General features: G+C 45.4%; 92 protein-coding genes (1 of these 92 running past the window's edge). 58 read left to right on the forward strand and 34 right to left on the reverse strand.

Going from position 1 to position 115,343, the window contains the following annotated elements; all coding sequences use genetic code 11:
- The first annotated feature begins 336 nt into the window (after positions 1-336).
- Positions 337-1,047 (forward strand): TIGR02757 family protein, encoded by a 711-nt coding sequence (locus EXU57_RS17200; RefSeq protein ID WP_243745634.1) that lies wholly within the window; start codon positions 337-339, stop codon positions 1,045-1,047.
- Entirely contained in the window at positions 1,047-1,376 is a 330-nt protein-coding gene (locus EXU57_RS17205) for a hypothetical protein (RefSeq protein WP_133269482.1), read from the forward strand. The genes EXU57_RS17200 and EXU57_RS17205 overlap by 1 nt, the downstream gene beginning before the upstream one ends.
- A 139-nt stretch (positions 1,377-1,515) precedes the next feature.
- Here EXU57_RS17205 and EXU57_RS17210 read toward each other — a convergent pair whose 3' ends face one another.
- Positions 1,516-4,101 carry a glycoside hydrolase family 9 protein gene (locus EXU57_RS17210; RefSeq protein ID WP_133269483.1) on the reverse strand — a complete coding sequence of 862 codons (2,586 nt, stop codon included), beginning with the start codon at positions 4,099-4,101 and terminating at the stop codon, positions 1,516-1,518.
- A gap of 424 nt (positions 4,102-4,525) precedes the next feature.
- On the opposite strand from EXU57_RS17210, the gene EXU57_RS17215 reads away from it, so the two are divergent.
- The 3 genes from EXU57_RS17215 to EXU57_RS17225 all read left to right on the forward strand — a co-directional run bounded on the left by EXU57_RS17215 (position 4,526) and on the right by EXU57_RS17225 (position 6,982).
- Positions 4,526-5,533: a fumarylacetoacetate hydrolase family protein gene (locus tag EXU57_RS17215; protein ID WP_133269484.1), complete on the forward strand. Its 1,008-nt coding sequence runs from the start codon at positions 4,526-4,528 to the stop codon at positions 5,531-5,533.
- 124 nt (positions 5,534-5,657) lie between these two features.
- Positions 5,658-6,056, forward strand: coding sequence for a four helix bundle protein (locus EXU57_RS17220; protein ID WP_133269485.1), 399 nt, complete (start codon positions 5,658-5,660; stop codon positions 6,054-6,056).
- Positions 6,057-6,103: 47 nt separating this feature from the next.
- On the forward strand, positions 6,104-6,982 hold the full coding sequence (locus EXU57_RS17225) for a flavin reductase family protein (protein WP_133269486.1): 879 nt from the start codon (positions 6,104-6,106) through the stop codon (positions 6,980-6,982).
- Positions 6,983-7,378: 396 nt separating this feature from the next.
- Here EXU57_RS17225 and EXU57_RS17230 read toward each other — a convergent pair whose 3' ends face one another.
- On the reverse strand, positions 7,379-7,648 hold the full coding sequence (locus EXU57_RS17230) for a DUF1456 family protein (protein WP_133269487.1): 270 nt from the start codon (positions 7,646-7,648) through the stop codon (positions 7,379-7,381).
- Between the two features lie 473 nt (positions 7,649-8,121).
- On the opposite strand from EXU57_RS17230, the gene EXU57_RS17235 reads away from it, so the two are divergent.
- Entirely contained in the window at positions 8,122-8,649 is a 528-nt protein-coding gene (locus EXU57_RS17235; protein ID WP_165958186.1) for a Crp/Fnr family transcriptional regulator, read from the forward strand.
- Between the two features lie 404 nt (positions 8,650-9,053).
- A complete protein-coding gene (locus tag EXU57_RS17240; protein ID WP_133269489.1) occupies positions 9,054-11,696 on the forward strand; it encodes a TonB-dependent receptor in 2,643 nt (880 codons plus the stop codon).
- 311 nt (positions 11,697-12,007) lie between these two features.
- Here the strand turns inward: EXU57_RS17240 and EXU57_RS17245 are convergent, their stop codons facing one another.
- A complete protein-coding gene (locus EXU57_RS17245) occupies positions 12,008-14,440 on the reverse strand; it encodes a TonB-dependent receptor (RefSeq protein WP_133269490.1) in 2,433 nt (810 codons plus the stop codon).
- A 402-nt stretch (positions 14,441-14,842) separates the two neighbouring features.
- Between EXU57_RS17245 and lysS the strand changes: the two genes are divergently transcribed.
- A complete protein-coding gene (gene lysS, locus EXU57_RS17250) occupies positions 14,843-16,396 on the forward strand; it encodes a lysine--tRNA ligase (protein WP_133269491.1) in 1,554 nt (517 codons plus the stop codon).
- Between the two features lie 48 nt (positions 16,397-16,444).
- On the opposite strand, the gene EXU57_RS17255 is transcribed toward lysS, so the two are convergent.
- The 3 genes from EXU57_RS17255 to EXU57_RS17265 form a co-directional block, all read right to left on the reverse strand.
- Entirely contained in the window at positions 16,445-17,422 is a 978-nt protein-coding gene (locus tag EXU57_RS17255; protein ID WP_133269492.1) for an SPFH domain-containing protein, read from the reverse strand.
- Complete coding sequence (locus EXU57_RS17260; RefSeq protein WP_165958187.1) at positions 17,419-17,868, reverse strand: NfeD family protein; 450 nt, start codon at positions 17,866-17,868, stop codon at positions 17,419-17,421. Before EXU57_RS17260 ends, EXU57_RS17255 begins: the two co-directional genes overlap by 4 nt.
- 151 nt (positions 17,869-18,019) lie before the next feature.
- Entirely contained in the window at positions 18,020-18,478 is a 459-nt protein-coding gene (locus EXU57_RS17265; RefSeq protein WP_133269494.1) for a DUF6265 family protein, read from the reverse strand.
- Positions 18,479-18,555: 77 nt separating this feature from the next.
- On the opposite strand from EXU57_RS17265, the gene EXU57_RS17270 reads away from it, so the two are divergent.
- Positions 18,556-19,428, forward strand: a complete 873-nt coding sequence (locus EXU57_RS17270; RefSeq protein ID WP_133269495.1) for a glycosyltransferase family 2 protein — start codon at positions 18,556-18,558, stop codon at positions 19,426-19,428.
- Between the two features lie 336 nt (positions 19,429-19,764).
- On the opposite strand, the gene EXU57_RS17275 is transcribed toward EXU57_RS17270, so the two are convergent.
- The gene (locus EXU57_RS17275; RefSeq protein WP_133269496.1) at positions 19,765-20,580 is read right to left on the reverse strand and encodes an SDR family oxidoreductase; all 816 of its coding nucleotides are present in this window, start codon (positions 20,578-20,580) and stop codon (positions 19,765-19,767) included.
- Positions 20,581-20,652: 72 nt separating this feature from the next.
- On the opposite strand from EXU57_RS17275, the gene EXU57_RS17280 reads away from it, so the two are divergent.
- Positions 20,653-21,177, forward strand: a complete 525-nt coding sequence (locus tag EXU57_RS17280) for a Uma2 family endonuclease (RefSeq protein WP_133269497.1) — start codon at positions 20,653-20,655, stop codon at positions 21,175-21,177.
- A gap of 197 nt (positions 21,178-21,374) precedes the next feature.
- On the opposite strand, the gene EXU57_RS17285 is transcribed toward EXU57_RS17280, so the two are convergent.
- The 6 genes from EXU57_RS17285 to EXU57_RS17310 form a co-directional block, all read right to left on the reverse strand.
- Positions 21,375-22,898 (reverse strand): glycoside hydrolase family 32 protein, encoded by a 1,524-nt coding sequence (locus EXU57_RS17285; protein ID WP_133269498.1) that lies wholly within the window; start codon positions 22,896-22,898, stop codon positions 21,375-21,377.
- A gap of 481 nt (positions 22,899-23,379) precedes the next feature.
- The gene (locus EXU57_RS17290) at positions 23,380-24,759 is read right to left on the reverse strand and encodes a sugar porter family MFS transporter (protein WP_133269499.1); all 1,380 of its coding nucleotides are present in this window, start codon (positions 24,757-24,759) and stop codon (positions 23,380-23,382) included.
- Positions 24,760-24,803: 44 nt separating this feature from the next.
- Positions 24,804-25,292 carry a TlpA family protein disulfide reductase gene (locus EXU57_RS17295; RefSeq protein WP_133269500.1) on the reverse strand — a complete coding sequence of 163 codons (489 nt, stop codon included), beginning with the start codon at positions 25,290-25,292 and terminating at the stop codon, positions 24,804-24,806.
- Between the two features lie 95 nt (positions 25,293-25,387).
- Positions 25,388-27,094, reverse strand: coding sequence for a RagB/SusD family nutrient uptake outer membrane protein (locus tag EXU57_RS17300; RefSeq protein WP_133269501.1), 1,707 nt, complete (start codon positions 27,092-27,094; stop codon positions 25,388-25,390).
- 19 nt (positions 27,095-27,113) lie between these two features.
- A complete protein-coding gene (locus tag EXU57_RS17305) occupies positions 27,114-30,254 on the reverse strand; it encodes a SusC/RagA family TonB-linked outer membrane protein (RefSeq protein ID WP_133269502.1) in 3,141 nt (1,046 codons plus the stop codon).
- Between the two features lie 9 nt (positions 30,255-30,263).
- Positions 30,264-31,193, reverse strand: a complete 930-nt coding sequence (locus EXU57_RS17310) for a carbohydrate kinase family protein (RefSeq protein WP_133269503.1) — start codon at positions 31,191-31,193, stop codon at positions 30,264-30,266.
- Between the two features lie 223 nt (positions 31,194-31,416).
- On the opposite strand from EXU57_RS17310, the gene EXU57_RS17315 reads away from it, so the two are divergent.
- Positions 31,417-31,602 (forward strand): hypothetical protein, encoded by a 186-nt coding sequence (locus tag EXU57_RS17315; RefSeq protein ID WP_133269504.1) that lies wholly within the window; start codon positions 31,417-31,419, stop codon positions 31,600-31,602.
- Positions 31,603-31,961: 359 nt separating this feature from the next.
- The gene (locus EXU57_RS17320; protein WP_133269505.1) at positions 31,962-34,718 is read left to right on the forward strand and encodes a substrate-binding domain-containing protein; all 2,757 of its coding nucleotides are present in this window, start codon (positions 31,962-31,964) and stop codon (positions 34,716-34,718) included.
- A 38-nt stretch (positions 34,719-34,756) separates the two neighbouring features.
- On the opposite strand, the gene EXU57_RS17325 is transcribed toward EXU57_RS17320, so the two are convergent.
- Positions 34,757-35,125, reverse strand: coding sequence for a Spx/MgsR family RNA polymerase-binding regulatory protein (locus EXU57_RS17325; protein WP_207955520.1), 369 nt, complete (start codon positions 35,123-35,125; stop codon positions 34,757-34,759).
- 232 nt (positions 35,126-35,357) lie between these two features.
- Positions 35,358-35,927, reverse strand: a complete 570-nt coding sequence (gene gmk, locus EXU57_RS17330) for a guanylate kinase (RefSeq protein ID WP_133269506.1) — start codon at positions 35,925-35,927, stop codon at positions 35,358-35,360.
- Positions 35,928-36,107: 180 nt separating this feature from the next.
- Between gmk and EXU57_RS17335 the strand changes: the two genes are divergently transcribed.
- Positions 36,108-37,061 (forward strand): YihY/virulence factor BrkB family protein, encoded by a 954-nt coding sequence (locus EXU57_RS17335; RefSeq protein ID WP_133269507.1) that lies wholly within the window; start codon positions 36,108-36,110, stop codon positions 37,059-37,061.
- A gap of 16 nt (positions 37,062-37,077) precedes the next feature.
- On the opposite strand, the gene murA is transcribed toward EXU57_RS17335, so the two are convergent.
- Together murA and EXU57_RS17345 are read right to left on the reverse strand one after the other, a co-directional pair.
- A complete protein-coding gene (murA, locus tag EXU57_RS17340; protein WP_133269508.1) occupies positions 37,078-38,385 on the reverse strand; it encodes a UDP-N-acetylglucosamine 1-carboxyvinyltransferase in 1,308 nt (435 codons plus the stop codon).
- Entirely contained in the window at positions 38,385-39,197 is an 813-nt protein-coding gene (locus EXU57_RS17345; protein WP_133269509.1) for a DUF4290 domain-containing protein, read from the reverse strand. Before EXU57_RS17345 ends, murA begins: the two co-directional genes overlap by 1 nt.
- 357 nt (positions 39,198-39,554) lie before the next feature.
- Between EXU57_RS17345 and EXU57_RS17350 the strand changes: the two genes are divergently transcribed.
- The 7 genes from EXU57_RS17350 (at position 39,555) to mutL (ending at position 46,512) form a co-directional block, all read left to right on the forward strand.
- On the forward strand, positions 39,555-39,755 hold the full coding sequence (locus EXU57_RS17350; RefSeq protein ID WP_133269510.1) for a hypothetical protein: 201 nt from the start codon (positions 39,555-39,557) through the stop codon (positions 39,753-39,755).
- Between the two features lie 134 nt (positions 39,756-39,889).
- Positions 39,890-41,680 (forward strand): DUF885 domain-containing protein, encoded by a 1,791-nt coding sequence (locus EXU57_RS17355; protein ID WP_243745636.1) that lies wholly within the window; start codon positions 39,890-39,892, stop codon positions 41,678-41,680.
- A 256-nt stretch (positions 41,681-41,936) separates the two neighbouring features.
- Positions 41,937-43,004, forward strand: coding sequence for a glycosyltransferase (locus tag EXU57_RS17360; RefSeq protein ID WP_133269511.1), 1,068 nt, complete (start codon positions 41,937-41,939; stop codon positions 43,002-43,004).
- Between the two features lie 49 nt (positions 43,005-43,053).
- On the forward strand, positions 43,054-43,404 hold the full coding sequence (gene gldC, locus EXU57_RS17365; RefSeq protein ID WP_133269512.1) for a gliding motility protein GldC: 351 nt from the start codon (positions 43,054-43,056) through the stop codon (positions 43,402-43,404).
- A 47-nt stretch (positions 43,405-43,451) separates the two neighbouring features.
- The gene (locus EXU57_RS17370) at positions 43,452-43,907 is read left to right on the forward strand and encodes a GatB/YqeY domain-containing protein (protein ID WP_133269513.1); all 456 of its coding nucleotides are present in this window, start codon (positions 43,452-43,454) and stop codon (positions 43,905-43,907) included.
- Positions 43,908-43,965: 58 nt separating this feature from the next.
- Complete coding sequence (locus tag EXU57_RS17375; protein WP_133269514.1) at positions 43,966-44,502, forward strand: CvpA family protein; 537 nt, start codon at positions 43,966-43,968, stop codon at positions 44,500-44,502.
- Positions 44,503-44,640: 138 nt separating this feature from the next.
- Positions 44,641-46,512: a DNA mismatch repair endonuclease MutL gene (mutL, locus tag EXU57_RS17380; RefSeq protein WP_133269515.1), complete on the forward strand. Its 1,872-nt coding sequence runs from the start codon at positions 44,641-44,643 to the stop codon at positions 46,510-46,512.
- A 71-nt stretch (positions 46,513-46,583) separates the two neighbouring features.
- Here the strand turns inward: mutL and EXU57_RS17385 are convergent, their stop codons facing one another.
- Positions 46,584-47,912, reverse strand: coding sequence for a D-alanyl-D-alanine carboxypeptidase/D-alanyl-D-alanine-endopeptidase (locus EXU57_RS17385; RefSeq protein ID WP_165958189.1), 1,329 nt, complete (start codon positions 47,910-47,912; stop codon positions 46,584-46,586).
- Positions 47,913-48,165: 253 nt separating this feature from the next.
- On the opposite strand from EXU57_RS17385, the gene EXU57_RS17395 reads away from it, so the two are divergent.
- Entirely contained in the window at positions 48,166-48,717 is a 552-nt protein-coding gene (locus tag EXU57_RS17395) for a hypothetical protein (protein WP_133269517.1), read from the forward strand.
- A 10-nt stretch (positions 48,718-48,727) separates the two neighbouring features.
- On the opposite strand, the gene EXU57_RS17400 is transcribed toward EXU57_RS17395, so the two are convergent.
- Together EXU57_RS17400 and EXU57_RS17405 are read right to left on the reverse strand one after the other, a co-directional pair.
- Positions 48,728-50,284: a peptide MFS transporter gene (locus EXU57_RS17400; RefSeq protein ID WP_133269518.1), complete on the reverse strand. Its 1,557-nt coding sequence runs from the start codon at positions 50,282-50,284 to the stop codon at positions 48,728-48,730.
- 254 nt (positions 50,285-50,538) lie between these two features.
- A complete protein-coding gene (locus tag EXU57_RS17405) occupies positions 50,539-52,332 on the reverse strand; it encodes a peptide MFS transporter (protein WP_133269519.1) in 1,794 nt (597 codons plus the stop codon).
- 152 nt (positions 52,333-52,484) lie between these two features.
- On the opposite strand from EXU57_RS17405, the gene purD reads away from it, so the two are divergent.
- The 7 genes from purD to EXU57_RS17440 all read left to right on the forward strand — a co-directional run bounded on the left by purD (position 52,485) and on the right by EXU57_RS17440 (position 61,385).
- The gene (purD, locus tag EXU57_RS17410) at positions 52,485-53,792 is read left to right on the forward strand and encodes a phosphoribosylamine--glycine ligase (protein ID WP_133269520.1); all 1,308 of its coding nucleotides are present in this window, start codon (positions 52,485-52,487) and stop codon (positions 53,790-53,792) included.
- A 440-nt stretch (positions 53,793-54,232) separates the two neighbouring features.
- Complete coding sequence (locus tag EXU57_RS17415) at positions 54,233-55,258, forward strand: rod shape-determining protein (protein WP_133269521.1); 1,026 nt, start codon at positions 54,233-54,235, stop codon at positions 55,256-55,258.
- Between the two features lie 101 nt (positions 55,259-55,359).
- On the forward strand, positions 55,360-56,211 hold the full coding sequence (gene mreC / locus EXU57_RS17420) for a rod shape-determining protein MreC (RefSeq protein WP_133269522.1): 852 nt from the start codon (positions 55,360-55,362) through the stop codon (positions 56,209-56,211).
- Positions 56,208-56,741 (forward strand): rod shape-determining protein MreD, encoded by a 534-nt coding sequence (locus EXU57_RS17425; protein WP_133269523.1) that lies wholly within the window; start codon positions 56,208-56,210, stop codon positions 56,739-56,741. The genes mreC and EXU57_RS17425 overlap by 4 nt, the downstream gene beginning before the upstream one ends.
- Positions 56,742-57,191: 450 nt before the next feature.
- Positions 57,192-59,264 (forward strand): penicillin-binding protein 2, encoded by a 2,073-nt coding sequence (mrdA, locus tag EXU57_RS17430; protein ID WP_133269524.1) that lies wholly within the window; start codon positions 57,192-57,194, stop codon positions 59,262-59,264.
- Complete coding sequence (rodA, locus tag EXU57_RS17435) at positions 59,261-60,613, forward strand: rod shape-determining protein RodA (protein WP_133269525.1); 1,353 nt, start codon at positions 59,261-59,263, stop codon at positions 60,611-60,613. The genes mrdA and rodA overlap by 4 nt, the downstream gene beginning before the upstream one ends.
- Before the next feature lie 31 nt (positions 60,614-60,644).
- The gene (locus tag EXU57_RS17440) at positions 60,645-61,385 is read left to right on the forward strand and encodes an MBL fold metallo-hydrolase (protein ID WP_133269526.1); all 741 of its coding nucleotides are present in this window, start codon (positions 60,645-60,647) and stop codon (positions 61,383-61,385) included.
- A gap of 99 nt (positions 61,386-61,484) precedes the next feature.
- On the opposite strand, the gene EXU57_RS17445 is transcribed toward EXU57_RS17440, so the two are convergent.
- The 7 genes from EXU57_RS17445 to EXU57_RS17475 form a co-directional block, all read right to left on the reverse strand.
- Positions 61,485-61,901: a hypothetical protein gene (locus EXU57_RS17445; RefSeq protein ID WP_133269527.1), complete on the reverse strand. Its 417-nt coding sequence runs from the start codon at positions 61,899-61,901 to the stop codon at positions 61,485-61,487.
- Positions 61,894-62,616, reverse strand: a complete 723-nt coding sequence (locus tag EXU57_RS17450; protein ID WP_133269528.1) for a hypothetical protein — start codon at positions 62,614-62,616, stop codon at positions 61,894-61,896. The genes EXU57_RS17445 and EXU57_RS17450 overlap by 8 nt, the downstream gene beginning before the upstream one ends.
- Before the next feature lie 30 nt (positions 62,617-62,646).
- The gene (locus EXU57_RS17455) at positions 62,647-63,192 is read right to left on the reverse strand and encodes an RNA polymerase sigma factor (protein WP_133269529.1); all 546 of its coding nucleotides are present in this window, start codon (positions 63,190-63,192) and stop codon (positions 62,647-62,649) included.
- Between the two features lie 321 nt (positions 63,193-63,513).
- Complete coding sequence (locus tag EXU57_RS17460; protein ID WP_133269530.1) at positions 63,514-64,263, reverse strand: polysaccharide deacetylase family protein; 750 nt, start codon at positions 64,261-64,263, stop codon at positions 63,514-63,516.
- Between the two features lie 122 nt (positions 64,264-64,385).
- Positions 64,386-65,441 carry a UDP-glucose 4-epimerase GalE gene (galE, locus tag EXU57_RS17465; protein ID WP_133269531.1) on the reverse strand — a complete coding sequence of 352 codons (1,056 nt, stop codon included), beginning with the start codon at positions 65,439-65,441 and terminating at the stop codon, positions 64,386-64,388.
- Positions 65,442-65,513: 72 nt separating this feature from the next.
- Complete coding sequence (locus tag EXU57_RS17470) at positions 65,514-66,527, reverse strand: inorganic phosphate transporter (protein WP_133269532.1); 1,014 nt, start codon at positions 66,525-66,527, stop codon at positions 65,514-65,516.
- A 36-nt stretch (positions 66,528-66,563) separates the two neighbouring features.
- Positions 66,564-67,211: a DUF47 domain-containing protein gene (locus EXU57_RS17475; protein ID WP_133269533.1), complete on the reverse strand. Its 648-nt coding sequence runs from the start codon at positions 67,209-67,211 to the stop codon at positions 66,564-66,566.
- A gap of 178 nt (positions 67,212-67,389) precedes the next feature.
- Between EXU57_RS17475 and EXU57_RS17480 the strand changes: the two genes are divergently transcribed.
- The 6 genes from EXU57_RS17480 (at position 67,390) to EXU57_RS17505 (ending at position 75,650) form a co-directional block, all read left to right on the forward strand.
- Positions 67,390-70,224: a TonB-dependent receptor gene (locus EXU57_RS17480; RefSeq protein WP_133269534.1), complete on the forward strand. Its 2,835-nt coding sequence runs from the start codon at positions 67,390-67,392 to the stop codon at positions 70,222-70,224.
- A gap of 76 nt (positions 70,225-70,300) precedes the next feature.
- Positions 70,301-71,689 carry a hypothetical protein gene (locus tag EXU57_RS17485; RefSeq protein ID WP_133269535.1) on the forward strand — a complete coding sequence of 463 codons (1,389 nt, stop codon included), beginning with the start codon at positions 70,301-70,303 and terminating at the stop codon, positions 71,687-71,689.
- 459 nt (positions 71,690-72,148) lie between these two features.
- Entirely contained in the window at positions 72,149-72,340 is a 192-nt protein-coding gene (locus EXU57_RS17490) for a hypothetical protein (RefSeq protein WP_133269536.1), read from the forward strand.
- Positions 72,337-73,191 carry a UDP-2,3-diacylglucosamine diphosphatase gene (locus EXU57_RS17495; protein WP_133269537.1) on the forward strand — a complete coding sequence of 285 codons (855 nt, stop codon included), beginning with the start codon at positions 72,337-72,339 and terminating at the stop codon, positions 73,189-73,191. The genes EXU57_RS17490 and EXU57_RS17495 overlap by 4 nt, the downstream gene beginning before the upstream one ends.
- Complete coding sequence (locus EXU57_RS17500) at positions 73,188-74,267, forward strand: glycosyltransferase family protein (protein WP_133269538.1); 1,080 nt, start codon at positions 73,188-73,190, stop codon at positions 74,265-74,267. Before EXU57_RS17495 ends, EXU57_RS17500 begins: the two co-directional genes overlap by 4 nt.
- 9 nt (positions 74,268-74,276) lie before the next feature.
- Positions 74,277-75,650 (forward strand): GH1 family beta-glucosidase, encoded by a 1,374-nt coding sequence (locus EXU57_RS17505; protein WP_133269539.1) that lies wholly within the window; start codon positions 74,277-74,279, stop codon positions 75,648-75,650.
- Between the two features lie 229 nt (positions 75,651-75,879).
- Here the strand turns inward: EXU57_RS17505 and EXU57_RS17510 are convergent, their stop codons facing one another.
- Positions 75,880-76,929: a sensor histidine kinase gene (locus EXU57_RS17510; RefSeq protein WP_133269540.1), complete on the reverse strand. Its 1,050-nt coding sequence runs from the start codon at positions 76,927-76,929 to the stop codon at positions 75,880-75,882.
- Positions 76,930-77,123: 194 nt separating this feature from the next.
- The gene (locus EXU57_RS17515; protein ID WP_133269541.1) at positions 77,124-77,801 is read right to left on the reverse strand and encodes a response regulator transcription factor; all 678 of its coding nucleotides are present in this window, start codon (positions 77,799-77,801) and stop codon (positions 77,124-77,126) included.
- Between the two features lie 245 nt (positions 77,802-78,046).
- On the opposite strand from EXU57_RS17515, the gene EXU57_RS17520 reads away from it, so the two are divergent.
- Both EXU57_RS17520 and EXU57_RS17525 read left to right on the forward strand, forming a co-directional pair.
- On the forward strand, positions 78,047-80,161 hold the full coding sequence (locus tag EXU57_RS17520; protein WP_133269542.1) for a hypothetical protein: 2,115 nt from the start codon (positions 78,047-78,049) through the stop codon (positions 80,159-80,161).
- A 96-nt stretch (positions 80,162-80,257) separates the two neighbouring features.
- Positions 80,258-82,069 carry an ABC transporter ATP-binding protein gene (locus EXU57_RS17525; protein ID WP_133269543.1) on the forward strand — a complete coding sequence of 604 codons (1,812 nt, stop codon included), beginning with the start codon at positions 80,258-80,260 and terminating at the stop codon, positions 82,067-82,069.
- Between the two features lie 58 nt (positions 82,070-82,127).
- Here the strand turns inward: EXU57_RS17525 and EXU57_RS17530 are convergent, their stop codons facing one another.
- The 4 genes from EXU57_RS17530 to EXU57_RS17545 form a co-directional block, all read right to left on the reverse strand.
- Positions 82,128-83,207 carry a PA0069 family radical SAM protein gene (locus EXU57_RS17530; protein ID WP_133269544.1) on the reverse strand — a complete coding sequence of 360 codons (1,080 nt, stop codon included), beginning with the start codon at positions 83,205-83,207 and terminating at the stop codon, positions 82,128-82,130.
- Positions 83,208-83,302: 95 nt separating this feature from the next.
- Entirely contained in the window at positions 83,303-83,911 is a 609-nt protein-coding gene (locus EXU57_RS17535) for a 2'-5' RNA ligase family protein (protein WP_243745637.1), read from the reverse strand.
- Positions 83,912-83,913: 2 nt separating this feature from the next.
- Positions 83,914-84,519, reverse strand: a complete 606-nt coding sequence (locus EXU57_RS17540; protein ID WP_133269545.1) for a 2'-5' RNA ligase family protein — start codon at positions 84,517-84,519, stop codon at positions 83,914-83,916.
- A gap of 604 nt (positions 84,520-85,123) precedes the next feature.
- A complete protein-coding gene (locus EXU57_RS17545) occupies positions 85,124-85,576 on the reverse strand; it encodes a CBS domain-containing protein (RefSeq protein WP_133269546.1) in 453 nt (150 codons plus the stop codon).
- A 634-nt stretch (positions 85,577-86,210) separates the two neighbouring features.
- Here EXU57_RS17545 and EXU57_RS17555 point away from each other — a divergent pair.
- The 3 genes from EXU57_RS17555 (at position 86,211) to EXU57_RS17565 (ending at position 90,341) form a co-directional block, all read left to right on the forward strand.
- The gene (locus tag EXU57_RS17555; protein ID WP_133269548.1) at positions 86,211-87,653 is read left to right on the forward strand and encodes an RtcB family protein; all 1,443 of its coding nucleotides are present in this window, start codon (positions 86,211-86,213) and stop codon (positions 87,651-87,653) included.
- 263 nt (positions 87,654-87,916) lie between these two features.
- Entirely contained in the window at positions 87,917-89,386 is a 1,470-nt protein-coding gene (locus tag EXU57_RS17560; RefSeq protein WP_133269549.1) for a phosphotransferase, read from the forward strand.
- A 175-nt stretch (positions 89,387-89,561) separates the two neighbouring features.
- Positions 89,562-90,341, forward strand: coding sequence for an NDP-sugar synthase (locus EXU57_RS17565; protein ID WP_243745638.1), 780 nt, complete (start codon positions 89,562-89,564; stop codon positions 90,339-90,341).
- Between the two features lie 152 nt (positions 90,342-90,493).
- On the opposite strand, the gene EXU57_RS17570 is transcribed toward EXU57_RS17565, so the two are convergent.
- Positions 90,494-91,645 (reverse strand): acyltransferase family protein, encoded by a 1,152-nt coding sequence (locus tag EXU57_RS17570; RefSeq protein WP_133269550.1) that lies wholly within the window; start codon positions 91,643-91,645, stop codon positions 90,494-90,496.
- Positions 91,646-92,167: 522 nt separating this feature from the next.
- On the opposite strand from EXU57_RS17570, the gene EXU57_RS17575 reads away from it, so the two are divergent.
- From EXU57_RS17575 to EXU57_RS17665, 19 genes are all read left to right on the forward strand, one after another.
- Positions 92,168-92,854, forward strand: coding sequence for a polysaccharide biosynthesis/export family protein (locus EXU57_RS17575; protein WP_165958191.1), 687 nt, complete (start codon positions 92,168-92,170; stop codon positions 92,852-92,854).
- 13 nt (positions 92,855-92,867) lie between these two features.
- Positions 92,868-95,228, forward strand: a complete 2,361-nt coding sequence (locus EXU57_RS17580; protein WP_133269552.1) for a GumC family protein — start codon at positions 92,868-92,870, stop codon at positions 95,226-95,228.
- A gap of 17 nt (positions 95,229-95,245) precedes the next feature.
- On the forward strand, positions 95,246-98,155 hold the full coding sequence (gene asnB, locus EXU57_RS17585) for an asparagine synthase (glutamine-hydrolyzing) (RefSeq protein ID WP_133269553.1): 2,910 nt from the start codon (positions 95,246-95,248) through the stop codon (positions 98,153-98,155).
- Positions 98,156-98,433: 278 nt separating this feature from the next.
- Positions 98,434-99,321 carry an ABC transporter permease gene (locus tag EXU57_RS17590; RefSeq protein ID WP_133269554.1) on the forward strand — a complete coding sequence of 296 codons (888 nt, stop codon included), beginning with the start codon at positions 98,434-98,436 and terminating at the stop codon, positions 99,319-99,321.
- 306 nt (positions 99,322-99,627) lie between these two features.
- Positions 99,628-100,893 carry an ABC transporter ATP-binding protein gene (locus tag EXU57_RS17595; RefSeq protein ID WP_133269555.1) on the forward strand — a complete coding sequence of 422 codons (1,266 nt, stop codon included), beginning with the start codon at positions 99,628-99,630 and terminating at the stop codon, positions 100,891-100,893.
- Positions 100,894-100,954: 61 nt separating this feature from the next.
- Complete coding sequence (locus tag EXU57_RS17600) at positions 100,955-101,560, forward strand: acyltransferase (protein WP_133269556.1); 606 nt, start codon at positions 100,955-100,957, stop codon at positions 101,558-101,560.
- 82 nt (positions 101,561-101,642) lie between these two features.
- Complete coding sequence (locus tag EXU57_RS17605) at positions 101,643-102,446, forward strand: TylF/MycF/NovP-related O-methyltransferase (protein ID WP_133269557.1); 804 nt, start codon at positions 101,643-101,645, stop codon at positions 102,444-102,446.
- Positions 102,443-103,339 (forward strand): NAD-dependent epimerase/dehydratase family protein, encoded by an 897-nt coding sequence (locus EXU57_RS17610; protein ID WP_133269558.1) that lies wholly within the window; start codon positions 102,443-102,445, stop codon positions 103,337-103,339. Before EXU57_RS17605 ends, EXU57_RS17610 begins: the two co-directional genes overlap by 4 nt.
- Positions 103,318-104,454 (forward strand): glycosyltransferase family 4 protein, encoded by a 1,137-nt coding sequence (locus EXU57_RS17615; RefSeq protein WP_133269559.1) that lies wholly within the window; start codon positions 103,318-103,320, stop codon positions 104,452-104,454. Before EXU57_RS17610 ends, EXU57_RS17615 begins: the two co-directional genes overlap by 22 nt.
- Complete coding sequence (locus EXU57_RS17620) at positions 104,451-105,647, forward strand: glycosyltransferase family 4 protein (RefSeq protein ID WP_133269560.1); 1,197 nt, start codon at positions 104,451-104,453, stop codon at positions 105,645-105,647. The genes EXU57_RS17615 and EXU57_RS17620 overlap by 4 nt, the downstream gene beginning before the upstream one ends.
- 219 nt (positions 105,648-105,866) lie before the next feature.
- The gene (locus tag EXU57_RS17625) at positions 105,867-106,991 is read left to right on the forward strand and encodes a DegT/DnrJ/EryC1/StrS family aminotransferase (protein ID WP_133269561.1); all 1,125 of its coding nucleotides are present in this window, start codon (positions 105,867-105,869) and stop codon (positions 106,989-106,991) included.
- The gene (locus EXU57_RS17630; RefSeq protein ID WP_133269562.1) at positions 106,991-108,019 is read left to right on the forward strand and encodes an NAD-dependent epimerase/dehydratase family protein; all 1,029 of its coding nucleotides are present in this window, start codon (positions 106,991-106,993) and stop codon (positions 108,017-108,019) included. The genes EXU57_RS17625 and EXU57_RS17630 overlap by 1 nt, the downstream gene beginning before the upstream one ends.
- Positions 108,020-108,118: 99 nt before the next feature.
- Positions 108,119-108,763: an acetyltransferase gene (locus EXU57_RS17635; protein ID WP_133269563.1), complete on the forward strand. Its 645-nt coding sequence runs from the start codon at positions 108,119-108,121 to the stop codon at positions 108,761-108,763.
- Between the two features lie 10 nt (positions 108,764-108,773).
- On the forward strand, positions 108,774-109,922 hold the full coding sequence (locus EXU57_RS17640) for a hypothetical protein (RefSeq protein ID WP_133269564.1): 1,149 nt from the start codon (positions 108,774-108,776) through the stop codon (positions 109,920-109,922).
- Between the two features lie 2 nt (positions 109,923-109,924).
- The gene (locus tag EXU57_RS17645) at positions 109,925-110,890 is read left to right on the forward strand and encodes a glycosyltransferase family 2 protein (protein WP_133269565.1); all 966 of its coding nucleotides are present in this window, start codon (positions 109,925-109,927) and stop codon (positions 110,888-110,890) included.
- A gap of 158 nt (positions 110,891-111,048) precedes the next feature.
- A complete protein-coding gene (gene asnB / locus EXU57_RS17650) occupies positions 111,049-112,899 on the forward strand; it encodes an asparagine synthase (glutamine-hydrolyzing) (protein ID WP_133269566.1) in 1,851 nt (616 codons plus the stop codon).
- A gap of 24 nt (positions 112,900-112,923) precedes the next feature.
- The gene (gene hisH, locus EXU57_RS17655; protein ID WP_207955521.1) at positions 112,924-113,544 is read left to right on the forward strand and encodes an imidazole glycerol phosphate synthase subunit HisH; all 621 of its coding nucleotides are present in this window, start codon (positions 112,924-112,926) and stop codon (positions 113,542-113,544) included.
- A gap of 94 nt (positions 113,545-113,638) precedes the next feature.
- Complete coding sequence (locus EXU57_RS17660) at positions 113,639-114,406, forward strand: AglZ/HisF2 family acetamidino modification protein (RefSeq protein ID WP_133269567.1); 768 nt, start codon at positions 113,639-113,641, stop codon at positions 114,404-114,406.
- A gap of 2 nt (positions 114,407-114,408) precedes the next feature.
- Positions 114,409-115,343 carry the 5' portion of an N-acetyl sugar amidotransferase gene (locus EXU57_RS17665; protein ID WP_133269568.1) on the forward strand. It continues 226 nt past the right edge of the window, so 935 of the gene's 1,161 nt are visible here — the first part of the coding sequence; it begins with the start codon at positions 114,409-114,411; its stop codon lies beyond the right edge, outside the window.

Below are 115,343 nucleotides of genomic sequence, written 5' to 3' on the forward strand. Positions count from 1 at the left end.
GCTTTTTAACTTATCAACTTAGCACTAAAATGCTTAATATATAGAGGCGAAAACAACCAAAATATCATTTTCCTTTCAGTGGTGCAGCGTAATCTCATCATTGAAGAGTGCGACGCAACCGGAGCCTTATCGCCTTCCAAATGCCGGGTACCAAAATATGCTGAACTAAATGATTGGTTGCAGAGTGTATGATGTGGTGTCGTTTCCTCATGCGCTTGTTGTATAGCCTGGTCGCTGCAATTGGTCTTATCATTGGCGCATCATTACATTTGCAGGGTGAACAATTTAACGGAGTTCCTTAATCGGAAGGTGGGGGAGTATAACCAACTTTCCTTTGTGCAAGACGATCCGGTTTGCATTCCACATTCATTTACCAGTTTACAGGATATTGAGATATCGGGTCTTTTTGCCGCCATCTTTGCCTGGGGGAACCGCACAACGATCATCAATAAAAGCCGGGAGCTGTTGAGGCGAATGGACAATGCACCTTATGATTTTGTCCTGAACCATGAACCTTCAGATCTAAAGTCGTTGCTTGGTTTCAAACACCGGACGTTCAACGATACCGACCTGCTGTATTTCGTACATTTTCTCAACTACCATTACCAGCACAACCCCTCACTCGAGTCGGCGTTTACCCGTAACATCCGGCGTGATGATACGGATACCACCAACATGTTAAACGGCTTTTACGCTTATTTTTTTTCGTTGCCGGACGCGCCTCCACGGACACAAAAACATGTTGCTTCACCCGCTAAAAATTCAACCTGCAAAAGGTTGAGTATGTACCTGCGTTGGATGGTGCGTCGCGATAAGTGCGGGGTTGATTTCGGGCTATGGCGAAAGATAAAGCCATCGCAGCTGGTTTGCCCAATCGATATACATGTTGCCCGGGTAGCAACCCGGTTTGGGTTGCTGCAACGTAAGATGATCGACTGGCAGGCAGCCCTTGAACTAACCACAGAACTGCGTAAATTAGACCGTAACGATCCTGTTAGGTACGACTTCGCATTGTTTGCCCTGGGAGTCGTTGAAAAATTCAGCTGATGAACACAAACGACCTGCACGAAGCAGCAGCAGCACTACACGGAATGGAGCTGGTAAAAGTTGTTCATTACCCCTCGCATGATGTATTGTTGAAATTGCTTGAAGAGCGGGTGAACCTGTTGATTAACCACGACCTTCAACGACTGATACAGATACTCTACCGCATGGATGTTCCCGAAAAAGAACTTCGGCGAACACTCGACCGCACAAATGGAAGCAACGCCGCACTTACGATTGCAACCATGATGCTCAACAGGGAACTGCAGATAATTGAAACCCGGAAACGCTATCGAAGCATGGATGATATTCCTGAAGAAGACAAGTGGTAATGAAAGCTTTGCTGACCTTTAGATTACTCCGAAACTGGAGTATTGAATATTAGTTGTCCGCGGTACTCCATTAATGAGCTAAAGAGATCACTCCCGTTGCAATGGGTTCGACGGGTAGGTATGGAGAGCTGTAACCCGGTTATCGTTGGCCGGCGTTGGCATTGTTTAACAGCGTTGGGATACTTACCAGCGAGTATCCGCGTCGTCGTAGTTCATCGATTAGTGCAGGTAAACGGTTGTAAAACTTGTCTGTCCGCCTGGGATCGGTTCCCGCGTGTAGCAAAAGGATAAATCCGTTTAAGCCGGCTGCAGCTTCCCGGTCAAGAATGGAACGATAAATATCGGCTGAACTTCTGTAGTTAGCCAGACCCGGCCACGTATAATCTGCATTGCTATTTGTACCACTGGTATAGTTGATCAGTTGTAATCCCATGCTTCTACTCCACGACGCTATGGTATCGTTATACCACTCAAATGGGGGCATGAAGTAGCTGATCCGCTGCTTTGTCAAACCGAGCTTTACCATTGCCCTAAGGTTGGCTTGCAGGTCGCTGGTAAATGAGTCTTTGGTCACGAGCAGTCGCTCCCGTTGTTGCCAGTCGCAATACAACAAGTGTTGGTCGCTGTGCGGACCGAGGTAATACCCGGCCTTAGCAAGGGCTGCTATTGAAGGCTTAAATACCGGGCTCCGGTAAAACCTGCCGGTAAAGAAAAACGAACCCGTCACCCCTTTTGTGGTCAGCGCCGATGTAATTGCCGGCAAGCCTTCCCCGTATTCATCTGCGGTAAAAACAAGTGCAATTTGTTTTTTGGCGGTGCTGCCGCGAACAATTGCACCACGTTCAGTTTGCATTGTTGAAGACCTGCCTGCGACTTTGCCCGGGTTAGCGTGATTAGGCGAGTTTTGGTGTGCTGCATGTTGCTTTGCAGCGAGCAAATAGATAAGTGATGCGGTACCATCCATGGTGGGTTCATTGGTGCTATAATCGCCATAATCGTCGTGGTACACGGCAAGATCACTTTGGAACTCCTCGTATTCATCAGCATCCTTGAGTGTAATCCCGATCAGGTTTTTGTATATGCTGGTATACACGGGTCCGTCAACCAACCCGCCGTTAATGGGGTAATTCTTCAGGTGGGTAAATGCGGAATGGGGATCTACAGGGGTATCGCCCTTTCCGGGTAATCCATATACCATGCTCGTGCCCCAAGGATTGCAACCAAACAACCAATCCACGTTTGCTTGTTCGAGTTCATCGAAAGCCCTATCGCCTGTAAGCCGGCGATACCAGGTGCACTGCAAGGCGAATGATACCGTAAGGTTATTACTGCACCAGATAAAAGGAATAGCCCGGTAAAATGCATTACGTTGAGCCTTGTTCCAAACCCGGTTGATACCTGCCCGGTAATACCCGATGATGGAATCCCTTTTTCTCAGCGGATCAGCCGGCGGTAATTGAGCAGCCAGTTCATAATGACCGGCATTTACAAAAGGGTACCATTGATAGTGGCGGGCAGTATCAGCGCCGAGCCATGGGGTGATCTTTTCTTGTTGTGCATAACCATAAGCAAGGGAGGTATAGTAGTTATTGTCGCCACTTGCAGGGGTGGTTGCAACCATATTGTGAAGTGCCGCAGTGGCCAGTTCCATATCATCTGTCCAGTTGGCTTCTTCGTAATAATACGGCGCCCTCCCCGGAGCTGTTTGCGTAACACCCAGCTTTTTGTTTGCGTATCCAAATGCGTCGAGGGCTTTGTGGTAGTAACCTTTTAAACCATCCTGTTTATAGAAACTACTGTCGGAATTGCAGAGGTACTGCCCGAGTGCGAAGGCGCTGGCAAACTTCGCAGCAGTTGAAGAAGTTCCTTTGCTCTGGTTTTTAAAGCGGAATAGTCCCTGGGGTTCACCAGTTGCAAAGTACACCGGTCGTTCAAAGCCTTTTCCATAGAAGCTATCTTCTTTTGGTATACGCATGCCCATATGGTCGCGATCGTCGCCGAGCTGGTTAAAAAGCCAGTCTTTGCGGGGGAACATTTTCAGAAGCCACTTTAACCCCCAGCTGCCTTCATCAAGTACGTCTGCAAGCCCGTTTGCGCCATCAAGTCCATTGGATTGTTTTGTGTCGCCAAACACTGCTTTATAGTCGCGGTAAGCCGCGAGCAGGTGCCATGTTGCATTTGCAGAGGTGGTTGAATATTGCAGGTAGTCGGATGCGTCGTGCCAGCCACCGCTGACATCAATGTGCGTGCTGTCGGGCATCGGACCGTACATGGTGTAGCCGTCGTGGGTATGACAACTGTCGTTCAAAAACGGGTTGAAGCCGCTGCGTTGCTGGCGCATATACTGCAGGCAAAAATCTGCAGTGCCATCATACACCGACTCGTCGATTGTAAATGTTGCCGACCGGGCTTTGCCGGCGGTGAGGTAATAGCTGCCCGGTTGTTTAATGGCCGAAAAATTGAGCCTGCAGGTATTTGTAAACGGTCCGTATGCACCGAATTGCTTTTCTACCCTTTGTTCGCTAACTACCTTGCCGCTGGTTGCATTAACGACCCTGAAAGTGGTGAGACTGGTATTTTCCTTGCTGCACCAAACGGCGACCTTTATGCCTGCCGGAGTATAACCGAGTTGGTTGATCCGTATCCATTGCAGGTGTTGCGCATGCGCGCTGTTGTAATAAAGCGATGTGAGCAGTAAGGCAAAGCAGGTAGCGAGTTTGTTCATATCGGTATGGATGTACACTAAAAATAATGGGAAGTTATGAATGCAGGGTTGTGATTTATGTATGCGGAAGGTAGAAGTTGAATGCTAAACGACATTGAATGCTGAATGTGAATAGCCGCGCATTGAGCGTTATGAATGCAGAATTAAGAGTTTTAAGTTGGGGGTTATGTTGGATGTTGTATGTTGTATGGGTCCTCTTGTCATCCGGTATTCATGAGATAAAAGGCGTGAAATGTAGACGTGTTTGTTAGATAGGGGCATCGTCAACTACCGATTAAGATGATTGAACATATCAACCGATCAATCTTTCAACTTGTCAACTGATAAGCCCTTAACACATCAAGTTATTAACCTGTCAACCTGATCAATCTACCCGACAAAACTCATCCGGCTTATTCTATCTTCGCCACTAAATGACTGCCTTATGAAACTGGTTACCTACCTGCGCGACGGAAATGAACAACTTGCTTTTTGCCACGAAGACTACCTGTTTGATCTCGACCTGTTGCACCCTGACCTGCCCAACACCATGGGTATGTTGCTGCCGTATTGGGATGACCTTTTTCCGGTATTGCAGCAATGTGATACCGCCTTGCTTGACGGTCGCATCGGTCGGGAAAGGGGTATCTCACTTGAATCGGCGACTGTTTTGGCACCCGTGCCTTTTCCCACGAGCTGCAGGGATGGCTATGCTTTTCGGCAACACGTTGCTGCTGCGCGCCGCAATCGAAAGGTTGAGATGATACCCGAATTTGACCAGTTTCCGACTTTTTACTTTACCAATCACCACAGCATACAGGGCCCTGGTGAGGTCTTGCTAATGCCGGATCATTTTGAAAAACTCGACTTCGAACTGGAGTGCGCAATTCTGATCAGCAAAACCGGCCGGAACATTCCTGCGGAACAAGCCGATGACTATATTGCCGGATTGATGATTATGAACGACCTGAGTGCACGTCGCCTGCAGATGGAAGAAATGCTGCTTAACCTGGGCCCCGCGAAAGGAAAGGACTTTGCCACGGTAATTGGTCCCTGGCTGGTTACCCTTGATGAACTTGAACACCTGGAGATACCCGCGAAAGAAGGTCATATTGGTAAAAGCTGGAACATGAAAATGACCTGCAAAGTAAACGGCATACCGGTAAGCGAGGGTAACCTCGGCGATATGGACTGGACATTTGCAGAGATCATTGAACGGTGCTCCTATGGTGTTACCCTGCATGCCGGCGACGTAATCGGCAGCGGTACCGTTGGCACCGGATGTTTCCTTGAGCTCAATGGCACCGGCAAGCTCAACGATCCCGATTACCCCGAGCAATGGCTGCAACCCGGCGATGTGGTAGAGATGGAGATCGATGGTCTCGGCACACTAAGTAATACGATGGTGCAGGAGGATACCGGTTGGTCGATACTTAAGCGGAAGCATAAATGAGCTAATTCCGGATTGCCGGATGCCGGATTGTTGGACCAAATGAATGGGAACCCCGGTTTAATACTTTAACGCGAAGGCTATAAACTATAGAAGATCCTTTGTATATTATGGGTATACATTAGCGATGCCCAAATACCGATCTTTTACGGAATTACCCCTCTGGAATGAGGCTGTAAATTTTGCAGCAGAAATCTATTTGTTTTGTGAGACAGGTAAACTCAAAACGGATTTTAGAATGAAGGACCAACTTCGGGGTGCGGCAGCTTCCATCTCCAATAATATAGCTGAAGGTTTTGAATATGGTAACAGGAAGAACTTCATTCGCTTTCTTACTTACGCGAAAGGTTCAGCAGGAGAGGTTTACAATCAACTGACTATTCTTTATCGTGCCGGTATGATTGAACAACCAGACTACCTACACTTTTCCGGGAAGGCTCTGACTTTTGGTAAACAGATTGGAGGATTCATCAAGTACCTTAATGCTTCTCTTCAAGGCACGATGGATAGCAACAATACTTTCTGAAATGTAAATCCGCCATACGCAAATCCGTAATCCGCTAATCAGTATCTATGCTAATCGATCTATCCACCCTCTCCCTGCTGGAACGGCAGCATTGGCTGCAACATGCTATTGCGCCGAGGCCGATCTGTTTTGCGGCAACCATCGATTCTGAGGGCTTTGTTAACCTGAGCCCGTTTAGTTTCTACAACCTGTTCTCCATTAACCCGCCGGTAGTGGTGTTTAGTCCGTCGAGGAGGGTTCGCGATAACACCACCAAACATACACTCGATAACCTCGTGGACGTACCGGAAGTAACCATTAGCGTCGTGGATTATGAGATGGTACAACAGGTGAGTTTGTCAAGCTGTGAGTTTGCAAAAGAAGACAATGAATTTATTAAGGCCGGCTTTACGATAGAAACGTCAACCCTTGTGAGACCGCCGATGGTAAAGGAAGCGAAGATTAAATTTGAGTGCCGGGTATTGGAAATAAAAAGCCTTGGTACTAATGGTGGAGCGGGCCAGCTGGTAATTGCAGAGATCCTGCGTATGCATGTGGATGAGCGGGTACTGGGGGCAGATGGAAAAATCGATCAGCGAAAGATCAGTCACGTAGCAAGGCTGGGTGGCGACTGGTATTGCAGGGTAGATGAGTCGAACCTTTTTTTGGTAGCCAAACCAAATACAAAGCTGGGCATTGGCGTAGACGCCTTACCTGAGCACATTCGAAACAGTACGATACTCACCGGCAACGACCTTGGGCAACTGGCGAACGTTTACGAACAGCCTGCAGTATTGGCATCGTATGAAGATGAACGGGTTAAGTCAATCTTCCAATACTATTCGCTTACTCCGGATGAGATGGAAGTTGAATTACACCGATATGCAAAAGAGTTGCTGCGCCAAAACAGGGTTGATGAAGCCTGGCAGGTGTTGTTAACCCTATAGTAAACGATGGTTAAAATCGCTCCTACAGGGATTCCTTCTGCGTCGGGATGACAAGACCACTGCTTCCCACAAACCACATCATTCAGCATCTATCATATAACATTCAACATAATCTGTCGCGTCTCATCTCTCATCGTTCATCTCTCATCGCCCCACCGGGATCCCTCGTGCCGCGGGATGAGAACACAATCATCGCTTCCCACAAACCACATCATTCAACATCTAACATATAACATTCAACATAATCTGTCGCGTCTCATCTCTCATCGTTCATCTCTCATCGCTCCCAACGGGATCCCTCGTGCCTCGGGATGACAAGACAATCATTTCTTCCTCCCAACTCCATCATTCAACATCTAACATACAACATTCAACATAATCTGTACCTGCCCCCGGTTATTTGTTCTTTCCGCCGCCCTTGTTATCTGGTTTGTCCTTCTCTTCTCCCGGTACACCCCTTTTGTAAATGATGAGGCCATTTAAGAAGTTGCGTAAGATCTGGTCTCCCGCTTCTACATAGCCCGGATGATCTTCGTGCCTGAACAAGTCACCCAGCGCCACTTTGGTAATCTTAAAATCAACCAACGAAAGTATATGGATCATGTCTTCATCACGTAGGGAGAGCGCGATACGGATCTTTTTAAGAATGTCGTTATTGCTGAGCATAGGCAAATATATGTTGATTAAATGGCAGCACTAAATGAAGAGACCTGCAATATCAATCTTGCTTACATGAGTTTTGATAGCCGTTAGGTGCATTTAGGAAGTGCTGATTGTCGTGGTGTCAGGCAGTAATTTCCTGGCAACATGGCCTTGCATTAGGTGAATGTAGACTTCAATTTCTTTGTATATTTAAATAGAAACATTTTTCGCCATCCCGCACCTCAATTAGCGAGGGATTCCATATTCTACAGAAAAGCAATAGCAACATGCCATCGTAAAAGGCCATGGAAGATTCAGGTATTTAACCAGGCGCTACCGGCAACCTTTTGAAGGCTAATGATACTGACGATTGTAGAAATGATCTTCCTGTTTTATTCTGCCATCTTTCAGTGTTGTTCCCGTATCGTGTAGTTGCAACCTTTAAAAACATTAGTATGCTCGAACCGTTAATAACGTTTTGTAATAACATCTGTCCGATGTCTGAAAAGCTGATCGAAGACATTCAGCATTATGCGAGTCTAAGAACTTATAAGAAGGACCAGATGATCTTGAAAGAAGGTGTAGTGGCAAACTACACATCCTGGATTTTAAAAGGTGCAGTAAGAAGTTATTACCTTAAAGATGGTGAAGAGATTACCACGAAATTCTTACAGGAAGGTTCTCATATTACTTCCATTTACAGTTATTACAGCCGCCGACCCGGAATAGAAAACGTTATTGCCCTGGAAGATGTAACGCTCGCCTGTTTTCATTATGATCAGATGCAACTAATGTATAAAACCTATCCCGAGTTCAATGTTATCGGCCGGATCGTTACAGAAAAGTACCTGTACTTCCTCGAGATCGAATTGTTTAACCTGCGTAAAACAAAAGCAGAAGAACGCTACCGTTTTTTTGTAAAGCACTTTCCGCAACTCCTCCAAAGAGCACCCTTGAAGCACATTGCAACCTATCTTGGAATGAACCTTGAAACGTTGAGCCGGATCCGCTCAAATAAAAAGTAATTTGTGTAGAAACCCCACTTATTGAAATATCGGTTTTCCCATTAATTTGACAATTGTCAACCGCAATCAACCTGAAGTGTCGTTACTTAGGAAGCAATAAGGACAGTTACTACCATCAACAGCTAATACCAAACTGCAAATTCAGACCGGCACTGACCTAAATGGGAAGTGCTTGTTCGTGTAAGTGCCGGGCAAATTACCAATGCAAAGCGAATAGCTGTTTCCGCCGTTTACATGGTTCTGGCATCTGAGGCGCTTAGATCCCTACCATTGAAAAGAGCAAATGATTCATTGTTGAAATGATCGGGAAGATGAACTCATTTGAAGCGGATCGATAGCGCCCGGTGCACCTTATACAAAGTAGCAGACTTTGTCCTGACTATTTAACCCTAAACCCAACCGATATGAAAAAGATCATGCTTGCCTTAAGTTCCTGCTTTCTGCTTATTATCGCCAACGCCCAAAAACAAACCATATCGGGCCGCATTACAGATGACGATGGGCAGAGCCTTCCTTCCACCTCGGTAATTGTTAAGTCTACCCGGCAGGGAACCTATACGGATAATAACGGCCGGTTTAAATTAACCGGGATCAATAGTTTGCCCGTTACGCTAATGATCACTTCTCTTGGCTATGTTACGCATGAAGAAGAGGTAAACAATACCGGTGAGCTCCTCATTAAATTAAAGCCTTATATCGGTATAGAACCACCCGTTGTATTGGCTTCGAAAAGAGTCCCAACAAAAATTTTGGAGTCACCCGTTTCGATTGAACGAATGGGAGTAGCTGTGCTGGAGGCTACTCCGTCTGTAAGCCCTTACGATGCAATTGCCAATCTCAAAGGGGTTGATTTTACCACCTCGAGTTTTACATTTAAGACCCCGTCCACCCGCGGGTTCAACGGCAGCGGAAGCGCCCGGGTAAATCAACTGCTGGACGGTATGGACAACCAGGCACCCGGGTTAAACTTTTCGGTCGGCAACTTCGTTAGTGCAACACAATTGGATGTAGACAATATCGAGTTATTACCCGGGGCTTCTTCCGCCCTCTACGGACCTGGTGGTATGAACGGAACGATTTTAATCAATAGCAAGAATCCTTTTGTTTACCAGGGTTTGTCTGTCTTGTTGAAACAGGGTATTATGAACGTGGATAAACGCCAGCGACCAGATATCACCGGTTTTAATGACTGGTCGATCCGTTGGGCGAAAGTATTGGGCAGCCGCTTTGCCTTTAAGATAGGTGTGCAGTATATTAAAGCCAAAGACTGGCTTGCAACCGACAGCTCCAACTATGGACGCATCGGTGACGCGGGTGGGGTAATTGCTGGTAGCCGCAATACCGATCCAAACTATGATGGGGTAAACGTTTACGGTGACGAAACAACTGTTGACATTAAGCCCTTTATACCGGCAATGTACCAATCGTTTTTTCCACAGCAATCAATTAATGTGTCAAGAACCGGTTATGCCGAAAGGGATATCATAGACCCGGTAACAAAGAACCTGAAACTCAGTGGAGCGATTCACTACAAAGTAACCCCTAACATTGAAGCTTCCCTTTCAGGCTTTTACGGCACGGGCAATTCAGTATATACCGGCAGCGACCGGTATTCACTAAATGGCATTAAGATAGGCCAGTATAAGCTTGAACTGCGAAGTGCCAACTGGTTTGTTCGTGGCTACACCACCCAGGAGAATGCCGGCCAATCTTACGCTTCAACAACCCTCACCCGGCGCTTCAATGAGGAATGGAAGCCAAGCACCACATGGTATGGCCAGTACGTAAACCAGTTTGTCCAGGCAAGGCTTACCGGATCGGAGGAGAGGGTTGCGCACGAGCGCGCCAGGTCAACTGCTGATGCTGGCAGACCCGAACCAGGTTCTGCAGCATTTAACCAGGTGTTCGACAAATTGAAAGCTATCCCGATTTCGCAGGGAGGAGGATTATTTCTTGATCGAAGCGACTTGTGGATGGCAGAAGGACAATACAGTTTCAGCAAGTTAAAATTTGTAGAACTGGTTGCCGGCGCTAATTACAAACAATATGTGCTTAATTCGCAGGGAACCATTTTTATCGATACTGCGGGTAAGATTGGCATAAGCGAAGTTGGTGCATATGCACAAGCGACAAAGAAATTTTTGAACAACCGGCTGACACTCTCCGCTTCCGGCAGGATAGACAAAAACGAGAATTTCAAAGGCAAGATTACCCCGAGGTATACGGCTTTGGTGAAGGTCGCAGAAGACAATAACATCCGTGTTTCCTACCAGACTGCCTATCGCTTTCCTACTACACAGCAGCAATTAATAAAACTACAGGTTGGAAGCAATATTTACCTGCTTGGTGGTCTGCCCTGGATAAATACCTTGTTAATGCCAAAGGGACAAACTTCTTATGCGATACGGGAAGGAAAAGTCACAGCCGATCCTTATGTAGCCAAAGAATTCAAGCCGGAAACCTGTAATTCCTTTGAATTAGGTTACCGCGGTCTGATAGAGAAAAAGCTGCTGATTGATGTGTACGGCTACATAAGCAATTACAGGAATTTCATTGGCAGAAGTTCTTTTTATGAACCGCAGGCTAAAACAATTTACTCCATCGTGGTAAATAGTGAGAACAGGGTGAAAACAACAGGTTATGGTATTGGGTTGAATTATCTGCTGGCCAAAAACTTTACGGCCTCAACCAACTTTTACAGTGACCGGATCACAGATGTTCCAGGTGGCTTTATCGCGAATTTTAACACACCTAAATACCGTCTTAATCTTGGTTTATCAAACAATGGTTTTGGAAAAGATAAAAAGCTTGGATTTGCCGTGCAATACAAATGGCAGGATGCTTTCTTCTTCGAAAATGAATTTGGTAACGGTAACATCGATGCTTTTTCCACGCTAGACGCACAGGTAAGTTATAAGTGGTTAAAGAACAAATCTCAACTTCGTCTTGGTGGCACAAACATCTTAAATAAATATTACCGGAACGGCTTTGCAAACCCCGAAACTGGCGGTCTGTATTATTTAAGCGTTCGTTTTGATATTCTGTAAACGGCTCAAACGAGTTCGACTGTAAATGGTTAAGGGCTGTTCGCGCAAAGCCGAAGCGAGGCTCAGGCAATTTGGGAAGGTGCATCGGAAATGAGGGTTAGGTTACCCCCATCAATTTATGTATGAATATTGATGTCGTATAGTTAAGAGTTTTTTTGCACCCAGCTGAAGTATGCTAATTGAAAATCGATGCCCCGTTCAACTGGCGGAGCCCGGCGGGCAACTAAAGCTGCATCCAGGTACAACAGCCGGTAACCAAAAACAAATAGCCATGCATTCCTGCATGGCTATTGATATCTTCTTCATGTAGTTTATTTTCCTCCTTTGATCCTGTTTGCTTCGTTGTCGAGGCCGGTTTTTCGCTGCCGGGCACTGCTGATCTGGTTGCTTCCAAAGCGATAAGTAAAGTTTAAACGGATTGTCTGGCTTTCCCATGTTCCACCCAGTTTTGCGTACAACCCATTTGCATTTGTAATCCCGCCCCACCTTGCCGTACGAAATACATCGGTTACACTGAGCTTAACGGTTGCTTTTTTGTCCATGAACAACTTTTGTACACCGATGTCTGCAGCGCCCATGGCTTTAGCCCTGATTGTACCATCTAAACCTGGTCCGTTAAACCATCCACTAACTTCAGCAGTGTAGTCGTGTCCCAGCTTAAATGCGCTTTGAAAATAGCCGCCATAACCAAATACGCTCAGGTCAATTTTCTGATTGGTGAATTCACCGTCGAACTTTTGATAATTCCCATACACATTTACATATCCCGACCACCATTTTGCAAGTGGTAAAGAGGAGCCGACATTGAAAGAGTAGATCTTTTGACTCGCAAGGTTACGTTGCTGCACATAGGTTGCATTTTTGTTTGCCGTATCGATAAACTGTGCGCGATAATCTTTCACATGACTGTAACCAACCGAAGATGTTATAAGACTCCTGAAGGTGTGCGACAATTCGATGTTGTTGGTGTATTGCGGTTTCAGGAAGGCGTTGCCTTTTTCAAATGTCAGCTCATCAAGTTTATTTTCAAAAGGGTTCAGGTCCTGGTAAGACGGCCGGTCGATCCGGCGGCTGAAGGTGATGTTCAGCGTGTTTTTGCTATTGACATTATAAGTAAGTGCGCCACTTGGAAACAGGTTGAAGTAATGTCGCTTGATGTTATTGTCATCCTGTACCACATTGTCGTCCCGTTTAAGAACCCCTTCGCTGTTGGTTTGCTCAGCGCGAAGGCCTGCCTGTAAACTAAACTTTTTACCCAGGCTCCGATTGAAGTTCACATACGCGGCATTTACATTTTCGATGTATTTAAAGCGGTTACTTCTTTGAAGGTCTTTCACCGGTGTTCCACTACGATCGGTAAACAGTTCGAAAGCGTTTTGTGTTTTTACATAAGACCCTTTGGCGCCATAACCCAGCTTTCCTTTCCACTTATTCATCTCAACGTCGGCCTTAATCGTATAAATGTCGATGTCGGTGGGCGTGTTGTTGCGGTTGATGACACTATACAGTATGTCGCCTTTGGCATCCCTGTAATGATTTGGTTGGTAGCTACGCCCCGTACCGCGAAATAGTCCATAGTCAGCGTCCACATTTATCTCTTTTCCGCTGGTATCGGCATAGCGATAATTGACATTACTGTTGAAATTCACGCGGTTCCCATTTACGCTGTTTGTTGCATCAAGTGTTTTTACAAATTGTTTTGATGTTGCATCCGAAACGGATGTACGGCTATCGTTCGCCCAATCACTTGAAGATATATTGCCGTTAACGATAAAGCCAATCGTATTCCTGCTGTTGATGAAATAGTCGGCACCAGCTTTTGCATTGTAATTTTTGTTATTGCTGACGCTCTTGCTTTTTTGGTCGAAAAGGGTATCGCTTTGGATGCGATAAAGATCAATGGTATTCTGGTAGTTCCCAATGTTGGTTCCGACATTGCCGAAAAGATTAACCAGTTTATCGCGATAGTTCAGGTTAAAACTTCCGTTGCCTTTAGGGGTAACGCCTTGCACCAGGCCGGCGTTTACCGAGCCATTGGTACCATATTTTTTGTTCTTCTTAAGCCTGATGTTTACGATACCGGCATTACCACTTGCATCATATTTTGCACTTGGGTTGCTGATCATTTCAATTGCTTCGATATCGTTGCTGTTTATGCTCCGCAGGTAGGCAGCCAGGTCTTTTACATCAAGTTGACTTGGCTTGCCATCGATGTAGATTCTTACCCCGTTTTTACCTTTCATGCTGATGTTGTCATTATTGTCTACACGCATTCCCGGGCTTTTCTGCAACAACTCCAGCGCATTACTTCCTGTGGCATTGATACTGCCCTCAACATTAAAAATTGTTTTATCGGCCTTTATCTCAATCATGGGTTTTCGTGCTGTAACACTTACGTCGTTCAATATGCGGGTTGCAGTCTGCAGGCTAACATCGGTAGTTCGATCTGCTTCAAGCTTAAACTGGGAGGTGTAATTGTTTTCGTAGCCAACCATGGTGAACAAAAGCAGGTAAGCCTGTTCGGCAGCTGCGGAAAGTTCGTACCGGCCGTTTTCGTTGCTGACCTCTGCTTTAACGATACTGCTGTCCTTCGCCCGGAGAAGTGATACGGAAGCCTGCCGTAATGGATTGCCCTGTTGATCCTTAACGGTTCCTGTAATAACAAAATTCGACTGGGCTACAACACCGGTGATGGCGAGTAAACTCATTGAGATGTAAAACAGCAGGGTGTAAAATCTTTGCATGATCTTTTCGATTTACTGAATGGAACGGTGGTGGTTTTATTAAGTTACTGGTTACCCGTTTTATGTGATGAGTGGTGCCTGATACCTGTAAGTGGACTTATCTGATTGTTTCCTGCGTTCCGCTAACTACTTGTGTTGTTTGCTGCCGGTTGATGTCCGTTTTTTATGCTAACAAAAGTAGCAGCGGGAGAATCCATGGGCAACGACATAAACATGTAGTTTAGGGAGGGTAAAGCTTGAATCATGTGGTAAATATGTGATTGCAGTTGACTGACGGCTTGCTTACGCCTTTGAAAGCGCCATCTGCTAACCGCGGGGGAAAGGATCAATCATTGAACTTTGCCCCCGTTTTCAGGGTCGGAACCGTTAATTTTGCCCGTCTTTTTAAATGAACGCTACATTATGATTCAACAATTGTCAGAGCAGGAACAAATCCGGCGTGATAAACTCGCCGAACTGCAAAAGCTTGGAATAGACCCATTTCCTGCTCCATTATACCCGGTCAATATGACCGCTGTTCAGATAAAAGAAACCTACAAGGGTGAAGAGAATAAGGCTGAGTTTACCGATGTATGTATCGCCGGAAGGCTGATGAGCATTCGTGATATGGGTAAGGCTGCCTTTGCTGTACTGCAGGATGGAACAGGAAGAATTCAAGTATATGTAAAGCGTGACGAGATCTGCAAGGGCGACGACAAAACGATGTACGACCAGGTCTGGAAAAAGCTGCTGGATATGGGGGACATCATTGGGGTAAAAGGCTATGTGTTCACCACAAAAACGGGTGAAACTTCCATTCACGTAAGCGAATTTACCTTGCTCACAAAGTCGCTGAAACCGTTGCCGGTTGTGAAAGAGGCTGAGGGACAGACTTACGATGCGGTTACTGATCCCGAATTTAGGTACCGCCAGCGATATGCCGATCTCGTGGTCAACCCGCAGGTGAAAGAAGTATTTATCAAACGTACTAAACTCATCAACGCTATCCGTGAGTTCTTAAATGAGCATGGTGCTTTGGAAGTGGATACCCCCGTTTTGCAGAGTATTCCCGGCGGTGCGGCTGCCAAACCGTTTATTACCCACCACAATGCGCTGGATGTTCCGTTTTATATGCGGATTGCAAATGAATTGTTTCTGAAGCGCCTGATCGTTGGTGGCTTCGACTGGGTGTATGAATTCAGCCGCAATTTTAGAAATGAAGGTATGGACCGCACCCACAATCCTGAGTTTACCGTGCTGGAATTTTATACTGCCTACAAAGACTACGAGTGGATGATGAAGATTACGGAACAACTTATGGAGCGTGTTGCCATCGCAACGAATGGCACCACTAAAGTGACCGTGGGACAGCAGGAGATAGACTTCAAAGCTCCGTACAAGCGCATTAGTATACACGATGCCATACAACTGGCCATCGGCACTGATGTTCGCGATATGGATGAGGACCAGCTTCGTGAAGTGTGCCGCCAGCAACACATTCATGTGGAACCAAGCATGGGGAAAGGCAAACTGATTGATGAATTGTTTAGCGAAAAATGCGAGGCCGGTTTCGTGCAGCCCACATTTATAATCGACTACCCGGTTGAAATGAGCCCCCTCACCAAAAAGCACCGCAGTAAGCCAGGTGTAGTGGAGCGTTTTGAATTAATGGTAAATGGAAAGGAGATTGCCAATGCCTACAGCGAATTGAACGACCCGATTGAACAACGCGAACGTTTCGAGGACCAGGCAAAGCTGATGGAAAGGGGCGATGATGAAGCCATGTTTATCGACTATGACTTTTTGCGTGCACTGGAATATGGTATGCCTCCAACCTCCGGCATAGGTATCGGTATCGACCGGCTTTGTATGCTGATGACCAACCAACCTTCAATACAGGATGTGCTCCTGTTTCCACAAATGAGGCCCGAAAAGCTTGAGGATCCGGAAGTTAAAAAAGAAGAAACTACCGGATAATAAAAAAGCTCCCCTGCACAACACAGGGGAGCTTTTTACTAGTAAAAACTATCTCGCTCCTGTTCCCAGCGATTTTGAACCCGACAGTGTGGGTACTATAGTTGGATCAACCTTCGATTTGTTTAGTACCGACGTAATACTGGAAATCACCCCTGCGATGTCGGAAAGATCCGCTGGAACGATCATCGTATTATTGGTTTTCGCCAGCTTGCCAAACTCAGAAAGGTATTGTTCTGCTATCCGTAAGTTTACTGCATTCATTCCACCGTCCTCGTTAATCGACTTTGCAATTTCACGGATACCCTTTGCTGTTGCTATGGCAACCAGTTCGATCTCTGAAGCGGTACCTGTTGCCTCGTTGATCCGGCGTTGCTTTTCGCCTTCTGAACGTGCGATGGTTTCCTGCTTTTCACCTTCCGCGCGGTTGATCTTTGCCTGTTTATCACCCTCCGATTCTGCAATCAGTGCACGCTTTTCGCGTTCAGCACGCATCTGTTTTTCCATCGCATCCCTGATACTTTGTGGCGGCGAAATATTTTTAACCTCGTAACGTGAAACTTTGATTCCCCATGGCCCGCTGGCTTTGTCAACCGCTTCCACAATGCTACCGTTAACCGTTTCGCGTTCTTCAAAGGTCTTGTCAAGCTCCATCTTGCCAATTATGCTACGCATGGTGGTCTGCGAAATTTGTACCACGGCAAACTTGTAATTGTCGATGCCATAAGAGGCTTTTTGCGGATCAATCACCTGCAGGTAAAGAATCCCGTCAACCTCAACCGCGATATTGTCCCGGGTAATACATATTTGTGAGGCTACATCAATCGCCTGTTCCTTCAGGTTTTGTTTATAAGCAATCTTATCGATAAAAGGTATCAGGATGTGGAAACCTGCATCAAGGGTTCTGCTGTATTTACCAAGCCTTTCCACGATAAACACCGAGCGTTGCGGCACTACTTTAAACGTGGATAGAAAAGCGACCAGCAAAAGCAGGATCAACAGGATGAGCATAATAGTAGCTGCCGTCATAATAGGGTTTTGGTTGATTTTACAATTAATAAGATACTGTCGTTACCGACAATGGTTACATTTTCTCCTTTCTGTATCACATCTTCAGAACGGGCGTTCCAACTAGTGCCTTTAAAATCCACTTTACCCGTTTCTCCGGGCAGGATGGCGGTTTCGGCTTTGCCAATTTTACCAAGAAACTCGTCTTCTATTTCGCTTGAAGGTTGCTTTGCCTGTAAAATTCGTTTCACCCATTTTCTAAACAACAATATGGTAAGAACAGAGGCGGAAAGAAATATAATCAATTGTGTGTTGATGGAAACATCCATAAACAAACTGAGAATGCCGACCGACCAGGCGCCGATGGCAAAAAAGAAAAGGATCAATCCGGGGATAACAAATTCGAGCAGGAAAAACGCGAACCCTATAATGAACCATATGACCGCCGCATTATAGAAGTTGTCCATGTACATTTTTAAAAGGTGAGAATTCCAAATATAACTTAAATGCACCTGGAATCATAGAACCCGCGGGGGTGGCGCAATGATTAACAGGAGCTTAATAGTTGTGTAAAACAACTAAAGGGGTTGGTAAATAGGCGTCCCGACGGGCGGGTGTTTACAAAACCCGGCTAAAAGCATAATCCCGGAACCGGAACTTTCTATTTCGGCTCCCTTCAATTCTCGCCGCGAGGCTGTCCGGGTTAACCAGTTCATAAATGATTCGCTGGGGGAAGTCGTGCCCTTTGTTTTCAAATACAAAACGCTTGTTGGTATTGCCAACCAGGGTAAAAGTAATGGGTTGCCGGTTGTTCTGGTTTTCTGTCGACGGTATATAGTACACACCCGATTGGTCGTGCTTCAGCACAATGGTTTCAAACAAGATGGTATCGGTGCCATTTAGCTTATAGCTGCGCCCCATCAATATACCGGCTGCCCCTGCCTTCCAGTTTTCATAAATCCATCCTTCAGGGGCCAACATTTTCCAGGTTCCCTTAAGTAAAGCAAGTTGGTTAAACGCAACCTGGGGTGCATTTTGAAAGCTGCACATAATAACGATTGACAAGACGTATCGCATAATAGCAGGTTTAATCGTTTGGACAATCCAATTACACTACAAGCTGCTTTGTTTAACTTGGCATCCTAAATCTCAGTATGAAAGTTAGTGGGTTCACCTTCATCCGCAACGCAATCAAATACGACTACCCGGTTGCTGAGGCGATCAGGAGCATACTGCCGATCTGCGATGAAGTGGTTGTAGCTGTTGGAAAAAGCGACGACGACACCCTGCTGCTGATAAAGGCAATTGACCCTAAAGTAAGGGTTATCGAAACCGTTTGGAACGATAGCCTGCAGGAGGGTGGAACCGTACTTGCCGACGAAACAAACAAGGCATTTAAGGCAGTTTCCAGCTCGAGTGACTGGTGTTTTTACATCCAGGGCGATGAGGCTATACACGAACAATACCTTCCTGTAGTGCTGGCAGCAATGAAGCAACACAAAAGCGATACACACGTTGACGGTCTGCTGTTTAAGTACTTACATTTCTATGGCAGCTACGACTATGTAGGCAACAGCGGAAAATGGTACCGCAACGAGATCAGGGTTATCAAAAATGATCCTTCCATTTACAGCTATCGCGATGCACAGGGCTTTCGCAAGGGCGACAATCAAAAACTGCAGGTGAAAGCTGTTGACGCTTACATCTATCATTATGGCTGGGTAAGGGAACCCTCTGCAATGCAGGGTAAGTGGAACAACTTCGGCCGGTATTGGAACGGCGACAACTGGACTGATGCTGCAGAACAGACTTATATGGGCGAGTTTGACTACAGCAAGGTTGATAGTCTGGAAAGATTTACCGGCTCTCATCCCGCAGTAATGCAACAGCGTATAAAGGCCATGAATTGGCGGTTCGACCGCGATCTTTCTTACAACAAACTCAAGCTTAAAGACCGGCTAAAAAATTTAATTGAGAAACTTACGGGCCAGCGGCCATTCGACTATAAAAATTATAAGATCATATAACTATGCCGCTGGCTGATAAAGCCTTTGGAACGGGATCAATGAGCATTCTATAGCCGTCATTTCAACCCGTCCAGGCCCTACGATATATTCGATGAGGGCGCCCCGAGGGTCGGGCTTTTCGCTACTACTCCGCCACGAGCTATGCCGCAAGGCCTTCAGCGGGGTAGCCCCGTCCGACTGGCGCGGCCGGGCGGGCGCTTCAATCCCTGGCGCAGGATACCCGATAAGATAAAAAGCCCTGCAGATTGATCTCAGCTTCAATGCCAGGAAATGAGTTGTTTGAACCCCGGCTTTCGTTAAGAAATAGGTTAGACAAACAATACAGGAACATCTAGATCATACAAATAAATCCTGGTAGAGTTTGCCACCGGGAGTGACCGCATATTTGTCCAGGTTGGTAATTCCTTCTTCCGCAAGTACCGCTTCATCAATGTAAGTATTGCCGGTGCAGTCTGCAGCCGATCTCCGAAAAATATAATAGGCAGCATCTGCAATAATCTCCGGAATGCGGCTCATCTTCATCAACGTTTCGCCACCCAATAGGTTTTGTACGGCTGCGGTGGCAATGGTTGTTCGCGGCCATAGAGCATTTGCGGCAATGTTGTATTGCTTCAACTCGCCGGCCAGACCAAGTGCAATCATCGTCATATTGTACTTACTGATCGTGTATGCTACGTGTGGCGCAAACCATTTAAGGTCGAGGTTAAGCGGGGGTGACAAGGTAAGAATGTGGGCATTGCTGCTTTTTTTCAGGTGTGGTATGCAGGCTTTACTCATAAAGAAGGTCCCCCGCACATTGATATCATACATCAGGTCAAAGCGCTTCGGATCAGTTTTTTCAGTAGGAGAGAGGGAGATTGCGGAAGCGTTGTTTACCAGTATATCGATGCCCCCAAAAGTCTCCACCGTTTGTTGAACAGCTTCTTCAATCTGCTGTTCGTTACGAATGTCGAGCTGAATAGCAAGCGCTTTACCGCCTGCAGCTTCCATCTCCGCAGCAGCCGAATAAATCGTTCCGCCAAGTTTTGGGTTCTCTTCAATACTTTTTGCAGCAACGACAATATTAGCACCTTCGGCCGCTAAACGCAATCCAATCGCTTTGCCGATACCCCTGCTGGCACCGGTGATAAATACCGTTTTGTTTTGAAACATGGCAAAATCTTAAGCTTGTAATTTAACGGTAAAGCACCAGATGTTTCGCAGCTTTTTGTGTAATTTGTTGAAATGGAAACAGTGCTAAAACCACCTAGAACAGGGATGGAGGCATTTAAACTAATGCCTGAGGGAACGTTTTGCCAACTTATTGATAACGCACTAGTTATGTCGCCCGCACCTCTTGTACAACATGCCCGTGTTCAAAGTATTATTTTCAACCAGCTTTTTAACTACGTTAGCCAGGGGCAACCTGGAGAGGTATACGTTGCCCCGGTAGACGTTTATCTCGACGAAAAAAATGTGTACCAACCAGACATCTTTTTCATATCAAATGAGCAAAAGCATCAAATAAAAAAGAATGGCGTTTACTGCGCTCCTGACCTTGTCGTTGAAATTTTATCGGCTGACCGCCATTACGACCTGGTTGTAAAAAAGGCGGTATACGAAGATGCCGGTGTGAAAGAATATTGGGTTGTGGATCCTGAAACAAAGTGGTGTGAAGGGTTTGCTTTAAATAACGGAATATTTAACTCCGTAGGCCAGGGTACTGATTATTGCAACATTCGTTTGTTCAATTTGCACGTTCAATTTTGATGACTGTACATGAAGGTTTGAAAAAGTGATTAAACAGGTGCTTCGAACTTCAATCGCTGAATATTTTGACGCCTCACGCAGCTCCGTCTTTTAAAACAATATGCTAAACATAAAGAATATACTGATGGTAGCTATGGATCACAAAAATACCCGCTGACTAAAGCGGGTATTTTGTTAAGCGCGCATGTTGGAGTGGATTACCTCCAGATGCTTTTCAATGGTTGAAACTTTACGCTTTTCAGGTTAAACCGGGTTGGCGACTGGATATGGATATTTGTAAACGGGGTATTTGGAAAGAAGATTCCGGTCATTACAGAAAGCCCATTATCGGCGAATAATTCTACCGATGCATCGTCGATGATCAGGGTCACATCCAGGTTGGCTTGGGTAGTAATACGTGGCGCTATCAGGCGTTTTGCAAAGTCTTTCTCAAAATTAGTTTTACCTGCACTGGTGCGATCAAAATAATATTCATTTGCTTTTTTTTCGTACCCTACGACTATTTTCTCACCTGCATCATTCGACAAAACAACAGAGAAGTCGGCCATTTTAGCAGCCGAAAAACGCAACCGTGCAGGACCATTAAGCTTACCCGTTTTTGCAGTAAGGTGGTAATTGCCCGCATCAACATTCGTAAAGGTGAATGGTTTACCAGCAAGTTTTTCCAGCTCCGGCACAGGAGTGGAACGCAACATGTATTTGCCACCCACCTGTTCAACAGCGAGATCTCTCGGAACCGTCATGGCACTGCGCCATTTTTCGGTAGGTACCACGTTTGCATATTGCCAGTTGCTCATCCAACCGAGAAATATTTTTCGCTTACCTGTATTCGACCAGGTTACCCCGGCATAATTGTCGGGGCCGTAATCGATCCATCGTGTGTCCGTTTGAAAAGGCGTGAACGTTTTGCCATCAAATTGCCCGGTGAAGTATTGGGTGGCAGAACCGCCATTTGGTCCGCCGGGGTTAATGCTCACAAGAAGTACCCATACCTGCTTACCCTTGTATTCAAGCGGGAAAAGGTCGGGACATTCCCATACGCCGCCATGACCGCCGAAGTCCTTTCCAAATTCACTTTCTTTCGCCCAGTCTTTTAAGTTTGGTGAAGAGTAAAAGGTTATACGGTCCAGGGTAGCAAGGGTCATGATCCACTTTTTTGTGGGTTCATACCAACTCACCTTGGGATCGCGAAAATCTTTGATGCCGGGATTTTTCAGCACCGGGTTATCGGCGTACTTTGTCCAGGTAGTCCCATTGTCCAAACTATAGGCGATGCTTTGATTTTGGTAGTCGTTTTTGCCCGCCTTTTCACCCTTAGGCTCGTGGTGGGTAAAAATGGCCACCAGCGGTATTTTACCGTTGCGGCCAAATCCCGAGGTGTTGTTTAGGTCGACAACTGCGCTTCCTGAAAATATATAACCAAGGCTGTCAGGATAAAGTGCAACCGGCTGGTGTTGCCAATGAACCAGGTCTTTGGTCGTTGCATGTGCCCAATGCATCGGCCCCCAAACCGTGCTATCCGGGTAATACTGGTAAAACAGGTGGTAAGTGTTGTTGTAAAATACCATCCCGTTTGGATCGTTCATCCAATGGGCCTCGGGTGAAAAATGTATCTGCGGGCGATGCGTTTCGTTATAGGCGCCTGTTCGATGCTGGCTGTTTGCACCGGTGCTGATCAGCAACACTGCGAGGGAAACCAATTGTGTAAGTATCGTTTTCATTGATGTGGCTTGAATGGTCAGGAGATTGTTGCCCGGTGTATTTCCGGTGCTTAATGTGGATTACTCTTGCGAACGGATATGGCAGTATGCAAATTTTGATTCGCTGTTGTAGTCGCCATCGCAAGGAACGTTGATGAGTAATGGTTTTCGGTACAAGTGTGCGACGCAACGATGTATAATCGGGTCAATCCCGCCAGGCCCATAAAAAAACATCATTCTGTTGTCGCTCTATTTTATACTACCGTGTGGACACATCTTGTTTTCTGAAATCGGGAACACGGATGACACCGATTAAACGGATATAAGTGATTGCCGTTTGTTTGTTGATAATACCTTTTTTTAGTAACACCTTGATGCAGACGAAATACCAACTTAAAACATGAGGCTTAGAAGAATACTTCTATTTTCTATTGAAGAAATCTGTGCAAATCCGTTCAATCCATGTTTTCCGTGTGCCATTGTATTTGTGTACACACGGTAGCTATTTTATGCCCAGTTCCTTTTGAATTTGCTCCAGCGACCTTCCCTTTGTTTCGGGCATCACACGCCAGATAAAAATGAATGCAACGACCATCATCACGGCGTAAAATACAAATGAGTAAAACCCACCATTTGCGCTGCCTTCAACGATCATCGGAAAGGTCCATGAAATGATTGCAGCCATGATCCAATGTGTAAAACTACCCAATGAGCCGCCTTGCGAACGAACTGAATTCGGAAAGATCTCCGAAACAAATACCCACAGTACCGCACCTTGCGAAAAAGCAAAAAATGCGATATAACCCAACAGGTAAAAGAGAACATTTTTGCCAAGATTACCTGCACTGCTGAAGGCATGGGCAGTTAAACTCAGGAACAACACCAACCCGACACAGCCTACCATCAGGAGTGTTTTACGACCAAACTTATCAATGACTGTCATCGCCATGATTGTAAAAAAGAGGTTTGCGGCGCCGATGTACACCGGTTGCAGGTAGGCATCGGCTTTGTCGAAACCCGCCATTTCGAAAATGCGCGGGGCATAATAGAGTATGGCATTAATTCCCGATAGTTGGTTGAACATCGCGAGCAAAACCGCGTATAAAATAGGCTTGTTGTATTTGCCATTGAAGAGGCTTTCTTTGATACCCCCTTTCGATAATTCGTGCTCTTCGCGAATAAGCTCAAGCGCATTGGTTTCACCTGTTCTTGCAAACACCTTTTTGGCTTCATCATCGCGGTTGTTGAGCACCAGCCATCGTGGGCTCTCAGGGATAAAACGCAACAGCACGGCAAAGAGCGCAGCGGGGATTATCATAATGCCCAGCATCCAGCGCCATCCCGTTTCACCCATATCCACAAACAGGAAGTTGGTGAGGTAAGCGATAAAAATGCCGGCGACGATCATGAGTTGAAATGATCCGGCAAGGCGTCCCCTGATCTTTGCAGGTGCCACTTCAGCAATGTACATGGGGCCAACCACCGACGATGCGCCAACTGCAAGTCCGCCGATAAAACGAAAAGTGATAAATAGTATCCATACCGGTGTGAGTGCGCAGCCAATAGCAGATAGCAGGTAGAGAATAGCAATTACTGACAGCACCTTTTTGCGTCCATATTTTTGTGCCGGCATCCCCGCCACGATAGAACCGATAACGGTACCGATCAGGCTTGAGGCGACGGTAAAACCCTGCCACCCCGAACTCAGGTTCCATAGGGCCTGGATTGTTTTTTCGGCCCCGGAAATCACTGCGGTTTCGAAGCCAAAAAGAAAGCCACCCAGTGCGGCAATAAGGCTTATCCGGACAGCATAACCGGCAGCCCCGGACACATCCCCTGAACCTATGCCTGGGTCAATTGCTTTAGATGTTTCTACATACATGTGTTAGTGTTTATAATTTGATCCGAAAGGTTTCAGAAGCACGATTACAGGTGATTTAGTTTTTCAAACAAGTCGTTTATTTCAGGTTGATGCAAATACTTTTTAACAAGCTCGCCCTGCCTGGAATACAAGGCGGTAAATGGCATTTCAACTACACCGTAATAATTACGAACAAAGTAGGTAGTGCCTTCGGTGCCTACATAAAAGTTGCCATATTTTGCCAGGTTGTTCCGCTTTACGAAATCCGCAACGGTAGCCATTGGCAAATGCGTGATCATAGCGACTGATACTTTTTTTAAACCAGGTCCCCTTTTTAATAATTGTTTCACCAGGTGATCACAATGGTCGCATTCGGGTGAGAAATAGATGATCAAAACCGGCTTTCCTTGCGGGAGGTTTTCCGCTTTAAATATTTTGCCACCTGCCTGCACTATTCTGAAAGGTGGAACTTTTCCCGACTGGGCCATGGCTGCGGTAAACATCAAAATCAGTAACAACGGGGTAAATGAAAGCCGAAGCGCTTTTTGTGTCATTGCTTAAAGTTTTTCAGGTAAGTGGAAGATTAAGGGGGAGCGTAGAAACGCCCCCACCTTTATGCTTGCCTGTGAAAGATCAATACAAAGGCTTATCAATAGCCCGGGTTTTGCCTGTAAAGTCCATTAGTGAAGGTGATTTCCGATTGTGGGATGGGCAGGTATTCATCCCGGCCAGCCGTGAACTTTGCTGTACTTAAAAAACTTCTCCTGGTTTTTTCAACGTTCACGTAGTTATTCAGTGTTGGCTCTGCTATGCCCCATCTTACCAGGTCAAAAAAGCGGGCGCCTTCGGTTGCAAATTCAAGGCGTCGTTCCCATTGCAGGGCTTTTCGGGCAAACTCCTGTGTAAAGCCTGCCGCCGCATATTCTTTGATGTTGTATTTGGAAGGATAGCTGCCATCTGATTTTTTGACCTTTTCGGTGCTGGCGGCGGCTCTTCTTCTAAGCTGGTTAATAAGTGGTAAGGCGTTAGCCTGTTGTCCTAGTTCTATTAAGGCTTCTGCCTGCATCAGCAAAACGTCGTCGTACCGGATTACATCGTAATTCTTTGCGGTTCCCATAAACGGGCCGAGTTTAAAATAGGAACCATTTGAAGCCAACTGCTGGTTTCGCATGGTATGAAAGTTTCCATAAACCCCGGCATCCCGTACCCAACTGTTGCTGAAAAGCTTAGTGGGATCATACTTGTAAGGATGGCCTTCGATGCCTACTGTGTGATCGAGGCGGGGATCTACAGTGGCCGTATTGAGGTCTGCTGGTGCATTGTTGAAGGTTTCAAAGTTTGGTAAGCCATTCGCATCAGTTGTGTGGGCATTCACCAGGTTTTGGCTGGCAGCATGGAAACCACAGCAACCATATTGCGGTGCACCATGCGGATAGTTAAGTCCGTCTTCGAAGCTCAATCGTCCTGCAGTGGTTCCATCATTAATCGTAAACTGGATGGCAAAAACAGACTCCGGGCCATTTTCGGTTTCAGGTAAGAAGTTGTTTGCTATATCGGGGCTTAACGCGTATTTTCCTGATGATATCACCGCCTGGGTTAAGGTCACTACTTCCTGCAGCCGGGTTTGATTGATGTTGATAACTTTGTGGTTTGCATCCTGCTCATAAGCCTGGTAGAGCCTAAGTTTGGCAAGATAGGCCTGTGCGGCGTATTTGTTTGCCCTTCCGATTTCGGCCTGGTTTGCCGGCAGGTTTTCTATTGCAAACTGGAAGTCGGCGGCAATTTTGTTCCAGGAGTCTTCGTTGCTCAGGGTGTTCGACACCTTCAGAATGTCTTCGCTGCTCGCCGTTTCATCGAAAATCGGGATGTTCTTATACAACAACTTCATCGTAAAATAACTGTGTGCCCTTAAAAATCTTAGCTCGCCCTGCCGTAGTTTTTTTACGGGAAAGACTTCTTCAGTTAAGGAATTCACCGCCCGCAAAGCAACGTTCGCCCTTGATATTGATTTAAAAAGGTTTTGCCAAGAACGGGTTACGAAAGAACCCATGGTTGGGTTAACCAGGTTATAGTGTTCAAGTGCATCCACTTCGCCTACATCACCCGTACCACCGCCACCTTTGTAAGCATCGTCCGACCGCACACTGCCGTATGCCCAATTGCTGTAAATTGGTCCGATCATATCGCCGTTGCCGATAGCTGCATATGCAGCGGTTACAAGGCCGTCGGCCGCGGTTGGCGATGTAAGGTCCGACGACGATAAAACACCCGTTGGGGTATAGTCCAGTGCTTTTTTACATGAGCTGGCCAGGAAAAATCCTGATGTGATAACAGCCGCTATTATTATCTTTTTCATTGCTTTGATTATATAATCGTTAGAAAGATGCATTGATACCAAGCGTAAATGTTTGGGGAATAGGAACGGGGTCGAGGTCGATACGTTCAGGATCCGGGCTCAGGTAGCTCTTGCTTTTTATCCTTAGTATATTCTCAGCCATTCCGAAGAAGCGGATGCGTGAGAAAACGGATCTGGGTTTTAAAGAATAACCCACCTGAATGTTCCGCAATTTGAAATACGATGTATTTACAATAAAGTAGTCTGATGTGCGGCCTTCATTGTTATTGTCTTTAAGGGTAAGTGCCGGAACCCGGGTGTTTGTGTTTTGAGGTGTCCAGCCATTGAACACACCGGGGCCTACATTCTCCCTGCTCTTCATCAGGTTATTGAAAAGCGTATACACATCAAAACCTTCGCGACCTGCTACGCCGGAACCAAAAATGGTAGCATCAAAGTTTTTGTATTTCAGGTCGGCCCTCAGGCCATACTCTAAAGCGGGCAGCGTGGTGCCAATCCACGTCCTGTCGAGGTCGTTGATGACATTGTCGTTATTGATGTCTACATAACGAATGCGGCCGGGTGCTGCGCCGATCTGGGTGGGTGCTTTGTCCACTTCGCCCTGCGACTGGAAGAGTCCACTGGTCTTGTACCCAAAGATGTCGAACTGTGAATGACCAATAATGGTATTTACGAGGTTACCTGCGTAAGCGGGACGTACATTCTCAGGTAGTTCCGTGATCTCGTCCCTGAAATGCGCAAAATTTAACTTAACATCATAGGTGAAATCGCCGCGTCTTTCGCCCTGATAGCCAAGAACCAGTTCCCAACCCCTGTTGCTTTTCGAAGCGCCGTTTACCGCTTTCGACTGCCCCTCTCCCAATGCCGATGCAACCGGGGGGATGATCAATATCCCGGATGTATTCCGCGAGAAATAATCAAATGAACCATATACTTTGTTTCTTAAGATGGAGAAGTCAACACCTGCATTGATCTCGTCGGTGGTTTCCCATTTAAGCCCCGAGTTTGCTGCCTGCGTTTGTACAAAACCAGAAGGCAGTGTACCTGTATTTGCACCGGAAAGCGAATATGCGGTGCCAACATTCATGTACTGCTCCCAAAAACCGGGGGTAAGCTGGTTTTGAGAAGTGCCATATCTCGTATCAAAAAGGCCAAAGCGCGCGAGGTCGCCAATTTGCTGATTACCTACCCTTCCTATGCCTACTCTTGCTTTCAACTCAGAAAAAAAGGATTTGCGCATGAACGCTTCTTTGTCGATCCTCCATCCCACGGAAGCTGCGGGAAAAATGCCGTACTGGTTGTCGGCACCAAAGCGGGAGGAACCATCGCGGCGAACAGTAACCCCGGCGAGGTACCTATCGTCGTAGTTATAGTCTATCCGACCGAATTGTGAAAACAACCGGTTCCCGGTTGAGCCGCCGGTAGCAATGGTGTTCCCGGTGCCCGCATTAAGCGTGAAATAATCTTCGGTTTGTATGGCATAGCCCTCCTTTTTGGTGGATTGAAAATCAACGTTGGTTTTAATATATTCGGTTCCTACCAGGAACTTAAAGCCATGATCAGCAGTGGGGTTCCAATTGTACCGGAGCGTATTGGAGAAAGTGATGCTCAGGAATCTGTTCTGGTCAAAAAGCAGGCTGTTGGTAGTTCGGCTTAATGCGCCTTCGGTGAAAGTCGGGCTGATTACTTTATTCAGGAAGAAAGCATTATCGGCACCGATGTTCGACTTAAAAAACAGGTTTTTGATGGGTTGAATTTCTACAAATGCATTTCCAAATGTACTTAGCCGGTTGGCATTGTTCCATTTGGCAAGGTCCTGCATATGCAACGGGTTATTTCTATCTGAATAACCCGCACCGGATTCACCTGCATAAGTACTCCCGTCCTTCTGGTAAACAGGAATGGTGGGGGCGAGCGTAACCGCCAGGAAAGTTGTGGTAGCCCCACCAAGGTCGCGTGCTGTTAAGGTTTCATTTGAGTTTGCTACACGAAGATTTAGGCCAAACGTAAGTTTATCATTAAAAACTTTTGTGAGCGCATTGATGCTGCCGCTTAGTCGTTCATAACCTGTAAAGCGTAACATGCCCGTGTTCTTGAGGTGAGCGAAGTTGATTTCAACCGAGGAGTTTCTGTTACCTACTGACGCCGTTAAACTATTGTTTGTAACAATCCCGGTTTTATAGATAACATCTTGCCAATTGGTGTTACCTGAAGGTGTATTTGGATCGCCACCAACAAAAGGTTTAAGCGTGACAGAGCTCAATACGGGATTGTTATAGTCGTTGTTCCAGGCGAAGTTGTAAATGTCGCCGTAACCGGCCACGGGATCCTGCCTGTCATTCACCGAAGCCTGCCACAATGCCTTTCCCCGGTCAACAGAGTTCAGCATCTTAAACCGGCTTGACTTTTCAGACTGAACGGACACACTGCTGTTCAACTGGAATTGAACTGAACCGTTCGTATTGCCCCCACTTTTTGTAGTCACAATGATGACGCCGTTTGAAGCGCGGGCACCATAAATTGATGCTGCCGATGCATCTTTTAGAACTTGGACTGAGGCAATATTCGCAGGATCCATGTTTTGAAAGACTTCAGGCCTTGTTGTAGGTATTCCATCTATAACATACAATGGATCAGTGTTGCCTAAAGTGTTGGCACCCCGGATCAATATCCTGCTGTTGGATCCGTTGGGCGAGCCATCCTTTTCGATGTACAAACCGGCTACCCTGCCCTGAAGGGCTTGCATTGTATTGCCAGAGCTGTTGTTTTTTACAGGCCCCATATCTACAATAGCCACAGCACCTGTTACATCGGCTTTTCTTTGCGAAGTATAGCCGGTGACGACCACCTCATTGAGGGCAAGTGGCAGCTGTTGTATAGAAAAACTAACGGCTGTTACGCCCTCGGTAGGCAGTTCGGCGCTTTGAAACCCGACAAAAGACACCACTAATCTGTTTGTATCGGCAGGAACGGAGATGCTGAAGCGCCCTTCGGCATTTGTTTGGGTAGAGATTGAGGTTCCTTTTACCTGCACCGTCGCACTAGCAATCGGTTTATCGTGATCGCTTTTGTTTGTAACGGTACCACTTACTGTTTTTCCCTGAGCTAACGCTGCCACTGAAATCAGGAAACAGCTCAGAAAGGAGACAAGTTTTCGCATAATGAATATTTAATGGTGATGAATAGTGTGAAGAACCTGGTCGTTATGAGCATTGATTAGTGTCGTTATTTGTGTTGCGTCATAGTCGGGGCAGGCACCAGGGTGGGTAGCTATGAATGCTCCCAGTGCACATGCAAAGTCCAGCGCGCTTTCAATAGTTTCGCCTTTAAGCAGTTGATGAAGAAAACCGGCGAGGAACGCGTCGCCACTACCGATGGTATCAGTTACTACTACCTTAAATCCGGCATGTCGATACAATTTTCCTTTTTGGTTAACCATTGCCCCTTCGCCGCCCAGAGTAACAACAATGGTCTCGATATCAAACCGGTCCTGGATCAGGCTAATGCGATCCTCCGTGGTTTGAAACTGGCTGAACCAGCCGGTTATCAAATCAAGCTCGGCGATGTTCATTTTGAGGATGTCTGCCTCTTGCAACAGGTTTTCCACGGTGCTGCGATGAAAATTGGGCGGACGAAGGTTAATGTCCAGCACCTTTGTTTTTGCGTGCTCCAATAAGCGGCTAAGGGTTTCTCTCGACGTTTTACTACGTGAGGTGAGGCTGCCGTAAACAAAAAACTCAGCCTGTTGCAACAGCGCCGCATATTCATCGTGCCATACAATAAAATCCCAGGCCGACGGGTTGACGATGTCGTAAACAACTTCGTGGTGATCATTGGTATTCGCATACACCAGGCCGGTCGGGTGGTCGTAGTCAACGTCGAAGAATTCGGTGGTAACGCCGGTGTCGGCGAGCATGTTCACCAGTTTTTTTCCATAGTCGTCGAGTCCTATCCTGGTTATCAGTGCCGGGGCAGTGCCCAGCTTATTCAGGTGATAGGCAACGTTCATCGGGGCGCCGCCGGGTTGTGCCCCCGAAGGCAGAATGTCCCAAAGCACTTCGCCGAAGCAAACTACCGGGCATGCAGAGTTAGGGTCCATCTTTGTAAGTTGATAAGGTGAATGAATGGAATGGTAGTGCGGACTTTCGTAGGACGAGGAACTTAAAAACGGCAGTTATCTGGAGGAAGAAAAAAACTTTTGTCAACAGCATTATCCCGGGCTAGGAAAGCGACTCAACCTGAAACCTGCTGATGCCAACAGCGTAAAAAGATGAACCGGGCCCGTTCGAACGGCCAGCCAGACGGACGTGGCTAGCCTCCACATGAGAATTGCCAATGCCTGGACAAAAAAGAAGAAAACATATATGAACCGCGGTACCGTTTTGAATACTGCAAAGGGCGACATTACTAACGGTGCATATATTATGAAGGTAGATAGCGCACCAACGGGAAGAGCCCCTGCAGAACAGGCCCGGTTAATTTTAGTTATTATCCGGCCTGGTACATAATCATGCCACGGAGGGGTGAAGGAGAAAGGCAACATTTGACAAGCAATTTCGAACCAAAGTAGGCTGCCGGACCTGCGAAAGCATTATGATTATGTACCAAAAGCTATCTGTTCCTGAGAAAATTGCTGGGATCGATTAAACGATTAATAATGAATGGGTTATCATGTTTCTTAATCTGGTTCTAAATGCGTGTTTTTCGATTTTGTACCAGCTGATTTCAATCTTGTATCATTGCGACCAGGTGAGTAGGCCGGTAGTTAAGTCATTGTTCTTTAATTTCGGAAGGAACAACGCAAATCGATAAATTTGTACTTCTACCCGACGAGGGCACTTCAGCATATCGCCCGGTTGTTGCCATTATGTTTTTTATAGCACGATACGCAATTTCTGTAGTTCTGCTACTTTGTACACTGCTAACAGCATGTACCCCTGAGCCGTCGGGCAAACAATACCATATCGGATTTTCGCAGTGTGTTGAGTCGGATGCCTGGCGGAAGACTATGCTTAAGGATATGAAGCGGGAACTTTCTTTTCATCCCGGTATAAAACTTTCTTACCTGCAGGCCGACGGGAACAGCGATAAACAGATCAGCCAGGTAAAGGAGCTTCTTAACAATAAGGTCGACATTCTGATTATCTCGGCAAATGAAGCGGAACCCCTGACGCCAATTGTTGAAGAGGCCTTTACTAAAGGCACCCCGGTTATCGTGGTGGACCGAAAAATTGCTACCCCCTTTTATTCGGCCTACGTGGGGGGTGACAACTATGAAATAGGGAGGATGGCTGGTGAGTATGCCATTAACCAATTGCAGGGGAAAGGCAACATTATTGAAATCACCGGGTTACCCAAATCGACTCCCGCCATTGAACGCGACAGGGGCTTCACAGCCGCACTAAAAAACTATCCTTCCATCCGTATTGTTGAAAGGGTAAATGGGGAATGGTACAAGCAAAAGGCACACGATGAATTGTCGCGTATCGCATCCCGTTATAAAGATATCAACCTCATTTTCGCCCAAAACGACGTAATGGCCGCGGGCGCAAACGAAGTATACAAAAGCATGAACGCTAAGCTGCCGAAGATCATAGGGGTCGATGGCCTTCCTTGTAACGGATGTGGAATGCAGCTGGTAGCCAATAAACGCATCACCGCTACCATGTTGTACCCTACCGGCGGTGAAGAGGCAATTCGCATCGCGCTGAAAATCCTTAATAAAGACGAGTTCAAGCGGGAGCATTTGTTGAATACCACCGTGATCGACTCAACTAACGTGCGCTACCTGCAACTACAGGCCAATAAGGTGGATAGTCAGCAGCGGGAAATAGAAAACCAGCAAAGCATTCTTCACCGGTTGAAAACGATTTATAATAACCAGCGAACATTTTTGTACGTGCTCATCTGCTCGCTGGTACTGGCGCTTTCGTTGGGGGGACTTGTATTGTATTCGCTAAGGGAAAATCGCCGGATCAACAGGAAGTTGAAGCAGCAGAACGATGAGATTGTTGAACAGAAGGATCAGCTGGAGGAAATGTCGGTGAAGGCGCGTGCCGCCAACGAAGCTAAAGTGGCCTTTTTTACGAATATTTCACATGAGTTTCGTACTCCCCTTACGTTGATCCTGGGACCCCTTGAAGAACTATTAGGGGCCACCAAAAACCAGCCACGGCAAACACGCAACCTAAACCTTATTCATAAAAACGTAATCAGGCTGTTGCGACTGGTAAATCAATTGATGGACTTCAGGAAGATAGAAGTGGATAAAATGCGGGTACAAGCTACTAAAAACGACCTGATTGCTTTTGTAAACGAGATTATCGAATCCTACCAAAGTATGGCAGCAACGCGTACCATAGATCTCCGGCTGATCACCCATGAACGGCAGCTCCTGGTTTGGTACGACGTGAATATGTTGGATAAGGTGATGTTTAACCTGCTGTCGAATGCATTCAAGTTCACTAAAGATGGTGGTTATGTTCATATTTACGTTAGTAAAAACGAGGCTGGCGATCGCGTGGTAATCAGGGTTGATGATAATGGCATCGGCATGTCGGAGGAGGCAGTTGACAGTGCCTTCGAGCTCTTTTACCAGGGCGAATTCGAAAATCACAAAGGCTCAGGCCTCGGGCTTGCGTTATCCAAACAGCTTATTCATCTGCATAAAGGCACAATCACCCTTTCGAGCCAGAAGTGGAAAGGCACGAGCTTCGAAATTCAATTATTGCTCGGAAATGCCCACCTGGACAAACAGGAAATTGCAGAAAACCCTACTATGCCGGCCATCTACGAGGATGAAAAAGTGTACAGTACCGGGCAGGCAACCGAGCCGCCGGATGTTCCCGAAGAAAGTCAGAAAAAAACGGAAAGGGAACATTCCATCCTGATCATCGAGGACAACGAAGACCTGCGCGGGTTTTTGAAGGCCAGGTTGGAAGCGCAGTATGAGATTGTGGAAGCAGATAATGGGCAGTCGGGACTTCAACAGGGTTTTGATATCGTTCCGGACCTGATCATTTCGGATGTGGTAATCCCGGGTAAAGATGGGATGGCGCTGGTGAATATCTTTAAAACAGACATCCGCACCTCTCACATACCCATTGTTTTGCTCACGGGCAAAACAAAAACTGAGCACCAGATTGAGGGTATGAAAAATATGGCCGACGTATATATAACCAAACCGTTTAGTGTACAGTTCCTGGAACAAACGATTAAAAGCCTGCTGTCGAACCGGGCGATGCTGAAGGAACACTTCACTTCCGAAATGCCGTCGAACCTGAAAACCACCACGGTCGGCAAAATGGACCGGAAATTCATGAGCGAGTTTACTGCCCTGGTGGAAAGCAATTTGTCGAACGAAGATTTTAGCGTGGAAGAAATCTGCAAAAAAATGGGTATCTCCCGTGTACAGCTTTACCGGAAAGTGAAAGTGTTGTTGAATGTAAATGTGAACGACTATATTCTAAATATGCGGCTGCAAAAAGCAAAGTACCTTTTGCAACACGAGGAGGCTACCATTAGTGAGATCGCCTATACGGTCGGCTTCTCGTCGCCTGCTTATTTTTCTACCGTTTTTAAGTCAAAATTCGGCATGACCCCAAAGGCCTTCAAAGAAAAATAACGTCCATTGGACCAGTCTTTCTAATGAGCCGGTCCAAATTAAAGAGGATCGGCTTTTTGCGGCGAAAGCAGTTCCTGGTAATTGTCTTCATCAAAGCCAAGGAACATCAGGTTTCCATACTCCAGCACCGGGCGCCTGATAGCGCTGGTATTTTCGATGAGAAATTGAATGGCAGTCTTTTCCGTATTGATTGCCGCCTGTTGCTCGGCCGAGAGGGCTTTCCAGGTGGTTCCTTTTCTATTCAGCACCTTTTCCCAACCCCAATGTTTACACCACTCCCTGAGCTTTGGTTTAGTGATCCCTTCGGTCTTGTAATTGTGAAATTGGTAAGGCAGGTCGTGCTGCTTTAGCCAGACTATTGCTTTTTTTACCGAATCACAATTGGGAATACCGTAGAGTGTTATCATGAGCAGTTAAAGTCAAAAGGGTAATAATGAAAAATGTAAAATGAAAAATGTAAAAAGGAACACAGCAAATCCGAAAAGTACGTATCAAACCAGTCAACGTTTCAACCAATTAACAGTAAACGTATCAACCAATCAACATCTCAACATCTCAACCGATCAACTTATCAACCAATCAACCAGTCAACCTATCAACTTTCCCCACCTCAATACCCAATACCTCAATACCCACTCCCTAACTTCCATTCAAAAATGCAACAATGGCCTCTTCCGCTTCTCTACAAGCTACATCGAGTACATGATTAACAACGACCTTATTAAAAGAGTGTTTAAAGGAGAGTTCGTAAGCTGCTTTGTTTACCCGGGTGGCGATGCTGTCGTCGCTTTCTGTTCCGCGGCTGCGCAGGCGTTTCTCGAGCTCAGCGACCGAAGGTGGCTCAACAAATAACGAAAACGAACTATCGGGAAACTGCAGCTGCACATGGATGGCGCCTTTTACATCGATGTCGAGCATGGGAACCCTGCCCTGTGCCCAGATGCGTTCCAGCTCCGACTTAAGTGTGCCATAATATTTGCCTTCATAAACCATCTCCCATTCAACAAATTCATTTTCCTGGATCTTGTGCTGGAACTCTTCCGTACTCATAAAATAGTAGTCAACACCATTTCTTTCCTGCTCCCGTGGTGATCTTGTAGCAGCAGAAACAGAAAACGCCAAAACGGGGTACTTTGCTTGCAGGTAACGCGTAATGCTGGTTTTACCTGCACCCGAAGGCGCAGTGATGATGATGATCTTTCCGGTCATGTGTGTAAATGAGATGCAAATAAAGGAAACTTTGATCGGAGAACTAGATGAAAATCCTTTGCCGATTGGTCTGATGTGCAGATCTGATCAATGGCTAAATCGACAGCAGCGCTGTGCTGCGCAGAAAATTAAAGAACTACTTTCGCATACCGTACTTGGGATAATCCAGAAGCTTTATGCATGCCGCTTACCGCCCTCAAAACATTTAAAACGTTACTGGTTGACGCCTTTAAGGAACTGAAAAAAAACGACCCGTTGAGGATGGCAGGTGCAACGGCATTTTTTACCACGTTTGCCTTACCCCCGATCCTAATCATTCTTATTCAGCTGTTTGGTCACCTGTTCCGGATTGAAAATCTGGGTGAAGAATTTTTTACCCGGCTTGCCGATGTCCTGGGTAGGGAAAGTACTGCACAAATCCGGCGGACCTTTATCGGCTTCCAGGCACTGGCTAAAAACAGGTACATCACTGTAGGTGGAATCATTTTCCTGATTTTCGTAGCTACTACTTTATTTAAGGTCATCAAAGACTCGCTAAACCAACTTTGGAAGATCCGGGTGGATCCAAAGGAAAAACTGGTACACAAGTTTGAGTCGCGTTTTACCGCGCTGCTTGTGATATTGCTTGCCGGCATATTGTTTCTCGGGGGCACTTTTATTGAAGGCCTCCAGGCTTTTTTGCGTCACAATTTCACGCAGTTTTCTACCCTGACCGGTTGGTATGTTAACGTAACCATTGGTAAGGTGCTTTCAGCCCTGATAGCGACCATCTGGTTTGCCATCCTGTTCAAATACCTGCCAGACGGTAAGCCATCGTGGAAGGTATCTATCAATGGCGCACTATTTACAGCAGTACTTTTCACCATCGGCAAGATGCTCATCCGTTATATGCTCTTGTTGGGAAACCTCGATACCGTATTTGGCACCTCCAGTTCGATTGTACTACTGCTCTTATTTGTTTTCTACTGTTCCTTTATCCTTTATTATGGTGCATGCTTCACCAAGGTATATGCTAAACACATCAGGCAGCCGATACGTGCCGGAGTATTTGCTTTTGAATATGAAGTGGTGGAAGTAAAAAAGAAAGAAGAAGCTGAAGGGCGAGCTGGCAACGAGGATGGTCCGAAGAACTGAGCCTGTAGCAATAAGGCTAATTTATCCGGCTGATGTTTGCTCCAAGTGCATTCAGCCGGGAATCGATGTGCTGGTAGCCGCGATCAATTTGTTCGATGTTTTGGATGGTGCTGGTTCCTTCGGCACTTAATGCCGCTATCAGCAAGGCAACCCCGGCGCGGATATCAGGGCTCGACATCGTGATCCCCCGCAACGCATGTTTTCGGGCAAGGCCGATTACCGTTGCACGATGTGGATCGCACAATATGATCTGCGCACCCATCTCCATGATCTTATCTACGAAAAACAACCTGCTCTCAAACATTTTCTGGTGAATCAGTACACTGCCCCTTGCCTGGGTTGCAACTACCAACACGATGCTGAGCAGGTCGGGCGTAAACCCGGGCCATGGATGATCGGAGATGGTCAGCACTGATCCGTCCATGTTCTCCTGAATATTGTATACCTCCTGTGCCGGGATGTAGATATCGTCTCCGCGGAATTCCATGTCAATACCCAGCAAGCCGAATTTCTCAGGTATCAACCCAAGGTTTGCGATGCCTGCATTTTTAATGGTGAGCTCGCTTTCTGTCATGGCAGCAAGACCAATAAAGCTGCCGACCTCAATCATATCGGGTAACATGCTGTGGCTGGTGCCGTGGAGCTTTGCTACCCCTTCGACTACCAGCAGGTTGCTGCCGATCCCGCTGATTTTTGCACCCATACGGGTTAGCATTTTACAAAGCTGTTGCAGGTATGGCTCGCAAGCCGCATTGTATATGGTGGTAGTTCCTTCGGCAAGTACAGCAGCCATCAGGATGTTTGCGGTACCGGTAACCGATGGTTCATCCAGCAGCATATATGTGCCGGTTAACCGTGGAGCAGTTAGGTGGAACTGCTGGTTGCCTTCGTCGAAGTGAAAGTGTGCACCCAATTTTTCAAAACCGATGATGTGGGTGTCCAGTTTTCTGCGCCCTATTTTATCGCCTCCCGGCTTTGGAATGTATGCCTTTTTAAAACGGGCAAGCATGGGGCCGGCCAGCATTACGGCACCGCGGAGCCGGCCGCTTTTTTTGCGGAAGTTTTCAGAAGCAATATGGTCTACATTAACATCGTCGGCTATAAAAACGCAGGTATCGGGCGATTGCCTGTCTACCTTAACCCCCATGTCGACCAATAATTCTATCAGGAGATTTACATCAACAATGTCGGGAATGTTGCTGATGGTGACCGGCTCCGAAGTAAGGAGAACGGCTGATATAATTTGAAGTGCCTCGTTTTTTGCACCCTGTGGCACAATTTCACCCCTAAGTTTTACTCCACCCGGTACAACAAAACTGCTCACTAGTACCGCTTTTTGGGTCCGCCAAATTTGTTGTTCCGGTTGTCGCGGCCGGGGGTATTGCCACCGGGATTGCTGCTACCGCGGCTATCACGGCCCATACCATTACCGGTATTCCCGGTTGGGCGACTATCACGGCTATCGCGGCCCATGCCGTTACCGGTGCCGCCATCACGGTTATTGCGTTGAAATTGTCCGCCGCTGCCGGCGTTGTTATTTCTTTTAAACCGGTTATCGCCGTAATTGCCATTGCGGGTATCACGACCCTCAACCGCACGATAGTGTTTTACAAAAGGGGTGCTGTCGAATTCAAGCTGACCACTGGTGATGATGTTTAATTCAGCGCGGATGCCATCATCATGTACCAGTTCTTTATGCCAGTTGCTGTAAGCCAGCTTCATGTAATATGCAATAGAATTCGCAAAGCCAACACGTTTTTCGGGGTTCTCTTCTTTCAATGCCTTGTCAATTACCATCTCAAGGTTCTTACCAAGGTGCGAATAACGGGGCTTGCGTTTAGGATAAGGAAGCGGATCAGGCTTAACCTTATAAGTTTCTTTTGTTGGTATGGGGTATGGACAATCAACGTCCAGCTTAAAATCGCTTACAAAAAACAAGTGATCCCAAAGCAAATGCCTGAAATCGTCGACGTTTTTCAGGTGAGGGTTTAAGAAGCCCATTAATTCAATGATCACCTGCGCCTGTTGCTGGCGCTTCTGCCGGTCCTCAATGGTCAGCACATGTTCTACCATTCTTTGAATATGTCTGCCATATTCTTTCATCGTCAAATGGTTTCTCTCGGTATTATATTCCATAAATGTTGTTAGATAGCAAATGTAATAAAGCTTTTGCTAAGGGTATTAATATTATGATTCTACGATTGTAGCCAGGAATCAGGGTCAATCCTGGTTAGCAAACTTGGAATCTGCCGTATTGGTCTCATCCTGTCTTTTCCTGATTGTACCACCTACAATCAAAACGGGTAAACCCCGAGTCCCTTGTTAACGCATTTGCGTGCACAATATTTCAACGGTCAGGTTGCAGCACTGCATGCATAACCATACTTGATATATAAGCCTGTTGTTTAGTCGGAAACTGTTGCAATAATCACATATCATCCGAGGCAATATCGTGGCAGAACAGCCCACCTTGGTGGCTCACCGGAAAAATGAATGCCAGGCTTTAATATCAACACAGCATACCATAACAAACCGGGAGAACCAGCCGGATTTTTTGCGGGTAAATCATCTACCATCATCCAGGTAATCCGGCTCGCCCAATTCAAACAGTTAGGAAACAATAAAAGTACTGAAACCGACATGCAACCCGGTGTAATCTCCTCTTGGGTTAGCAAACAGATGGCGGCAACTTAACATTGAATACCGGACCATAATGTTTGCCCCGATTCGGTTCGCCCGGTTACAATAAGAACATCAGCGTATCTTGAAGCATTTTTGTATGTCTTCTCTTGACACTAATCTATTTGCAATAACTCCCATTGAAACACATGTTTACAATGCTCCAGCCCACTAAGGTTTTCTCATTCGCCGCTTTGCTCATGCTAATCTCATTTGGATGCAAGCTAAGCCACACCAATCCACAAAAAGAACCTAACAAAGAACTGGCTGCCCTGTTTGATCGGTATTACGAGGAGCGCCTTGAATTGTTCCCCCTTGAGGCAACATCGATCGGCGATCCGCGCTACAATAACCTGCTGCCTGCCGACTTTACGGACAGCTATCGTCAAAAACTGCGTGCGTTCTACGACCGTTACCGCGTGTTCGTTAGTAAATACGATCGCGAAAACCTGGGTGCTCAGGACCAGATCAGCTACGATATTTTTAAAAGAGAAATGGAGATCAACCTTGAAGGCCTTTCCTTTAAAGATAACCTGGTACCATTTAACCAGTTTTATGCACTTCCACTCAGTATGGGACAGCTTGGCAGTGGTACCGGCAACCAGCCTTTTAAAACAGTTAAGGATTACGAGGACTGGCTGATGAGGGTAGCCCTGTTTTCGGCATGGAGCGACAGCGCAATCATTTACTTTAAAAGAGGGGTTCGCGAGAATGTAGTACTGCCCGCTGCATTGGTGAAGAAGATGATACCTCAGCTTGACGAGATCAGTACGTCTACCAGCTTGTTTTTGGCGCCGGTACAAAAATTTCCCGAGGGCATAAATGCTGCTGACCGGCAGCGGTTAACAACATTGTACCAGCAAGCGGTTGCCGGCCAGCTTATGCCTGCATACAAGCGCCTGGCAGCCTATCTTAAAAACGAATACCTGCAAAGTGCCAGGGCAACCTCCGGTGCCGGCGACCTTCCTGACGGTTCCAAATTCTATAGCTACCTGGTTCGCCAACAAACAACAACGGATCAATCGCCGGAGGAAATCTACCAGACCGGGCTTCGGGAAGTTGCAAGGATCAGGCGATTGATGGACAGCGTAAAAACTTCGGTAAACTACCCCGGCGACCTGCCCGCATTTTTTGAGCTTATGAAATCAGACAAACTTTTTACGCCTTATAAAACCCCGGCTCAGGTACTCGCGGCTTTCGACTCGATACACCGCACAATGCAGCCCAACCTCAACAAGATGTTTACGCTGGTGCCAAAAACCCCGTTCGAAATCAGGCAAACAGAAGCCTTCAGGGCTGCAAGCGCAAGTGCAGAATACAACCAGGGTTCCCCGGATGGTACGAGACCAGGTATTTTCTATGTGCCCATTCTCGATGCTACCACGTTTAACACCACATCGGGGATGGAGTCATTGTTTCTTCATGAAGCGATACCCGGTCATCATTACCAGATTTCGTTGCAGCAGGAGGACTCCACTTTGCCGAAGTTCAGGCGTTTTGGCGGCAACAACGCCTATATCGAAGGTTGGGCACTTTACTGTGAGTCGCTAGGGAAAGAACTGGGGCTTTATACTGATCCGTACCAGTACATGGGTGCATTGGGGGATGAAATGCACCGGGCGATCAGGCTGGTTGTAGACGTAGCCATTCATTCGAAAGGCATGACACGTGAAGAGGCAATTCAATACATGATGGCAAACGAGGCAATCAGCGAACAGGGTGCAACGGCAGAAATAGAACGTTATATGGCGATACCTGCACAGGCATTGGGCTATAAAGTTGGTGCGCTAAAGATTCGCGAACTAAGAAGCAAATACGAAGCAAGTCTTGGCGAAAAGTTCCGGCTTCCGGATTTTCACTCCCAAGTATTAAAGGATGGGGCAATGCCGCTGCAGGTGTTGGAAGCGAAACTGAACACATGGGCAGACAAAATGAAATAACATGGGTCAGCCCAATGTACCTGGGTATGTAGAGTCATTTGCCTGGTAAGCGCATCGCCGCCTGAAATTATACCGTACAAGAGTGCGACGCAACGGCCGCCACCACAAGGCTCAACTGCCTGGTCCATAAAGAAAATGGTTTTTTGGTGTACAACCTTATTCCGCCGACCGCTTGTCGTTGCAATTGCAGGTGAATAAGCGGTATGCAGTACCTGAGCAATTCGCAAAGCTTTCCGGTGCTCCCTAACTTTGCGCCATGCGCATAGCTGTAGATGGCCGGAGTTTCTCCCACCCGGATGGAGGATTTGAACAATACTTACTGGATATTATCCAGGCATTGAGCGAGGATCACCCGTCGGACGAGTTTAACATTATCGTGGATACCCGCAGGGAATACTCCCTGGCACGGAAGAACCTAAAAACGACTTATTTGCCACCCGGAAAACTTGGTAAGCTGAGTCGTTACTGGTGGGAGCGTATCCGGCTGCCGAAATTGCTCAAAACACTTGGGGCATCGGTGCTTATACAACCGGCGAAAAGTAAGCTGCTAAAACTGCAGATACCCGTTGTTTTGGTTGTGCCCGATGTAGATGCAATCATACAAAATAAGGTGCTGGCAAAAAAGGGTATGAACGCACTGAGCGTGGTGGTTTTTTCCACACCAGCTGAAGCAACGTGCAAGCAGTATTATGGTGAGGCTACTACAACCATACTCCCTGCAGGGGCTCCATCCCATTTTGCGCCGGTCGAATGGGAAGAAAAAGAGCATATAAAGCAACAGTTTGCAGATGGGTTCGAGTACTTTCTATTTTTCGCAAGTGGCAATTCGGCGAAAACCGACCTGCTGAACGTGCTTAAGGCATTTTCGCTTTTTAAGCTACGACAACGCACCAATATGAAGCTGGTGATTCACGGCTTTGGTCCCGACGAACCGCTGGAGGAATTAAAAAGATATAAGTTCAGGGAAGGTGTTCGGGTCGTTGGCCCGCTGGCTTCGGAACAGCGCGCCAAGTTAATTGCGGGCGCCTATGCTTTTTTGCCCGCAGGAAAGCGCTTGATGGTTCCGATGATTGAAGCCTTACACTGCGGGGTACCCGTATTAACCCCGGCAACGGACGAAGCTGTAGAATTGCTTGGGTCGGCAATGCTAGCGACCCCATTGCAAGACCCGGCCGATATTGCCGCACAACTAAAGCGCATATTTTTAGATGAGGACCTGCGCAGCCGCCTGGTAAGTGCGGCGGCGGACCGGGCACACGCCCTAAGCTGGAACAATACCAGGCAAAAAATGTGGGAGGTGATTAGTAAGGCTGTTCTACAATAACCTTCTTATTTTTGCGCGCTCATATAAAGCAATCTGTAAATATATTTTTATGCAAACGTCCACGATCACGATCGATATACAATTGGATCCCGATAAAGTACCCCAACAAATTTCCTGGAAAGCAACAGACAGCACCGCCGATATGGCGCAGAAGGCCAAAGCAATGATGGTTTCTTTTTGGGATGGTGCTGATAAAGCTGCCCTGCGTATTGACCTTTGGACAAAAGACATGATGGTTGATGAAATGGCTGACTTTTACTATCAGACGATGATGACGATGGCCGATACCTTTAACCGTGCGACCAAACAAACCGCACTCGTTGAAGAAATGAAGGAGTTTGCAAAAGAATTTTACCGGAAGTTCAGGGAAAACCAGCTTGCAACCAACAAGCTCCAGTAATCGCTAAAGAACCGGGCAGTTAACCGGTAATCAAATCAATACATGTTATGAGCCTCGAGCAAAAAGTTATGGATCGCATGAAAGATGCGATGAAATCGAAGGACGAAGTTGCTTTACGTAGCCTTCGTGCCATTAAAGCAGCAATCATTCTTGCAAAAACCGCGGAAGGAGCGAAAGGCGAAATGAGCGAGGAAGAGGAAACCAGGATGCTGCAAAAACTGGTTAAGCAAAGAAAGGACAGCCTGGACATATACCAGCAGCAGAACAGAACCGATCTTGCTGAAAAAGAAGAACAGGAGATTGCGGTTATTGGGCAGTTCTTACCCCAGCAAATGAGCCCTGAAGAACTTAAAGCTGAACTACAGGCAATCATAGCTGCAAACGGAGCGTCTACCCCTGCCGACATGGGCAAAATTATGGGGCTTGCAACCAAATCGCTGGCGGGGAAAGCCGAAGGAAAGGCCATATCGGCAATGGTAAAAGAAATTTTGGCCGGCAAGTAGTGATCAGCCATTTTTGGAACCGTAAACAAAGGGCAATAAACTATAAGGCAGCAATTGAATGATCGTTGATATTATATTCCTTTGTTTAATGGTAATAGCCGTTTTTAAAGGCTTTACAAAGGGCCTGATCGTTGCCGTATTCTCGCTAATCTCTTTACTGATTGGACTTGCGGCTGCGCTTCGGCTTTCGGCAATATTCGCCGCTTACCTGCAAGAGCATACCAGCCTTACCGGTAAATGGTTACCCTTCCTGGCATTTATTATCATTTTCATTGCTGTGGCCCTGGTGGTGCGTATGCTGGCCAAAATGCTAAAGGGGGCGGTTAGCCTGGCTATGCTCGGCTGGGTAGACACGATCGGCGGAATACTTTTATACGCCCTGCTTTACACTTTTATTTATAGTGTAGTGCTCTTTTTTGGCACTCAGCTAAACGTGATCGGACCCAAAATGCAGTCTGAATCCACCACCTATTCCTATATCGTACCCTGGGGCCCCAGAGTAATTAGTACCATGGGGGTAATAATGCCCTGGTTCAAAAACGTTTTTGAAGACCTTCAGCTTTTCTTTGGTAATGCAACCCGGGAAACGGTGTAGCAGACCTGGACCGCGAACAAAGCCTATTGGTCCAGCGCGCTTCGCCTGAAAAGCGCCTCGATTTAACACATTGGAATCATGCCCCCGGAGAAATGCGCGGGGATAATGTTATTTTGCAGCGTTAAACTGCAGGAACCCGTGCCGGACATCATACAACTTTTGCCAGATAATATTGCGAACCAGATTGCTGCGGGCGAGGTTATTCAACGCCCTGCAAGTGCGGTAAAAGAGCTGCTCGAAAATGCGGTTGACGCTGGTGCAACCATCATCAAGCTGGTGGTTACTGATGCCGGTAAAAACCTGATCCAGGTAATTGATAATGGCAAGGGCATGAGCGAAACCGATGCCCGGATGAGCTTTGAGCGTCATGCAACCAGCAAGATCTCCAACATCGACGACCTGTTTCATATCAAAACCATGGGGTTCAGGGGAGAGGCGCTTGCTTCCATTGCCGCGGTGGCCCAGGTGGAGATAAAAACAAAGAGAGCCGAAGACGAGCTCGGTACCTTCATAGAAATTGAGAACAGTGCCGTAATAAGGCAGGAGCCCTGCGCCACACAAACCGGCACCATTATCTGCATGAAGAACTTGTTCTTCAATGTTCCGGCTCGTAGAAACTTCCTGAAAAGCAATGCCGCTGAAATGCGGCATATCGTTGATGAATTTATCCGGGTCGCCATGGCGTTCCCCGAAGTATTCTTCTCTTTAACCAGTAATGGCCAGCAGGTATTTCACCTCGAAGCGGGAAGCCTGAAACAGCGGCTGATACAGATCTTAGGTACCCACTACAATACCAGGCTGGTAAACGTTAAGGAAGATACCGACTACATGAATGTTTATGGCTTTGTTGGTAAGCCCGAAACGGCAAAAAAAACCCGTGGCGACCAGTACTTTTTTGTAAACAACCGGTTTATCAAAAGCGCATACCTGAACCATGCGGTGATGAACGCGTTTGATGAAATGATTGCCCGGGATAGTTTCCCGATGTACGTTTTGTTTATCGATGTTGATCCATCACAGATTGATATCAACGTTCATCCCACCAAGCAGGAGATCAAATTTGAAGACGAGAAAGTGATCTATGCATTTGTTCAGGCAGCGGTAAAGCATGCACTTGCCCAGTTTAGTATCGCCCCTTCACTCGATTTTTCGTTGAATGCCGATATTCAGTCGCTGGAAGCAGTAAACAGGCCTGCAACCAATGAAACATTGAACAATGTTACCTCCTCCAACCTGTTTAAAACCTTTGTTCAAAAAAACCAGGCGCACAAAATTGACCCGGTAAATAAATCGGAGCTTAACCATTGGCGCGACTTCTACGAACCCTCGGGCAAACCGCTGCAGCCTTTGGCCCCGGATCAAACTACCGACGCGGGGCAAACATCGTTTGAACACGAAGTGATCACGGGGCCTGCACTACAACGCGGAAGTCATGTGCTCATTACAGATGTTGCCTTTACCCAAATACAACAGGCCTACATACTTGCCTGCACCACTAATGGATTTATCTTAATCCACCAGCAGCAGGCACACGAGCGGGTTTTATACGATCGTTATAGCCAGGCCATCAATGGTAAGAGTATGCCTACCCAGCAAAGCCTCTTTCCGTCGACGATCGAACTTGGAGCCGGTGATACGATACTCATGCAGGAATTACTTCCCGACCTGCATACCCTCGGATACCTGATCGAACCTTTTGGCCTGAACACTTTTGTTGTGCAGGGAACCCCCGCAGACATCATACAGGGTAATGAGAAAATGGCCATAGAAATGCTGCTGGAGCAATACAAACATTTTAGCAGTGATATCAAGTTCAGCCGAAGGGAACGTCTTGTGCGTTGCATAGCGCGCCAGCAGGCCATACGCCCGGGCCAATCTTTATCGCAGCGAGAAATGACTACACTCGTAAACGAACTCTTTGCCTCCACCACCCCCAACACTACGCCAAACGGAACCCCCACGTACATCGAGTTTAAAAATGATTACCTCGACCGTATGTTTGGCAAATAGCTGCATAATCTCGAGTGGGGGATAGCCTTCTTGTATAAGCAGTTCATAGGTAATCGCCTTTGTAACGCCTCTTAGTAGCGTTCAATAATGGAAGTTATCAGCCGTTCAATGCCACGACGAATACTGCTTGCGGGCACCTGCTGATTGTTTACGAGTACGGAGAAGATTAGCGGCCTGTTTTTCCGGGTAAAGATGATACCGCTTAATGCAACGTGGTTACTCAGGGTGCCGGTTTTCGCATATATTCTGCCATTATATGCCTGGTAAAGGCTGCTTAGGGTTCCTTCACCCCCTGTCGGCAAAATGTTTTTCACCCGCTCCATGCCAAAGTCATCTTTCATCTTGTTCAGCAACCATATAAAATCCTGGGGGGTAAAAAGATTGTAGCGGCTAAGGCCAGAGCCATCCATCCATTTCGGAGATTGTGGCAATCCGGCATAATCCGTTTTCAATAGCGTATCAATAACCTTCCGGTCATCCATCCTGCCCAACCTGTTCTGGCTCACCATCAGCAGGGTTTGTTCGGCAAAGAAGTTATCGCTGCGGTGCATCATAATAGAGAGCAGCGAATCTGTAGGCTGTGAAAAAAGCGGTTTGAGTCCGTCCTCCGCTAGTGCTTCTGTGCGGCGGACTACTTTTTTATGTATGGTGTCGGCCAGGTAACGGCTTGCGAAAGCACCCTTTTCCATGGCAAGGGTTATTGTTTTGCGCGGCGCGATCGTGCCCTGTCCGTTTAATACCGAAAAGAAGTGTCCTCCTGGGTTGCGGCTGATGTTCCAGGGCTGGCCGGCTGAGGGAATACCAACAATTGCCTGGTTCAACAACTGCGGTACTGCATGCACGCTGTCGCCTTCAAAAACAAAGGTTGCGATGTTGCCATACATCGGAAAAGGGTCCCGTTCAGCCATGTACTCTTCTGCGTAATCATCCCATGCCCATCCTCTCCCCAGGGGTTCCGAAGCAAAAGGGGTGTAAAGTTCAACCCCCGTGATCCGGTCTTGTTTTAAATAATCCATCAGCGGTTGACGCTTAAAATCCGGGTGTAAAAAGGTGGGATCGCCGGTTGCCTGCAACAATACCTCGTCGTCATTTTCCTGGTACAGGGCAGCCAGTATGCTATCCCCTAAATATTTCATTGCAGCATAACAGGTAAAGAGTTTGGTGTTACTCGCCGGAATAAAGTATTTGTCGCCGTCATGATTGTAAAGGTATTTTCGTGTCGAGGGGTCGTAAACGCTGATGCCAATATGTGCGCCCTTGAAGCTGCTGTCGTTGAGCAGGTACGCAGATGCTTTCTTGTGCAGGAAACGATTTGGCGAACAGGAAAACAGGGTGCCTGCCAGTGCAAAGAGCAGTGCCGCAAGCAGGATTTTTGAGGAAAGTGTTTTATCGCGAGTCATGAATGCTAAACGTAAGTTTTTATGAAGTAAGAACATTATTATGAATTACCTGCAAAGGCAATGTATATGTTCTGTTCAGCAGTAATCCTGTAACCAGCGGGCGGAGGAATAACCCGGGATTGAATGGTAATTCCGGTTGCCCATCTTTGCCATTACAATCAGAACAACAGCATCTTCAGCAGAACGGGCATTATTTACATACTATTAACGAACGGTTAAATGATTGCTATTGCACCTGCCCTACCTTTCAAAAATGAAACAACCACTACTCCTGCTTTTTTTTACCTGCTTTACATTTACCCTGTTTGCACAGCAGGGTGATTTTATCGTCATTAAAAAACGGGGGCGTACGGTAAAGAGTTTTTTTTCCGGAGCAGAGGTAAGCTTTCAGATGAATAACGGGGAGTGGTTCCAGGGCAAAATAGCAAACATAAAAAACGACTCTTTATTTTTCAGGCAACAGATCGTTCGACAGGTGCCAACGCCCTGGGGGGTGCCGCGCCTTGATACCATGACAACCGGAGTTCGCAGGGTTTACTTTAAAGACATCCGCGCCATTCCGAAAAAACATGAGTCGTTTTCCTATGTAAAAGATGGAACCGTTTTCATCATGGCGGGCGCGGGGTATCTCCTGTTAAACGTCATTAATAGTGCTTACCTGCACTATGCAGTCTTTGGCGACGATAACCTGCCAAAAGTGTTAGGCGCTACCGGTGTGCTGGCCACAGGGCTCGCCCTTAAAAAGTTGCATAAAGATTATATCGTACTTGGTCGAAAATATGCGATCGATTATATAAAAATGTAAGTCTATACGGCTAAACGTTCACGGGTTTATCCAGCGCATCTTTTACGGTAACAGTTGAAATCCTGGTATCGTCAGTCATATTACCCATCCACTTCCTGATCACCGGGGACAGAAACATCAATATCACGCCAATAAGTATAGAACCCTGGGCAATCTTTAAGAGGATGTCGGCATAGTAAGGCAGAGAGGTCACGGGATTGTTTGCAGCTGCAACTTCCGCGGGAACACTCATCATCGATCCGATCTTGCCGGCGAGGAATTCTCCAATGGCGCTCGCGAAAAACCATATCCCCATCATCATCGAAACAATTTTCACAGGGGATAGCTTGGTGACCATCGAAAGCCCGATTGGCGACAGGCACATCTCGCCACAGATGATAAAAAAGTACCCGCCTACAAAAGAAAACATCGAGATCAATCCACCATTTGCATTTTTGCATCCGAGGTAGAACACATAAAACCCAATTCCCATCAACAGGAACGAAAATGCAAACTTGAACGGGGTTGAAGGCTCTTTACCCTTCTTATTTAACCATGGCCAGAGCCAGGCAAAAATAAAACTGCAGATCACTACCCAACCCGGCGGTAGAAAGTTGTTTACCGAAAGTGGTGGAAGGTTCATCCCGCCCACGTTCATGTCAACATTGCGCATTGCAAACAGGTTTAGCGAGCCCGCATTTTGCTCGTAAAAAGCCCAGAACAGGGTCGAGGAAATGATCATGACAAGTGCAGCGAACAACTTGAATTTTGCGGCTGCTTCAAGGCTGAAAGCAATATACAATACGTAAGCAAGCGATAGCCCACCCAATCCGAACATAATAAAATCCATCACCTCATATTGGTTAAACAGGGCCACTACCATCGGAACCACGAGCAGGGTTCCTCCATAAATAAGGTATTCGTTGGTTATAAATCCAAACCGTGGTTTCTTTAGTGCTGCCTCATTTGGCGGCAGTCCCTTTTCCAGCAACGATTTCTTGCCGATCGCAAAAACAATAAGTCCTACAATCATAAAAAGCCCGGCAAGTCCAAAGCCATAATGCCAGTTGATCCGTTGTCCAACATAACCGCAAAGCAGTCCACCGAGTGCGGCGCCAACATTAATGCCCATGTAAAAAATGGAGAATGCGCTGTCTTTTCTTGGGTCATTGTTCGAGTAAAGTGTACCAACAAGACTCGAGATATTGGGTTTAAAGAAGCCGTTGCCACAAATGATGAATGCCATCCCATAAAAAAAACTCCAGCCCTGCGGTATGGCAAGTACCAGGTGACCAATTACCATTAACACCCCACCAAACAGTACTGCCCGGCGATATCCGAGAAACCGGTCTGCCATCATCCCGCCAAACATCGGCATGGTATACACCAGTGCCGCATACGACCCAAGGATCGCATAACCTTTTGGCTCGTCAAACTTCAGTTGGGTCACCATGTACGCGAGCAGTAGCGCTTTCATTCCATAGAAGGAAAAGCGCTCCCACATTTCCGCAAAAAACAGCATGTACAATTGCCGGGGATGTTTCTTCGTGGTCAACTCCGGTTGTGGCGCAGATTCGGTCAGATCCATAGTTCTTGTTTGTCGGTTAATAATTGTAATCAGCAGAAAAATAAGGGAACCGTTATTTACACAAACAGCACTTAGCCTGCTTGAAGTTTTTTTTGGTGACCAGCGATATCTTTCATGGCGGCAGTTGTTGTGTCACTCACTTGTACGGTTGGTTTTTCATGGCAGCCCGAACATCCTTCCAAATTAAAAGCAGTCACGATAACATGACTGCTCATAAGTTTTGCAATTGTCGATTTAAAAAAACCTCTATATCCTTATTTCACCCCGTGCATCATCTTTTTGAGTATCGGGGTAATTGCATAAAGAATTATAGATGCCGCACCACAAAGAATTACAAACACCATAAAAAACTCAAATAGGTTATGTATTGTAAATCCGGCAAAGTGCGGGTAAGTTGTAGCGATTTTTCGCTCTGAAAGAAAAGCGAGTTGCTCGCTTGTTGCGGTAGTGGTACCATCCAGTATGCCCTGCAGGTTGATGCCTTTTTCAGAAGCTGCGGTATACTTGTCGGTGGTTGGCGGCAATAAGGCGCCAAGCGTACCGGTTAAGGCATATCCTGCTGCATTACTCAGGAACCATACACCCATAAGCAGCGAAGCAAAGCGCCTGGGCGCCAGCTTTGCCACGAGTGAAAGCCCGATAGGGGAGAGGCAAAGTTCACCCCAGGTATGCAAGAGGTATAATACAATCAGCCAGATTACCCCAAGTTTGCCGCTTGTGCCAAGGTCTTTAACCTGCATGGCGATGATAAAGTAGCCAAGTGCAATTAATGCAAGGCCGATAGCTTGCTTTACAGGAGAAATGGGTTCCATGTTTTTTCGTTGCATCCATAGCCACAATGCACTAAATGGAAGGGCGAAGATGATTACGAAAAAACCGTTGAAGTTCTGAACCATGCTCGGCGGCATTTTCCATCCAAGGATACGGGTATCGGTTTGGTTGTCAGCAATAAAGGTGAGCGACGAACCTGCCTGCTCGAATGCTGCCCAAAAGAAGATCACAAAAAAAGCTACGATGTACAGCACCAGTATCCGCTGGGTTTCTACCCGGGTAAGCGACTTATCGGTAAGGATAAATATGGCAAGGCTCAGGCCCGACGCATAAATAAATGGGTAAACAAAGGTCTTTATGGGGGAAAGGGCAAGCGCCTTGAAGTAGCCGCCTATCCCGGGTTCGGTAATGGGCATTGCGGTAGAATCCCAGGCGAGGTATTGAAACAGGAAGTAAAAGCCAACTACGAGTGCGCCCAGGATCATAACAGCCTGCCTCGTAAACTTGGCGCTTGTTGCTTCATCCTGGTTACTTAAACTATGATTTGGTTTCCCGCCAATGGCAGCACCTGTTGGTGTTACTACATATTTGTTTTTCAGAAACCAGAAAGTGATTGTGCCAATCAGCATGGCAATACCGGCAGCAAGAAAACCCCACTTAAATGCGCCAAGATCGCGTACCGTTCTTTCCACCCCATTTACCACCATTACTACTTCGCGGTCGCCAAGTAGCGGACAAATGGTTTGACCAAGCAGGGCACCCACGTTGATGCCCATATAAAAAATGGTAAACGCAGAGTCAAGTTTGCTTTTTTGTTCTGCAGGGTAAAGCGACCCTACCATAGAGGAGATGTTCGGCTTGAAAAAGCCGTTTCCGAAAATGATCACCAACAGTGCAAACCACATCAGGGATTTCGACAAGTCGAGGTTGGTAGAAAAGATGCTTGCACTCCCAAAAAGAAACAGTTGTCCTACTGCCATGGTAAGGCCACCAAGAATGATACAGTTGCGGTTACCCAGGTATTTGTCGGCAATGTATCCACCGAGCATCGGCGTCAGGTAAGAAAGACCAAGAAAGCCACCATAAATGATTGAAGCTTCCTGTTCACCCATCAGCAACGCATTTGCAAGAAAGAGGGTAAGAATTGCCCTCATGCCATAAAAGTTGAAGCGTTCCCACATCTCCGTCGCGAATAAAACCCGTAAGCCTTTTGGATGACCTTTTTGTGCCGTGGCGTTGGCTAGGATCGCTTCGTCAGCTGCACTTACATTGCTCATATATAACTGTTTCGTTCTTGATTGGTGAAAAGGTTTTAAACCTGAAAATAGGATAATTTCCCTTTAGTTCGTGTTTGCAGGCACCTAATGTGTATGCGAGGTAAATAGTTTTTACATTCGTCCCATATTTTAATAAGTATTAACCAGATTATATGAAGATCTTATTGCTGGGCTCAGGTGGTCGGGAGCATGCACTTGCCTGGAAGATGAAGCAAAGCCCGTTATGCAATGAGCTATTTATAGCGCCGGGCAATGCGGGCACATCCGAAGTAGGAGAAAATGTCGCGATCAGCTCGTCGGACTTCGCTGCAATCCGCTCGTTCTGTATCGACCGGCAAATTGACTGTGTTGTGGTTGGCCCTGAAGAACCCCTGGTGAAAGGCATTTACGACTACCTTACCCAGGACGAAGAAAGTTCAAATCAGTCGTGGAAGGGAATCGTAATCGGCCCATCTGCCGCAGCTGCGCGGCTGGAAGGAAGTAAGGCTTTTTCCAAACACTTTATGCAGCGACATAATATTCCCACTGCCGGCTATGCTGAATTCGACGAATACAATTATGCAGCCGGCAAGATGTATATCGCTGAGCATTCGTTGCCGGTTGTGCTAAAAGCCGACGGCCTTGCTGCAGGAAAAGGGGTTATCATTTGCGAAACCCATGAGCATGCGTCAGCGGCTTTCGAGGAGATGATCAAAGGAAAGCAGTTTGGTGATGCGTCGTCAAAAGTAGTAGTCGAAGAATTTTTGCAGGGCATAGAGCTAAGTGTATTTGTACTCACCGACGGTGCTGATTACCAGGTGATCGGCCATGCCAAGGATTATAAAAGGATTGGCGAAGGCGACCTGGGTCTTAATACCGGGGGCATGGGTTGTGTTAGCCCGGTTCCATTTGCAGACAGTGCTTTTATGAAGAAAGTAGAGGAACGGATTATTAGGCCAACGATCAGGGGCCTGCATACGGAGGGGATGGTTTATAAGGGTTTTATATTTATCGGCTTGATGAATAACAATGGCGAACCTTATGTTATCGAGTACAACTGCAGGATGGGTGATCCCGAAACAGAAGTGGTGATGCCCCGGTTGAAGAACGACCTGCTGGAACTTTTCCTGGCGGTAGACAACAATACGCTCGACCATATTCAGATCAGCTACGACGACCGGTGTGTTGCAACGGTTGTTGCAGTCAGCGGTGGCTACCCCGGCGAGTATCAGAAAGGAATAGCCATTTCAATTCAACCTTCCGCTGGCAGGGAAACATTGTCGGAAGGTGTCATGATTTTTCATGCAGGTACCGCTTTGCAAAACGGCAACCTCGTAACAAATGGCGGGAGGGTGCTTGCCGTGACTTCGGTCGGCGAAACCATAACCAAAGCTGTACAACAATCCGTAGCGGCAATGCAGGAAATATCATTTGAGGGCATGTATTACAGAAGCGACATTGGTTACGAGTTCAAGGATTAATATCATTTTAATCATGGGCGTTTACAAGACTTTAACAATTGGTGTTGAAGTTGATTTGCTTCTTTGTGTTGATTTTTTGTGGTGAGAATAAGCGTTTTCTTTCTGGTAACACAATTAAGTTTAGCTTTCCGGGTAGTGTAGTTTATGTTTGCTGACATTCCGGAAAACCCGTGGCTACCATCCTCATTATTCGCAGCAGTACATATTACAAAATTTGGTACCGGAAGCGAATGCCAGTATTCTTTTGAATCATTTGTCTTGTCCTTTAGCTATGATAATGTGCGGTTTATAGATGCAATTGTTAACATCAGATGTGCAAACCAAACTGTTGTTCACATTCACTAAAAGCAGCTCTATCCGCGATTTCTCTACTTTGTTAATTCGGATTATTTCTTACAACTTTGCACGCATTACATTAAATAGCAGACTCAATAATATAAATGGGACTTTTCAACTGGTTTACACAGGAAATTGCAATGGACCTTGGTACCGCCAATACCTTGATCATCCATAACGAGGAAGTGGTGGTGAATGAGCCTTCTATAATTGCGCTTGATCGTAATAATCTTAAAACAGTAATCGCTGTGGGCAAACGTGCATTAATGATGCACGAAAAAACCCATGAAAGTATTCGAACCATTCGTCCGCTGAAAGATGGTGTAATCGCAGATTTTAATGCTGCTGAACTCATGATACGGGAAATGATCAAAATGATCTACCCTAAGAAGCCATTGTTTCCGCCAAGCTGGAGGATGATGATATGTATTCCATCGAGCATTACAGAGGTTGAAAAACGTGCGGTTCGCGACAGTGCTGAGCAGGCGGGAGCAAAAGAAGTATACCTGTTGCATGAGCCTATGGCAGCGGCATTGGGTATTGGTATCGACGTTGAAGAACCGGTGGGCAATATGATCATTGATATCGGGGGAGGAACAACAGGGATCACTGTTATCGCGCTTGCCGGTATCGTGTGCGACCAGAGTATCCGTATTGCGGGCGATGAATTTACAGCTGACATCATGGAGGCGCTACGCCGGTACCACAGCTTGTTGATTGGTGAAAGAACGGCTGAACAGATCAAGATACAAATTGGCGCTGCCATGAAAGATCTTGACAATCCACCCGACGACATCCCGGTTAACGGACGCGACCTTGTAACCGGTATTCCTAAACAGATTATTGTCAGCTACCAGGAAGTAGCCGAAGCGCTGGATAAAAGTATTTTCAAGATTGAAGAGGCTATCCTAAAGGCCCTTGAAACAACACCACCCGAATTGGCATCGGATATCTATCGCCGCGGGCTGTACCTCACAGGTGGTGGAGCCTTGCTGAGGGGACTTGATAAACGCTTGAGTCAAAAGATTAAACTTCCTGTTCACGTAGCCGACGATCCGTTAAAAAGCGTGGTCAGGGGAACGGGTATTGCGCTGAAAAACTACAATCGTTTTCCATTTATTATGCGCTAACATTGGCGGGCTAGCCCGAATGCAGGTTGTTTAAAACGTATTTCCTACAAATTATAAAAATAACAGTCGTTCCCCGGTAAGGAAAGGCAGGGAGGGGTTTAATGAAAAACATATTTCTCTTCATCAGAAGATATTTCAATTTTCTCTTCTTCCTGGTGTTGCAGATTGTTTCTCTATCCTTCCTGGTCACCTACAACAAAACGCAGGAAGCAGTTTATTCGAATTTCGCCAACGAGATTACCGGCAGGGTAAATACCCAGTACAACAAGGTTCAATATTACTTTCAGCTTAAAGAAACAAACCGGCAGCTATCGGACGAAAATGCCCGTTTGCGGAACATGCTTGCCGCAAACTTCGAGGGCCCTGATACTTCTATTGCCAAAGGTATAGACACTCTTACGCGCGATACTACCGGACGTATACGAAAGTTCATCTGGTTGCCGGCGAAGGTTGTTGGTAATAGCTATTCTTCGGCAATGAACTATTTAACCCTTCACCGGGGCGGATTACAGGGGGTAAAGAAAAACATGGCCGTTGTCGGGCCTGAAGGCGTGGTCGGGACTGTGATTGACGTTTCTGATAACTACAGCCGTGTAATGAGTTTGTTGCACACCAACAGCCGCGTCAGTTCTATGCTTTTAAAGGGGAAAATAGCCGGCAGCGTTGAGTGGGATGGTACAGATCCACGTTTTCTCACCTTACGAAACATTCCACGTAGCATTGAAATCAAGAAGGGTGATTCCGTTGTTACCAGCACTTATTCCGCCAACTTTCCTTCGAATATAATGGTGGGTACTATTTATGATTTCAAACCCGATGGCAGTACCAACTCTTACCTGATCCGGTTAAGGGCAGCAACAAATTTTTACAGCATTCAATACGTAAACCTGGTCGAAAACATTCAGTGGGAAGAACAACGCAAACTGGAGGCTACCCCTGTTAAAAACCAATGAGCCCGTTTTTTAAATATACCATCCGCTTCATACTTTTCATACTGTTCCAGGTGTATATCCTGAACAATATACCTCCGTTACACAGGTTCATTACACCTTACCTGTACTTCCTTTTTATACTCTGGCTGCCATTTACCATTTCGCGTACACTACTTACGATGTTGTCGTTTGTTTTTGGTCTTACGCTTGACTACTTTACCGGAACACCGGGTTTGCATGCTGCGCCTTGTGTGCTGATCGGCTACCTGCGCCCATTCCTGATCAACCTGTTGATTTCGCAGGAAGGTGCCGAACTTAACTACGCTGAACCATCTATAAAAAGCATGGGCTGGGCACCATATGCCTTATACGTACTTGTATTTACATTTATCCACCACTTTTACCTGGTATTGATCGAGTGGATGCAATTCGGAACTTTCATTTATTTTCTTGGCAAAGTTGCCGCGACTACAGGAATAAGTTTTCTCATGATCTTTATCACCGACCTCCTGTTTTTCCGCAAACAAAAGTTTAGGACCAACACCGCGTAACAAGCCTGCAGCGTTTGTTAAAATAACCAGTGTCCAATATTTTATCGCAGCGTTCTAACCGCCGCCCTTGTCATTGAAAATACATTATTGATAGCGGATACCTGGTAGAACTTCCGACCCTGGTGTTCCTACTCTTCATTGCACAAAGCAGCGTCGTGTGGGTAAACCCTGCTGCGGATTGCTGCAGCAGTACAAGTGTGCGACGCAACGATGACCGGCTCTGAAAAAATGCCCGGCTCAAAAAAAAAGTTCAAGGGTATCACTACGCTATCGCCCGGGATCGGGACTAAAGGGGTTTTCTTTTGCGGCGATATGCCTGTAAACTCACCGTTGATAAAACATACTAACAATTGTTTATTAAACCTGGAGAATTTACCTGGCAAAATCGAATAACAAACTGCAAATTTGTACAAATAATTTCTAAAAAAGTAGTAAAACAGAACGGGCAAAATGCCGGTATTCAATCAATCGCGGAGTAGGGTTATTCAACTCATTTTTATCATCGTTTTCCTGGTGATTGTTGGGCAGCTTTTTAACCTTCAAATTCTTTCGAGCAAATACACAGAACTGGCGCTGGACAATGCAGTAGCCAAGAAAATCGTATACCCGAGCAGGGGTATCATCTATGACCGCAAACACCGGGCAATCCTTGATAACATTTCGAAGTTTGACTTTATTGTTACGCCAAACCAGGTAAAGGGAATCGACACTTTTTCTCTTTGTACAATTCTCGGGATTGATACGACAGAATTCAGGAAACGCATTGTAAACTGCATTACAAAAAATGGGAGGTACAGGCCAAGTGTATTTGAACCGTTGGTGTCGCCGCAGGTTCAGGCGCAGCTGGATGAGAACATGTACAAGTTTCCCGGCTTTTACCTGAGTGAGCGCCCAATACGTTCTTATCCCTACAAGGTGGCTGCACACGTACTGGGCTATGTGGGGGAAGTGGATACCACGATCATCCGCAAATCGGGTAACTTTTACCAGATGGGAGACTATGTGGGCCGCACAGGTTTGGAGGCAAGTTATGAGAAGGTATTAATGGGTCAGCGCGGGGTGAAGTTCCTGATCAAAGACAATAAAAATCGTATACAAGGGCCTTACGAGGGCGGTGTTCTCGATACTGCTTCGCTTGCGGGGCGTAACCTTTACAGTAGTCTTGATATTGAACTGCAACAGCTTGCAGAGCAGTTGATGAACAGCAAGATCGGGGGTCTTGTTGCCATAAACCCGAAGACAGGTGGTATACTGGCAATGGCTTCCGGACCCTCATTTGATCCGAACGACCTTGCTGGTGCGATGTTCCGGAAAAATTATGGACGGATGGTTATGGATACTGCCCGACCGCTTTATAACCGTGCTATCAAAGGTCAGTACCCGCCGGGCTCTACCTTTAAGCCGATTGGTGGTTTGATCGCGCTTGATGAAGGTTTGATTACGCCTGCCTATGGTTATCCCTGCGGCGGAGCGTATTATGCTTGTAGTCGCGCAGTAAAGTGTACCCACGCAGGTCACGGACATGCCGCAACCTTGCGCGCAGCAATCGCCAACTCCTGTAACTCTTACTTCGTTAACGTATTCAGGATGGCGATTGATAATCCCAAATACCAGAGCCCCCACAAAGGTTACCTGAAATGGAAAGAGTATATGAATGCTTTCGGGCTTGGTGTACGCCTGGGTGTAGACCTGCCAAGTGAGGACAGGGCAAGCGTGCCGGACACCAGTGGTTACAACCGCGATTATGGAAACCCCAACTGGAACAGCTGTTTTATGCAAACGCTTGGAATAGGCCAGGACCGGATGACTGCAACCCCAATACAGATGGCAAACGCGATGTGTATCATTGCAAATAAGGGCTACTACTATACTCCGCACTTTGTAGATAGCATCCAGGGAGAGTCTGCTGAAGATACCGTACTTGCAAAATACCGGATTAAACATAGCCCGCTGCACATCAGCGACGACTCATATGAAGCCATTCACGCGGGCATGAATGATGTAACGGTTTATGGTACGGCGGTATCCGCAAAAATTGATGGGATTGACCTTTGCGCCAAAACAGGTACCGCACAAAATCCGCACGGTAAAAACCACTCCATATTTGTAGCTTTTGCACCCCGCCAGGATCCTAAAATTGCGATGGCGGTAGTCGTTGAAAACTCAGGATATGGAGGAACATGGGCCGGCCCGATCACTTCGTTGATGATTGAAAAGTACCTTAATGATACGATTGCAGAAAAGAGAAAGCCTCTGCTGAAACGGATTTCTGAGGCCGACCTAATCCCATCTGCAATCAAGCACTGGTACTACGTGAAAGACAGTCTGAGGAGAGTAAGGCTTGCAAAAGAGGTAAATGAAAATACCCCGATAGAGGCTTCGCCGGTTGTTCCAAGGAAAACGACTTTTGATCCGGACGCTGAACCAAATCGCCGCGACACCGGCTCAGGTGAGGACCCCCGCAAATTTTACATGAACCTGCCTGGCGAAATAAGGGTTAAAAAAGATACTGCCAAGCTATGAGAACACGAAATGACTCAATGTCGAAGGGTATAGACTGGTTGATGATCTGGCTCTATGCCGCCCTTGTGACCATAGGCTTGCTGATGATTTTTGCAAACGAATACAAGGAAGGTGAAAGTTACTTGCAACCGATTATCAACCAGTCAAAGGACTATGGAAAGCAAGCTTTGTGGATCGGTATCTGCGCTGTTCTCGCAACGTTTATCCTGTTAACCGATAGTAAGTTCTTCACGGCTACGGCAAATCTCATGTATGGCCTCGGTATTTTGCTGTGTATCCTGGCGTTGGTGATTGGTACTGAGGTAAAGGGTTCTAAATCCTGGATTGTGTTGGGCGGATTGCGACTACAGCCCTCGGAGCTCTGTAAGGTATTTACCTGCCTTGCACTTGCTAAGTACATCAGCCGGCAGGATACTGATTTTACGAAAATGAAAGCGCAGCTTATTGGTGGAGCAATCGCCCTTGCTCCGGCTTTCATCACGATCGCTCAAAATGAAACCGGCCTTGCGCTGGTTTACTTTTCATTTTTCCTGGTAATGTACCGTGAAGGTTTGCCTCCCTTTATTTTAATTGCCGGCGCCTCAGTAGCGGTGCTCCTGATATTATCGCTTATACTGTCTGTGCAAACGCTGATGATCACTTTCGCGGTGATTGCCTTACTTGTACTGTGGTTGATGCGACGACAGCTGAAACGAAACCGGATGTTGGTCTGGATCGTTGTAGGGGTTTGGGGATTAAGTTCTTTTATTTCGGCTGTGGCGGTGCCATATGGCATCAACACATTGATGAAACCCTACCAAAGGGATCGTATTTACAGCCTGGTAGGAAAGCTGTATGTGCCCCAAAATCCCGAGGAGCTAGCGGAGTTAGAAAAGGTGAAGGCAAAAAGCAGGGGTAAGTCCCAGAACCAAAGTGAATACAACGTTATCCAGTCGAAAATCGCCATTGGATCTGGCCGTTTGACCGGTAAGGGATACCTGAAAGGCACGCAAACCCGCTACGACTTTGTGCCTGAACAGCGAACCGACTTTATTTTTTGTACCATTGGCGAGGGATTCGGTTTTCTTGGGAGCCTGGTGTTCCTGAGTCTTTATGCGCTGTTATTGTTTCGCATCATTATCATCGCAGAACGACAGCGCAGCACCTTCAGCAGGGTTTACGCTTATGGCGTAGGCAGCATCTACTTTTTCCATATTGCCATTAATATTTGTATGACGATAGGCCTTGCCCCGGTAATCGGGATACCGCTTCCCCTGATCAGCTATGGTGGCTCATCGTTGCTTACCTTCACCATGTTGCTCTTTATCCTGATCAGGCTTGATGCCGACCGCCAGATGGTTCTCAGGTAGCTACAAAGAACGACTACCCTAAAATAGATGAATGAAAATATGTCCGCTTTCCGAAGGAGCATTTTCTGTTGACAAGTCCAAAGTTTTTGTTCCTTTTGAAAAAGGTACAGATGATATCCAGCAGCGGGCTGCAGGCAGCCTTCTCGTGGAGGTACAACCATTTGCGGTTGTTACCGGTAGAGATGTCCTTGTAATCGATGCCGGACTGGGCTTTTCTGAAGGTGGAGAACTCCAGATACATAAGAATTTGAGGGCTAATGGAATTGAACCGTCAACAGTTACTAAAGTGTTGATGAGCCATTTGCATAAAGATCATTCCGGAGGGGTAAGTGTAAAAGATCGATTGGGTAATTCGCGGCTTTCATTTGAGAATGCTACCTATTATGTTCAGGAAAAGGAGTTGCAGTTTGCGTTAGATACCGGTTTTCCGTCGTTTATAACAGATGAGCTTACTATACTAAAGGACCATCCTTCCGTTAAAATGATTGATGGAGATGGCGCAATTAATGAGTCGATCCGGTTTGAGGTTTCCGGCGGGCACTCACCTTTCCACCAGGTGTTCTGGATAACGGAAAATAATGAAATTGCTTTTTTTGGCGGAGACGTGGCGCCACAATACCAGCAAATGAAAAGCCGTTTTGCGGCAAAGTATGACTATGATGGAAAAAGGTGTATGGAGTTACGCAAAGAATGGTGGGAAAAAGGTCAGGCCGAGAGATGGCAATTTATGTTTTACCATGATATAAAAACACCTGTTTGGCCGCACCTGTAGCGTAAGCTACGCCATAAATGACATAAAAAAGGCCCGCCCTAAAAAGAGCCGGCCGTTGCTAACCTATGAAAAACACCTAGTTCAAATCAGGTTGAAATATTATAGTTGTGAATCTTTTGACTTGGATCTTTGCTTGTTCTGCCTTCTGGCTTGTTCGTTTCTAAGCATCGTCCGGAAACTTCGCTCAGCTTTGAAAACGCCATTTACCCTTTTATCGTCCACTAAAATCTTCTTGAAGGAGATCCTATATTTCTTGCGAATGTTTAAAACGGTTTCTTCCCATTCCAGTTCATCCTTATGCGCCTGACGTGCTTTCTTTAACTCTGAACGATAGCTTTGATAAACCGGCCAAAATCCTTGTGCTTCCTCGCTTGTGAGCGATAACTGTTTAGTAACGTAGGCGGCAAATAATGCTTCAGCCCTATTATTCCTAACGGGTTGTGCAAAACAAAAGTAATTAATGTTTCCACAAATCAAAATGAATAGAAACAATTTTTTCATATATTGATTATCCATCAGTGTTAGTTTCACCCGGTAACGGGTTTTCTTTTAAGTACTCCTGAATGTCTTCTGCCGGTATTTCCTGCAGGTTTCCTTTTATATCAGTGTCGCCGTTTGCTGCCGCGTTGAGCGCACTTGCTTCCGGCGTAGTTTGTGTAACCAGGAACTCATCGATTTCACTTTCAGATAGTTGTTGCACATCAACCGGGTTGAAGTTAATGACCCTGGCAGATTGGGATTCTTTACTGTTGTGTTGTTGACCATCGTTTAAGTAGGTTACCCCTGCAATCGCTAACAACCCGGTAATTACAGCGGCGGCCATATAGCGGGTAAGTTTTTTCATAGAATGCACGACTGCCGGTTTTCGCCTGCCCGGGTTGATGGTTTCCATTGCATTCAACCCTTTGAAATACCCATCGGGAACAGAATAGACCGGGGCTTTAGAGATACCGCGAATGATGGGAGTATCTGCAAGCTCATCTGGTTGATCGTCAACTGCTTCATTTTCGCGGATCTTTCTAAGTATTTGCAAAGGAAGGGTGTTGAAGTAGCCCTCCGGAACACTAAAAGGCACTTCAGGAAGTTGAGTTACTTCCTGAAGTTTGTTGAGTATGCTGGTTTGAAGTTCTCCAAAGTAGCCGTCCGGAACCCTGTATACATTCCTCTTAGGCACCCGCGCGAGCACAGGTGCGATTTGAAGGAGTTCAGCGTTTAAGTTCTCAGCGTTCATAGTTCTACGACAATTTTGCCGTCGGTGAGTTTAATTTTTAGTGATGTATTCTTCGATCTTTTTTGCCGCATGATGATAGCTGGCCTTTAAGGCTCCTTCGCTGGTATCCAGGATCCGGCTCATTTCCTCATATGGCATTTCGTCGTAGTACCTCAGGTTGAAAACCAGTCTTTGTTTTTCAGGAAGCTGCTGTATTCCTAGTTGCAGTTTCCATTCCAGTTTATTTGCATCAAAGCCTTCATCGGCTTTTATCTTATTGCTCAAGCCATTTTCATCGTCACTAAAGCTCGTTGTTTTTCTTCTTTTTTGCTGATCAAGGAATGTAAGGCTTTCATTGGTAGCTATCCGGTATAACCAGGTATACAGCTGGCTGTCTTCCCGAAAGTTGTCGAGCCCTTTCCAAACCTTAATGAACAGGTTTTGCAGAATGTCATTTGCATCTTCATGTTCAATAACCATTCTTCGGATATGCCAATACAGCTTCTCCTGGTACTTTGTCAGAATAGCTGTAAACGCCTTTTCTCGGGTTAAGGGCTGTCGGAACTGGTGTAATAATTCCTTGTCTTCGGGTAACATGCAGTTTTGGAGTTAGGGATTTGGCTGGTATTACAACCAGGGATATATTTGAGAAACCCTTGTAAAGTTCCACTTTGGATCTGTTTAAATGGACCCCCGCCGGTTGCATTGCCGTCTCAATTCCTATCGCCCGGCAGGCCCCATCGGAAGCATTCAGATAACTCCCTTTGTGTTAAGTTTAATCCTTAAACGTTAAAACCGGAAGAACTCAGCAAATACATGGGTACTAAAGTAACTGACGCTAAATGCCGGTTAAATCATGGGTGGTGGTTGATAATCGCTATTTAAGCAATTGGCACTTCTAAGAGGGCTTCATGTGACTCATCTTGACAATTCGGAAATGGTACAGAAGCTCATTTTGAGCGAATGGGCTTCTTCGATCAGCGCCCTCAATTTGTAAACCGGCAATTGCATTTTGAGGGTGTCAGTCCCGATATGATGCGCTACGAACACTGCGCAAGCATTACCAGACTTGGCGTTTCTAACCAGCTGCAACAATTGACTGAGAGGGCGTTTGCTTGACTCATCTATACCAAGACCGTAGATAATCCTGTTTTCGCACCCCGTCACCAGACTCTTCGCAAGGTTTGTTGTGCCGTTTAATGCCCTTACGCTCTTGAAGTATTTACCCAATTCATTATCGAGCAATGCGGTATGCTTGCCGTAAGGATAAGCAAACGTTTTAGGATAAAACCCATCAGCGTTCATTTTTTCCAAGCCTGCTAAAATCTCGCATTTGATAAGTTTATCCATGCTGGCATTATTGAGGTACTGCTTCAAATCAAAATGATTGGTACTATGAAAAGCTATTTCATGTCCCTTTTGTTGGAGGTGTTTGAGCTTCAACTTTTGTGCACTACTGAACCGGTGATAGCTTGAAATGTAAAAGGTTGCTTTTACTCCAAAAGAATCAAGTAAGGGTAAGCAGGCATACCATTCATCGATATAGGTATCATCGAATGTAAGCGCAATACCTGGTCTATCTACATGCCCATTTTTGACACTGTCTTTTGTGCATCCGACATAGAACATCCATACAAGTAGTAGTAACCCCCAGGTTTGTAGCTTCATTGCTATTCATTATTAATAGTTGGGTTTCGCGGGAAATACGGAGGAGCAGACGCGTATACTAATGCTTGTAAGAGCAAAAAATGCCCGTTGCAGTCGCAACCGGGCATTAAAATTTACTTAAACTAATTGTAAAGAAACTTCTGATTTTTGATGATGGTTTCATCTTCCTTGACCTTTTGTTCCCAGGCCCAGGCAGTACGCATCATTTCTTTAAGGTCGTATTTGATGTCCCAGCGCAAGGTGTTTTTCGCAAGGTCATTGTTTGCATATATCGCCACAACATCACCCGGCCGGCGTGGGCCAAGTTTGTAATTCAGCTTTTCTCCACTAACCTCTTCAAAGGTCTTTATTGCCTCCAGCACACTAACACCATTGCCTGTACCCAGGTTGAAGATATCGCATGATGTTTTGTTGTTGTCATCTATCAGGTACTGTAAAGCGAGGGTATGGGCGTGGGCAATATCTGATACATGAATGTAATCGCGGATACAGCTGCCATCCCGGGTATCGTAGTCTGTTCCCCAAACCTGCATTTCCGGAATTTTTCCGATAGCGGTTTGCGTGATAGCAGGTACAAGATTGGCTGGTTTACCCAACGGCAGCTCGCCGATTAAGATACTGGGATGTGCACCTACCGGATTGAAGTACCGCAACAAGATTGCTTTGGCACTTGAAGCTGCAACATAACTGGTAAGAATCTCTTCACCCATTTGCTTCGTGGCTCCGTAGGGCGACTCTGCTTTTTTTATGGGCGACTGTTCCGTAACCGGCAAGGTGTCGGGGCTTCCATAAACCGTACATGATGAAGAAAATACAAAATGTGAGATGTTGAATTCATCAACACACTTCAGCAGGTTGATGAGGGAGAAAAGGTTATTTTCAAAATACATCAAAGGCTCTTCAACCGACTCACCTACTGCCTTATAGGCCGCAAAATGAATTATTCCTGAAATGTCTTCGTTTTCCTGGAAAACAGCTCGTGTATCGTTATAATCTTTAAGGTCTACTTTGTAATTTTTTACCCTCTTACCAGTGATCTTTTCGACGCCATCTAACAGGTATTTGGTTGACCGTGAGTTGTCGTCAACAGAGATTACGTCAAAGCCGTTTTCGAGTAGGTCAACAATCGTGTGGGCTCCGATATAACCGCAACCGCCTGTTACTAATATTTTAGCCATAAGATCAGATTATGATAATTCAAGTCATGCAAAATAAGATAAATGCCTTGAAAACAGTGCAATTCAGAACGGCTAAACAAACATTTTAATGAGTAGAAAAAGCAGAGCAGCCATGAGACCGCTGATGGGAATTGTGAGTATCCAGGCCCAGAGAAGATTGACCGTTACACCCCATCTTACTGCCGAAAGTCTTTTTGTTGCACCTACGCCGATGATAGAGCCGGTAATGGTATGCGTAGTACTTACGGGTATACCAAAATGTTCTGCAATGTAAAGGGTCATTGCGCCGGCTGTTTCTGCACTTACCCCTTCAAGAGGGCTCACTTTCGTGATCCGGGTTCCCATCGTTTTTACAATTTTCCAGCCGCCACTCATGGTGCCGAGTCCGATTGCGATAAAGCAGGAAATAGGCACCCAGTTTGGGATCTGCGAGAAGTCTTCGATGTAGTGGCTGCTGATCATAGCAGCTCCGATAATACCCATTACTTTTTGCGCATCATTTCCTCCATGCCCAAGGCTAAAAGCAGCGGAGGATACTAACTGCAGCCTTTTGAACCATTTTTCTGCTTTGTGCGGCCGGGATCGTTTACTAATGTGTACAATCAGGACGGTGATCATAAATGCAATGATCATCCCGATAAGGGGTGCAAGAAAGATGAATGCTACTATCCACAACACTTTTGATCCCGCAATTACAGAGAATGTTCCATAGTGTGCAACAGCGGCCCCGATGAGCCCGCCAATAAGCGTATGTGAAGAACTTGAAGGAATGCCAAACCACCAGGTCAGCAGGTTCCAGAAGATAGCAGCAAGCAATCCACAGAGTACAACGTACAAAGCAAGTGGATCACCCTCCTGTAAGGCAACCGTTTTGGCTATCGTGTTACCGATCTTGAATTCGCCAACAATATATTTAGATACAAAAAACGCAGCGAAGTTGAATACGGCTGCCCACAAAACAGCCTGGAAAGGTGTAAGTACTTTGGTTGAAACGATGGTTGCAATTGAGTTTGCCGCATCATGAAAACCATTTATATAATCAAAAACAAAAGAGAGTATAATTATGACAATCAGAATCGGAGTCATGCAAGTTTTTTTAGCAATTGATTAGAGGATCAGTAATTAAGCGTATTTGATCATGATTGATTCAATTACATTAGCTGCATCCTCGCATTTATCAGTTGCAATCTCCATTACCTGGTAGATCTCCCTTTTTTTGATGACTTCTTTGAAGTCATTTTCGTGGTTGAAAAGCTTTTCAATGCTCAGGTCAAAGATGTCATCAGCCTGGTTCTCTATGCTGTTGACCTTTACAAGTGCCTCGGTAATTATCCGCAGATTTTTCATATCCCGCATCTGTTTGATAGCAGTTTCGATATGGAGGGAAGCGGACTCAATCAGTTCCGCCATTTTTTGAATACCGCTGTCGTTGGGGTTAACCCGGTAGAAATTCAGCTTTTTTGCAGACGCATAGATATAGTCTGCGATATCATCCAGCGCTGATGCAAGGGTATGTATGTCTTCTCTATCAAAGGGAGTAATGAAGTTCCGTCCTAATTCAGTGAATATTTTGTGGGTGTGATCGTCGTTTACGTGTTCAAGATCCTCCAGTTGCGAAGTCAGTGAGGCGCGCTTATCGTAATCGGGTTCGTTTACGAGCTGTTTCAAAACGCTTCCCATTTTGTGAACGGTAATAGCGACATCTTCAAACAGATCATAAAAAATCTTATTCTTCGGCATAAACAACCGGCCGATCGTATTTAATCCCATACAGAATATTTGAGCAAAAATAGAATTATGATGGAAAGTATGGATTTTTAATTCAATCACTTAATAATTACATAATATACCCCAGGCTTAAGTGGTGTAGGGTTTGTATGCCGGTTTGATAATATTGCGGTAACATAGGGTTAACACAGGCTTAATATCGTGCTGATACTTTTGCGGCATGGAATCAAGCACAGTAAATCGGGTTGCCATACTCACGACAATCCTTTTGTTTTCATCTCTCTCTTTCTTGTCAGCACAGTCAACAGGCAAAATTACCGGACAGGTCTTAAGCAATCGTAACGAACCCATACCGGGGGTATCTGTAAGCGTGGAAGGACTGGCTAAAGGGATTTCATCAGACGTAGAAGGCCGTTACACCCTAACGGTAGAACAGGGTACATATACCCTGAAATTTTCGGCCGTTGGGCAAAACACCCAGACTATACCGGATGTTAGGGTGGAAGCAACAAAAGCTACAGAGGTTAACGTTGTAATGGCCGAAAGCCGGAAGGAACTGACCGATGTAACGGTAAAGTCATCTTCCGCACGGAAAGAAACGGTAAACGCATTAATTGCTTACCAGCGAAATACCAGCACGGTATCGCAGGTTATTTCAGCGGAAGCAATACGCCGCTCTCCCGACAAAAATACCGGGGAGGTACTAAAACGCGTTCCGGGCACATCTATACAGGAAGGCAAATACCTGGTTGTTCGCGGATTGAGCGATCGTTATAACCAGGCCATGCTCAACGGCATTCTCCTCAACAGCACGGAGCCCGATCGAAAAACGTTTTCATTCGACATCTTTCCATCTTCGATGATCGACAACATCATTATTAATAAATCCTTTGTTCCGGAACTGACCGGCGAGTGGGCCGGAGGACTGGTGCAGGTGAACACAAAAGACGTTCCTGCAAACAACTTCTTAAACGTTCAGGTTGGAACAGGACTTAATACCCAAACGATTGGTCACGATTTTTACACCTACCAGGGCGGCAAGCTTGACTGGCTAGGTTTAGATGATGGCAGCAGATCCCTACCGGCCAATATGCCTACGAAGTCTGTGCTAGGTGCAATGAGCCAGACCGAAAAAACAGCATATGGTAAGCAGTTTGCCAACGTCTGGTCGGCAGACAAGACCGCCTCGAATTTCCTGCCTTTGCTCAACTCGAGTTTTCAGTTCAGCGGTGGTTTCAATAAACGCTACAATGGCAATACAAAGTTGGGAGGTGTATTTGCAGTGAATTACAGCCAATCCGTGCGCCGTACCCCATTTCATAACCGGCTTTATTCAGTTACGAACAATGTACCCAGCCTGAACTTCGACTATGAAAACACGAAGTACAGCAAGGATGTACTCTGGGGTGCACTCGGAAACATCACCTTGCAATTGGGCAACAACCATAAGGTCTCTTTCAAAAACATGCTGAACGTAAATGCTTCAGATTATGTTACCGAACGTACCGGTAAAGACTACGAACTTGAAGCAAACGTTGGTGAAAACATCAAAGCCACGGAGCTCGCATTAAAGTCGAATACTTTCTTTAATACCCAACTTGCCGGCGATCACAACTTGCCGGGGTTAAAATCAAAACTGCACTGGTTTGGTAGCTTTAATATTCTCGATCAGTATGTACCGGATCAACGCAGGATTCAATACAACCAAAAACCGAACGATCCGGATGCACCATACTTATTGTTGGTATCAGCCTCCCCGTCCTCACAAAAGTCCGGTAGCCGGTATTATGGTTTCTTAAGTGATTACATCTACAACACCGGTGTAGACGTTACAAAAACTTTCAGCCTGTTTGGCCTGAATCAAACTGTAAAAGCAGGATATTTCTTCCAGGTGAAGGATCGGATCTTCAACTCCCGCCCGTTTGCTGTATACCTGGCGGCGGGTGAAAATACCGCTTTGCAGTCACTGCCTGCTGATCGCATATTCAGCCCGGAAAATTTTGGAACAGGCTTGTCGAACGACAATAAGTTTGGTTTTAATGAGCTTTCCGGTGGTCAGTACCGTTATATCGCCAACACCATTCTTAATGCGGGATTTATACAATTTGATAACCAGTTTACCGACAAGCTCCGTGCAACCTGGGGTGTGAGGGTAGAAGACTATGACCAGCTCATAGGTAGCGTAAAACAAAGTGATCCTCGGCATGTTCATAGCCAGGTACGCGACTTTTTACCCGGGGTAAACATTACTTACAAGCTCAATAACAACAGTAACCTGCGTCTCTCCGGATCACAAACCGTGATCAGGCCGGAGTTCAGGGAGCTTAGCGATTTCGCCTTTTTCGACTTTGATCTGGGTGCCACGGTTACCGGTAACAAAACACTGATGAGAACAAAAGTTACCAACCTCGACCTGCGTTATGAAGTTTACCAAAAACCAGGAGAGCTGGTTACAGTTGGTGCTTTCTACAAGTATTTTAAAAATCCAATCGAACTGTATTTCAACCAAAGTGGTGCAGGAAGTTCCAGCACTTTCAACTATATCAATGCCGACCAGGCTAGAGGTTTTGGGGTTGAATTCGAAATGCGCAAACGGCTGGATTTTATCAGTGCACTGCGGAACTTCACTTTTCAAACAAACCTTTCTTATATCTACAACAGGGTTGAGCGAGACAGTTTCAAGCTGAAGAGACCAATGCAGGGACAAAGCCCTTACGTTCTAAATGCCTCACTTCAATACGATATAGAGGCGCTTGGCCTGAACACCACATTGCTTTATAACCAAATCGGTGATCGTATCCTCTACGTTGGCGGTAATGATTATCCACCGGTGTGGGAAGCGACAAGGCCCCTCATCGATTTCCAGATAGCGAAAAAAATCCTGAAAAAACAGGGCGAAGTAAAACTCAATGCATCCGACATTTTTAACCAGGTAGCCAATTATTATCACGACCTCGATGATAATCGTAAATACAACAAAAACGCCGACGCCCTTGCAATCCGCCGCCGGTATGGTACAAACATTAGCGTAGCGTTTACTTACAATATTAAATAGGAAGCCACAATTAACGCGCTTCAATCAACCAGGTTAAATAGGCACAAGCCTCAAAAAAATTTCAAAAAACAAGTACATGAAAAAGTTACTTATTCTTTTTATTGCTGCCGGTCTAATTACAAGCGGTTGCCGTAAAATTGAAGTAGACGGGGGAACAACGACAGTAAACCCTGGGACCGGTTCAGAGAACACCATTCTCGAGGGAAGGATAACCGAGAATAGAACGCTTAAGGCGCAATATACCTACAAGCTTCGCGGGCTGGTGTACGTTACCAATGGTGCCGTACTTACTATTGAGCCTGGAACAAAAATCGTTGGCGAAAGCAACCGCAACGGCGGCCTCGTAATTACCCGGAGTGCTAAAATCAGTGCAGACGGTACAGCCGATAAACCCATTGTTTTTACTTCGGAAGCTGCAACCCCTCAAAGGGGCGACTGGGCCGGACTGGTGCTATTGGGTAACGCACCTACGAATGCCTCTTTTAACGGGCAGGCTGGAGTAGGCGAAATTGAAGGCGGTATTAACAACAGTGATGGCCTTGGTTTATACGGTGGTACAAACCCGGCTGACAACAGCGGCGTTTTAAGATATGTGCGTGTCGAATACGCGGGTTATGCTTTCCTTCCCGATAAAGAAGTAAACGGAATCACGTTTGGCGGAGTGGGTAATCAAACCATTGTCGATTATGTGCAGGTATCATATGCAAACGACGATTCTTTCGAATGGTTTGGCGGAACAGTCAATTGCAAACACCTGATTTCTACACGGGCGCTTGATGATGATTTTGACTCTGATAATGGCTTCTCCGGCAAGGTTCAGTTTGGCATTGTACAACGCGACTCAGCAGTTGCCGACGTATCGAACAGCGAAGCTTTTGAAAGCGATAACGATGCAAACGGAAGTAGCCTTACTCCACAAACCAGCGCCATTTTTAGTAATATTACCGCGTTAGGACCTAAAGCCACATTGGCAAATATTGGAAACAGCAAATTCCTCGGAGGAGTACAGATCCGCAGAAACTCTTCTATTTCGCTTTATAATTCCATTGTTGCAGGATGGCCACAGGGCTTGATCATCGATGCTACCAAGGGAGTTGCTACAGATTTAAACATTACATCAGCAAACCCGTCATTGTGGGTGCAAAACACGATCATTGCAGGATGTCCGCAGCCGGTTGTATATTCAGCAAGTCCAACTGCTCCAACAGGCGCAACCCAGGCTTCTATACTCAACTGGTTTAACTCAGCTGCAAACGGAAATGCTATTCTTGCCAATGTTGCTGATCTGGGACTTACCGCAGCGTTCAACTATACAAATCCCGACTTCAATCCATCATCTGCAGCTTCTCCTGCAGCGGGTGGTGCAAGCTTCACATCATCGCGGCTTTCAGGTCTTGTAAATGTGGCCTACAAAGGCGCATGCGCAGTTGGCGATACCTGGTGGAAAGGGTGGACGAAATTTTAATTAGAGCACAGACTATAGAAGGCCGCTGTCGAATGATGGCGGCTTTTTTATATGCGACATTTTGTAACCGGTGCCTGGCGCTAGCTTAGGGTAATCAATCACCTAATGTAAAACGGTGATCGATCATTGCAGTTTGTTCCCCGATAACATGGCAGACCTTGATAATTCGGTAGCTATAAACATTGACATGTGGCTACCCGAATCTGGCAGCAGATTCTTCCGGTAATCATTCCATAACATTGGCTTTACAATTTGTTTAATTCAGCTGCTGACATTTGCATCGCAAGCAATCATTAAAGGCAATCGGACTTAATTCTCATGGTCACCCCGTTTTTACGGGGTGTTTTTTTTATTGCCTGGTGAAGTTTAATTCAAAGTCTCTCAACCCATAACATTTAGGTAATAGCAGGTTCATACTCCGTTCACAATGGTTGGGTAGTTTGCATAAACTGAACTTGTATGATCAGGTTAACCAATAGTGGAATTACAGGAAAATTACCAGCTGTTGCAAAGCGACTGGTATACACTAACAATCGCCGTACGCCTTTTGTGCGACTGTGCAAACGGTTCCTGGAAGATCAGCTTTCGAAATTGCTGATCACCACATTGCAGCCTTTTTCAACATTCTTTCGAAATCCACCTGTTCTATGAAAAACGATAAACGCGTGATTGATATCCTCGTGATTTCAGATGTTCACCTGGGCACTTACGGCTGTCACGCAAAAGAATTGCTTCACTATTTAAAGGGTATCAGACCAAAGTTGGTCATCCTAAATGGCGACATTATCGATATCTGGCAGTTCAGTAAAAACTATTGGCCAAAGAGCCATATGAAGGTGGTAAAACACCTCTTTGGATGGATTGGAAAAGGAGTAAAAACATATTACATCACGGGCAATCACGACGAAATGCTTCGCAAGTTTGTCGGACTTAAAATGGGTAGCTTTCGTATTGTAAATAAGGTTGTACTCGACCTTCCTGGCGATAAAAAAGCCTGGTTTTTTCATGGCGATGTTTTCGATGTAACCATGCAGCATTCAAAATGGCTTGCAAAGCTTGGTGCAGTTGGTTACGACACGCTGATTTTGATTAACCGGTTTGCCAACTTTATTTCGGAACGCGTTTTTAACAGGGGAAAAATCTCACTTTCAAAGAAGATCAAAGACGGTGTAAAGTCGGCAGTAAGCTTCATCAACAATTTTGAACAAACAAGCGCCGATATCGGCATCAGCAATCAATACGACTATGTAGTGTGTGGTCATATTCATCAACCTGCCATTCGAACGATGACCAATCAGCAGGGCAGTATCACTTACCTGAATTCCGGGGATTGGATTGAGAATCTTTCTTCCCTCGAGTATGTTGATGGCGCTTGGAGCATCTATCGTTTTAACAGCGAAGAGCGAGTGAAGATGAACGCTGATGAAGAGGTAGAAGAACTGTTAAACAATGATCAGCTTTTCAATAATCTCCTTAGCGAATTCAACCTGATGCGATCATGAAAATATTATATGCAATCCAGGGTACGGGTAATGGCCACCTGAGCAGGGCGCGTGATATTATACCACTACTTCAATCGGAACACGAACTTGATATATTAATTAGCGGCACACAGGCTGATGTGGACCTTCCATTTGAAATTAAGTACAGGTTTGATGGGCTGAGTTTTGTATTTGGTAAAAAGGGTGGTATCGACCTGTTTGAAACTTATAAAAGGAGCCACCTTAAAGGGCTTTTTACCGAGATTAATTCACTACCGGTTCAGGAGTACGATCTTGTAATAAATGACTTTGAACCCGTGTCTGCATGGGCCTGCTATCAAAAAAACAAGCCGTGTATATCGCTTAGCCACCAGGCTGCGGTGCTCAATAAAAAGGCTCCACGGCCAAAGAATTACGACTTTGTAGGCAAAGCCATCTTAAAAAATTATGCACCGGTTGATGAACAATATGGCTTCCATTTCAAAGCATATGATACGAACATTTTTACACCCGTTATCAGGAAGCAGGTGCGCCAGCAAGTTCCGGCCGATAAAGGCTACTATACGGTTTACCTGCCTGCTTACGACGACAAGCGTATCATCAAAGTATTAAGTGCCTGCAAGAAGGTAAACTGGCAGGTATTTTCCAAGCACAATAAAAAACCTTTTAAGGAAAAAAATATTTCCATCAGGCCCATCAGTAACGATGCGTTTATCGACAGCATGGCAGGCTCATCAGGGGTATTATGTGGTGCAGGTTTTGAAACCCCGGCCGAAGCTTTGTTCTTAAAAAAGAAGTTAATGGTCATACCAATGAAGGGCCAGTTTGAACAACAATGTAATGCTGCTGCCCTAAAGGAAATGGGTGTACCCGTAATTAAAAGCCTTCGAAAAAAACAGGTTGACAAGATTAATAATTGGCTTGCAACAGAAAACGTGATTAAGATTAATTATCCCGATAACACTGCGGCTATTTTAGATATGATCACATCACAACACGCCCCTCGTTCCAGCGACGTTTTGCAACCCGGTAAAAAGGTTTATTCGCTAAAAAAGTTTCGTACGCTTTCACTCAAAAAGCTCGTTGCAAGTTTATAATCATCAATAATGGGTTTTACAACAAAAGACTTTGGACCCGATTTTAAATGGGGTGTGTCAACAGCAGCTTACCAAATTGAAGGCGCAAGTACACTTGATGGAAAAGGCGCGTCAATCTGGGATGTTTTTGCAAACACTAAAGGTAAAACCTACCAGAACCAACATGCAAATACGAGTTGCGATTTTTACCACCACTATGCACAGGATATTGCTTTAATGAGCATCATGAATATCCCGAATTTTAGGTTTTCGATTTCATGGTCGCGTATAATGCCTGAGGGTACGGGCAAAGTAAATTATAAGGGCATAGATTTTTATAACAAGGTGATTGATTTTTGTCTTCAACTTGGCATAGAACCCTGGATTACTTTATATCACTGGGATCTGCCTTATGAGCTTGAGAAAAAAGGTGGCTGGGCAAACCGGGAAATTGTAAACTGGTTTTCTGACTACGTACACGCCTGCATCACCGCTTTTGGTAGCAGGGTTAAACATTGGATGGTACTTAATGAGCCCGTTGTATTTACCGGTGCGGGCTATTTTCTCGGTATTCATGCACCTGGCAGGAAAGGCTTGAATAGCTTTCTTGCGGCAACCCACCATGCTGCCTTGTGCAAGGCTGAAGGAGGGCGCATACTTCGTTCGATGCGCTCCGATCTATGTATAGGCACTACATTTAATGCTTCGTACATCCAACCGTACAGCATGTCAAAGCAGGATGAGCTTGCGGCAAAACGTGTAGATGCATTGGTGAACAAGCTCTTCGTTGAGCCACTTGTCGGGCTGGGTTACCCGGTTAAAGATCTTCCCTTGCTGCAGAGACTTGAGCAATTTGTAAAGAGTGGCGACGAACAGCGGCTTGCATTCGACATGGATTTTATCGGCGTTCAAAACTATACCCGCGAAATTGTTGCAGCTTCACTGTATAAACCGCTTATCTGGGCAACTGTTGTCAAAGCAAACAAAAGAGGAGTGGAAACTACCCTGATGAACTGGGAAGTGTATCCTGAATGTATTTATCATGTTCTTCATCGTTTCAATTCCTACAAGCCCAAAGCATTGGTGGTTACCGAAAACGGTGCAGCCTACGAAGATGTTGTAATCGGGGGAGAGGTGGCGGATACCAAACGAAAGCAGTATCTCGAGGATCACATCAGCCAGGTAGCACGTGCAAAAAAAGAGGGGATCAATGTTACCGGTTATTTCGTTTGGAGCTTCACCGACAATTTCGAGTGGGCCGAAGGCTATCGCCCACGTTTTGGACTCGTACATGTAAACTTCGAAACCCAGCAACGGATAGTAAAACAATCTGGTAAGTGGTACAGCAAACTTATTACGGAAACAGCACTGGTACACCTGGCGGATGCTGAACGATATGCATGACACGCATACCGTTCCCGTTAAACAACGGTTCTTTTCTTATGGGACGGGCAGAGGATCTTTGACAGTCTTTACTTGCCACGCTCGCTTGTACTGTTGATTCTATATGCGGCAGAACAAATTGCTTAAAATTGTTCACAGAAGCTATCCGTTCACACATTAGTCGTAAGCTAAGTAGATGACCAGGCGTTAAAATAAAAAGGGATAAAATGCAGGGGAGTCCAAAACAGAATTATTCTCTCCGTTCTTCAAGTGTAAAGCCGATGGTAGTACCAATATCCACCTTGCTCCTGACATGGATATTCTGGCCATGTGCTTCAACAACGTGCTTACAAATGGCCAGGCCCAGGCCCGTGCCACCAATATTCCGGCTACGGCCGGAGTCGGTGCGATAGAAACGTTCAAAGATTCTTGGAAGGTGTTCTGCAGCTATTCCCATCCCGTCGTCGCTGATTTCGATGAGTACGTGTTTTCCGTCGGTGCGGTATATACTTGCAACGATATTGCCGTTGTCTTTTCCATATTTAGTGGCATTCGACACCAGGTTGATAAGCACCTGGCGTATCATCTCCTTATCGGCATATACACTAATCGGAACTTCGCAACCCTTTTTGATCGCACATTTGATATTGCGCTTGCTGGTTTTTATGGAGAGCGACTCGCATACTTCTTTTATAAGGTCCTGTATTACAAAAACCGACTTTTTCAGCGGATGCTCCCCACTTTCAATCTTGGAGATCTCATCCAGCTGGCTCACCAGGTTCACCATCCGGTCTACATTGCGTGAGGCATTTTCTAAAAACCGTTTGTTTACTTCCGGGCTGTTCATCGCTCCGTCGAGCAGGGTATCCACGTAGCCCTGGATTGCGAAAATGGGGGTCTTAAATTCGTGCGAAAGATTTTGTAAGAACTCCTTACGGTAAGCTTCATTGCTCTTTAGAACGTCAATCTCCCGTTTACGCTGTTCCGCCCATTTTTCCACGTCCTCGCGCACCTCGTCTATACTCTTTTGCGGTAGTACGTATTTGTAATAAGTCTCTTCGCGTAAACTTGCCTTGGTCTGGTAAATGAACTTATAGATCAGCTTTATTTTACGATAGATAAAGCGATTAAGGGTAAACTGAATAAGAAGAAAGCTGCCGATAAAAACAATGATGAACACTATAACGGCAATTCGCCACTCCGGTCGCAGAAAGTAAACACCGGCTGCAATCGGAACGGTGAGTACAAAAGCAGTGTAAAGCGATAATTGTTGCGGCGATAAATTTTTTGTGTTCAGCATGAATGGTTAGCCTTTGGCCTTAGTGTTGGGAAGGCTGATGAATAAACCCGGCTTTTGGCTGGAATGGAAGCATTCGGCTGCCATGAAATACTGCCTTTGAACCGAGCGTGGCAACGATGTCGCCACGGGTACTAAAAGCCGGTACCATAAAGATAGCTATTCAGGCCCGTAGCAATTATGTGGCAGTATACCGATCAGTTCTCGAATTTGTAACCGACCCCTTTTACGGTGGTGATGCACTCGCTGTCGAGTTTTTGGCGGATCTTCCGGATGTGAACGTCGATTGTCCGATCACCAACGATTACCTCGTTGCCCCAAACCTGGCTCAAAATTTCGTTTCGAACGAAAACCCGGCCCGGTCGCGATGCAAGCAGGAACAACAATTCAAACTCTTTTTTAGCAAGCACGATTTCCTTATCGTCGATCAGCACCAGGAAACGACCAGAGTCTATGGTCATATTGCCCAACCTGATTACGGGCTCATCACCTTTGTTGATCCGGCGCAAAATTGCATTTACCCGGCTTACCAGCACTTTCGGACTAACCGGTTTGCTTACATAGTCGTCGCCACCCGACTCCAGGCCGGTTATTTGCGATCTTTCGTCGTTTAAGGCAGTTAAGAATATGATGAGTGTATTTTCGAAAGCCGGTTGCGAACGAAGTATTCTGCATACCTCTATCCCGTTTTTGCCGGGCATCATAATGTCCAGGATCATCAGGTCGGGTTGCACAATCTTTGCTTTGCCCAATGCTTCAATTCCGTCTTTTGCCGTGAAAACCTGGTAACCCTCCTTCTTCAGGTTATAGCTGATAATCTCCACAATATCAGGCTCATCGTCAGCTATTAGTATCTTTTTGTCCCGGACTTCCATTAACAATAGTTTACACAAAATTAATTTCAAGCCCACCCGGGAAATGAAAACACCCATTATTTAATTGTTAACTAAATACTATTTCATTTCCCGCCATGGTTGATTTGTGATGCCTTCGGCTAAATTATCGTGTTAATTGGTAGTATTTTTGCAAGACAAGACGCACTATGGTTCGATATCTATTCCTTTTTACAGCGCTTTTTTCCTCCTTAATCGTTGCAGCTCAACCCAAAACAGCTGTTCCGATGATGCGCAGAATTTTTCATGAGAATATTGATAAGGCGCAAAGAGCCATTGATAAAGTAGACAGAAAGGAAGACAAATTTGTTTTTCCAGGTAAAGACGAGGCTGAGAACCAGCGCGTGTCTACTGCACTATACGCCAAGGTTGACGAGATTAAAAATTATATCGAGCACGACAAGTCCCTGGAAGACAATGCTAAGATCAAGTATCTCAGGGGCCTGGCAGAAACACTCACCAGCTTTGAACTTGCATTAAAGAAGAAACAGGTTACCCCTGCACAACTTCCAGAATTGGTGATGGGTTTCAAAACGGCGCAGGAACTGGAGAAGAAGGGTCTATCCATTGTACCGGTAATAGAGGTAAATCCTCCTGAAATCGGCGACATTCTGATTAGAAGTTACTCCTTTCAGCAAAATGTGGGTTTGGGGTTGGCTAAGAACATCATTATGCTGAAAACCTGTGAGAAGAATCCAAACCAGATCCTTCCGTTACTGCTGAAGAATCCCAATGTTCATTTTGCAGATAGTTTGATTAAAACCGTAGCGTACATAAAGCAGGAAGAGTTATACACGTACGCGCAATCGACCAACACCCAACTCGGCAGGCGCATTCAGCGCATAGATGAACCACTCGTGAAAATGATCAGTAAGCTGGCAACCATGAATACAGGCCGGCTGTATTTTCCGTTTCTCGACGACCTTTATAAGGGCAAAACAACCATTGAAGAGCTTGATAAAGACATGAGTGATGATACCCGGTATTATCGCCTGCTGGTTAAAACAGAGATCAAAAATGCTGAGCGTTTAAAGAATAACGATACCCCAATGGCTATGCATGCGCTCACCAGCATGCTCCGTAAAAAAGCAGTAGACGTTTACATTAACGCGATCAATGGTTTACATGAACAACCTGACCAGGTTCGTTTCAGGTCACTTGAACCTTTAAGCCCCCAGGAGTTGTATTTCCTGTGCATTATGGGTGAAGAGGATATATACACCAGCAGTTACCTCGGCGTATATAAGCGTATCTTTCAGAAGCTCAAAAGCGGGAACAGCGATAGTTTGCTGGCCAGTGTGAACTACGATCATTTCAAGAAGTTCATTAAGATGGCGGCGAACTACAATATGTTGGACGACTTTCTGAAAAAAATGGAAAGTGGCAGAGCTGAGACGTTGATGCGTTCCTTCGCCGCGGGCCTCGAGAAAACCGATAATCTTGAAGACGCTGTTGACGTTGCGGATTCTTACGCCAGCATTTCTGATCCGGGATTGAGGAAGCTGATCATGGAAGAGATTGACAAGAACTACAATCGTGTTAAAACGGCCTCCGACAAAAGAGGAGTAGTTATTTACGACATCCTGCAAACCGTTTTTCAGAGTATTGACTCCACCAAAAAAGTTGACTTATCTGAAAAGTTTGGTATTCCACCGATTTACAGTGTTCGTAACAATAACCTCAGGGATACTTCAGGCAGGATCATCATTCAACAGTTTTTTTATGGTGATAAGGACGGGGTAACGGTGTTTAACAACTTTAAGGCGGCATACAGTAATGCCAATTGGAAAATCATCAACAAGCCCGAATGGATAGAAGTGGTTTCTACAAGAGGAACCCCGGTTACGATCTATTCAAACCGCCCGCTCGACGAAGAAAAAGACCTCGATGCCAAAGCGCAGAAAAGCTTGGGCAGCTACCTGTACGAAAAAGATCTTCAGCCAACGGTTGTAATTCACCGTGGACACAGTTATTATGTAAAATACACAATTGAACAGCTTGCTCCTTCGGCGAAAGTTGTTTTGCTGGGAAGTTGCGGCGGATACCACGCGCTGAATGAAGTACTGGGGATTTGCCCTTTTGCACACATTATTGCAAGCAAGCAGGTAGGTACCGGTACAGTGAACCAACCAATGATCATTGCGCTTACAGAAACGCTAAGACAAGGACGCGACCTCAACTGGCCAAGTATGTGGAAGGATTTTGAAAAGCGGTTTAAGGGCAACGAACGCTTCGATGATTATGTTCCGCCCTATAATAACCTGGGAGCAATTTTCATAATGGTTTATAATAAGAGCATGGATGCAACACCCGGCCTTACTGAAGGTAGTGCGAGCCTCTGACGAACATCGGATTTACTGCTAACCGGGCTTAGATTGCCCCCTACCAGGGACAGGCCACATGTTGTTGTGGCACATTAATCTTATTTTTGACGTTCTATGGCTGAAGCAGTAAAGAAGAAGGTATTTGACGTAAAACTTTTCAAACGGGTATTTCAATTTGTAAAGCCTTACAGACGACAATTTTACTGGAGCATTATCCTGGCTGTTTTACTCGCCATTTTCGCACCCATCAGACCGCTGCTGATCCAGGTTACGATAGATGCTGCCACGGGCAAAGCGATCCGGCTTCCTGAATGGATACAGTTCCTCCTGTTTAACCCGGATATGTCGGATGCGACCCGGTTTATTATTTCGGTTACGATTTTCCAGGTTGTTTTTCTGTTTATTGAGACCGGTGTGCGTTTCGTTTTCTCCTACATGACTGCGCTGCTTGGGCAAAGTGTTGTAAAAGATCTAAGGGTTACAGTTTACAAAAAGGTCATGGGGTTGAACCTTGCACAGTTCGATAAGACGCCGATTGGAACGCTCACCACCCGCACCATCAACGATATCGAGAGTATCAACGAGATATTTTCTGAAGGGCTAATCCCTATCATTGCCGACTTGTTGTCGATCATCTTTACGCTGGCGACAATGTTTTGGATCGACTGGCGCCTTACGTTGATCAGCATTATCCCTTTTCCCATTCTTATTATTGCTACCTATTACTTCAAAGAAAGCGTAAACAAGTCGTTCATACGGGTAAGAAATGCCGTTTCGAGCCTGAACGCTTTTGTGCAGGAGCATATCACCGGGATGCAGATTGTACAGGCTTTTGCTGCTGAAGACAGGGAGTTTAACAAATTCAGGCGGATCAATAAGGAGCACCGCAACGCAAACGTAAATGCCATATTTGCTTATTCCGTATTCTTCCCGGTTGTAGAGGTGGTACTTGCAGTTAGTATGGGCTTATTGGTTTGGTGGATAGCGGGTAACCGGCTGGACGCGGGACTGCTGGTTGCATTTATACTTTACCTGAACCAAATATTCAGGCCGCTACGGGTTATTGCCGACAAGTTCAACGTAATCCAGATGGGGATGGTTTCGAGCGAAAGGGTATTTAAAGTGCTCGACAATGATGACATGATTACGTACCAGGGGGATCATAACCCGGTGCAGGTTAACGGCAAAGTAGAATTCAAAAATGTATGGTTTGCCTACGCTGAAGAGAATTATGTGTTGAAAGACCTTTCATTTGTTGTGAAGCCTGGCGAAACGGTTGCCCTCGTTGGCCATACCGGCAGTGGAAAAACAACCATCATCAGCTTGCTCAACAGGCTTTACCATATCACGAAGGGTGAGGTTAAAATTGACGACGTTAAAATTGAAGAGTATAAGCTTGACCGCCTACGCAGTAGTGTAGGGGTGGTATTGCAGGATGTGTTTCTTTTCTCAGGTAGTGTGCTGGACAATATCACACTTAGAAATCCTGCAATAACAAAAGAGCAGGTTGTTGAAGCAGCTAAAATGATCGGGGTTCATGATTTCATCATGCAATTGCCGGGAGATTACGACTACAACGTAATGGAACGGGGAAGCACGTTAAGTCTTGGGCAACGCCAATTGCTAAGCTTCATAAGGGCGCTCTTGTATAATCCTTCTATATTGATTCTTGACGAGGCAACGTCTTCGATCGACACAGAAAGTGAGATGCTGATCCAGCATGCGATAGATAAACTTGTTTCCGGACGAACTTCCATAATCATTGCACATCGGTTATCAACTATTCGTAAAGCTGATAAAATCATCGTGCTGGATAAGGGAGAAATGAAGGAAGCGGGAACCCACGATGAATTACTGGCCTTAGGTGGCTTTTATGCGAAACTGCATAATATGCAGTTTGAAAGGAAACGTGCATTTATTGCTTAGTTCACGTACTTGACGCAGCTAATCTGAGCCGGGTACAGCGATTTTGGGAACACTGCCATCAGAACAATCGGCCCTGTTGTCCCGGTCTTCTAAACTGACTACAATCAAGGTCGAGCCGTTCATGATTTAGGCCGTACTTCTCAGTATATTTCCTGTATTGTTGCGCAACCATTTCTGCTATATTTCCTTCCCCTCTCATTCTTACTCCCCACCTGCTGTCATTCACTTTTCCGCCGTGACTTGCTTCGATAAGGTGCCACACTTTATCTGCTCTGTCTGGAAAATTCTTATACAACCAATCGTGGAAAAGCAATTTGATTGCACCATTTAAGCGAATAAATGTGTAGGCAGAGAAGCTCGCACCGGCATCGCTGGCAGCTTTGATAATATTGTGCATCTCATGGTCATTCAATCCCGGGATCATTGGTCCAAGCATAACCCCCATTCGCACACCAGCTTTGCTCATCTCCTCTATTAACTTCAGTCTTTGCCGGGCAGTAGTCGTTCTTGGTTCCATTACTCTTCTTAAATCATCGTTCAGGGAGGTAATCGATACCAGGATACTAACCAGCTTTTTGCCCGCCATTTCGGATAAAAGGTCTTTGTCGCGAAGCATGCCTGCATTCTTTGTAATCATTCCAACCGGTTGATTGAACTCGTTGCAAACTTCCAGCAGGCTTCTCGTTAGCCTGAATTTTTGCTCAGCAGGTTGGTAGCAATCGGTATTACCGCTTAGACCAATTGGAGCACAGACCCATTTTGGGTTCATTAGAAATTTTCGCAACAGGTCAGGGGCATTCTTCTTAACTATGATTTTTCTTTCAAAATCAAGGCCTGCGCTATAGCCATAGTATTCGAAAGCGTTTCTTGCATAACAGTAGATACAGCCGTGTTCACAACCCTGGTAAGGGTTCATGCTGTACATCATGCCAACGTCGACGCTTTCAACTTTATTGACGATAGATTTCGAAACGTCAACCAGGTATTGGGTGGCTTCATTTTTTTCGGTCCATTCGTCAATACCTTCTACATGTTCCTTAACCTGTTGGTTTCTGGTAAACTTGTTTGGAGTATTGAACTGGGCACCTCTTCCTTTAACGTAATCACTGATTTCGCCGTCACTATTTTCTACAGCCATGATCTCACAATTTTTTCTGATCAACATCCTAACCGTTTGCGTATCCGTTATCAGCGGCTATTAACGCCGAAGCCGCTGATGCCCGTTACTCCCGCTTAGAATAGTGCACCCTGGGTTGTTAGCACCGGCATGTTTAAGAATTCAAAACGATGGATGACCTGGAAATTCAGCATGCCTTCAGGTTTTCGCAATAACAACATGTCTTTCGCGATAAATCGTCCGGTGAATTGTTTGTGGCTGTATTCGAGCCAGCTTTTTTCAAATTGCCAGGGCAGAAGGTTTCGTGCAACGGTAATGTGTGCGTGCTCGTAAAAGTGTGGTTTCTGGTCGTTTGCCTTCATGAGCTGCTGCGCAGGCCTCAAACTTTTACCAACCATTTCGAGGGCGGCTTTAGATTCAACGTCGATGTAAATACTGTGTGCTGGGAAACTGCCGAAATTTCTGAGTTCAACTTTAAACGGTGGTATCGCCATTGCGATCATTTTAAACCGGTTTACCAGCCTTGGTTCAAGCAGTTGAAGTTGTTTAAACCTGACGAGCGGGATATTTGGCTTCCCTCGCTCAGCTTGCGGGGCTTCAAACTTTGTGGCAAACTCTTTCTTCACCTGTAAGATCCGGTTTTTAAGATCTTCATGCGGTTGTAATACGAGCATGTATTCGCACATGCGGTAACCGGGTAACGGTATTACTTCATCTTTGATCATTGCTAATTATTGTTTTTGAGTTGATTGTTCAGGTAGAAAATGTTGACCGTCTTGATCGGGGGTATTCCATTGGTTTTTCTAAGCAGCACCAACTCCTGTACTTCAAACTCCTCATGAAATGTTCGTTGCGAATAGTCCAGCATTGCTTTGAGAAACGTATTCCCGGGCAGGTTCCTCGCTGTAGTGATGTGCACGTTTTGGATCAGTTGTAAGTCGGGGCAAGAGCAGGAACTGATATACTCATTGATTACCCCAAGCGCTTTACCAAGCTGGTGTAAGGGGTAGGGGTCCTGTATGCGTAAGAAAATGCGGTCAGGGGGAAATCCGCTATAGTTATTGAGTGTTACCGTAAACTTCTCCTGGGTGCAGCAAACACGCTGTATATAGCGTATGAGGGTATCTTCCATTTCTTCCTTTGCTGCAAAACGGGCAATGGCAATATGGGGCTTAAGTGTAAGTTGAGCGGTATGGCCATACCGTGTATAAAGGTCCTCGTTCCCGCGGGTGATCCTTTCTGCAAGCTCTTTGGACGCTGTTGCTACCAAGAGGTAGTCGGACAATTTTTCTTCGGGTACTATAGTCGGGCAATCTTTATGTAGTGCTTCCATAGCAAGTCATTTACGTCAATAAAGTTAGCATTTATTTGCTAAAATTATTAGTATTCGTAAATAATTTTATGGCCTCGCTATAGTCCGTTGATCGGCTTGTGTTCGATCGGGAAGCGTTTACTAAGGGTGATTAGGTTGGATTTGAACAGCCGACTTGGTGGGGATCGCTATTCATTACGTTATGTCTTTCAGCTAGCAATCTTTTTGGACCAATCGCCGTTTTTCGATTGCAGATCGTTGCCTGCCCAACTGCGCCAGTCTGAAGGGCGTCGCACTCCCGTCCGAACCGCTTCAGCCAGGCGGGCTTGTACTGTTTTCCACTAGCCGGCAAATTAAGCAAGCATTGGGCTTAACTAAGCGACATTGATCATTACTGTTTATTGATTGCGGGGTAGCCGGCTGTGCTACGCAACAACGTAATATGAACCTGAATTCCTTTCGGGGTTCAGCAATGATTATTGTTGGCGTTTACAGAGCGCAAGCGGGTTTTCACGCCCTCGTTTAGAAAGGGCATAAAGGCGAGACAATATCAGTAAGGGATAAAGTGTTGCCAGCTGTTACAAGAGCATGACCGCGCTAAATGGTAAGTGGACCTGGGAAGCGGTTAAAATATTTTTCCACTAACATCTGTGTCGAGGAGCTTGGATACAGAGTTATTAAATACGTCTTCTTTGCTCGCAAGCGCCTCGCGCAGGACATCATGCAAGGTAATTATTCCGACAAACTGGTTATTATCATATGCGGCTACGTACCGGGTACCCCGGGTATTCATCATGTACATACAATCTTCAACGGTTTTTGAAAGGCTTACTTCAGGAAGGTCGGTCGTCATAACTTCCCGCACCATTGTTTCCCTGCTGGACCGGCCCTGAAGAACCAGTTTACGGGTATAGTCCCGCTCGCTGAATATGCCCTTGTATTCGCCATCTTCGTACACAATCAGGTAGCTCAGGTTAACTGAAATCAACTTCTTTAGTGCATCGATGACCATAGCGGTTGGTTCAATAAAGTTGGATGGTGACTCTTTTGTGTCTAGTATGTTCTGTACAGTTCGCATGATGCAGGTTTATAAGTCGAATATAATCTTAGTTTTTGTGTATCGGTGATCAACTTAACTGGTTGCCCGGCTAATATCACAAAAAAGATGCGGGCCGGATGGTGCGCCAGCCGACAAAGATCAACCGATTTTTGTATTTGCAAATCTACTGCCACCAGGGTGCAAATTATAGATCAGGCAAGGTGCTTTAATGATCGCTTTTACATGTGCCGTGAAGTATTAACTACATGGCCAATGGTTAAAACGTTGCACAGTTATGTCGAATAACAGACGTTACAGGGGAACAAAAAGTATTGACTAAGCTTTATTTAAGCTTGTAAATAGTTTGTTAATGGGAAAATATGTAAGATGTTTGCCATACCAAAATCATTATATAAAGTAGTCGGCAAAGTGCACCTGGGTGTTTGCTCCAGGCAACACCGCTCTCTTAAGCCGATCTCATCGACCGCACGAAAACTAACTGACGCTCTGAACCCCGCAATCGCGGGGTTTTTTGTTCCTGTAATTACCAACCCGGTGTTGTACCGGTAACCTTTTGCGCCCCGCTGCCGCAAAGGCGGTATATAGAAGGCACAAAGGTTGTGACTATCCATCTGGTGTTTGATCTGAGCCGGTTAAGCTTAAAACAGCATATATGAGAAAACTAAAACTTACGGGTAAGGCGCTGCGTGCAATTGGCTATCCTGAGGGACCGGTCATAAGTATAGCGATGAATGTAATGGAGAAGGAATATAAACACGCCTCCCATGACGATGCTTTAGAAACGCTCGAAAAGATACTTGCCGATCCGGAAGAATTCAAGGAAGATCCACGGCTGGGGAAGATCGCAGCGGAGCTGCTGGCAAAAAAAGTTAAGGATAAGGCCAAAGTCACCCTGAACAATGAAGGGATCGCCTATAATGTTTTCGGAGCATCGTTTATTGAAGAAGGCGCGTTGCAACAGATGAACCAGGCAGCCCGCCTGCCCATTTCTGTTGGTGGTGCATTAATGCCAGACGCACACCACGGCTACGGTTTGCCCATCGGTGGGGTACTTGCAACTGAAAATGCCATTATTCCATACGGGGTTGGGGTTGATATCGGGTGCCGGATGTGCTTGTCGGTATTTGATATCGATCCTAGGGAGCTCGAGTTTCGAACATCTTATTTTACCCGCGAACTTAACGAGGCAACCTTGTTTGGGGCAGGCAAATCGTTTCAAAAGGTCAGCGACCACGAAGTTCTCTACCGGAAAGAGTTCGGTGAGATTGCCGTGCTCAGGGGATTACGGGAAAAAGCAATTGGTCAACTTGGCTCTTCGGGTTCGGGCAATCATTTTGTTGAATTTGGGGTTGTGGAGATTACTGAACCGGATAAAGCACTGGGAGTTGACCCCGGTAAATACCTGGGACTGTTATCGCACTCCGGTTCGCGTGCGATTGGTGCAACTGTTGCGAACCATTATACTAAGCTTGCAAAGGAAAAGCGGCACCTGCCAAATGAGTCTTCCAACCTGGCATGGTTCAGCCTTGATGAAGAAGAAGGCTGGGAGTACTGGCTTGCTATGAACCTTGCGGGGGACTATGCAAGTGCCTGCCATCATGTTATACACGATAAAATTGCCAGGCAACTTGGGCGTGAACCTTTGAAAAGGGTAGAAAATCACCACAATTTCGCATGGAAAGAAATGTGGGAAGGCAGGGAGGTGATTGTACACCGCAAAGGAGCAACACCTGCCGGAAAAGGCGTTTTAGGTATTATACCCGGTAGTATGACAGCACCGGGCTTTATTGTAAAGGGAAAAGGTGAAACAGCTTCCATTAATTCAGCATCGCATGGTGCAGGTCGAAAGATGAGCAGAACCGCGGCACTTAATGCTATAACAGGTGCCTCGCTAAAAGACGAACTTAATAAGCATGGTGTAACACTGCTGGGTGGCGGTTTGGATGAAGCGCCTTTCGCTTATAAGGACATTTACACCGTGATGAATGCCCAGAAAAGTCTGGTGGATACACTCGGGCTTTTCCACCCAAAGATTGTAAAAATGGACGATACCCCACCAAGGCACAGGAACAAAAACAGGGAACCAGGCGAATAGAAGCTCACATTATTAGTGCTATACCACATTGCCCGACGTTTGTAGGAACAACAATCCCCGAAGCTGCTCTTACCTCCCCGGATAGACGTGCTTAAAAGGTATGATGCCGTGTGATTTTCTCTGCTTCGGCTTAATCAAATTATAATACGCTATAAAGGAGAAGTTGGCCAGGTACATCGCGGCTCATCCGTTTTATTAAATTTTAAGGCGCTCATATTCTGACACATAAAAATTCTACTTTTACTCCCCAACATAAATGTCTTATGGAAGAAATTGTAGCTGCAATAGGAAGATTATTCGAGGAGCATTTTGGTGTAGCGGCGGACAGAATTGAAAAACTTCCGCAGTCAGGCAGTGATCGCATCTACTTCAGGGTATATGAAGGGGAAAAGACATTTATCGCTACCTATAATCTTAATATTAAGGAGAACGAAACCTTTATCTATTTTACAAGACACTTTCTAAACGCCAGCTTGCCAATGCCGCAAATACACACGGTAAACGAAGACAATACCATTTATATACAGGAGGATCTTGGAACGAGTTCACTCCTCGACAAGCTTGAAAAATATGGTCATAATGAATATACGTACGAGCTTTTTGAACAAAGTTTAAAAAAACTTGCGCGTGTACAGGTTATTGGTGACAGAGAGCTGGACTATGAACAATGTCTTACCGCGAAGGAATTTGGCAAGCAGGCAATACTTAGCGACCTGCTTTACTTTAAATACTATTTTGTTGATACCCTGAAAACGCCGTATGACAAACAGGCGATGCTGATTGACTTTGAAACACTAAGTGCTTACCTGAGTGAAGTGGACCATAAATTCTTTATGTTTCGCGACTTCCAGAGCAGGAATGTGATTGTTGAAAATGATGAAGTGCACTTTATAGATTACCAGGGCGGTATGCAGGGAGCATTACAATATGATGTGGCTTCCCTGTTGTGGCAGGCAAAGGCAAACCTGAGCGAGGACTGGAAAAACCGGCTGTTACACAGCTATATTGATGAAGCTGAGATTTTGATGGATAAGCCGATTGACCGCACCGCTTTTGTTAGCCAGTATAATGGATATGTTTTGATTCGTTTGCTGCAGGTATTGGGTGCCTATGGCTTTCGCGGGCTCTTCGAGAGAAAGGCGCATTTTCTTTCCAGTATACCACAGGCACTGAGAAACCTGCGGTTTTTTATTGAGCATAAGAATATTGACGTTGAAACGCCTGAATTCGACCGGATGTTGAAGCTGATTGTGCGTGATGAAGTGATCTATCGCTTCGAGACGGTCAGGGCAGATGAGCATACGCCACTGGTAGTGAAGATTTGTAGCTTTTCATATAAAAAAGGTATCCCCACCGATGACACGGATAACGGTGGCGGTTTTATGTTTGATTGCCGTGGTATCTTAAACCCTGGTCGTTACGATGAGTATAAATGTTTGACCGGTCGGGATAAGGAGGTAAAGGACTTTCTTGAACAGCGCACGAAAATGCCGGAATTCCTTAGTAGTGTATACGACCTGGTAGATATTTCGGTTGAAGATTACATTAAGCGCGGTTTCAAAAGCTTAATGGTAAGTTTTGGTTGTACAGGTGGCCAGCACAGGAGTGTATATGCGGCCGATGCGGTGACCCGTCACCTAAAGAACAAATTTGGTGTCAAAGTAGAACTTTGCCACCGGGTACAAGAAGAGAAGAACTGGTGTAATACCCCTGTACTTTCAAGTGGTGAATAGCATACAATCGGCCAGTTGATCGTCTTATTTTCGTTAATTCACAAGGGCACGGCCATAAAAAGCATAGTTAATCAACATTGTTGCGCACCAGCGTACGCCGGTGAAAGCTCTGTACAATGGCTTATTCCATTGAGCAAAATCCACAGGTGAACGTTTATGAAATTGGGAGTGACAAATGAGTAAGAAACAGGAGAGCGCAAAGATGGCAAAGGGCAGTTGGGGAAGTTCGGCAGTAAGTAAAGCCATGATCCTGGCCGCAGGGCTTGGCACCAGGCTAAAGCCCTGGACAGATCAGCACCCCAAAGCTTTAGCCGAGGTAAATGGCAAAAGCCTTCTCCAGCTGAATATTGAATACCTGCAGCAGTTTAATATAACAGACGTGGTGGTTAATGTGCACCATTTTGCAGACCAGATCGTTGAAGCAATTGACAAAAACAGGGGCTGGGGCAGCCAGGTTACCATTAGCGACGAAACTAGTGCCGTGCTGGAAACCGGAGGAGGCCTGGTTAAGGCGGCACCCCATTTTCCCGGGGGCGCCTCATTTGTGTTGATGAACGTGGATATTCTCACCGACCTCGATCTTTCGGAGATGATCGATAATCATCTGGAATACTTACCGCTCGCCACGCTTGCCACTACAAAGCGAACCACCTCCCGTTATCTACTCTTTGATAAAAACAATACCCTTGTAGGTTGGAAAAATGTAGCGACCGGCGAGATTAAGGGTTTACCGGAAGCCACAAGGGTTGCACAACCACAGGCGTTTAGCGGGATACACCTTATTGATCCTGCAATTTTCACACTGATCAAGCGGGAAGGTAAATTTTCGATGGTGGATGTTTACCTGAACCTGATGCACTCCAATCACATCCGTTCTTTCGATCATTCTGCAGGAAAGTTTATTGATGTAGGCAAACCTGAAAGTATAGTACAAGCCCAAAACTTGTTTTCCTGAGTGCTACTGCCGAACAATGTACTCTCGAAATAGCATAGTTGTTTGCAGCGCAAATCTGACACGCAATATACCTGATGATAGTTGCTGCAATAGTCAAACTGAGCGTAGCAAGGATGTAAAACCGGAGGTACCGCCGCCGGTCAACAAAAAAACTACACCCTGATGTAGATCTTCTTTTTGTGAAGCAGGTAAGCGATTGACCAGTAAAAAGCAACAATAACTATTGCATACAACAGGGATCCGTTTCTTAAGTCGGTTGACACAGGCTTACAAATATTTTCGTAAAACCAGGGCAGGGGTGATGTGTATACGGGTTTGCCTGTAGCATCCAGGTGGTCTCTCCAACGCATTAAGGCGAGCACCCTCGGCAAAAAACCACTTAACACAAAGATGAACAAGGCGTTTTTGCCAAATACGTCGGCAAACCGGCTCCATTTACCTGCCGCATTCCGGAATTCCAACAAGTAGATAAAAACACCAAGTACCATAAGTGCAAGTCCGGTAGCATACAATACGTAACTGCTTGTCCAGATCTTTTTATTGATTGGAAACACCATATCCCACGCGAATGCGATGAAAAGTAATATTGCGCCGGCAAGGAAGAGGTTGCTAAGCATCTCGTAACTTTTTCCCTTTTGCCTGATGTATTTGCCGGTGACATAGCCTAAAACAACCTGAACAATGGCCGGCAGTGCACTTGCAATACCTTCAGGATCGAAGGGGACACCTTCTCCCTTATAAATATGAGCAGCACCAAGAAGTTTAAGGTCGATAGCAGTACCAAAATAACCTGGCAGGCTGTATGGATCACCGCTTCTTCCTAATAACCAGCAGAGGAGCCAGTAAAATAGAAGTATTGTTGCTGAAACGATATAGATCGACTTTCCTTTGAAAAAGTAGGCGATTAAGGATGCAAAAAAATAGCAGATTGCAATGCGTTGCAACACCCCAAGAATCCTGATTGACTCCCATGGTTTACCCGCCAGGTGTTCGCCATCCCATCTGATAAAAGGGCTCCAATTTAGAAAAAGGCCAATCGCAAAAATGAGCAGGGATCGTTTTGCTACCTTCCTGAAGAATACGGAGAAACCCGACTGATCGTATCTTGGCATAACAAATGCTAAAGAGTTGCCCACTGCAAAAAGGAAAAATGGAAACACGAGGTCGGTGGGAGTGCAGCCATGCCAGGTTGCATGTTCAAGGGGGCTATAGATGTGGCCCCATGAACCCGGGTTATTCACCAGGATCATAAGTGCAACTGTTGCACCTCGAAAAACGTCAAGAGAGTGGTACCGCTGGTTCATGTAATAAATATAGCCCAAACGGCGTTTCTTACAGGACAAGGAGTAGATGTAACCCAATTTTTTGTTCGCTGAAAGAACAAGGAAATCAACTTAAACCGGTCGATAGCCCGGATGTGGAAACCGTGAAACGAAAGGATTTAAATGCCTTAAATTAAGTGCATTAAAAGATTTTTAAATGTCATCCATTCACAAGTACCCCCAAAATCGGATGCTAAAAACCCTATATTTGCGGGGATTTTTAAAAGATAATTGGCTACTTAGTGATGAACCAGATGAATAACAGGAAATATATGCCCGTTGTTCATCGTTGTATGCAATAAATTTTACAAGTTAAGTTGCAGTTAATCAGCTGCATTTTTAAACCAACTCCTTTAGCCCCTGTGACTGAGGTGGGCGAAGCCTTTCAACTCCTAAATGAATTTCACCTTGCAATTTAAAGCACCTCTTTCCTGGATCGGTCTGATATGCATATTTGTTTTTTCTTCCTGTGTTTCAACCAAGAAAGTTAAGCAAATAGTTTATTTGAATGATCTTTCTGACTCAATTAATCATGAAATCGCGCTAATTACCGAGCCGAAGATTTTGCCTGGCGATAGGGTTTCCATTACCATTGGTGCACTCAAACCAGAATCGGCGCTGCCATACAATCCTCCTGTGGCAACAAGTACCCTTACCACTGCCACAACACCTCCGGGCTACCTTGTTAATAACGACGGGACTATTCAACTACCACAACTGGGCACTATGCGCATTGCCGGCTTTACCCGCCAGCAGTTGGTAGATACCCTGACCGGTATAATGAAAACGTATGTAGTTGATCCGGTAGTTACCGTTCAGATTACAAACTTTAAAGTAACCGTATTAGGTGATGTGGCTTCGCCCGGTACAAAACTGATCCCCGAAGGTAAACTCAATGTTTTTGAGGCGATTGGTCTGTCGGGTGACCTTGCAATTACGGGTAGAAGAGACAATGTACTGGTCATAAGGGAAAGAAACGGCAGACGTGAATTTGGCCGGTTAAACCTTACTTCTACAAAAATATTTAGCTCTCCATACTATCATCTTCAGCAGAATGACATCGTATATGTAGAGATGTCGAAAACGAAGATCGACGCAAGTGATCAAACCCTCGTACGGAACGTTTCCATAGGCGCATCAATCCTCAGTGTTTTAACAACCCTCATCGTTCTCCTTATTAATTTAAATTAACACCAATCTCCTTATGTCTTTGAGTAGTGCACCAGGTTCGCTCAAGGAGAATGTAAAATCCTCTCCGAAAGAGCTCGTCCTCAAGTATCTTATTTTCCTTCCACTTTTTATTCTTTCTGTTGCCTTAGCGGTTTCGGTTGCTTTTATATACCTGCGCTATACTATTCCAATGTATAGTTCAAGTGTTTTGTTGCTCATAAAAAACGATACCAAGGCGTCGAGTGCTGATGCATTAGCAGATGATCTCGGTCTTACTTCCAGGAAAGCAAACCTTTCCAATGAAATGGAAATCCTAAGGTCGGCAACGCTGATGGGCCGGGTAATCGATTCGCTGGACCTGAACATTCAATACTTTTCATCCGGACAGGTTAAGCGCAGTGAACTATACGGCAACTGCCCGTTTAAGTATGTAAACCTGACACCAGGTAATGCGGAAGAGTATTTCGACTACACGGTTAAATTCAATAATGAACGTGCTTTCCAGATACCTGAAGTTTCGGATCAATGGTTCAAAAGTGGTCAGCTAATTAAGCATAGGACAAGTTATTTCCAGATTGATGTAGTGGACCCGATGGCAATAAACATCAATTACACTTACTATATTCAAAGCCGTAAAGTTTACGAAACGGCACTTGATTACTCGTACGGGCTCGGCATAAAACAGCTTAGCAGAGACGCCAGTATTCTTCGTTTGACCATGCAAACCGAGGTGCCTAAGAAAGGGCGTGATATACTTGATAAGCTGGTTTACGAGTACAACAAGGCCACGATCGAAGATAAAAACCGGATTGTAGATAATACCTTACAATTTGTAGACAGTCGTTTGGTGCTGCTTAATGGCGAGCTTGGTAAGGTTGAACAAGGCTTACAGGACTTCAGGCAGAAAAATGAAGTCATTGATATCGGCATGCAGGGCACCACCAAGTATGGTGAAATCGTAGCCACCGAGGGGAAATTAAACGAAGAAGAGGTCAAGGTGAAGATGTTGAACATTGTTAAAGACTATGTTCAGAATTCCTCTTCTAAAACCCTCCCTGTACTATCGTCATTAGGTATTGAAGATCCGACTTTGAACTCGCTGGTTCAACAATATAACCAGCTTCAGCTGGAAAGAGAGCAAAATGCAAAGTTGATACCTGAAGCGAACCCGATTATGCAAACCATGAGTAGCCAGGTTGAACGGTTACGGCTGAGCATACTTGAAAACATTAAGAGCCTTGAAGCATCATCCGGCGCACTTAGAAATAAAACACTATCGCAGTACAACTCTTTAAAAGGTAACGTACGTAGAATACCTGCTGAAGAAAGAGAGCTACTCGAGATTACCCGGCAACAGGGCATCAAACAGGAGCTGTTCCTGTTCCTCTTGCAAAAAAGAGAGGAGTCAGCCATTACCCGTGCTTCTGCAGTAGCAAGTTCTTATGCACTTGATCCGGCGATTAGCTCGTATATCCCTGTATCGCCAAACAAAACATCTATCTATCGTATTGCACTTATCATCGGGTTGCTGATCCCGGTTCTGGTAATCTATGTTCTTGAGTTATTAAAAGACAAGATCATTACCCGGCAGGATGTTACCAAACTTACCAACGTGCCTATCCTTGGCGAGATCGCTCACCATCCTGATAAAAACCGCCAGTGGGTTGTTGGCGTTCACGACAGAAGCATCTTGTCAGAACAGTTCAGGATCATACGAACCAACCTTCAATTTTTTATTGGCAACAAGCCGAACGGGGTGTTGCTTATCACTTCCTCTATTGCAGGTGAGGGTAAAACCTTTACCTCCATGAACATCGGTGCAGTGTGGGCGGTAGCCAATAAAAAGACGGTTATTCTTGAGCTTGATCTTAGAAAGCCAAAAATTTCTGCGGCACTGCAGTTGGAAAATTATAAAGGCATATCCAATTATATGCTTGGCCAGGTAACCGTTGAGCAATTACCTATACCCGTTAAAGGTATCGATAACCTCTACATCATACCTGCTGGTCCGATACCACCAAACCCGTCGGAGCTATTGATGGATAGCAAAATAGATGATATGTTTGCTTACCTCAAGAAAAACTTCGACCTGATTGTGATTGACTCGGCACCGATCGGACTTGTGAGTGATACCAAAATACTAAGTCGTTTTGCCGATGCTACCTTATATATTGTAAGACAGCGCTACACCCTTAAAAAGCAGATGGGCTTTATTGAAGATCTGTACAAAGGACAGGTTTTGCCTTCAATGGGATTGTTGGTTAACGATGTAAAAATGACCGGACTGTCGTCTTACTATGGTTATGGTTACGGTTATGGATACGGCTACAATTACAGCTCAGAGCCGGAAGTTAAATTGCCATGGTGGAAAAGACTCTTTAATATTTACAGATAATCGTTTACTAAGAAACAGTGTGTAGAATTGCCGGTATATTCAAGTTAGGTTCGTCGACGCTTCATGAAGATGTGTTGCGGCTGAGGGATAGTATGCATAGGGGTGGTCCCGACGATGAGGGGATTTATGTTGATGACAGCTTACCCCTGGCGCTTGGCCACAGACGACTTTCACTCATTGACCTGAGCCCGGCCGGCCACCAACCTATGAGTGACCGGAATGGTGACCTGCAACTCATTTTCAACGGTGAGATTTATAATTTTCTTGAACTAAAGGCGACACTCTCGGGCTTTGGTCATGTTTTTACTACCAAGTCTGATACGGAGGTTATCTTAAAGGCGTATTCGCAATGGGGAATATCCTGCTTTACCCGGTTTAACGGCATGTTTGCCATAGCCCTCTGGGATAAGTCGAAGCAGGAACTTATACTTGCAAGGGACCATGCCGGCATAAAACCTTTGTACTACAGCCTGACGAAAGATACACTTGTATTTGCGTCGGAAATCCGCGCCTTTAAAGCCTATAGACCCGACTGGCCGGAAAGCGAAGAATGGAAGATTCCGTTTTTAACCTTTGGTCATATACCGGAGCCGTTTACTACGCTAAAAAATGTACAACCACTTGCCAAAGGCACTTGTGCCGTAATCAAGTTGCCGTCGCTTAGTATTACCCATCATGTTTCGGAAATCTTCCAATTTTCAAGTTTAATTAAAACCTTACCCGAGGCGGTTGCGCAGGTTAAGGATAAACTTGATAAGGCCGTAGAACGACACCTTATCTCCGATGCACCGATTGGTTTGTTCCTCAGCGGCGGTGTTGACTCTAGCTTGCTTACCCTTATCGCGCAAAAGTATACGGGCAAAAACCTCAATACACTTTCTATAGTATTTGAAGATGCGACCTTAAGCGAAGAACCTTACCAAAAAATAATCATCGATAAAAGCAAGGCGCATCACCAATCGTTCCTCGTATCATCTCACGATTTTGAGAATGAATTACCGGATATATTGGAAGCGATGGATCAGCCAAGCATCGACGGCATTAACTCTTATTTCATTTGTAAGTATGCAAGGCAATATGGTTTAACTGCGGTACTAAGCGGCCTTGGTGCAGATGAACTATTTGGCGGGTACAATTCTTTCCGCTATGCACCAACTGCGGCACTGATACGCAAGTTTCCATCCTTTCTGCCGGGCATGGCAAATGTGTTTCCAAAAGACAAGATCAAGAAACTTGCAGCCTTACAAAGAAAAGATGCAGTAGGCGAATACCTGTTTAATCGCGGACTTTATACCACGGCACAAACAGCTGCATTGTTATCCATTAGTGTCGACGAAGTAAACGCCTCACTTGATAAAGTTGCCATAGCACCATTACCTGCAAACACCGACAGCCGTAATCGTGCAAGCCATATCGAGACGAACCTGTATATGCAAAACCAGTTACTTAAAGACTGCGACTACATGAGCATGTGGCATAGTCTCGAAGTAAGGGTCCCGTTCCTCGATAAGGAGCTGATGAAAACGGCTTACAGCATCGATCCGGATATCAAGTACGATAAGCAGATCGGAAAGCATTTATTGATAAAAGCCTTCGACGATCTACTTCCTAAGGAAATCTGGCAACGTAAGAAACAAGGGTTTACATTTCCTTTTTATAAGTGGATGCGTAATGTGCAATCCACACAGCGCGACGATAATTATCGCGGGATACGCCATAAGTTTACAACCGGATCTTTGCATTGGAGCAAATACTGGTTATACCTGCTCAATAATAAAAACGCGATTAAGTGCTTTGCACCGCAAGCACCAAGCGTTCTCTTTCTAACACTTTGTACTTTCTCTGCTACCGGTGGAATTGAAAAGTTTAACCGAAGTTTCTTAAAAGCTTTGCACGACCTGGAAGCAGAAGGCAAGCTGACCGCAGATGCTGCATCGATGTACGACAGCTCCACAGCGAATAATTATTTCGAGCCAAAAAACATGTTTGCTTTTGCAGGCAACCGTGTAAGGTTCATCCGGGAGGTTGTAAACTTATCGAAGTACTACGATAAAATTGTTGTTGGCCACATCAATCTTGCGCTTGCTGCTTACCTCATCAAACTTAAGCACAAAGCCAAAAAAATCCTGGTAGTTGCCCATGGTATCGAGGTATGGAATTCGGGTAACGATGCGATAAAGCTTTCAGCAATTAAAAAGGCCGTTATCAATTCGGCCGACAAGATTTTAGCCGTAAGCAATTTTACCAAACAGCGGATGGTGCAAAACCTTGGCCTGAAAGAAGATAAGATCAGTATTTTCCCCAATACCATCGATCCTTATTTTAATTATCCTGATAACCTTGCCAAGCCTGCTTACTTAAAGGAGCGCTACCAGCTTAACGGGCAGAAGATCATCTATACACTTACCAGGCTGTCATCGAGTGAGCAATATAAAGGTTACGACAGGGTATTGGAAGCTCTTCCTGAAATTAAGAAAAGAGTACCCGGTATTAAGTATATCATTGCAGGCAAAGCTGACGATGCTGAAAAAGCGCGGATCGAGGCTATGATCAAAAAGCTTGATTTGCAGGATACGGTTATGCTTGTTGGATTTTTGAAAAACGAAGAACTTACCGACCACTATTTGCTTGCAGATGTATTTATCCTGCCAAGTACAATGGAAGGCTTCGGTATTGTTTATATAGAAGCAATGGCTTGCGGCCTGCCGGTCGTAGCCGGAAACGTTGATGGAAGTGTTGATGCGCTTAAAAATGGCGAACTGGGCAGGTTAATCGATCCGGTTTCAATTCCCGACATTGTTGAGTCGTTATCCGTACCCCAGCATGCGGGCACCATGCCATCAGGCAAAAAACTGCAGAGCATGGTACACGAAAACTTTGGTTTCGAGTCTTACCGCGAACGACTTCGGAAAGCTTTAACAGAGTAGATTTGCGGCAATTGCATAACCCGCCAGGATAAGCATTCGCGAACTAAAGGTTTAACTGCAATATTTTTTTGGTAGCCGGCAGCAGGAATTTTTTTCGACATCGTTGTGTCACTCACTTGTACGGCAACAACGCTGTTCATCAAAGCAAACAGTTCAGGAAATAGTAATAAGCCGATAAGGAATTCGCCTATTCTTGCATTGCCTTGGTTCATTTGTAAATAAACGAGATTAGATCAGTAGCGTTGGGCCTTTTATGTGCCTGACGATTTTAGAAAATTATGGAAACCACAATAAGAAAAGATCAGGATACGGCCGCTTCTTACGGCGATTGGGACATGGTGATAGAACCACAGACCAGCTCTTTAAATCTTAAGCTTGGTGATGTATGGCAATACCGTGACCTGTTGATGTTATTGGTTCGACGTGATTTTGTTTCTTTTTACAAGCAAACAGTGCTTGGTCCTGTTTGGTTTTTTATACAACCGTTATTTACTACAATCATTTACACGTTCATCTTTGGCGACCTTGCAGGCATATCAACTGATGGTATTGAACCCAAAGCCTTGTTTTATGTTGCGGGGGTAACCTGCTGGAACTATTTCGCAGAATGCCTGACCAAAACCTCTACGGTCTTTAAAGATAATTCAAACGTATTTGGTAAGGTTTACTTTCCAAGGTTGATCATGCCGCTAAGTATTGTCATGAGTAACCTCATTAAATTTGGCGTTCAAATGCTCCTTTTTGCCGTTATGATGATTTACTTCAGCCTGCTTGGAGGTGGTACCTTTCACCTTACCTGGTATGTATTGCTCTTCCCTGTTCTTGTTGTGCAGATGGCACTCCTGGGACTTGGACTAGGGATGATCATTTCTGCACTAACTACAAAATATCGTGACCTGGTGTTCCTGGTAACCTTTGGTGTGCAGTTGCTGATGTATGCCACCACGGTGGTTTATCCGTTATCAAAAGCTCCAGAAAAATACAAGTGGCTCATATCGCTGAACCCGATGACACCAATCATCGAAACCTTCCGGTATGGCTTTCTCGGGGCAGGTACATTTACCTGGGCTTCGTTGGCTATCAGCGCTGCTATTACCCTTGGAATAACGTTATTCGGAATAATTATTTTTAATAAAGTAGAGCGGAATTTTATAGATACTGTATAGGGAAACGGCCTGCGTCTTTTCTTTCGGTATCTCAACTAGCTTTCTAACCGGCTACGTATTTTGGGGATTTCAGGAAAACAACTGATATCCAGGTCTTCATGACTAGCCCAAATAGCTTACGCTACCATATGATCAAACCGGTATGCAGGTGACAGGTTTATCCGGCAAGCTACTGTTTTAGCAAATGGATATAGGCATTGCTGCTGCTGCAAAATTCCCGGTTCCTTCACGATTGCTGCCTTCACATTGCTTTCCATACGTCTTATTTATTCAAAGAATCATCTACAAGAAAATTAGTGCTTTAGAATGTCTGTAGCTATAAAAGTTGAAAATTTATCAAAGGCTTACCAATTGGGTGAAATCGGTACGGGTACTATTTCGCGTGACCTGGAACGTTGGTGGGCAAGAAAGCGTGGCAAGGAAGATCCATTTCTGAAGATAGGTGAGTCAAACGACCGGACAGTTAAGGGTGGCAGCAATGTAGTGTGGAGCCTTAAGGATTTAAACTTTGAGATTTCACAAGGCGACCCGATCGGTATAATCGGCAGAAACGGTGCGGGTAAAAGCACGTTATTAAAACTCCTGAGTCGTGTTACGGCACCAACGGTGGGATCGATTAAAGCCAAAGGTAGAATAGCAAGTTTGCTTGAAGTAGGTACAGGTTTCCATCCTGATCTTACCGGGCGGGAGAACATCTTTTTAAACGGGGCTATCCTTGGTATGCGGAAGTACGAGATAAAAAGAAAGTTCGACGAAATTGTAGAGTTTGCCGGAGTCGAAAGATATATCAACACACCGGTTAAAAGATATTCATCGGGTATGTATGTGCGCCTGGCATTTGCCGTTGCTGCCCACCTTGAGTCGGAGATTTTGATTGTGGATGAGGTACTTGCTGTAGGTGACTCGGAGTTTCAGAAAAAATGCCTTGGAAAAATGGGCGATGTGAGTAAAGGGGAAGGGCGAACAGTGCTATTTGTAAGTCACCAAATGGGATCCATTGCCCAGCTTTGCGAAAAAGCCATCCTGTTAAACAAGGGCCAGGTGGTTGCTTACAGCAAAACCACGGAAGTAATTGAGAGTTACTTATCACTCGGAAAAACCTTGTCTAACAAGTATAAGTGTGCTCCGGAGAAACAAACGCAGGAGTACTACTTCGAGGAGCTTTATACGGTGAACGATCGCAACGAAGAAACAGACCAGTTTGGCTTCAATGAAACCATTACTGTGGTGATGAGGATTGTTGCAAAGCAGCGGTATGCTAACGTACTCCTCGGTCTTAACCTGCAGAATAACCTTGGTGGTTTTGTTGCATCTACGGTTAATGAATTTGAATACCATAGAGAAACCGGAAATTACCATTATGACTTCCGCGTATCTATGCCAAGCGGGATCATTGCGCCGAATACATATGCATTTCGCTTTGCGATTTTTTCGGATGGCGGAAAAATCTACGATATGCTTGAGGCCGAATGCCAGCTTAAAATAAACGATACAGGAACCAGTCTTTCACGCTATGAAGGCCTTGACTATGGAAACGTGATTCTTGACTTTGAATGGGAAAAGCTCAACTAAGCAGTTCAACCCATCTCCTTTTACCAGTTTTTTTATACATCATCAGAAAATAAGAATCTTAATGAGTTTTGAAAAAGTAGCAAGAAAACTTTTCCGGCTTGTCTTTCCCGGAAAAAAACCCATTGACTACTCAAAAATGCCAAATGTTACCATTGGTAAGAACACGGAATTTGCCGGAAGTATAGATATGTCAAGGGCACCAAATTCACGTGTGATCATTGGCGATGATTGTATGATTGGCTGTGCAATTAACCTGGAGACAGATAATGCAGTGTTAGAGATCGGCAACAATGTTTTTATCGGCGGTGGATCTAAGATTCAGGTTACGAGTAAAATAACCATTGAGTCCGACATCCTGATTTCAACCGATTGCATGATCCAGGATAGCGATAATCATCATGTCGACTTCAACATCCGGAAAAAAGACCTTCAGGAATGGCGCAGGGGATACCATGACTGGACTACCCACCCAAGCTTGCCAATTAAAATCAGTCATGGTGCCTGGGTAGGCGCCAGGGTTATCATTTTAAAGGGTACAACCATTGGAGAAAAAGCGATTGTAGGCGCTGGAAGCGTCGTCACCAAAGATGTCGCCCCATATACCATTGCGGCAGGTAATCCTGCAAGGATGATAAAGGAAATCGCAGAACGAGAAGTCACCACATAGTTTACAAGGTTCACAAATTCTTAGCCCGGTATCGCTAACGGCTGTTTTACTTAGCGCAATTGATTATTAATTTTTAGCTTTTATGATTTTAGATCTTTATCGAAAGACAAAATGGTTTTTACAGAATTACAAGGACGTCGGGTATGGAAATAAGTTGGTTCCAAAAACGGCAACAATGGTTATCGACGGATATTTCAACGGCGAAGTCACTTATGCCACTGACAATCTGGTAACAACCAACAACTGTGATTTCATTAAAGATCCCCGGTTTGCGAAGGCGTACCAGGCAGCAGCAGATACCAACCCGTGGAGCGGGTTTACTTTACAATGGCGGGTATACATTGTATGCTGGTTTGCTGAACATGTAAAGAAACTTGAGGGTGACTTTGTGGAGTGCGGTGTAAACACCGGGGCGTATTCAAGAGCCATCATCGATTATATTGATTTTGCATCTTTGAACAAGAAGTTCTATTTGCTCGACACCTATGAAGGACTTGTAAAGGAACAGATCTCCGAAGCTGAGAAAAAAGAAGGACTGGATACCATATACCTCGATAACTACCGCGACGTTTACAATGACGTGGTGAAAACCTTTGCCCCGTTCAAAAATGTTCAAATCGTTCGTGGTGCAGTTCCACATACGCTGCCCGAAGTAACTTCTGAAAAGATCTGTTACCTGTCGATTGATATGAACGTAACAGAACCCGAGATTGCAGCCGTTAACTACTTCTGGGATCGTATCGTTCCTGGTGGGGTGATCATCCTCGATGACTATGGTTTCCCGGCACACATTAATCAAAAGCTTGCTTTTGACCAGCTGGCCAAAGAAAGAAATACCCAGATTTTATCACTTCCAACCGGCCAGGGGATCATCATCAAGCCATGAGAATTCTAATCCTTGGATCAGAAGGGTTTATCGGAAGTAATGCAGTACGGCACTTCGAAGCAAACGGCCATACTGTTTTTAAGGCAGATATTATTATCAAGGAAGAACCTGGTTACACCATTATTAATCCTGAACACAGCGACTTCACCAGCTTGTTTTTAGGTAAGCAACTCGACGCCTGCATTAATGCAACCGGTTCCGCCAACGTACAGTTCTCTTTTACGAACCCTGCGCTTGATTATAGCCTCAATGTGGCCAACGTTTACCTCTTGCTTGATGCCATACGCAGGTATGGTGAAGGATGCAGGTTCATTAACCTTTCAAGTGCGGCTGTTTATGGCAACCCAAGCGTACTGCCGATTTCTGAAGAGGTTCAGTGTGCCCCCTTGTCACCGTACGGCTTGCATAAACTCTATAGCGAACACATCTGCAAAGAATTCACGGACCATTTTGGCGTACCGACTATTTGCCTGCGTATTTTCTCGGCTTATGGTGAGGGCCTGAAAAAGCAATTGTTCTGGGATTTGTACAAAAAACTGAGTGCACCTGTAAAGCGCGTACAATTATTTGGAACAGGCAATGAGTCAAGAGACTTTATTTATGTTGGCGACCTCGTTCGTGCGCTTGAAAGTATTCTTTTACATGCCGACTTCAATGGGAAGGCTATAAACGTAGCAAGTGGAAGGGAAACACGTATCAGCGAAGTTGTGGAACTTTTTAAAACGCTGCTGCACTCAGAGATTGACATCAACTTCAGTGGTGAAAATAAGATTGGCGATCCTGTTAACTGGAGGGCCGACATCAGCCTGCTTGCAAGCTTAGGATTTGAAGCAACAACAGAAATAGATACCGGGTTAAAAAATTACATTGAATGGGTAAAAGGAAAAGAATAGCTACGCTTCTGAGCAGCTATTCTTCAGCTACAGGTGTTACGATTTACTTAATAAACCTCATTAAACATTTCAACGCGTTTGAAGATGCAAGCAAGCCGGAACTGATTGTATTTTACAGTAACGACTCACCGATAGATGATGTAAAGAAAATTGGATATCCGTATATAGAGTATATCAACTCCGATAAGCGACAGTTCATTTTGTGGCGCATTTTTAAGCGGCTGATCAGGGTAGTGTTTAAAAAAGAAATCAACAATTACGTAAAAGCTGATTTTGTTTACCCTGCACTTGAGACAGAGAAGTTCTCGCTTATAAAGACCAAAATATTTTGGAAGGAAGACTTCCAGGAATGCTACCTGCCGGAAAACTTTACCAAAGAAGACATCTCCTATACCGAAAGCTTCTTCAAACTATTGGCTGATAATCCTGACTACCACCTGGTTTTAAGCAGTGAGTCGTCCAGGAACGATTTGTTCAAGTTTTATGGGAACATTAAAAATCCCATCCATATCCTACGCTTTGTTTCTTTAATTCCGGAGTTACAGCCCGAGAAGACTCCGGCGGTGTTAAAACAATACAATATCGACGCGCGATACTTTATTGTTTGTAACCAGTTCTGGCCACATAAGAATCACATCACCGTAATTGAAGCAGTAGCGATTTTGAGGCAACAGGGATACGAAGACTTCAAAGTTGTATTTACCGGTAAAACTTCCTCACATCGTAATAAAGAATATTTTCCAAGTTTACAGAAGCGTATTGATGAACTTGGAATTTCGAAGCAATTTATCGTGACCGGGTTTTTGCAACGGGAGGATCAACTACTAATGATGCAGAATTCACTTGCCGTTGTTCAGCCATCGTTGTTTGAAGGCTGGAGTACGGTAATTGAAGATGCAAAGGCGCTAAACAAATATGTAATCGCAGCCGATCTTGATGTAAACATTGAGCAGATGACAGAAAATGTCTCTTTCTTCGGAAGGCTCAATGCTGATGAACTCGCCCTGCAGATGAAAAAGGTCCTCATCGATCCGCCTGTTGTAAAAGAAAAAGATTACAAGCAAAATATTCAAAAGTTCCGTAACGACCTGGCAGACCTGTTTCAGTTATCATGAAGATTCTATTTGTTGCCTTACCGTACAGCATTCATACGGCAAGGTGGATTTCTCAACTAAACAGGAATGGCTTTAATGTGCACGTTTTTTCTTCCATGATGGGGCACGACTTACATGACGCCATTTCTGGCGTGACCTTTCATGAGAATTTTTTTGATCGTACAAAGCCGGCTAAAAGCGAGAACACTTACTCCAGTATTGCGTTACAGGAGTTATCGTTTATAACGGCGCCAATTGCAAAAAAGGTTATACGTAAGACCTTGTCAGTTGCCGGGCTTGCAAAGTCACGGGCACTTTTGCTAAAAGCGGTAATCGAAAAGATTCGTCCCGACATTATTCATTCGCTCGAGTCGCAACATGCCGGTTACCTGGTAAGTGAAGTCAGGCAAATGAGTAGCGGTAATTTTCCGTTGTGGATACATTCCAATTGGGGGATTGACCTGCACTTCTTCGGTCGCCTTCAAAGACATGTACCACTGCTGTCGAAAATGCTTTCAATGGTAGATGTGTTTATCACTGAAGGGAAACGCGACGAAGTGCTTGCACGGAAGTTTGGGTTTAAAGGAACAACCTTTACCTTTCCGAGCGTAGGTGGCGGCTTTAATGTGCCTGCTGTTCCCAACGTTCAACCTTCGCAAAGGCGTAAAATTCTTGTGAAAGGAACCCAGGATCTTGTAAGAAGAAACCTCGTTGCGATAAGGGCACTTGAAAGATGTGTTGACATACTCGCCGATTACGAAATTGTACTGTACAGCTCGAACGAGATAACGCAGGCTGCGGCAGAACTTTTTTACCATAGCACAGGTAAAAAGATCACGATCCTGCATGAGGTGTCACAGCTTCAGATGTTAGAACTTAATGGTAACGCAATACTGAACATCTGCGTTAATATGAGTGATGGGGTTCCTAACGCGATGTTGGAAGCGATGATGATGGGAGCTTTTCCGGTTCAGTCCGATACCTCGCTTGCAGACGAATGGGTGGAACACGGGAAAACGGGGATGATCGTGCCACCGGAGGACCCTGATGTAATCGAAAAAGCAATCAGAACTGCATTGTCGAATCCCGAGTTAATCGATGCCGCTGCAATAATCAACAGACAGGCAATTATAGAAAGGCTTAATTACAACAACACCCAAAATGCCGTCGTTAACATGTATAACGGCGAGCTTATTAAACGGAAGAGGGATTAACCCGGCATTTAAGCTGGTGTCGGTTATTTTAGCCAAGGAGCTCCGGAAAGGTATGGCGTACAAGCCCGCCCGGTTGAAGCCATTCGGACGGGAGTGCGACCCGATAATAAATTGGGGCACGGCGCAACGATGTTCTATAGCATTCCAGGAGCTCGGTTAATAGAATTGCTCAGAGAACAACAGATCAGGAACAAACAAAATCTAGATAAAGCGCAGTAAATGAAAATTAATATTGTAAAACCCTTTTTGCCGGAATTGTCGGAGTTCCAGGGTGAGTTCGAAAAATGTTTACAGAGCGGATTGGTTACCAACAATTCACCTTACGTAAGACTTTTCGAGGAGAAACTACAGGAGTTTTTCGGAAGCGAAATAAAGCCCTCTGTTAATTGCAATGGGGAAATGTCGTTGTACCACCTGATCCAGGCCTGGAAGTTTAAAATGGGTGTTGATGCTCATGAGTCGTTTGAAGTGCTGGTGCCTTCTTTTACGTTTACCGGCACAATCAACGCATTGGTGATGAACAACCTGAAACCCGTTTTTTGTGATGTTGACCAGTCACTGGTACTTGACATCAACAAATGCGTTGTTGACTCTCCCGACATTAAAATGATCGTTTCTGTTGGCGCTTATGGTAATCTTACCGATCTGGAAAAACTTGGTGAGTTTGCAAAGCAGCACAACCTTGTTACCATTCTCGATAATGCACCTGCATTCGGATCTAAGTTTAAAAACAAGTATCCATGGGAATATGGCTTTAGCGAAATGATCAGCTTCCATGCAACCAAAATATTCAACTCGATGGAAGGCGGTGCAAACATTGTGACCGATCCGGAAATTGCTGAGTACCTGTTGCGCCTGCGTGATTTTGGCCAATACGAAAAAGTCAGGGGCGATGTAGATATGCCAGGACTAAACTCAAAGATGCTTGAGGTTGCTGCTTTAGTTGGTTTGAAGAATCTGGAGAAAGTTGATTTTATTCTTAACAGCCGGTTCAAAAACATTGAAGCATATAAGTCGTTCTTTAGTGAGCTTGAGAGCAAGGACCTGCTGAAGACCATGCGTGTAGACGAGGACGTGTTGTGTACGTATTTGTACTTTCCATTAATTCTTAACGAGGAAGCAACAGACTTCGTGAACTACATGCAGGAACATGATATAGCTGTAAGAAGATACTACACCGCTAACCACGACCTTAAATTTTACAAGGGCCGTTATCGCAACCAGGACCTAAGCTATACCGACCAGATCAAGAACAATATTGTTTCCCTTCCTATTCATACCGTTATGAGTAACGAAGAATTGGAGTACCTATTTTCAACAGTTAAATCGTATTTTATTAAGTAATGAAAAAAGTTATCGTAACAGGTGCCGGTGGGTACGTAGGCATACCATTGTGCCAGGCATTATTATCCAAAGATTACCAGGTAATCGCGTTGGACAGGTATTTTTTTGGCACAGATAAGCTTACGTCTATCAGCAGCCATCCTAATCTTACGGTTGTAAGAGAAGATATCCGCTACTGCGATACGGCTATTTTCAAAGATGCATATGCAGTTTTCGATCTTGCTGGTTTAAGCAATGATGCGACGGCTGAAATTGATCCTGCATTAACCGTCTCCATCAACTACAAAGGATCTGAGCGGTTTGCAAGAGAAGCTAAAAAGGGTGGCGTACAAAGGTATATTTACGCCAGCTCTGCCAGCGTATATGGAGCAGGTGCTAAAGGATCCCTTAGAGAGACCGACTCTTTGTCGCCACAAACAGAATACGCGAAGAGCAAAGTAGCTATTGAGACCGTATTGCACGAATTAGCGGACGATAACTTCTCTCCTGTTATGATGAGAAACGCAACGATCTTCGGCCTCGCGCCACGTATGCGTTTTGACCTTGCCATCAACATCATGACTTTACGTGCCTGGAAAGAACGCGTAATTTACATCATGGGTGGTGGTGAACAATGGAGACCATTTGTACACGTTAACGATGTTGTTCGTGCATTTATGCTCATGCTTGAGTCTCCGAAAGACCTGATACATGACCAGATTTTCAACGTTGGTAGTTCTGAATTGAATTACCAGATTAAGCAACTGGCGCAATTCGTGATCGATGTAATTCCAAACGTTGTCATCCACACGATCCCGGATGATCCAGATAAGCGTACGTACAACGTAAACTTCGAAAAAATCCAAAGCGTTTTGGACTACCGCACGACGATCCAGATACACGAAGGGATTGTTGAGATCAAGCAGGCGCTTGAAAAAGGATTGCTTAATGGCGACGATCCTACCTGCTACACGCTGCAATGGTACAATTCGCTGATCACCTGGCACAACCGGATCAAAGAATTGTCTTACAACGATACCATTCTTTAGTTAAGGCTAAAGTGAATCATAATACGGTAAGCCTGCCCGAAGATTGTATTCGGGCAGGCAACTGTTTAATGGAACTATCCATTAAAAGCTGGCGACTAAATGAAGGAACAAAAACTGGCAATTATTGGCGGGGGTCGGCATGCACTTGAAACCTGCTATTTTCTTGAAGATCTTGGTTTAAAACACCGCCTGGCAGCTTTCGTCCAGGACGAAGCTGAAGAAGGAAAGGAATTGATGGGCGTTCCCGTATTGTCGGCAGCAAATATGATTGATCGCTACCGGCACTCTGGTGAAGTACTACTATTAGGTTGCATTGGTAGCATCAGCGATAATAAACGGCTTGCAGAAAAGTTCAAAGCTGAAGGCTTTGGATTTTATAACGCGCTTAACCACTCAGTAAACGTGAGCCGTCAAAAGTTCATCGGTACCGGGGTAACCGTTGCTCCCGGTTCAATACTCACAGCAAACATCAGTTTAGGGGATCATTGCATCATAAACATAGGTTGTACCATCAGCCATGATGTAGAAATAGGTCAATACGCGAATATATCGCCTGGTGTACATATGGCAGGAAACGTGAGAATAGAAGACGAGGTGTTTGTAGGGATCGGAGCTAATTTCATTCCTAAAGTAGTTGTAGGGAAAGGAGCAATCGTTGCAGCAGGTGCTTGTGTTACCCGCGACGTTCCACCATACAGCATGGTAGCCGGTGTGCCGGCGGTCATAAAAAAGATGTTGCGCTAATTAGAATTTCATGCCCGAAACATTAAGAGATACATACCCATACTGGCTTAAAAGAACTTTTAGATTCTTCAACTACCGGGACGAACGCAAGCGTTTTTTCAGGGAGATCGGGATCAAAAAAGAACAGGACCAGCTAATCCGAAAGTATAACAGAGAAACTGAAAATCTTGTCATATTCCTTGTGCCCGGGGCAGATAGGAAGACCGGAAAGGACACCATCTCCGGTGGGGTAACATCACTCGTTTCGTTATGCGAAGAAAGTGCAAAGCTTTCAAAAATGATGAATGCCGAGGTACTCATGACGGTATTTCCAAGAGAGTTCCTGTTGCTCAAACACGAGAACTTCGAAAATAACGTCGACGTATTTCGGTTCGAACAGTTGCCAACCTACTTTACAAAGCTTAAAAGTGTACTCATACACATTCCTGAATTTCTTGTTGCACACTTCGAAGAGAATTTATTAGAGAGTGAATTGAAGTGGCTGGTGAGTATCCCAAAAGTTCACGTAAATGTAATCAACGCGAATATTCTTTTAATGCCATCCGAGCACGTTGTAAAACAACTGGAGTCGGTGGCTACGAAGATTACCATTACTGCGGCACATACCAAATACTGCACCCAGTACTATCGCGATATTTATGGCGTTCCTATCCATAAATTCTCTGCATGGATCAGTCCGGAGCAATATGTTTTTGTACCCTACGAGAAAAAGGAAGACATCATTGTTATATCGCCTGATCAGAACGAAAACAAAGCGATTATACTTAGCAGGCTCGGCGAAACAAAGCTCGAGTTGAAGATTCTTGAAAACCTGACTTACAAAGATTTTAAAGAATTGGTTGGCCGTGCCAAGTGGGCGCTTACTTTCGGGGAAGGTCTCGATGGTTATATACTTGAACCCATCTTTAGTGGTACGGTTGCCTTTGCTGTTTACAACGAAGATTTCTTTACTCCTGATTTCGAGCATACCAATGGTATATATGGTAGCTACAACGAAATGCTTGAAAACATTGTTTCAGACATTCGTAAACTTGACAATCCGGAATCGTACAAGGCTTTCCAGAAGGAACAATTTGACCTTTGTGCAAAGCATTACAATTACGAAACTTACCAGCGAAATATCCGCTTGTTTTATGAAGAAAAATATTCGTTTAAATAACAATGGATGCGCCGCTGGTTACTGTAATCACTGTCACTTACAACTCTTCATTATATGTGCGTGATACGATAGAGAGTGTACTATCGCAAACGCATTCCCACCTTCAGTACGTTATTGCAGATGATTGCTCTACAGATAACACCTGGGAGATCATTCAACAATACAACGATCCACGCATAACGGCATACAGGAACGAAGCAAACCTGGGAGAGTATCCAAACAGGAATAAGGCGATCTCCTATGCCACCGGTGAATACCTTATTTTCATTGATGGCGACGACGTCATCTATCCTCACGGTATTGCCTTTTTTGTAAACATGATGCAGCAATTTCCAGGGGCAGCCCTGGCAATACAAAAAGAGTATACCAATAATGTGTTATACCCGGCCTTGCTGTATCCTGAAGATTCCATGCGCAATTATTACTTCGGGAAAGAGAATTTGTTGTCCTCCAGTTTTGCATCAGATTTTTACAGAACCGATGCCATAAAAGCTGCCGGGTTCCTATCAGAAAAATACGTTGGTGGCGATAACCTTATCCGTTTGATGGTTGCTTTAAAGAAGCCCGTGTTGCTGGTTGCCGGCTGGGTGAGTTGGCCAAGGGAAACCCCGGGACAGGCATCATCCCGTATGAGCCTCGAAACGCAATATGTCGAACACTTCCGGATTGCATCCGAACTAGAAAATGCAAACGACCCCGAACTTGTGCAGCCTTCCGTTTGGCAAAGTATCAACAGAAACAACCGGCGATCGCTTGCCAGGTTCATATTACGTACAATAGCACAGGGCAATTTCAAGCTTGCAAACCGGGTACGTACAAAAGGGGAACTTAAGTGGGGTGAACTTTATAAAACGGCAATGCTTAAAGGGGAGAACCACGATTTTCTTGCCGGCTATTCTCCTGCAAAACCATTTAAACGTGGTTTTCTTAATCAATTGGCGACACCATCAACCAGTCGCCTGAAATAGTGGGGGCGAACAAAGGTTACTAAAATCCCTGGCAACGGAATGCACGAAGCACTAAGACGGTTCCTACGAAGCAATACAATATCGGTACATCGCAGCAATATGGATAGGTTTTCCGCGTTTGCTTTGTCCCGATAAATCCCAGGATTTTTTTTAAAATTATGTGTGGAATAAGTATCCTTATCAGTAAAGCAAATTTAGCGGTTCCCCAGGATCTGATCAGGGATATGAATGATAGGGTTAGCCATCGTGGTCCTGACGGAGAAGGTTTTTATTCCGGGGTCAACTTCGCTTTTGGTCACCGTCGTTTATCCATCATCGACCTTTCACATGGAGGCGATCAACCAATGGAAAAAGGTGGAGATTGGCTCGTGTTCAATGGGATGATTTACAACTACATTGAATTAAGAGAAGAACTTATAACACTCGGCCATCAATTCCATTCGCATTCCGATACTGAGGTACTCCTTGCGGCATGCCTTCAGTGGGGCATTAAAGCCTTTGATCGTTTAAACGGCATGTGGGCGTTTGCCTGGTACAGGCAACAAACCAACGACATCATTTTTTGCAGGGATCGTTTCGGGATAAAGCCCCTGTTCTACACAACCTCGGGCGACTTCTTTGGTGCTGGATCTGAAATAAAGCAATTTCATGCGGTGCCGGGTTTTCAATCGAAGTTAAACAAGAAAGCAGCAGTTAACTTCTTAACGAACGGCTACCTTAATTACGCTGAGGATACTTTCTTTGAAGGTGTACACGAGTTGCGCGCAGGTCATTACCTGCACTACCATTTGGATACCCACAAGTATTCAGTTCATCAATGGTACAACCTCGACAAAGCCGCACCTCCAATATCGGTATCGTGGCAGGACGCAAAACAGCAAGTCCGGGCACTCTTTAATGACAGCCTCAAGATACGGTTGCGTGCCGATGTTAAACTAGGAAGCTGCCTTTCGGGTGGGCTTGACAGCAGTTCAATCGTCTCGAATGTCCATGCCCAAAAGTTGGGTCCAATGGATTTTGTAACCATCACCAGTTGTTACGAGCAAAAGGAGTACGACGAACAACAGTTCAGCGATCTGGTGTCTGCCGCAACCGGGTTTAAAGCCATAAAAACATTTCCCCGCCTGCAGGATATGTTGGATAAAGGAGAACTGGACGAAATGATCTTTCACCAGGAACAGCCCCTGAACTCCGCCTCAAATTATTCAGAACACGAAGTTTTTAAAACGGCAAAGTCGAACAACCTTAAGGTTATGCTCGATGGACAGGGCGCTGACGAATACATTTGCGGCTACAACGAATTTTATATAGCTTACCTGGGCGAATTAGTTCAGTCAGGACGCATAAAAAAGTTATGGCAGGGTTTTAAAAGGAAATCGCAGCACCAAAAAACAAGTGTTGGCAGCTATGTCAATAACTACCTGCGAACGGTTGCGCTTTACCCGGTATTACCGCGGCTAAAAAAAATTATGGGCCGCAATAATCATCCATGGCTCAATCCGGATTGGAAGTCGTTCGCTGAAAAGAATCTTATCCATTTTTCTTCGGGTAACATCAGGTCGCTGTCGCTATGCGAAATGAGTTTTACCAGCTTGCCTATGCAATTGCATTCTGAGGATCGCAATTCTATGAAGCATGCCATTGAGTCCAGGCTCCCATACCTCGATCACAGGCTTGTTGAGTACATTCTTTCATTGCCATCTCATTTCAAAATAGCCAACGGATTTTCTAAATATATTGTTCGCGAAACCCTCGACGAACTCCCGGAAGCCATTCGGTACCGTAAAGATAAAATGGGCTTTGTTGCACCAGACGAATTATGGATCCGCGAAAACCACGAACAAGTAAGGGCGGAGCTTGGCGATGCTATTGCCGCAACTGGTATCTTTTCTGAAAACCTGCTTCATCGTTTCGATCAGTTCATCGATCGAAAACTTGGTTTTGAACCATTATACTTTCGGGCGATAACGCTTAACAGGCTAATCAGGATTTTCAGCCTGAAGGACTGACACCATTATTAAACAAATGTTCTTTTGAATATTGTTATTGTTGATTACGGAATTGGAAACGTTGCCTCCATTCAGAATATGTTGAAGAAGGTTGGCATCGACTCACAAGTGTCGGGTTCGGTAGCCGACCTCGAGAACGCTGGTAAAATTATATTGGCAGGCGTGGGTGCCTTCGACACCTGCATGCAAAACCTGCAGCGCTCGGGATTACGTGATGTTCTGGATAGCAAAGTAATAAAGGAAAAAACACCTGTGTTGGGTATTTGCGTGGGTATGCAAATGCTAACTCACAAGAGTGAAGAAGGCACATCACCCGGACTAGGCTGGATAAATGGCCAGGTTGTAAAGTTCAATCCCGCTAAAATGGTGGTTCCCGAAAAGGTGCCGCACATGGGGTGGAGCGAAGTTGAAAAGGCTACTGACTCAACCCTTTTGAAAGACTTGCCTACTGAACCGCGTTTTTATTTTGCCCATTCATATCACGCAGAAATTGAAGATCCCAGTGATGTAATGTTGTGGACGGAATATGGCTACCGGTTTGCGGCTGCTGTTGCACGCGAAAACATCTTTGGGGTACAATTTCATCCTGAAAAAAGCCATCGCTACGGCATGCAATTACTCCGGAATTTTGCGACCTACCCATAACAGAAATTACAGATAATGTGGGGTGCCTTCCATTCAGGCGAACCTTTAACCACTACAAACACGCATTTCCCTTAGGGCTTTCTAACTATCCAGCATGCGAAGAATAAGGGTCATTCCTACTTTACTGATACAAAATGGCGGCTTGGTAAAATCCGTCAAGTTTCAGCAACACCGCTATGTTGGCGACCCGATCAATGCAGTTAAAATCTTTAACGACAAAGAGGTTGACGAACTGGTATTACTTGATATTTCTGCCTCAGCTGCCAAACGATCGCCTGATATGCATTTTATCAGCCAGGTAGCATCTGAAGCGTTTATGCCACTTTCCTATGGAGGTGGGGTGACTAAGGCTCACCAGGTACAACAACTTATTTCGGCTGGTATAGAAAAGGTGATCATCAATACCTCCGCGTATACAAACCCGCAGTTAATCAGCGACGGAGCAAAGCTGGTGGGCAGCCAGAGTGTAGTTGTTTCGATTGATGTGAAGAAAAACTTCTGGGGTAAGCAAAAGGTATTTGTTCAGAACGGAACAGTAAACACCAACGAAAATCCGGTGGATTATGCGCGAAGAATGGAGTCGCTTGGTGCCGGGGAGCTGCTGTTAAACGCTATAGAAAAGGATGGCACTTTTACCGGATACGATGAAGAGCTGATCCGTTCGGTATCAGCCGCGGTAAACATACCAGTGATTACAATTGGCGGTGCAGCCGAAATCAGCGACTTTGAAAAGGCTATAAAGGTGGGAGCCTCAGCTGTCGCAGCTGGCAGCATGTTTGTTTTTCAGCGGCCACATCGCGCAGTGCTCATCAGTTATCCATCACAACAGCAACTGTCCGAACAGTTGTTCTCTAACATCTAACAATGGTCCTTCACAAAGATGATCCGCAATACCGCCAATGTACCCTGACAGTTATGGATAATATAGCTGATCCGGATATTACATTCGACGCGGATGGAATATGCAACTACTATCATGAATATAAGGTAGCAGAAAGAGAGCAGGTAATTACCGGAAAAGAAGGGGAAGAAAAGCTAAACGCACTCGTTGCCAGGATGAAGGCAGTTGGAAAAGGAAAGCCTTACGACTGCCTGATCGGTTTAAGTGGAGGAGTAGATAGTACCTATGTTGCCTACCTGGTAAAGCAATTTGGGTTAAGGCCGTTGGCAGTACACCTCGACAATGGCTGGGACTCAGAGCCCGCTGTTAAAAACATTGAAAACGTAATTAAAAAACTGGGCATCGACCTTTATACGATCGTTGTCAACTGGGAAGAGTTTAAGGATATCCAACTTGCTTATCTGAAAGCTTCTGTGGTAGATATAGAAGTTGTTTCCGACCATGCCATTTTTGCTACCATGTATCGGATAGCAAAAGAAAAGAAAATTCCGTATATCATAAGCGGAACAAATATCGTTACCGAGTATATCATGCCTCCCTCGTGGTTATACACCAAGATGGATTTCCGCAATCTGAAGGATATTTACAAGCGGTATGGAAAACTAAAGCTTAAAACATACCCGATTTTCGACTTTAAGCGACATGTATATTACTCAGCTGTACTGAAGCTTAACCCAGTTTCGATTTTAAACTTTACTGATTACAATAAAACAGCGGTAAAAAAACTCATACAGGAAAAGCTCGACTGGGCCGACTACGGCGGTAAGCATTATGAGTCGATATTTACAAAGTTTTACCAGGCTTATATCCTGCCGGAGAAATTTCACATTGATAAGCGTAAGGCTCACCTTTCAACCCTAATCTGTTCGGAACAAATGACTAAACAGGAGGCACTGGA

This window comes from Segetibacter sp. 3557_3 (assembly GCF_004354985.1).
Taxonomy (GTDB): domain Bacteria; phylum Bacteroidota; class Bacteroidia; order Chitinophagales; family Chitinophagaceae; genus Segetibacter.

Bases quoted from the DNA above. Each gene is read 5' to 3' on its own strand.
- EXU57_RS17295 (WP_133269500.1), bottom strand. From the start codon at position 25,292: ATGACACAAAAAGCGCTTCGGCTTTCATTTACCCCGTTGTTACTGATT.
- EXU57_RS17280 (WP_133269497.1), top strand. From the start codon at position 20,653: ATGGAAACAGTGCTAAAACCACCTAGAACAGGGATGGAGGCATTTAAA.
- EXU57_RS17325 (WP_207955520.1), bottom strand. From the start codon at position 35,125: ATGATAACACTCTACGGTATTCCCAATTGTGATTCGGTAAAAAAAGCA.
- EXU57_RS17510 (WP_133269540.1), bottom strand. From the start codon at position 76,929: ATGCTGAACACAAAAAATTTATCGCCGCAACAATTATCGCTTTACACT.
- EXU57_RS17445 (WP_133269527.1), bottom strand. From the start codon at position 61,901: ATGGATAATCAATATATGAAAAAATTGTTTCTATTCATTTTGATTTGT.
- EXU57_RS17290 (WP_133269499.1), bottom strand. From the start codon at position 24,759: ATGTATGTAGAAACATCTAAAGCAATTGACCCAGGCATAGGTTCAGGG.
- EXU57_RS17350 (WP_133269510.1), top strand. From the start codon at position 39,555: ATGCCAGGCTTTAATATCAACACAGCATACCATAACAAACCGGGAGAA.
- EXU57_RS17505 (WP_133269539.1), top strand. From the start codon at position 74,277: ATGGGTTTTACAACAAAAGACTTTGGACCCGATTTTAAATGGGGTGTG.
- EXU57_RS17235 (WP_165958186.1), top strand. From the start codon at position 8,122: ATGTCTGAAAAGCTGATCGAAGACATTCAGCATTATGCGAGTCTAAGA.
- EXU57_RS17615 (WP_133269559.1), top strand. From the start codon at position 103,318: ATGGGTAAAAGGAAAAGAATAGCTACGCTTCTGAGCAGCTATTCTTCA.
- galE (WP_133269531.1), bottom strand. From the start codon at position 65,441: ATGGCTAAAATATTAGTAACAGGCGGTTGCGGTTATATCGGAGCCCAC.
- EXU57_RS17600 (WP_133269556.1), top strand. From the start codon at position 100,955: ATGAGTTTTGAAAAAGTAGCAAGAAAACTTTTCCGGCTTGTCTTTCCC.
- EXU57_RS17245 (WP_133269490.1), bottom strand. From the start codon at position 14,440: ATGCAAAGATTTTACACCCTGCTGTTTTACATCTCAATGAGTTTACTC.
- EXU57_RS17580 (WP_133269552.1), top strand. From the start codon at position 92,868: ATGTCTTTGAGTAGTGCACCAGGTTCGCTCAAGGAGAATGTAAAATCC.
- EXU57_RS17255 (WP_133269492.1), bottom strand. From the start codon at position 17,422: ATGACGGCAGCTACTATTATGCTCATCCTGTTGATCCTGCTTTTGCTG.
- EXU57_RS17375 (WP_133269514.1), top strand. From the start codon at position 43,966: ATGATCGTTGATATTATATTCCTTTGTTTAATGGTAATAGCCGTTTTT.
- EXU57_RS17400 (WP_133269518.1), bottom strand. From the start codon at position 50,284: ATGGATCTGACCGAATCTGCGCCACAACCGGAGTTGACCACGAAGAAA.
- EXU57_RS17660 (WP_133269567.1), top strand. From the start codon at position 113,639: ATGCGAAGAATAAGGGTCATTCCTACTTTACTGATACAAAATGGCGGC.
- EXU57_RS17205 (WP_133269482.1), top strand. From the start codon at position 1,047: ATGAACACAAACGACCTGCACGAAGCAGCAGCAGCACTACACGGAATG.
- EXU57_RS17480 (WP_133269534.1), top strand. From the start codon at position 67,390: ATGGAATCAAGCACAGTAAATCGGGTTGCCATACTCACGACAATCCTT.
- EXU57_RS17470 (WP_133269532.1), bottom strand. From the start codon at position 66,527: ATGACTCCGATTCTGATTGTCATAATTATACTCTCTTTTGTTTTTGAT.
- EXU57_RS17210 (WP_133269483.1), bottom strand. From the start codon at position 4,101: ATGAACAAACTCGCTACCTGCTTTGCCTTACTGCTCACATCGCTTTAT.
- EXU57_RS17460 (WP_133269530.1), bottom strand. From the start codon at position 64,263: ATGAAGCTACAAACCTGGGGGTTACTACTACTTGTATGGATGTTCTAT.
- EXU57_RS17315 (WP_133269504.1), top strand. From the start codon at position 31,417: ATGAGAATTGCCAATGCCTGGACAAAAAAGAAGAAAACATATATGAAC.
- EXU57_RS17220 (WP_133269485.1), top strand. From the start codon at position 5,658: ATGCCCAAATACCGATCTTTTACGGAATTACCCCTCTGGAATGAGGCT.
- EXU57_RS17265 (WP_133269494.1), bottom strand. From the start codon at position 18,478: ATGCGATACGTCTTGTCAATCGTTATTATGTGCAGCTTTCAAAATGCA.
- EXU57_RS17425 (WP_133269523.1), top strand. From the start codon at position 56,208: ATGAGCCCGTTTTTTAAATATACCATCCGCTTCATACTTTTCATACTG.
- EXU57_RS17240 (WP_133269489.1), top strand. From the start codon at position 9,054: ATGAAAAAGATCATGCTTGCCTTAAGTTCCTGCTTTCTGCTTATTATC.
- EXU57_RS17590 (WP_133269554.1), top strand. From the start codon at position 98,434: ATGGAAACCACAATAAGAAAAGATCAGGATACGGCCGCTTCTTACGGC.
- purD (WP_133269520.1), top strand. From the start codon at position 52,485: ATGAAGATCTTATTGCTGGGCTCAGGTGGTCGGGAGCATGCACTTGCC.
- EXU57_RS17270 (WP_133269495.1), top strand. From the start codon at position 18,556: ATGAAAGTTAGTGGGTTCACCTTCATCCGCAACGCAATCAAATACGAC.
- EXU57_RS17555 (WP_133269548.1), top strand. From the start codon at position 86,211: ATGAGAAAACTAAAACTTACGGGTAAGGCGCTGCGTGCAATTGGCTAT.
- EXU57_RS17415 (WP_133269521.1), top strand. From the start codon at position 54,233: ATGGGACTTTTCAACTGGTTTACACAGGAAATTGCAATGGACCTTGGT.
- EXU57_RS17495 (WP_133269537.1), top strand. From the start codon at position 72,337: ATGAAAAACGATAAACGCGTGATTGATATCCTCGTGATTTCAGATGTT.
- EXU57_RS17635 (WP_133269563.1), top strand. From the start codon at position 108,119: ATGAAGGAACAAAAACTGGCAATTATTGGCGGGGGTCGGCATGCACTT.
- EXU57_RS17440 (WP_133269526.1), top strand. From the start codon at position 60,645: ATGAAAATATGTCCGCTTTCCGAAGGAGCATTTTCTGTTGACAAGTCC.
- EXU57_RS17490 (WP_133269536.1), top strand. From the start codon at position 72,149: ATGATCAGGTTAACCAATAGTGGAATTACAGGAAAATTACCAGCTGTT.
- EXU57_RS17345 (WP_133269509.1), bottom strand. From the start codon at position 39,197: ATGGAATATAATACCGAGAGAAACCATTTGACGATGAAAGAATATGGC.
- EXU57_RS17540 (WP_133269545.1), bottom strand. From the start codon at position 84,519: ATGGAAGCACTACATAAAGATTGCCCGACTATAGTACCCGAAGAAAAA.
- EXU57_RS17335 (WP_133269507.1), top strand. From the start codon at position 36,108: ATGCCGCTTACCGCCCTCAAAACATTTAAAACGTTACTGGTTGACGCC.
- EXU57_RS17530 (WP_133269544.1), bottom strand. From the start codon at position 83,207: ATGGCTGTAGAAAATAGTGACGGCGAAATCAGTGATTACGTTAAAGGA.
- EXU57_RS17320 (WP_133269505.1), top strand. From the start codon at position 31,962: ATGTTTTTTATAGCACGATACGCAATTTCTGTAGTTCTGCTACTTTGT.
- EXU57_RS17525 (WP_133269543.1), top strand. From the start codon at position 80,258: ATGGCTGAAGCAGTAAAGAAGAAGGTATTTGACGTAAAACTTTTCAAA.
- mrdA (WP_133269524.1), top strand. From the start codon at position 57,192: ATGCCGGTATTCAATCAATCGCGGAGTAGGGTTATTCAACTCATTTTT.
- EXU57_RS17355 (WP_243745636.1), top strand. From the start codon at position 39,890: ATGTTTACAATGCTCCAGCCCACTAAGGTTTTCTCATTCGCCGCTTTG.
- EXU57_RS17500 (WP_133269538.1), top strand. From the start codon at position 73,188: ATGAAAATATTATATGCAATCCAGGGTACGGGTAATGGCCACCTGAGC.
- EXU57_RS17610 (WP_133269558.1), top strand. From the start codon at position 102,443: ATGAGAATTCTAATCCTTGGATCAGAAGGGTTTATCGGAAGTAATGCA.
- EXU57_RS17640 (WP_133269564.1), top strand. From the start codon at position 108,774: ATGCCCGAAACATTAAGAGATACATACCCATACTGGCTTAAAAGAACT.
- EXU57_RS17475 (WP_133269533.1), bottom strand. From the start codon at position 67,211: ATGGGATTAAATACGATCGGCCGGTTGTTTATGCCGAAGAATAAGATT.
- EXU57_RS17455 (WP_133269529.1), bottom strand. From the start codon at position 63,192: ATGTTACCCGAAGACAAGGAATTATTACACCAGTTCCGACAGCCCTTA.
- EXU57_RS17535 (WP_243745637.1), bottom strand. From the start codon at position 83,911: ATGATCAAAGATGAAGTAATACCGTTACCCGGTTACCGCATGTGCGAA.
- EXU57_RS17275 (WP_133269496.1), bottom strand. From the start codon at position 20,580: ATGTTTCAAAACAAAACGGTATTTATCACCGGTGCCAGCAGGGGTATC.
- EXU57_RS17560 (WP_133269549.1), top strand. From the start codon at position 87,917: ATGGAAGAAATTGTAGCTGCAATAGGAAGATTATTCGAGGAGCATTTT.
- EXU57_RS17625 (WP_133269561.1), top strand. From the start codon at position 105,867: ATGAAAATTAATATTGTAAAACCCTTTTTGCCGGAATTGTCGGAGTTC.
- EXU57_RS17300 (WP_133269501.1), bottom strand. From the start codon at position 27,094: ATGAAAAAGATAATAATAGCGGCTGTTATCACATCAGGATTTTTCCTG.
- EXU57_RS17630 (WP_133269562.1), top strand. From the start codon at position 106,991: ATGAAAAAAGTTATCGTAACAGGTGCCGGTGGGTACGTAGGCATACCA.
- EXU57_RS17230 (WP_133269487.1), bottom strand. From the start codon at position 7,648: ATGCTCAGCAATAACGACATTCTTAAAAAGATCCGTATCGCGCTCTCC.
- EXU57_RS17595 (WP_133269555.1), top strand. From the start codon at position 99,628: ATGTCTGTAGCTATAAAAGTTGAAAATTTATCAAAGGCTTACCAATTG.
- lysS (WP_133269491.1), top strand. From the start codon at position 14,843: ATGATTCAACAATTGTCAGAGCAGGAACAAATCCGGCGTGATAAACTC.
- EXU57_RS17605 (WP_133269557.1), top strand. From the start codon at position 101,643: ATGATTTTAGATCTTTATCGAAAGACAAAATGGTTTTTACAGAATTAC.
- EXU57_RS17225 (WP_133269486.1), top strand. From the start codon at position 6,104: ATGCTAATCGATCTATCCACCCTCTCCCTGCTGGAACGGCAGCATTGG.
- EXU57_RS17260 (WP_165958187.1), bottom strand. From the start codon at position 17,868: ATGGACAACTTCTATAATGCGGCGGTCATATGGTTCATTATAGGGTTC.
- EXU57_RS17645 (WP_133269565.1), top strand. From the start codon at position 109,925: ATGGATGCGCCGCTGGTTACTGTAATCACTGTCACTTACAACTCTTCA.
- EXU57_RS17545 (WP_133269546.1), bottom strand. From the start codon at position 85,576: ATGCGAACTGTACAGAACATACTAGACACAAAAGAGTCACCATCCAAC.
- EXU57_RS17395 (WP_133269517.1), top strand. From the start codon at position 48,166: ATGAAACAACCACTACTCCTGCTTTTTTTTACCTGCTTTACATTTACC.
- EXU57_RS17620 (WP_133269560.1), top strand. From the start codon at position 104,451: ATGAAGATTCTATTTGTTGCCTTACCGTACAGCATTCATACGGCAAGG.
- EXU57_RS17565 (WP_243745638.1), top strand. From the start codon at position 89,562: ATGAGTAAGAAACAGGAGAGCGCAAAGATGGCAAAGGGCAGTTGGGGA.
- rodA (WP_133269525.1), top strand. From the start codon at position 59,261: ATGAGAACACGAAATGACTCAATGTCGAAGGGTATAGACTGGTTGATG.
- gldC (WP_133269512.1), top strand. From the start codon at position 43,054: ATGCAAACGTCCACGATCACGATCGATATACAATTGGATCCCGATAAA.
- EXU57_RS17360 (WP_133269511.1), top strand. From the start codon at position 41,937: ATGCGCATAGCTGTAGATGGCCGGAGTTTCTCCCACCCGGATGGAGGA.
- EXU57_RS17285 (WP_133269498.1), bottom strand. From the start codon at position 22,898: ATGAAAACGATACTTACACAATTGGTTTCCCTCGCAGTGTTGCTGATC.
- EXU57_RS17520 (WP_133269542.1), top strand. From the start codon at position 78,047: ATGATGCGCAGAATTTTTCATGAGAATATTGATAAGGCGCAAAGAGCC.
- EXU57_RS17405 (WP_133269519.1), bottom strand. From the start codon at position 52,332: ATGAGCAATGTAAGTGCAGCTGACGAAGCGATCCTAGCCAACGCCACG.
- EXU57_RS17370 (WP_133269513.1), top strand. From the start codon at position 43,452: ATGAGCCTCGAGCAAAAAGTTATGGATCGCATGAAAGATGCGATGAAA.
- EXU57_RS17305 (WP_133269502.1), bottom strand. From the start codon at position 30,254: ATGCGAAAACTTGTCTCCTTTCTGAGCTGTTTCCTGATTTCAGTGGCA.
- EXU57_RS17515 (WP_133269541.1), bottom strand. From the start codon at position 77,801: ATGGAAGTCCGGGACAAAAAGATACTAATAGCTGACGATGAGCCTGAT.
- EXU57_RS17310 (WP_133269503.1), bottom strand. From the start codon at position 31,193: ATGGACCCTAACTCTGCATGCCCGGTAGTTTGCTTCGGCGAAGTGCTT.
- EXU57_RS17485 (WP_133269535.1), top strand. From the start codon at position 70,301: ATGAAAAAGTTACTTATTCTTTTTATTGCTGCCGGTCTAATTACAAGC.
- mreC (WP_133269522.1), top strand. From the start codon at position 55,360: ATGAAAAACATATTTCTCTTCATCAGAAGATATTTCAATTTTCTCTTC.
- EXU57_RS17215 (WP_133269484.1), top strand. From the start codon at position 4,526: ATGAAACTGGTTACCTACCTGCGCGACGGAAATGAACAACTTGCTTTT.
- EXU57_RS17385 (WP_165958189.1), bottom strand. From the start codon at position 47,912: ATGACTCGCGATAAAACACTTTCCTCAAAAATCCTGCTTGCGGCACTG.
- EXU57_RS17570 (WP_133269550.1), bottom strand. From the start codon at position 91,645: ATGAACCAGCGGTACCACTCTCTTGACGTTTTTCGAGGTGCAACAGTT.
- gmk (WP_133269506.1), bottom strand. From the start codon at position 35,927: ATGACCGGAAAGATCATCATCATCACTGCGCCTTCGGGTGCAGGTAAA.
- asnB (WP_133269566.1), top strand. From the start codon at position 111,049: ATGTGTGGAATAAGTATCCTTATCAGTAAAGCAAATTTAGCGGTTCCC.
- EXU57_RS17450 (WP_133269528.1), bottom strand. From the start codon at position 62,616: ATGAACGCTGAGAACTTAAACGCTGAACTCCTTCAAATCGCACCTGTG.